Source organism: Bradyrhizobium jicamae (assembly GCF_018130695.1).
GTDB classification, from domain to species: Bacteria; Pseudomonadota; Alphaproteobacteria; order Rhizobiales; family Xanthobacteraceae; genus Bradyrhizobium; species Bradyrhizobium jicamae_B.
In genome coordinates, this window is sequence record NZ_JAFCJX010000007.1 from 56938 (window position 1) to 169624 (window position 112687).

Here is a 112687-nt window from a genome sequence, read left to right on the forward strand (position 1 = left end):
GCGTTGCGCTGAACGATCTCTGTCGTTTCGACGAGGCCGAGGCGGCCTATCGAACGGCGATCGCGCTCGATCCAAATCTGACGCGGGCGCGCTTCAACCTTGCCGTCAGCCTCGCCGCGCAGCACCGCCTCACGGAGGCCGAGGACGGCTATCGCGACGTGATCGCGCGCGATGGCGCCTATCGTGGCGTCTGGCTCAATCTCGGCAATGTGCTGGCGGACCAGAAGAAGCTCGATGACGCCGTTGCCGCTTTCCGCCATGCGCTGACTCTCGATCCCGACGATGCCGGTCTGCATTGCAATCTCGGCGCTGCGCTCTATCGGCAAGGATGTCTCGAAGACGCGATCGTCCATTACCGCCGCGCCCTTGAACTGAGTCCGGATCATCACGCGGCGCTGCGGCTGCTCGGCCTCGTCTTGCACGAGGCCGGCCATCTGGAGGAGGCGGCGCTGATCTATCGCCGATCCTCCGCCCGTGACGCGAGCGATTACGTCATCCTCAGCAATCTCGCCGCATGCCTCTGCGAGCTCGGCCGGCTCGAGGAAGCGATCGAGCCCTGCGAGCTCGCGCTTGTGCTCAATCCGGATCACGCGCCGGCGCACACCAATCTCGGCATCATCTTCGAGGCGCAGAATCTCGTCGAAGCCGCGGTCGCCGCGCACCGCCGTGCCATCGCCGCCGACCCGGACTATGCCAAGGGTCACGCCAATCTCGCCGTCGCGTTGCGCAATGCCGGACGGATCGACGAGGCGCTGGAGGTCTCGCACCGGGCGATCGCGCTCGATCCGGATCAGCCGCTGGCGCATTACAACCACGCGCACTTCCTGCTGATGAACGGCGACCTCGAAGCCGGCTTTGAGGAATATCGCTGGCGCCGGCAATGCAAGTCCTTGTCTGACGGCGATCCCGTATTCACCGAGCCAGAATGGCAGGGCGAGCCGCTCGATGGCCGCACGCTGCTGCTGTTCGCCGAATATGGCCTCGGCGACGCCCTGCAATTTGTGCGCTATCTGCCGATGGCCGCCGACATGGGCGGTCCGGTCGTGCTGCAGGTGCAGCCGGCCCTTGCCGCGCTGCTGCGGACCATACGGCCCGATGTCACCGTGGCGGCGCGCGGCGAACCGTTGCCGCCGTTCGATCTGCAGCTGCCGCTGATGAGCCTGCCGCGCATCTTCCGCACCACGCTCGATTCCATTCCGGCGGACATTCCCTATCTGCAGGCAGATCCGGCGCGCGTCACGCGCTGGCAGCGCGTGCTCGGCGGCGTCTCGGCGCTGAAGGTCGGCGTGGTCTGGTCTGGAAATCCCTGCCACAAGGGCGATCGGCAGCGCTCGCTGTCGGCGGAGGCCGTACTGCCGCGCCTGGTCGTGCCGTGCGTGCAGCTCTACAGCCTGCAGAAGGAGCCGCGACCGGAAGATCGCCCGGTGCTGGCGCGACTCGGCGGCGACGTCGTCGATCTCGCGCTGGCGCTCGGCGACTTCGCCGACACCGCGGCCGCGGTCGCAGCCCTCGATCTCGTCATCGCCGTCGATACGTCGGTGGCGCATCTCGCCGGCGCACTCGGACGTCCGGTCTGGGTGCTGCTGCCCTACGCGCTTGATTGGCGCTGGCTGCGCGACCGCGAGGATTCGCCGTGGTATCCGACCATGCGCCTGTTCCGCCAGCGCGCGCCGCAGGCATGGGAAGGCGTGCTCGCTCGTATGTCAGCCGAACTCGCGCGGGTCGCGGCAGGTGAGCGGGACCTGATCCTGCCGCCGACGGCGCAAGGCTAAGTCAGCGCGGCCTTACGCTGCCGGCAATCTCACCTGAAACTTGCTGCCGGTGGCCTTGGCATAACGCAACAATGTCTTGGTGCTCGGGAGTGTTTGACCGCTCTCCAGTCGTGCAATGGTCGATTGGCTGGTACCCATCCGCGCCGCCAATTCCGATTGCGACAGTCCGGCGCGCCGCCGCGCCCGCAGCAATTCGGCAGCAATCTCGAATTCGGGCGCGAGGGCATCGTATTCGGCTTTGATCTTGGGATTGGCCAGCAGGCGGGCTTTCAGTTTCTCGAACGGGATGGTCATGGACGTCATGGGTATCTCATTTTTGAGATGCCGACAACGCGGCCAACGCCGTCCTTACCCCGCACTCATCCCTTGTGCGCCGCCGAGCAGTTTTGCGTTGAGCCGGCCGCCGGCGAACAGCATGTCGGAGATGGCGTCGTCGATGTCAGGTGAACTCACCGTCAGGCCGCCGTCACGTGCGATGCTGGCTTGGGCGAGGCGGCGCATCAGCTCCTTGATGAAGGCGGCGCTGACGCCCGTGGTGCGGCGCACGGCTTCGTCAATCACATCTGGCGCGAGCGGCAGGCCCTTGCCGTAGAGCCGCACCAGCTTGCTGCGGCCGATCTCGTCGGGCAGCGGCACCTCGATCGCCTGGTCGATGCGGCCGGGACGTCCGGCCAGTGCGGCTTCGAGCTCTTCGGGGCGGTTGGTGGTGAGCACGAACAGGATGTCGGCGTCCTCCTTCAGGCCGTCCATCTCGTTCAGCAGCTTGTTGAGCAGTGATTCCTCGCACGGCCCCATGTCGTCGCGGTCGCGTGCGATCAGGTCGACGTCCTCGATGACAACCATCGCCGGCTGCAAGAGGCGGGCGAGGTTCATATAGGCGCCGAGCATGCCGACCTGCTCGGCGGTGATGATCAGCGTGGTATGGCCGGGCAGATTGGTGGCGAGATAGCGGATGGTGTGGGTCTTGCCGGTGCCGGGCGGCCCGTACAGCAGGATGCCCTTGCGGGTCGACTGGCCGAGCTTGCGCAACAGCTCGCGGCTGGCGACAAAGCCGAGCACGTTGCGATCGAGCAGTTGCACCGTCCGCTCCGGCAAGATCACCGCGTCGCGCGCGACCGGCGGCAAGCGGTGGACCGTGACGCCGCGCGACCGGCCGCGGTAGCTGGAGCCGCTTTCAAGCGAAAGGATTTTTCCGCGATAGGACCGCGCCGCATCGACTGCGGCCTCCAGTTCGGCGAAGGTGCGCTGCACGAAGGCGTCGCCATCGGTCCCTGCGGGCACCGCGAGCTCGATCCGCACCGCCGGCTCGCGATCATATTCGCGATGAAACACCAGCAGCACGGCGTAGCGCAGCTCGCCGCTGCGGCACAGCCAGAGCCCGTTGACGAGACATTTGATCGGCATGCCCTCGCCGATATCGACGTCGTGATATTCCGGCGGCGCTACCACCGGCGCATCGCGGCTGTCCTTCATCAGCGAGGCGAAGCCGATGGTCTCGTAGCGATAGGCCTCGTGAATGCCGAAGAAGTGCAGCGGCGCGGTAAACAGCTTGTCGATCGCGACCTGGACGTCGGCGCGCATGTGGCCCGGAAACTGCCGCGACCGCGTCACCAGCTGGCTGCGTGGAATGCCGGTGAAATGCCAGTCGAGCGCGACGAAAGCTTTGTTGAAGGCGTCGTCAGGCAGGTCCGCCGATGCCTGCCGCACGATGAGCATGCAGTCGGTGCACAGGCAGGCGGATTTCCGCGCCAGGAACACGGTCGTGCCCGTCTTCGGCGCGCCGCAGAGGTCGCAGGGATCGTGACCGTCGACGGCTTCGCCGGTGATCAGCAGCATCTCGTCGGCGGCCTCGATCACATCCTGCGCGGATTTGAGCAGCGCGCGCGCGACCGGCCCCGGATAAGGTCCACAAATGATGCCGCCGTGCCGCTCGACCTGTCCGGTCAGCACGATCGCTTCCTGCTCGGACTTGCCGAACACGCTGTGCAGCAGGTCCCGGACAAACTGCAGCGGTGTCGTGTCGTTGTCATGAATGAAGAGCCGCACCGCGCCGTCACTGGCGAAAACATCGTGCATGAAATGCTCCGGACGCAAACTGAGGACAGAAAGAACAAAATAAGAACATCATGGAATCGGGCGCACGTCAAGCGTGTGGTTCCATGTGCGTCGCCCTTGGCAAATGCCAAGAGATCGCCCCCACGCCGGCAAACTTCCGACACATCGCGGGGGCGAAAAGGCACATCCGACATGACGCACGCGCGAAGATGACCCCGGGTCGACGGGCTCGTCGTCGCGCGAAACATTTTAAGAAGGGGCTCTCGTGTCGCACAAGCTTCTGCCGGCCATTCTGTTCGCGCTCGCGCTGTTTGCCTCTCCTGCCATCGCTCAAGTCAGCGCCGCGCCAACCCCTCCGCAAGCCAATACCGATGCGTTGACGCCGGACCAGGCCAAGCGCGCGCTCGAAACGCTGCAGGACGACAAGAAGCGCGCGCAGATGATCGACACCTTGCGCGCGATCGCCAACGCGACGCCGCAAGCAGAGCAGCCCAAGGAGCAGTCGCCGATCCCGCTCACCGCGGATAGTCTCGGCGCGCAGCTTTTGCTCACCGTGTCCGAGCAGGTCGGTGAGATCAGTCACGAGATCGCGCACATGGCGCGGACGCTGACGCATTTTCCGGCCTTCTATTACTGGTTCGTCCGCACCGCCAATGATCCTGCGGCGTACAACCAGCTGTTCGATATCGCCTGGAAGCTCGCGCTGGTGTTCGGCTGTGCCTTTGCCGCCGAGTGGCTGGTCATCCGCCTGATCCGCCGGCCGGTCGCGTTGCTGGAAGCGCGCGTGCCGCAGGCTGCGCGCGCCCCGGCGCAGGCGATTGCCATCGCCGATCCGCCATCATCGGTCGCCGACGTCACGCCGGAGCCGGAGCTGCATCGACGGCGCCTGTCTCTCGTCCGCGCCTGGCAGTCGCTGATCCGGCTGCCTTTCGTGCTGGGGCATCTGCTTCTCGAGTTGCTGCCCGTGGTGGCCTTCGTCGGCATCGCGACCATGCTGCTCGGCACCGAGATCGGCGACCAGTACACGGTACGGCTCGTCATCCTCGCCGTGGTCAACGCCTACGCTTTGTCGCGCGTGCTGATCTGCGTCGCACGTGCGCTCGCCGGTCCGTTCGGCCTGTTCCGCGTCCGCGCCGAGACCGCGGCCTATATCGAGATCTGGGCGCGCCGTATCGTCGCCGTCGGTGTCTCCGGCATCGCCTTTGCCAATGTCGCGCTGATCCTCGGGCTGCATCGCGCCGGCTATGCCGCGGTGGTGCGCCTGGTGATGCTGGTGGTGCATCTCTTCCTCGTCGTGATCATCCTGCAGTGCCGCCGCCAGATCGCGTCCGCGATCCGTGCGCCGTCGGATCGCACCGGCGCCGCGGCGCGGATCCGCAATCGCCTCGCCGGCGTTTGGCACTATTTTGCGATCGTGCTCGATCTCGCACTGTGGACGGTGTGGGCGCTCAATATCCGCAATGGCTATGCGCTGCTGCTGCAATATTTCGTCGGCACTATCGCGGTGCTGCTGATCACGCGTCTCGCCACCATGGTGGTGCTGAGCCTGATCGACCGTGGCTTCAGGATCGCGCCCGATATCCTGCATCGCTTCCCCGGACTGGAGGCGCGCGCCAATCGCTATCTGCCGCTGCTGCGCAAGATTGTCGCCTCCGTCATCGCCTTCATCGGCTTCGTCGCGCTGCTGGAGGTCTGGGGCGTCGATGCCATCGTCTGGTTCTATGGCGGCCAGATCGGCAGCCGCCTGGTGTCGGCGGTGGTGACGATCGCGATTGCGGCGCTCGCGGCCGCCGCGATCTGGGAGATCAGCAACGCGCTGATGGACCGGCAGCTCAATATGCTGTCCCGCGAGGGGCATTACGCCCGCGCGGCACGCCTGCGTACCTTCCAGCCGATGCTGCGCACCGCGCTGCTCTGCGCCATCGTCACCGTGGTCGGCCTCACCGCACTCAGCGAGATCGGCGTCAATGTCGCGCCGCTCTTGGCCGGTGCCGGCATCGTCGGCATCGCGATCGGCTTCGGCTCGCAGAAGCTGGTGCAGGATCTCATCACCGGGCTGTTCCTGCTCCTGGAGAATACCGTGCAGGTCGGCGACAACGTCACGGTGTCCGGACTGTCGGGCACGGTCGAGAACGTCTCGATCCGCACCATGCGGCTGCGTGCCGGCGATGGTTCGGTGCATGTGGTGCCGTTCAGCGCGGTGACCACCATCACCAATGCCAGCCGCGGCGCCGGCAATGCCGCCGTCAGCGTCAACATCGCCTACAGGGAGGACAGCGACCGTGCCGGCGAGATCCTCAAGGAGATCGTGGCCGAGATGCGCAAGGAGACCGAATTCCGCTCCGCCATCCGCAGCGATCTCGAATTGTGGGGCGTCGACAAGGTCGACGGCGCCTCGGTCTCGATCGTCGGCCAGATCCGCTGCACGGATTCAGGCCGCTGGCCGGTGCAGCGCGAATTCAATCGCCGCATGAAGCGGCGCTTCCAGGAGCAGGGCATCGAGATCACCGCGCCGGGCCAAACCATCTTGATGGCCGTGCCCGCCAAGGCCGACGCTGAGCCGAACGCGATGCCGCGCCGCGCCGCGGGCTGATCGTATCGTCTCACCGTCGCGACATAGTCTCGCGACGGTGAGACGCACGCCTCCTTCCTTCCGCGATCTTCCTGCTGCAACGGGCCGCAAAGCAGCCGCTTTCGCCGCCCATTTTTTGTGTGCGCCCCTGGCATGGCGCTTGCTGATCTCGTCAGCGAATGCGCGGCAAGACGCATCGCAACATGCAACCGAGGAAGGAAACGCAAAGATGGAGCTTGGCTATTTCACGATGCCCTCGCATCCGCCGGAGTGCGGATTGAAGGAGGGCCACGACTGGGACCTGCAGACGCTGCGCTGGCTCGACGAGCTCGGCTACAAGGAAGCCTGGATCGGCGAGCATCACACCGCGCCCTGGGAGCCGCACCCGTCGCCGGATCTTTTGGTCGCGCAAGGGCTGCTGCAGACCAAGAATCTGCGCATCGGGCCCGGCGGCTTCCTGCTGCCCTATCACCACCCGGCCGAGCTCGCCAACCGCGTCGCGATGCTCGACCATCTCTCGGAGGGCCGGCTCAATTTCGGCGTCGCCGCGTCGGGCCTGCCGAGCGACTGGGCGATGTTCAACGTCGACGGCATGAGCGGCCAGAACCGCGACATGACCCGCGAGGCGCTGGAGATCATCCTGAAGCTCTGGACCGAGCCGGCGCCGTTCACCCACAAGGGCAAGTTCTGGACGGTGACCAAGCCGGACACGATGTTCGATTTCCTCAAGCCGCACATCAAGCCGCTGCAGGGGCCGCATCCGCCGATCGGCGTCGCGGGCCTGTCGAAGAACTCGGACACGCTGAAGCTCGCCGGCGAGCGCGGCTTCATCCCGATGAGCCTCAATCTCAACCCGGCCTATGTCGGCAGCCACTGGGAATCCGTCGAGATCGGTGCTGCCAAGACCGGCCGCAAGCCGAGCCGCGCCGACTGGCGGCTGGTGCGCGAGGTGTTCGTGGCCGACACCGACGAGGAGGCCTGGAAGCTGTCGACCGGCGACATGATGGGCCGGATGATGAGCGAGTACTTCCTGCCGCTGCTCGGGCATTTCGGCTTCAAGGATTATCTGAAGCACCAGCCCGACGTATCAGACAGCGACGTCACCGTCGAATATTGCGCACGGCGGAACTGGATCGTCGGCTCGCCCAAGACCGTCACCGAGAAGATCGAGCAGATCTATCGGGAGGTCGGCGGCTTCGGCGTGTTGCTGGTGTTCGGCTTCGACTACAAGCACAAGCCGCAGGCCTGGCGGCACTCGCTGGAGCTGCTCAAGAACGAGGTGATGCCGAAGCTGAAGCATCTGGGCGCCGAGCTCGGCAAGGCTGCCTAGTTCAAAGGCTGCCTAGTTCAAAGGCGGCCTCGTTAACGCTGCATAGCTGAGGTCGGGGTGCGGGGCTTGCCCCGCACCCGCAACCCCCTATCTTCGAAAGAGGATTGGGGTTCAAGAGGTTGCGGCATGTCGATCGACAAGACGGATTTCAAGCAGGCGATGCGCCAATGCGCCGGCGCGGTCGCGCTGGTCACGGTCGGTCGGGAGCCGGGCAAGCGCACCGGGCTCACGGTGACCTCGGCCTGCTCGCTGTCTGACGATCCGCCCTCCGTCCTGGTCTGCGTCAACCGTAATGCCAGCGCCCATGCCCGCATTCGCGAGGAGGGGCATTTCGTGGTCAATTTCCTCGGCGAGGAGCACGCGCTGCTCGCGCTCACCTTCAGCGGCCAGAAGGGTGTCAACGGCGACGATCGCTTCGGCTTCGGCAGCTGGACGACGGGTGCCACTGGTGCCCCGGTGCTGGAAGATGCGGTCGCCGCTTTCGACTGCACCGTGATGCAGGAGATCGAGACCAAGACGCATTCGATCTTCCTCGGCGAAGTCCGCCACGTCCGCCAGGCCACCGCGACCGGCCCGCTGATCTATCTGCGCAGCGGCTTCCACGGCCTGCGCGACGTCAAGGAAACGGTCTCGCTCGGCGACATCGACGCACGGCGCGTCAGCTGGAACGAGTTTTCCTGACTTCTCCTAACCTCGCCCCGCTCTTCAGCGGGGAGAGGTCGAAATTCGTATGGCGAATTTCGGGTGAGGGGCATGGCACAAGCTAGCCGCAGGGACGGCCTCTCCGACTCGTTCAATTCCGATTGAGAGTATCATTTCAAGGATAGAGCCCCTCACCCTGACCCTCTCCCCGTAAGAACGGGGAGAGGGGAAAGCAAAAACAGCCCCGCTTGCCGCCGCGGGCCGCGCTTGTATAGTCCGCTCATCATGGCTGTCAGCTCACCCGATCTGAAAGCGTTTCTGCTCGCCACGCCGTTCTTCGGTGGCCTGTCCGACGCCAGCCTCGAGACCCTCGTCTCCATGCTGGCCGAGCGCCGCTATGATGCCGGCGCCACCATCGTCGCCGAAGGCGATGAGGGGCGCTCGATGTTCGTCGTGCACACAGGCGAGCTGCTGGTGACCCGGCAGGGGCATGAGGGCCGCGTCATCCGCATGACCACGCTTGGGCCAGGCGATTTCTTCGGCGAGATGACGCTGATCGAGATGCAGAACCGCTCCGCCACCGTCGTCGCGGAGAGCCCGACCGTGCTTTACGAGCTCACCGCGCGAAACCTCTACACCTTCTACAAGGCCGACATCCACGCCTATGTGCTTGTCATGCAGAACATCAACCGCGAGCTCTGCCGCCGCCTTCGCCGCGCTGATGGCCGCATTGCCGAGCTGCTTCGCGGCAGCGAGCACGAGTGATGGTGCTTGATCCCATCTGAACTCGTCAGCGCAGCGCGACGTTGAGGTCGACCTGTCCGCCATGGGTCACGCGCGGCTGGGAGCGCACGGTGGAATTGGTCGGCGGGGTCGCGAAGAAGACCAAGCAGGAGATCAACACGGTGTGGATCTACCCGCCGAAGGCCGAGCGCGCTGCTGCACTCGCCTCGGCCGATCCCGAGCGCGTGACCGACCTGTAGGCGCCACGCATCGCAAGGGCCGAGCGCGAAAGCGACGCGGCCCGATCGCGACTGTCCCCATTACATGGGACAGACGCCTCCCGCAAACCTGTGCCAGACTGATCGGCAATGGCTGCCTTCGGCCGAAGACAAAGGTTTGCTGGGAGGATGTGCAATGAAGCTGGCTTGGGCCGGATTGTCGATCGTCGCTTGTGTGATGCTCACGGCGGCGGATGCGCGCGCGGATATCAAGGTCGGCGTCGTGGTGTCGGCATCGGGACCGGGCTCGGCGCTCGGCCAGCCGCAGATGCGCGCGATCGCCGCGCTGCCGAAGGAGATCGGCGGCGAGAAGATCGTCTACATCGCGCTCGACGATGAATCCGATCCGACCAAGGGCACGCAGAACGCCCGCCGCCTGGTGATCCAGGACGGCGTCGATATCCTGATCGGCTCCTCGCTGACGCCCGTGACCATGCCGATGCTCGACGTCGCCTTCGAATCCAGGACGCCGATCATCTCGCTCGCGGCCGCAACCGCGATTGTGCAGCCGATGGACGAGCGCCGGCGCTGGGCCTTCAAGGTGGTGCCGAACGACGATTTGATGGCCGGTGCGATCCTGAAATACATCGCCAAGTCCGGCGTCAAGACGCTCGGCTATATCGGCGTCTCCGACGGCTATGGCGAAGGCTACTACAAGGAAGTCTCCCGCCTGGCGCCGACGCTCGGCCTCACCGTCACCACGCATGAGGTCTATGCCCGCGCCGACACCAGCGTCACCGGCCAGGCGTTGAAGGTGCTCGGCACCAATCCGCAAGCCGTGTTCATCGCCTCGGCCGGCACGCCCGCGGTGCTGCCGCAGGAGGCACTGCGCTCGCGCGGCTATGCCGGCACAATCTTCCAGACCCACGGCGTGGCGTCGGAAGAGTTCATCAAGCTCGGCGGCGCCAATGTCGAAGGCGCGATCTTCACCGGCGAAGCCTTCACCATCGCGGAAGATCTTGCCGCCGACGATCCGTTCCGCAAGGTGCGCGAGGAACTGGTCTCGGCCTATGAGAAGGCCAATGGCGCCAAGCCGAACATCTTTGCCGCGCATCTGTGGGACTCGGTTGCGCTGTTCACGCGCGCTGTGCCGAACGCGCTGAAGGCGGCAAAGCCCGGGACCGCGGAATTCCGCGCCGCGCTGCGCGACGAGCTGGAGCGCGGCAAGGACGTCTATCTGAACAACGGCCTCTCCACCATGAGCCCGACCGACCACAACGGCTATGACGAGCGCTCCGCTTTCCTCATCAAGGTCGAGGGCGGCAGGTTCAGGCTGGTGAAGTAGGGAAGATCGGCGCCTTGAGTTGAGCCTATCGGCTCATCGCGTCGAGGTCGCGCAACAGGCCTGCAGGACCGTCTGACGTATCGCCAGGGCGGCGTGTCAGGCGGCACCACATGGTGACCCTGTGAAACAGGGTGTAGAGCCAGAGCGCTTGCTCAGGCTCCGGATGGTCGATCTCGCCATATCCGGCAAGCAGCGGCTCCCGGCTGGCGGGATCTTCATGCGTGCAACAGAACAGCGCCTTCGCCAGGTCGAACAGGGCGTCGGCAGCGCGGGCATTGCCGAAATCGATCAGGCCGGAGAGACGCAGGCTCCCGTTGCTGTCGTGTTCGGCCAGCACATTGCCCTGCTGCAAATCGTCATGGCACAGCACGGGTCCCATACTGTGCTGCAGCAGGTGAAGACGCGACTGCAGTTTCGCCTCGAGGCGGCGCGTCAACGCCTCCTCTGCACCTTGATCGCGAAACTGCCGAAACGCCTGATCGAACGCTGCGCGCATATAGTCATCATTGGTCGGTTTCGGCAGCCGGATGCCGTCGCCGACGATGTAGCCATAACCCGTCATGGGAATGGTGTGCAGACGCCGCAACAGGGCGCCCATCTGCCGATAGGCGGCATCGATGTCGGGTGAGCCGATCAGGCTGCGAACCGTCACGCCCGGCAGCCACGTCGTGATCGCAAAGCGGAACGGGATCGCGGTTCTGGTCTCGTCAACCCGCAGCCAATCTGGAATCGGGATGCCGGCGAGATCGCCGATCCAGCCGGCAACCAGCGCTTCCTTCGCCACGATCCACGTGGGCTCATCGCCGTAGATCTTGAGGATCAGCGGATCGTGGCCGCGCGCGAAATCGATCCGGTAGACCTCATGCACGCCGCCATGCAGGCGCGTGAGCCCGATTGGGTCGCGCGCATCGTCGCGGTCGCGGACGATGGTCCTGATTTGCTCGAGCTCAAGGCCGACGTCTGGGCGTGCCATGGCCTCGCCTCAGCCGCGCTGCCCGCCGATCGAGATGAAGGCCATCAGACAGGGCTCCGGCAACGGATTGCGCCAGCGATGGCGGGTGCCGTTTTGCACGATGCAGTCGCCCTGGCGCAAATGGACCTTCTGCCCATCGTCCAGCTCCAGCGTCATCTCGCCGCGCACCACGACCCCGTAGTCGATCGTGTCTGTCGTGTGCATGCCGGGCGCGCTGCGGTCGAAATGATCGCCCATGCGCGGCACCTTGTCCGACATCTCCTGCAGCGCGCTCTCGAAGGTCACGCCGGCCGGCGGCTTGTAGCCTTCGGGCCGCTTGGGCGGGTAGGAGATCAGACGAAACATCGTGCCGCCGGGGCCGGGGAAGGCTTTCGTTCCCTGCAGCATCGGGTCGGGCTCCTGGCCAGTCAGCCGCGGCACGCCCTCCGTCATGTACAGCTCATAGAATGTCAGCCCCGGATTGGAGTCGATCTCGACCACCTTGCTCGTGACATCGAATGATTTGAACACCGACTTGCCGGCCTCATCGCGGCCGGTGAGGGCCCGTTTGGGCGGCGGCAGCTCGCTCGCGTCCTTTGCCTCCGCAGGCGACGACGTCGCGGCGAGGGCGCCGCCACCGATCAGCGCGGACAGGGCCTGCAGCAGATGTCGTCGATCGCCGCCTTCAAATCGTTCGGCGTCAGGGGATTTCGCCGTACGCCGCGGCCACCAGTGCCAACCGAGCCTGCCCATCTCCGCCCCCGCGATTTCCATTCCGTCGTTGCAATGAGACTTGGCGCTCGCATGCCGCCGCAGCGCTAATCCTTCAGCTCAATCTTCAGCGCCTTGATCCGGCGGTACAGCGTCGCGCGGCTGAGCCTCAGTGCCTTCGCGGCCTCCGTCACCCGCCCGCCGCTGGCGCGCAGCGCGTTCATGATCACCGCACGCTCGGCGGCCGCCGGATCGGCCGTAGCCGGCCTTCCGCCGTACGGCGGCAGATCGAGATCGGTCTCGGCGATCACGCCACCTTCCGCGGTGCAGCCGGCGAGCCGCAGCACGTGCCGGGCTTGCCGCATATTGCCGGGAAAGGGATAGGACAGCATCATCGCCCAGGCCGCAGGCGAGATGCTGCAGCTCGGCGCTTCCTCCTCGGCGATCTGCGCCAGCACCTCGGCCTTGTCGGCGCGCTCGCGCAACGACGGCAGTCGAACCTCCATACCGCGCAGGCGATAGTAGAGATCGGCGCGGAAATTGCCGTCCTCGGCCATCTCGCCGAGATCGCGATGGGTGGCGCTGATCAGGCGGATGTCGACCGGCACGGGCTTCAGCGCCCCGAGTGGCCAGACCTCGCGATTCTCCAGCACGCGCAGCAGCCGTGTCTGCAGTGCCAGCGGCATGTCGCCGATCTCGTCGAGGAACAGCGTGCCGCCGCTCGCCTGCACGATCAGCCCCTTCGAGCCCTCGCGCCGTGCGCCGGTGAAGGCGCCGGCCTCGTAGCCGAACAGCTCGGCGTCGATCAGGCTCTCCGGCATCGCCGCGCAGTTCAGCGCGACATAATTGTTGCGCGCGCGGTTGCTGGCGGCGTGGATCGCGCGGGCGAACACGTCCTTGCCGGCACCGGTCTCACCACGCAGCAGGATCGGCAGGTCGAGATTGCCGACGGTCATCAGCCGTTTCACGCCCTTGATCAGCACGGGATCGTTGCCAGCGAGCCTGTGCAGTCCGGCGAAGGGATCTTCACGCAGCGCTGTCGGCGCTCTGCGCGGCGATCGCGCTCGCAGCGGCGGCGCGACATGGCTGTGCCCCATCGGCGATCCGTCGGCGCGCCGCAGCGCGACGTGGCCGTCGGGCGCGCTGGTGGCGCGGTCGTCGAGCTGGATCAGCTGCGTCAGGTTGATGCCGGCCTCGATCGCGGCATCGGTGAGGCCGAGCGTCGCGCGGGCGTGGCGGCAGGCGCCGATGATGCGGCGGTCGTCGTCATAGGCGATCAGCCCGCTACCGGCGCTGGCCGGCACGGTCGCGATCCAGGAGGCGCGGAAGTGCCGGCGGAAGATCGAGGTCTCGATCCGCCGTGTCGCCTCCGTGGTGACGGCGAGTGCCAGCTCATGCGCGCCGCGGCCGAGATCGCTGCGGCAGGAGGTGATGTTGACCGCACCCGCGATACGACCAACGTGATCGAACAGCGGCGCCACCGCGCAGGTGAACATGCTCCACTGCTCGCGAAAGTGCTCGTCGCGATGCACCAGGATCGGCCGCTGCTCGGCCAACGCAGTCCCGAGCCCGTTGGTGCCTTCAAACGTCTCGGCGAAGTTCGAGCCGGTGTAGATCTTCCATTCCAGGAACATCCGCGCATAGTCGCCTTCGGGCAGGCGGCTCACCAGCATGGTGGCGTTGGGATCGGCGAGATTGACGCAATAGCCGGAGTCGCGCAGCACGCGCGCGAGGTCTTCCAGCTCGGGAATCGCGACCCGGATCAGCTCTTCCATCGGCTCGGCGACGTGGCGGATCTCGGCTTCGGTCAGCGTCTGCGGCGGGCCGCGCCGGCCGGGGTCGAGCTTGTGGTTGACCAGGCAGCGCCGCCACGACGTTGCGATCCGCGACTCCGCCTCCACGCCGGCCACCGGATTGGCCGTCGAGAACACGCGGGCGACGTGATTTGAGGCCGCGAGATTGGCCATCCAGAGGCTCCACCCTGCCTTTTCGGCAAAGTCTCGCAGTAAAGGGCTGAATGTCAATCGGCCGGGAGGCCGCGGAACCGGGCCCCCGACAGGCCGGTGAAGCCGGGCCGGAGGGGGTGGTCGTAGGAGACCGAGCGCGCCGGCAGGTGACGCCGATATGACGGAGGCGGACATCCGCTGCGCACGACTCCGTGACTGTATTAGCTGAGTCAAACACCTGATTTTGACATTCAATTTGGGAATTTCTGCAATGCAAGCCGCGACGATTGCGCGATCGCCCGCGGCTCCCAGATGCGAAAGCGTGAAGCTCTGCGCGGCTGGCGTGCGGAGCGCTCCCTTTCGGGGCTTTAAGAGCAGGATCGAAACTGATGACATCCACTTCGAAGACACTCGTCGCCTCCGCGGCGACGCTGTTCACGCTTGCGCTTTTCTCGGTGACGGCACCGTCGGCGCAGGCTGCCGACTATTGCATCACCAACGGTGCACAGGCCGCGCATGGCTGCGGCTATCCGACCATGGAGACGTGTCAGGCCGCATCCTCCGGCATCGGCGGCATGTGCGCGGAGCGCGGCGGCTCCGGCTCCACCAGCGCCAATGACGCGTTCGCGCAGCAGAAGCCGGCACGCAGCGTGCGCGCGAAGAAGGAAGCCGTGCACTGACGTGCTGAGAAATATGCGGCCTCCAATCACAAGGTCGGAGGCCGCAACAAAATCACGACGTCGTCCTGGCGAAAGCCAGGACCCATTACCCCAAATGCGAATGATTGCGCGACGCTGGGGCCACGATCCTTTTCAAAGCAGGACTCGGTGGTAATGGGTCCTGGCTTTCGCCAGGACGATGATGAGAGAGCGAGAACGGAACGACGAGCGCTACTGTCCCCGTCCGCCGAACTGGCCGCTGGCGACGCGGGCGATGCGGTTGTCGGCGGCTTTGCGCCAGTCGCTATCCGATCTCTCATCCGCATCACGCGGCAGCGGCGGGGCATCGTCGGTGGCGTAGCCGCTCGGCCAGAACAGCAGGATCAGGCCCGTCCCGAAATTGACAAAGGCGCCGATCACGGTCCCCGTCGCCAGGCCGCCGAGCGACCAGGCCGGAACCTTGTGCGCGATCAGGCTGTCGATGATCTGGAAAGCGATCCAGCCCACCACGACGACCACCGGATCCCATCCGATGTCGCGAATCCGCATGCAGTTGAGCATGAACGTGCCCAGGATGAAGAGTCCGGCGATGACAAGCGCCGGCCCTGCCAACTGGTTGAACGACAGGGCCTTCTGATAGGCATGGCCTATAATGCCGAAGCCCAGCACCATCAGCAGAAACCCGAACGCAAGCGAGGCAAGGAAGTACTGCAGCCGGCCGAGCCGGGCGTTGAAGCCGAAGATGAAACCCAACATGCGACGCTCCTCTTTTTCAAAAAGAGCATGGCGTGCCTATACTTTCCGGACCATGAAGTCGACGTCGCAACCTGTGCGCGTGGTTTCCGATCCCTTGAGTGGATGGATAAAGCTTGCCGCTAAAGCATGATCCGGAAAAGTGTGAAGCGGTTTTCCCTCGCGACAAACGCGGAACGCGTTTGCGCGGAGATCATGCTCAAACAAAGAGCTAAAGCGCGATGACGATTCAACCTAATCTCATCGCGCTTTAGCGCGTCCGTCCGCCGAACTCGCCGCTGGCGACGCGCGCGATGCGGTTGGTGGCGGCGGCGGGGGCGCTGCTCTTGCGCCAGGTGCCCTCGGATGCGGGGCCAGCATAGGACTGTTCTTCGTCATCGCTGACGCGTGCCGTCGGCCAGAAGATCAGCGTCAGTGTCAGCACGCCGTTGGCGAGCGCGCCGACCATGGTGCCGGTCTGCAGATAGTTGAGCGCCCATTCCGGATGCTGCGTGGCGATGATGCGGTCGACCACCATCAGCGCCAGCCAGCCGATCATGACGCAGACCGGATCCCAGCCGATGTCGCGGACGCGCATCGACTGAAGCATGAAATTGGCGACCACCGAGAAGATGGCGACGCCGATCAGGAAGACGTTGTTGGAGCCCTGCGCCAGCAGGATGTCGGTGTTGGTTCGCGAGGGCGCGGTGCCGGTTGCGGCGGTCACCAGCAGCAGGAAGGCGGCGACGAGCACGATCGTGCAGATCACGAACGGCACCCGGCCGAGCCTGGTGTTGAAGCCGAACAGAAAACCGAGCATGCAGCGCCTCCCTCGCCGGCACTGTCGGCGGGAAGTGCTTTCCGGATTATGAATCGGAACCCGGTACCATCCGGCAGTGGTTTCCGATCGGTTTACCGATCCTGCGGCACTTGTTTTTAAGTCGGCGGACTCACGCCATCGCGGCCTGGATGCTGGCCGAGGTCCGCCGGTAGTGCTCGGCCAGAAGGGTGGTGGCGTCGCCGGAACGGCGTAGCGCGGCATCCATGATCTCCCGGTGCTCCGCCGATACGTCGCGCGGCGGTGCCCCGATGTTCCGGCCGGTGAGGCTCGGCAATCGGTAGCGCTGGGTCTCGATCGAGAGCTGGTCGGCCAGCTCGAGCAGGCGGGGCGAGCCGCAGGCGGAGATCAGCGCGCGGTGGAACTGGTGATGGCGTTCCTCCATCACCAGAACCTCGGCCACGTCGGCCTTACCTGCAGTCGCCGCCATGCGGTCAACCTGCCGCCCCAGGGCATGGAAGGTCGCGACAATCCCGGCCTCCCAATCGTCATCGCCGTCGCGCATCGAACGGCGCAGCGCTTCGCATTCGATCAGGATGCGCGTCTCGGTGGCGTCCTTGATCTCTTCGCGCGACAGCGGCGCCACGGCAAAACCGCGCAGCGCGGCCGACACCACCAGCCGCTCGGATTGCAGCCGCATCAGCGCCTCGCGCAGCGGCGAGAAGCTCAGGCCGTAGCGCTGCCGCAAGGCCTCGAGCCGCAGCGGCTTTCCGGCCTCGAGCCCGCCCGCGACGATGTCGGCGCGCAGCCGCTGATAGGCGGCTTCGCCAAGGGTCGCCGGCTCGGTCGTTGCTTCGCTGGTGAGGCCGGCTATCGTTGCTGGGTTGGTCATCCCACTGATCTTTTTGAGCTTTCTGCGGCTGCAACTGCATTTCCATGATTTTCGAAAATATTCTATTGCATCGATAGTACGATCTATTTTATAGAATTTCTAGCGTCAGGAGGACGGCATGGCAACGGCACCTCGCGAAAACCACAGGGAAGATGTCGCCGGACGGGCTAACGTCCAGGACACCCCGGAGCTGCTGGCCTATTACGACGAGCTCGACCATCTCGATGCTGGCGCGCTCTGGACCGTCGCCAACAAGATCGAGCCCTGGCAGCCCAAATCGTCATCCGTTCCGGTGCTGTGGCGCTACCGCGACCTGCGCGACCATGTGTTGCGTTCGGTCGAGCTGGTGTCGCCGGAAAAGGCCGGCCGCCGCGTCATCTATCTGAACAATCCGGGCCGTCGCGAGCAGGCCGCCGCGGTCGGCTGGCTCTATTCGGGATTGCAGGTGATGCATCCCGGCGAGGTCGCGTCCGCCCACGCGCACTCCGCCTCGGCGCTGCGCTTCATCATGGAAGGCAAGGGCGCCTACACCATCGTCGACGGCCACAAGCTCACGCTCGGCGCCAATGATTTCGTGCTGACGCCGAACGGCACCTGGCACGAGCACGGCGTCGCCAGCGATGGCTCGCCTTGCATCTGGCAGGACGGTCTCGACATTCCCCTGGTCAATGCGCTGGAAGCGAACTTCTACGCCGTGCATCCGAACCTGCAGCAGCATGTCGGCCATCCCGTCGACGACATGTCGCACAGCTGGGGCAATCCCGGCTTGCGGCCCGCGGGCGCCGAATGGACACGCGGATATTCGCCGCTGCTCAAATATGAGTGGGGCCCGACCTACGAGTCGCTGCAGCGCTATGCCAGGGCGACCGACGGCTCGCCGTTCGACGGCATTCTCATGAACTACGTCAATCCCGTCACCGGCGGGCCGGTGATGCAGACGATCGGCGCGTCGATGCAGCTATTGCGGCCGGGCGAGGCGACGAGTGCGCATCGTCACACCGGCAGCGTGATCTACCAGGTCGCCAAGGGCAGCGGGCACTCGATCATCGACGGCAAGCGCTTCGACTGGACCGAGCGCGACATCTTCTGCGTGCCGTCATGGGCCTGGCACGAGCACGCCAATGCCTCGTCGGGCGACGACGCCTGCCTGTTCGCCTTCAACGACCTGCCCGTCATGAACTCCCTCGGTTTGTACCGGGAGGAAGCGTTCGGCGACAATGGCGGGCGGCAGCCGCTCTCATCCTAGGAACATCACATGCGTCTCGTCACCTATCGCGGCCATGTCGAAGCCGCCGCCCGTCTCGGTGCCATCGTCGATGATCTCGTCGTCGATGTCGAAAAGATCGGCGCGCATGCCGGCGTGCAGCTGCCGTCTGCGATGCTCGACTTCATCGATCTCGGGCCGACGGCGCTGGCAGCGCTGAAGAAGATTTTGGGCGACTACGAAGACGATCGGGGCGGCAACTGGCCCGTCGGCGCCGCGCTGCCTTTGGCGAATGTGAAGCTGTTGGCGCCGATTCCGCGGCCGCGGAAAAACATCTTCGGCATCGGCTTGAATTATGTCGAGCATGTTGCGGAATCCTCCCGCGCCCTCGATACGGCAAAGGAGCTGCCGAAGCAGCCTGTGATCTTTTCAAAGCCGCCGACCTCCGTGATCGGCCCTGACGATGCGATCGCGCACAACAAGGCGATCACCCAGCAGCTCGATTGGGAAGTCGAACTCGCGGTCGTGATGGGCCGCACCGCGCGCCGCGTCACGGAAGCGCAGGCGCTCGACTTCGTGTTCGGCTACAGCGTGATGATCGACGTCAGCGCGCGCGACAATCGTCGCGCCGGCCAGTGGATCTACTCCAAGGGGCAGGACACCTACGCGCCATTCGGTCCCTGCATCGTGACCGCGGACGAGATGGCCGATCCGCATGTGCTCGATCTCTGGCTCACCGTGAACGGTGTCGAGAAACAGCGCTCCAATACGCGCCACATGCTGTTCAAGGTGCCGCATCTGATCGCCGACATCTCCGCGGCGATCACCCTGGAGGCGGGCGATATCATCGCGACCGGCACGCCCGATGGAGTCGGCGCGGGTAGGTCGCCGCAGGAATGGCTGTGGCCAGGCGATGTCGTGGAAGCGGAGGTCACCGGCATCGGCCGTCTCCGTCATCCTGTCGTGGCCGTCTAGCGAGCGGGGCCGGTGATGCTGTTCGACATGGAGACGCTGGAAGCCGCCAACCGCTACAAGATCCTGACCGCGACGGTGACGCCGCGGCCGATCGCCTGGGTGACGACGCTGTCCGAGGACGGCATCGTCAACGCCGCGCCCTACAGCTTCTTCAACGTGCTCGGCCACGAGCCGCCGACCCTGGCGCTCGGGCTGCTAGCCGGCGCGGGCCGCTTCAAGGACACCGCGACCAACATCCTGGCGACCGGTGAGTTCGTGGTGAATCTGGTGTCGGAAGCCAATGCGGAGGCGATGAACGTCACCTGCATCGATGCGCCGCCCGAGATCGACGAGCTCGCGCTGGCCGGTCTGACCGCCGCACCGTCGCATGCCGTGCGGCCGCCGCGCATCGCGGAATCGCCGGTGTCGTTCGAGTGCAAAATCCTCTCCTCGCTGGTGACCGGCCCGCGCCAGACCATCGTGATCGGCCGCATCGTCCGCGCCCATGTCGCTGACGCCGTGGTGCTGGATGGGGCGCGTTGCCACATCGACACGCCGGCGCTGAAGCTGATCGGCCGCATGCATGGCAGCGGCTGGTATGCCCGAAGCAGCGACCTCTTCCAGATGGACCGGCCGAACTGGGCGGAGCGGCAGGCCGCCGGATCGAAGCCGGGAGGGGCGGCATGAAACGTCCGCTTTTGTCCCGCCCGACTGCGACATTAGTTGCCCCCGCAAGCGGCATTATATTTCTTGCCCCTGGCAGCCTTCACGAATTATGGTGCAGCCTGCTCGGGTATGAGCCGAAGGTTCTAAGAGGGGCCGTCGGTTCGGACTTGCTGCAGACTTGCGATTTCGCGCACAAAACACGTCACCGAGAATGACGCGCGCAAAGCGCGGCGGCGGCCCCGTTGGGCCGGCGGGACGTTGGTTGAGGAGGGGAGTGAATATGACAAAGGCATATTGGCTGGCAGGCGCCATGTCGATGGTTTCGGCATTGGCGCTGGCACAGCCGGCGACCGCGGCTGACACCATCAAGATCGGCTTCGTTTCGACTTTCAGCGGTCCGACCGCCGTGATCGGCAACGACATGCGCAATTCCTTCGAGCTCGCGCTCGACCATCTCGGCCGCAAGATGGGCGGCAAGCCGGTCGAAGTGATCTACGAGGACGACGGCCAGAAGCCCGACGTGGGCAAGCAGAAGACCGAAAAGCTGGTGCAATCCGACAAGGTCGACTTCATCGTCGGCTACATCTGGTCCAACGTGCTGCTGGCCTCGCTGAAGACCGCGGTCGACAGCAAGACCTTCCTGATCTCGGCCAATGCCGGCCCGTCGCAGCTCGCAGGCGAACTCTGCTCGCCCTATGTGTTCTCGACCTCCTGGCAGAACGACCAGACCCCGCAGGCGGTCGGCACCTACATGAACCAGAAGGGCGTCAAGTCGGTGTTCCTGATCGGCCCGAACTACGCCGCCGGCAAGGACATGCTGGCCGGCGTCAAGAGCACCTTCAAGGGCCAGGTCGTGGGCGAGGAATATACGGTGTGGCCGAGCCAGCTCGACTTCTCCGCCGAGCTCACCAAGGCCAAGAACTCCAAGGCCGAGTCGATCTTCGTGTTCTATCCGGGCGCCGCTGGGGTCCAGTTCCTGAACCAGTATGCGCAGGCCGGCATCAAGGCGCAGATCCCGCTCTACACCGCCTTCACGATCGACGAATTGTCGCTGCCGCTGCAGAAGGACAATGCGCTCGGCGTGCCCGGCGCGCAGCAGTGGGTCAACGACCTGCCCAACGACGAGAACAAGAAGTTCGTCGCCGACTATCGCCAGAAGTATACCGGCCTGCGCCCGACCTTCTACGGCGCGCAGTCCTATGACGCCGCGAACCTGATCAACAGCGCCGTCGTCGCCGTGAAGGGCGACACCTCCAAGAAGGACGAGATGAAGGCCGAGATGGAGAAGGTGAACTTCAAATCGGTGCGCGGCCCGTTCAAATACGGCAACAACCACATCCCGATCCAGAATTTCTACCTGCAGGACGTGGTCAAGGACGGCGAAGGCCAGCTCGCGCTGAAGACGGTCGCGACCATCGTCAAGGACGACCAGGACCGCTTCCACGACAAGTGCCCGATGAAGTGATTTAAAGTCACCTCTCCCCGCCTGCGGGGAGAGGTCGATCGCAAAGCGATCGGGTGAGGGGGACTCTCCGCGCATTCGGTGCATGGAGAGCGTCCCTCACCCCAAATTCTCTTCCCGCGACAGCGAGGTAAGGGAAAACAATAAGCGATAAGCGGCAGTGCACACGTGCTGCCGCTGTTTTGTTAAGCGCGGGTCATAACCACACGATGTTTCTCGTCGTCGAACAACTTCTGAACGGCCTGCAATTCGGCCTGTTGCTGTTCCTCTTGGCAGCCGGGCTGACGCTGGTGTTCGGCATCATGGATTTCGTCAACCTGGCGCACGGCTCGCTCTACATGATGGGCGCCTATTTCGCCGCCACCTTCGCGGCCTGGACCGGCAGCTTCGTGCTCGGCGCGCTGTTGGCGCTGGTGGCGACGCTCTTGCTCGGCATCGCCCTGGAATTCGTCGCGCTGAAGCATCTTTACGGCCGCGACCATCTCGACCAGGTGCTGGCGACCTTCGGCCTGATCCTGTTCTTCAACGATGCCGTCCGCCTGATCTGGGGCCCGGCGGGCCTGGCGCTGCCGCTACCGGCCTGGCTCACCGTGCCCGTGCAGATCATCCCCGGCGTGTTCTATCCGGCCTATCGCCTGCTGATCATCGGCGTCGCGCTGGCGGTCGCCGCGGGGCTTTATGTCGTGGTGATGCGCACCCGCATCGGCATGCTGATCCGTGCCGGCGCCTCCAATCGCGAGATGATCGGCGCGCTCGGCATCAACATCAAGCTGCTGTTCACTTTGGTGTTCGGCCTCGGCGCCGCTCTCGCCGGCCTCGCCGGGCTGATGCAGGCGCCGATCCTCACCGTGCAGATCGGCATGGGCGAGAACATCCTGATCCTTGCCTTCGTCATCATCGTGATCGGCGGCATCGGCTCGATCCGCGGCGCCTTCATGGCGGCGATCTTCGTCGGCATGATCGATACGCTCGGCCGCGCCTTCCTGCCGGATCTCTTGCGCAAGGTGCTGAGCGGGGCGGCGGCCTCGACCGCAGCGCCGGCGCTGTCCTCGATGCTGATCTATCTGTTGATGGCCATCATCCTCGTAGTACGGCCTGAAGGGCTGTTTCCGGCGGCCAAACGATGATGCCAAATCTCAACGTCTCCAACGCCGTCGTGGCGGTGCTCTGCGCCGCGCTGATCATGCTGCCGGTGTATTCGGCGGCGTCCGGCAACATCTTCATTCTCACGCTGTTCACCCGCATCGTGATCTTCGCGCTCGCCGCCGCCAGCCTGAACCTGATCATGGGCTATGGCGGCATGATGAGCTTCGGCCACGCCGCCTATCTCGGCATCGGCGGCTACGCGGTCGGCATCCTCGCCGCCGAGGGCATCGGTTCCGGCTTCATCCAGTGGCCGGTGGCGCTGATCGTCTCCGCGCTGTTCGCGCTGGTGATCGGCGCGCTCAGCCTGCGCACCCGCGGCGTCTACTTCATCATGATCACGCTGGCCTTCGCGCAGATGGCCTATTACGTGGCGACCAGCCTGTCGCGCTACGGTGCCGACGACGGCCTGACGATCTACAAGCGGAGCGATTTCGCCGGCCTGATCAACCTCTCGAACCGCACGCAATTCTATTATCTCTGCCTCGCCTGCCTGTTCGGCGGCATCTATCTGATCTGGCGCATCGTCAATTCGCGCTTCGGCCTCGTCGTGCAGGGCGTCCGCTCCAACGAGCAGCGCATGCAGGCGATCGGCTTCCATGCCAACCGCTATCGGCTGGTCTGCTTCGTCATCTCAGGCACGATCTGCGGCCTGGCCGGCGCGCTGCTGGCCAACAACACCGATTTCGTCAGCCCGGCCGGCATGTACTGGACCCGCTCCGGCGAGCTGATGGTGATGGTGGTGTTGGGCGGGATGGGATCGCTGTTCGGCCCCGTCATCGGCGCCATCGCCTTCCTGCTGCTGGAGGAGCTACTGTCGCAGTTCACCGAATATTGGGCGCTGATCATGGGTCCGCTGCTGCTGCTGATCGTGCTGTTCGCGCGCGGCGGCATCATGGGGCTGCTCGGGAGGTTCAACCGTGCCTGATCCCTTGCTCCGCGTGCAAAGTCTCGTTCGCAGCTTCGGCGGCATCAAGGCCACCGACAATCTGTCGATGGAGGTCGTGCCCGGCGAGCTGCACGCCATCATCGGCCCCAACGGCGCCGGCAAGACCACGCTGATCAGCCAGCTCACCGGCCAGCTGATGCCGAACTCCGGCAGCATCCATTTTGCCGGCCGCGACGTCACCGGCCTGCCGTCCTACAAGCGCAGCGCGCTGGGGCTCGCCCGCTCGTTCCAGATCACCTCGCTGCTGAAGGACTTTTCGGCGATCGACAATGTCGCGCTGGCCGCCCAGGCCCATGACGGCCACTCCTTCCGCTTCTGGGGCGCCGCGCGCAAGGAGCCGCATCTGCGCGCCGCCGCGCGCGCCGCGCTGGAGCGCGTCGGTCTCGGCCAGCGCGCCGACGTCGTGGTCTCCGAGCTCAGCCATGGCGAGCAGCGCGAGCTCGAGCTTGCGGTCGCGCTCGCCACCAAACCTCAACTTCTCTTGCTGGACGAGCCGATGGCCGGCCTCGGCGTCACCGAATCCCAGCGGATGGTCGCGCTGTTGAAAGAGCTGCGCAAGGAAGTCACCATCGTGCTGGTCGAGCACGACATGGAGGCGGTGTTCGCGCTCGCCGACCGCATCACGGTGCTGGTCTATGGCCGCGTCATCGCCTGCGACGTGCCGGACGCGATCCGCAAGCACGAAGAGGTCAAGCGCGCCTATCTCGGCGAGCAGCATGCGGTGACCGCACATGGCTGATTCAGGGATGGCTGAGACACTGCTGGAAATCGACGGCATCGAGACCTGCTACGGGTTGAGCCAGGTGCTGTTCGGCATGACGCTGTCGATCAAATCAGGCGAGATGGTCGCGCTGATGGGCCGCAACGGCATGGGCAAGACCACCACCATCCGCTCGATCATGGGCCTGACGCCCGCGCGCGGCGGCACCATCCGTTTCGCCGGCGAGCAGGTGCGGGGGCTACCGTCCTACAAAATTGCAAAACTCGGAATCGGTCTCGTCCCTGAGGGACGCCAGATCTTCCCGAATCTGACGGTGCGCGAAAACCTTGTTGCCGCTGCCGGCAATCGCCTCGGCGCATCGAACCCCTGGACCCTCGACAAGATTCACGCGCTGTTCCCGCGCCTCGCCGAGCGCGGCACCAACATGGGCGTCACGCTGTCCGGCGGCGAGCAGCAGATGCTTGCGATCGGCCGCGCGCTGATGACCAATCCAAGACTGCTGATCCTCGATGAAGCGACCGAAGGCCTCGCGCCATTGATCCGCGACGAGATCTGGAGCTGCCTGTCGATGCTGAAGGGGCAGGGCCAATCGGTGCTGGTCATCGACAAGAACGTCGAGAACCTCGCGAAGATCGCCGACCGGCACTACATCATCGAGCGCGGCAAGGCGGTGTGGAGCGGCACCAGCGAGCAGCTGGTCGCGGAGCCCGATCTGCAGCACCGGTATCTGGGAATTTGACGGCTGCGTAGGGTGGGCAAAGGCGCTTGCGCCGTGCCCACCATCCACGGCGTGCTCGTGATGGTGGGCACGCTTTCGCTTTGCCCACCCTACAAATCCCTGGGAATCCAGCAGACGCCGGCCTCAGCGCGAGGAGCCCCGCAGCAATCGCTTCGCGGCGTCGGCCGCCGCCGTCGCATAGCTGCGATCGCCGTGCACCAGCATCAACGAGATCGCGCCTTCGGACAGCAGCCAGATCTCGCGTGCGCGGCGATGCGCCTCGCGGACGCCGGCCCGCTTCAAGAGATCGCCTAGATGGGTTTCGAGCAAGGCCTTGTGCCGCCGCGCGATGGCGCGGGCGGGATGGCCGGGCAGATCGGCCAGCTCGATCACCAGCCTGGTGAAGCCCGAGCCGGCCCAGCGCGGCCGGTCGGCCCAGGCCGCGAGGTCGCGGAACAGGCCGTCGATGATCGCCGCCGGCGCGCCGGACAGTCTGTCGCCGAATGTCTTGAATGCGGCCAGCGCCAGCTCGTTCTGCGCTTCGAGCACGAAGGCGAGCAGCTGATCCTTGCTCTGGAAATGGTTGTACAGCGTTCGCTTGGTGACCTTCGTCGCTGCTGCGATCTCGTCCATGCTGACGCGGCTATATCCGCGCTGGCGAAACAGCACATAGGCGGTGCTGAGGATGCGCGCGCGCGTCGGCTCTGCAGATCGTGCCATGCCGTCACCTTCATAACTATACCGGGTAGTGAATTTACATCGGTTGCAAAACCGATTGGAATGGTCTTCGCGATTTTTCAAATCCGTTTCCAGTCAGCTTCCCTTGAGCTGTGAGGCAATCGCCATGCCGGATTCATTGACGCTCAGAGAAATCAAGGCTCGTCCGGTGGTGCTCAAGATGAAGCGGCCCGTGGTCGCGCGCATTGCCACGATCCCGGAGTGGCCGATCATCCTCATCGATCTCGTGACGGAGGAGGGCATTGTCGGCCGAAGCTATCTCGAGCCGTACATCGTGAAGTCGATGCGCTACCTGGTGCCGGCGATTCATGACCTCAGTGAATTGCTCAGGGGACGCAGCGTGGCACCGGTCGAGGTGTTCGACGCCGCGCGCAAATCGCTGCATTTCGTCGGCTATGAGGGCCTGTCCATGATCGCCGCGTCGGGCCTCGACATGGCCGCGTGGGACGCGCTGGCAAAGGCCGCCAACAAGCCGCTCTGCGTCTTGTTGGGCGGCACGGTCGGCGCCGTCAGATCCTACAACAGCAACGGCCTCTGGTTGCAGGAACCGGCCGCCGTCGCAGCGCAAGCGCTGGAGTTGCGGGAGGAGGGCGGGTTCTCCGCCCTGAAACTGCGCCTCGGCCGCAGCGATCCGCGCCAGGATCTGGCGACCCTCGACGCTGTCAGGAAAACGGTCGGCGATCGCATGCATCTGATGATCGACTACAACCAGGGACTCAATCTCGCCGAAGCCATCGAGCGCTGCCATATGATCGATGATTATGGCCTCGACTGGATCGAGGAGCCCGTCCTCTACGACAATCTCGACGGACACGCCCAACTGGCGGCGGAGCTAAAGACGCCGATCCAGATCGGCGAGAATTTCTACGGTCCAAGGGAGATGCACAAGGCGATCGCGAAAAAGGCCTGCGATCTGGTGATGCCCGACTTCATGCGCATCGGCGGCGTTACGGGCTGGATGCGCGCGGCGGCGATCGCGGGCGCTGCGGGCATCCCGATGTCGACGCATCTCTATCCGGAGGTCGCCGCTCACGTCATGCGCGTCACGGAGACCGCGCATTGGCTGGAGTGGCAGGATTGGGCCGATCCGATTCTCCAGCGCCCCTACGACATCAAGGATGGCCTCTTGCACATTCCCGACACGCCCGGTGTCGGTCTGGAATGGAATGAAAAGGCTGTCGCAGCGAACCTCGCGAGTCTCTAGCCGTTCGAGGGAAGGCGGCGCGTCCCTCAAAACATCTCAAAATACTCGCGCTGCTCCCAGTCCGACACCTCGGCCTGGAAGCGCTCGATCTCCGCATTCTTGATGTGGACGTAATAGTCCACGAACTCCGCGCCCAGCGCCTGCCGGAAGAACGGATCGTCGTTCAGCGCGAACACCGCTTCGCGCAGCGACTTCGGCAATAGCGCGGCTTTGGCTTCATACGGCGTATCCGCCGATGGCGGCGGATCGAGCTTGCGGTCGACGCCGTCGAGGCCGGAGAGGATTTGGCTGGCCATGTAGAGATAGGGATTCGCCGCGGGCTCGCCGATCCGGTTCTCCAGCCGTGTTGCGGGATCATCGGCGCCGCCGAGCACGCGGATCATCACGCCTCGGTTGTCGCGGCCCCAGATCGCGCGGTCCGGCGCCAGCGAGTAGGAGCGGTAGCGCTTGTAGCCGTTGATGGTCGGCGTCGTGAACACCGTCGAGGCCCGGGCATGCTCGATCAGGCCGGCAAGATAGGCGCGGCCGAACGGGCTTAAGGGTTCGCCGCCTTCCTTGGCCATGAACGCGTTCTCGCCGTTCGTGCGCGACACCAGCGATTGATGCAGGTGCCAGCCGGACGCGAACACGTTCGGCAGTTTCGGGCGGCACATGAAGGTCGCGTGATAGCCGTGGCGGCGCGCGATCTGCTTCACCGCCGAACGAAACAGCACCATGGTGTCGGCCGGCGCGAGGCCAACTGTCGGCTGGAAGGTGAATTCGCACTGGCTCGGGCCGAACTCGACCTCGACAGAGCGGAGCGGCAGGCCGAGCGCGAGCACGTCGCGGCGGATGATCTCCAGCGCCGGCTCCATCTGATCGTAGCGCTGCTCGGTCAGGTACTGATAGCCGTGCGAGAGCAGGCTGACGTCCGGCGGCCGGCCGGGCTGGCCGGCATCATCAGGCGCCATGTGCGCGTTGTCGAGCTTGAACAGATGGAATTCGACCTCGAGACCGGCAACGAAATCGTAACCGCGGCTGCCGAGCTGATCGAGCACCTTGCGATAAAGATTGCGCGTCGCGAACGGCACGGGACGGCCGTCGTTGAAATGGAGATCGCACAGCAGCCACCCGGTGGTGGGCGCCCACGGCAGCACGCGGAACGTGGTGGGATCGGCGACCATCAGCACGTCGGCCGCGCCCTCCATCTCCTTCATGCCAAAGCCGCCGCCCGACGTGAACACCGGGAATACCGTCTTGTGCGAGGTGTCCTTGGCCAGCATCGTCGTGGTGATCGAGCAGCCGCTCTCCAGCGACCGCACCGCTTCCGAGGCGATCAGCGTCTTGCCGCGCAGGATGCCGTGCTGGTCCGGGAAGGAGAGGCGGATGACTTCGAGCTTCTGCTCCTCGACGATCTGCGCAAGGCGCTTCGCCGCTTCCCTCTGCTCATCCGACCACAGGCCGTGACGCTCAACGAAGCTCAAAGTGTGGCTCCTCTTACTTCCCCCTCGCCCCGCTCTTGCGGGGAGAGGGTCGGGGTGAGGGGCTCTCTCCGCCGCCTCGATCTATCGATAGACCTGTACCCCCTCACCCGGATTGCATCTGGCGATGCAATCCGACCTCTCCCCGCAAGCGGGGCGAGGTGAAGAAAGGCGCTACGCGGCAGGATCGCTAGCATTATCACTCCGCCGCCGACAGATGCTGCACCTTGCCGGCGATCTCGCGCGGCACGGGGGCGGCCCAGGGCGCGCCGCGGCGGCGCTTGACGTCGACTTCCATCCAGTAGAGCTCCCAGCCTTGCGTCGGTCCGATGCCGTCCATCGTCGCCGGGCCCTGGATGCTGCGCGCGCTGGCCTCATCGAGGAACAGCATCGGCTTTTCGCCGCCGGCGACCTTTTCGATCTCCTGCCGCAGCAGGCGGCGATACTGCACGATCGCCTTGTCGCTCTGGCCGAGATGCTCGTTGGTGCGGTCCTGGATCGGACCCATCGATTCCACCGCCCACTGGTCGTGCACGTTGATGTCCGTGCCCATGCCGGTATAGGTCTCGGTCGCCTGCTCGTGCGGATCGAAGCCGTAGTCGTTGTTTCTGTTCTTGCGCGAGGTGTAGTCGGGCAGCTCGTAGAGCTCGAGCCGCTGGTCGCGCATCTTCGCCTTGTCGACCGGATTGGTGTAGCTGGTGAAGATCGCATACCAGTAGCAGTTCTCGTCATCGACAGGCACATGCCACTGCGTGATCGTCATCTCCGTCGACATCGGAATCACGAAGCCGTGCGGGAATAGCTGGTTGGTCACCCGCACATGGGTGCTCGTCTCGTCGAGCTCGCGCAGCGCGATCAGGCGCAGGCCGTATTCGGTGTGCTCGACATTGATGATGGGACGATCATATTCGCGCAGAATCTTCGTCATCGGCATGTCAGAGCCGGCGGAGGCGCCGCGGAACTGCTTGCCATAGGCGGCCGACGTATCCTCGTCCTCGAAGAAGCGATGCAGATAGGAGGCGTGCGCGGGATCGATGCCGACCTCGAGCGCCTGCAGCCAGTTGCAGTTCATGTGGCCCTTGAACGCAAAAGTGTGGCTGTCAGGTGCGACGAAGCAGTCGAGCTCCGGAAACGCCGGTGGCTCGCCTTCGCCGAGATAGGCCCAGAGTATGCCGCTCTTCTCGACCACCGGATAGGAGCGCTGCTTGATGCCCTTGCAGAGCTGCGAGCCGGCCGGCTCGGCCGGCGTCTCGATGCATTGGCCGGTGGCATCGAACAGCCAGCCATGGAAGGCGCAGCGCAAGCCGCCATTCTCCAGCCGGCCGAAGGCGAGGTCGGCGCCGCGATGCGCGCAGTGCCGGGCGATCAGGCCGTAGCGGCCGGTCTCGTCGCGAAACAGCACCAGGTTTTCGCCGAGCAGCTTGACCGGCCTCACCGGTCGCGCGCCCTGCAATTCGTCTACCAGCGCCGCCGGCTGCCAGTAACTCCGCATCAGTCTGCCACAGGGGTCCTTGGCCCCGGTGCGGGTGATCAGGTCGTTCGCTTCCTGGCTCATCATGGCGGAGTCTCCTTCGGACGTGTTCGCCTATTGAACGAATGGGCGAATTATGCCATGTCTATCTGAACCGGCAAGCGCAATTTTGAACCGTTCGAATCTCCACAAAGCGTTTTCGAGCGAAGTGGGCACCGGTTCGCGTGAAGAAAACGCGTCAAGAAAAGGCCCAAAATGCCAAAGCTGAAGCGTGAGAATGGTGAAGAGCGCGCGACGGATTTCGTCGAAAGCCTCGACCGCGGCCTGCGTCTCCTCCAGGTGTTCGGCACCATCACGGGACCTGCGACGCTGAGCGATCTCGCCCGCGCCGCCGAGCTGCCGCGCGCCACCGCGAGGCGCATCCTGTTCACGCTGGCGCATGGCGGCTTCGTCTCCACCGACGGAAAACTATTCACGCTGACACCCCATGTGCTGACACTCGCCGGCGCCTATCTCAGCTCCAACCAGATCGTGACCGTGCTGCAGCCGGTGCTCGACCGCATCGCAACCGCAGCCCAGGAGATCTCTTCGCTGGCGCTGCTCGACGGCGACGATGTCGTGTTCGTCGCGCGCGGTAGCCCGACGCGGATGTTCTCCGGCGGTCTCGACATCGGCTATCGCCTGCCGTCGTTCTGCACCTCGGTCGGCCGCGCCATGCTCGGCCGGCTCAATGATGCGGAGCTTGCGACAAGACTGAAGGCGATGAAGCGCGAGCCGCTGACGCCACAAACCGTCACCGATCCCAGGAAATTGCTCGCTGCCATCGTCGCCGATCGCGCCAAGGGCTATTCCCTCGTCGACCGCGAGGCCGAGCCGCATTTCCGCTCGATCTCGGTCCCGGTGCGCCGCTACGATGGCAGCATCGTCGCCGCCATCAACATGGGCGCGCATGTCGATCGCGTGCCGACGAGCGAGCTGATCGAGCGCTTCCTGCCGCTGCTGCGGGAGGGCGCCGAGGATGTGAGGAGCCGGCTGCTGTAACGAGCTTGTCGCGCCCAAGAACAATTCGCGCTGCCATCTTCTTGTGCAGATGCCAAAACACGCTTCTCTGAATCAAAAGAGCTTTTCCTTGGCACGTTGATTGCTTACAAGGGAGTTCAGAGTTGGCGGCTAGGGTTCCGATTCCCTGATGTGGGGAATGACTGGTCCGAGAGCTGCCACCAGGGGGTCCAACCCCTTGGGGCACGGCGGGACAAAAGCCCGGGAGACCTCAGTGGCCGCGGTTGGCAGGCACGAGGTTTCATTTGCCAGTCCGCAGTCATCAAACCCTTTTTGAGGACTGGACATGGCAACTTTGAAAAATCTGCTCACTGCTGTCTGCACGGCCTGCCTTCTGGCCGCGGTTTCGCCGACGTCTCCCGCGCTCGCGGCGAAGAAGAAGGAATTCAACATCGCCTGGACGATCTATGTCGGCTGGATGCCGTGGCCCTATGCGGCCGAGGCCGGCATCGTGAAGAAATGGGCCGACAAATACGGCATCACCATCAACGTCACCCAGATCAACGACTACGTCGAATCGATTAACCAGTACACCGCCGGCAAGTTCGACGGCGTCACCGTCACCAACATGGATGCGCTGACCATTCCTGCCGCCGGCGGCGTCGACACCACCGCCGTGATCATGGGCGACTATTCCAACGGCAATGACGGCGTCGTGCTCAAGAAGGGCAAGACGCTGGCCGACATCAAGGGCCAGAAGATCAATCTCGTCGAGCTCAGCGTCTCCCACTATCTGCTGGCGCGCGGGCTTTCGACCGTGAAGCTCGACGAGAAGGACATCAAGACCGTCAACACCTCGGATGCCGACATCGTTGCCGCGGCGAAATCGCCGGATACCACGGCGATCGTGACCTGGAATCCGCAACTGCTGGAGGTGAAGGCCGAGCCGGGCGCCTCGCTGGTGTTCGATTCCAGCAAGATCCCCGGCGAAATCCAGGACCTGCTGGTGCTCAACAGCGAGACGCTGAAGGACAATCCAGAGATTGCCAAGGCCCTGACCGGCATCTGGTACGAAACCATCGCGCTGATGAAGGATTCTGGCGAGAAGGGCAAGGCCGCGCGCGAGGCGATGGCAAAACTCTCCGGGACCGATCTCGCCGGCTTCGAGACCCAGCTCAAGACCACGCACATGTATTACGCGCCAAAGGACGGCGCCGACTTCATGACCGGCGCGGAGCTGCCCAGGATCATGGACCTCGTGCGCAGCTTCTGTTTCGAGCACAATCTGCTCGGCGAGAACGTCAAGTCGAAAGACGCGGTCGGCATCCAGACGCCGACCTCGACGCTCGGCTCGGCCACGAACGTGAAGCTGCGGTTCGATCCGAGCTTCATGAAGCTTGCGGCGGACGGGAAGCTGTAACTGCCGCGCGGTCCGGCCACGGAGAGCGCGGCAATCGCATATGAATGACGCGAGTCGATCCGCTAGCTCGCTTCGCCTCTCCCGCTTGCGGGGGAGGCCGACGCGCATCGCAGATGCGTGGCGGGTGGGGGTGTCTCCACGGCGGGGTTCTCTATGCGGAGACACCCCCACCCCACCCTCCCCCGCAAGCGGGAGAGGGAGCCCAGCGCCACTGCCCACATCACTTCGGTTCCCAGACGCGATTGCCATGCCACCGAGAGGTCGTCCATGACGCGTGCCATGAATGTCGTCCCGCCGCGCGGCGGGCGCATCCTGCTGGCGATGCTGCCGTTCGTGCTGATCGCGATCATCTATGTGATCGGATCGGCGGAGCGGCGCGCCGCCAATCCGGATGACAAGCTGCTGCCGCCGATCTCGGAGATGGCCGCGACGACCAAACGGCTCGCGGCCGAACCGGACCGGCGCTCCGGCGAATATGTGCTCTGGGTCGACACGGCTGCGAGTCTCAGGCGGCTCGCGCTCGGGCTCGGCATCGCAGCAGCGGTCGGGCTTGCGATCGGCCTCACCATCGGCCTGCTGCCGGTCGCCGGCGCCGGCTTCGGCACGCTGTTCGCGGTGCTCTCGATGATTCCCCCGATGGCGGTCTTGCCCATCCTGTTCATCGTATTCGGGCTCGGCGAGCTCTCCAAGGTGATGCTGATCATCATCGGCGTGACGCCGACCCTGATCCGCGATCTCTCGCTGGAAGTCTCGGCGATGCCGCGCGAGCAATTGATCAAGGCGCAGACATTGGGCGCCTCGACCTGGCAGGTCGCGATCCGCGTGGTGTTGCCGCAGATCATGCCGCGGCTGCTCAAATGCCTGCGGCTGATGATCGGGCCGGCTTTCCTGTTCCTGATCTCGGCGGAGGCGATCGCCTCCGATGTCGGGCTCGGCTACCGCATCTTCCTGGTGCGGCGCTATCTGTCGATGGACGTGATCCTGCCCTACGTGGTCTGGATTACGCTGCTTGCCTTTCTCCTCGATCTCGCGCTGGTCTATATCGGCCGCCGCGCCTTCCCCTGGGCTTTCGTGCAGGAGCCGCGGTGATGAGCGCGCTGTCGTTCCGCAATGTCTGGGTCGAGTACGGCAACCAGGTTGTGCTCGAGCGCATCAATCTCGAGATCGCCTCCGGCACATTTCTTTCGGTGGTGGGACCGTCGGGCGCCGGCAAGAGCACGTTCCTGCGCCTGATCCTCGGGCAGGAGAGGCCGGCGCAGGGCGCGGTGCTGCTCGACGGCGAGCCGTTTCCGGCCGAGCCAGGGCCAGACCGCGGCATCGTGTTCCAGCGCTACTCGGTGTTTCCGCATCTCACCGTGCTCGGCAATGTCCTGATCGGCTACGAATTCGCCGAGCGCAAATTTTCCGCGCGACTGTTCGGTTCAGCGCGGCGCGAGGCGATCGAAAAGAGCCGGGCGCTGATCGACGCGGTCGGGCTCGGGCCGCACGCCGACAAATATCCGAGCGCGCTGTCGGGCGGCATGCAGCAGAGGCTGGCGATCGCGCAGGCCTTGGCAAAACAGCCGCGCGTCCTGCTGCTCGACGAGCCCTTCGGCGCGCTTGATCCCGGCACCCGTGCGCAGATGCATGCGCTGATCAAGCCGCTGTGGCGCGACCTGAAGATGACCATCGTGATGGTCACCCACGACATCAAGGAAGCCTTCGGTTTGGCGACGCGACTGATCGCCCTCGACAAGACGCGGCGCGACCCGCAGGCGCCGGAACGCTACGGCGCCAACATCACCTACGACCTCGACCTCACGCGCGACAGCGCAGTGCCTGTGCTCGGTTTCCTCCGCGCCCAGGTGGAAGCCCAGCAATAACCAGAAGACGACAAGGAGCGGACTATGTCTTTCCCATCACGCACGCGCCATTCGCAGCACGCCGGCCTTTGGCCGGATCGCTCGCGCACGCGCCATCACCATCCCGACTTCGACAAGATGGCCACGCAAGGCTGGCAGGCGCTCGAGGCCGAAGGCAAGCTGCCCGGCACGGGCTGGCGCAAGGAAAAGCAATGGGCGCTCGACATGGGCCTGCCCGGTTCCGACAGCCTGACCGATCGCGAGATTCCCACCTTTGCGCGCGGCGAGCTGCCGCATTTTGCCGGCATCAACACCTTCATGAAGGCGCCCTATGTCGAGAACGTCCGCGACGTCGCCAAATACGACGCCGCCGTGATCGGCATCCCCTTCGATTCCGGCACCACCTACCGGCCCGGCACGCGCTTCGGGCCACAGGGCATCCGCCGCATCTCGGCGCTCTACACGCCCTATAATTACGAGCTCGGCGTCGATCTGCGCGAGCAGATGACGCTGTGCGATGCCGGCGACGTCTTCACGATCCCCGCCAATCTGGAAAAGAGCTTCGACCAGATCTCGCGCGGCGTCGCCCACGTGTTCTCCTCGGGCGCGCTGCCGGTCATGCTCGGCGGCGACCACTCGATCGGCTTTCCCTGCGTGCGCGGCATCGCGCAATGCACCGACAAGCGGATCGGCATCATCCACTTCGACCGCCACATCGATATCCAGGAGAAGGATCTCGACGAGCGCATGCACACCACGCCCTGGTTCCACGCGACCAATTTGCCGAACGTCAAGCCGACCAATCTGGTGCAGCTTGGCATCGGCGGCTGGCAGGTGCCGCGCGAGGGCGTCGAGGTCGCGCGCAAGCGCAACACCAACGTGCTGACCATCGCCGACATCGAGCGGATCGGGCTGGAGAAGACCGCCGAGATCGCGCTGGAACTGGCGTGGAAGGATGCCGACGCCGTCTACATCTCCTTCGACGTCGACTCCATCGATTGCGGCTTCGTGCCCGGTACCGGCTGGCCGGAGCCGGGCGGCTTCCTGCCGCGCGAGGCGCTGAAGATTCTGGGGCTCGTCGCTGCCGAAGGCCTGTGCGGTCTCGAAGTCGTCGAGGTCTCGCCGCCCTACGATACGTCAGATATCACCGCGCTGATCGGTGTGCGCGTCGTGGTGGAAGCGCTGGGCTCGATGGTCGCGCATGGCAAGCTCGGCAAACACAAGTCCATCATCAACAAGCCTGTTGCTTACTGAGGGTGTCATGGGTCGCCACGATCACCACCACCACCATCATTCGCACGATCACCATCATCACGACCATGACCACCACCACCATCATGGCCATGACCACCCCCACGACCATGCGCATTCGCCGCATGGTCCCGGCCACAACCAGCCGCAGGCCGCGCGCGGCGCCGCGCAGTGGCAGACGCCGCACCAGCCGCATGGCACGACCGCAGCGCCTGTGGTCGAGCCCGATCTCGACAAGGTCGAAAAGGCCTTCGTCGACGGCTTCCTCGCCGCGACCGATGCCACCAGCTTCCTGCGGCTGGCGCGGGTGCCGTTCGAGGTGACGCTGGGCGAGACCACGCTGCGCCTGCTGCGGGTCGAGATCGACGCCCTGACCGACGTCGGCAGCCTGACCCCGCATCTCGGCGGCGCCACCTTCCGCTACGACCCGCTGCCGCAAAACTTCATCTCCCAGCGCCGGAGACTGCGCTTCGTCTATTTCGACGGCACGGAGCTGCGCGGGCTGAGCTATGCCGAGCTGCGCGAAATGGAGCGGTAGTTAGTCGAGGCGAGCCACTTCACCTCTCCCCGCCCTTTTGCGGGGAGAGGTCGAAATTCGCGCAGCGAATTTCGGGTGAGGGGCGAGGCAGGATATTGCCACAACGTTAGTCCCTCCGACTCGTTCGAATCCCGCATGCAAATTGAGGCGGTCGTTACGCGGAGAAAGCCCCCTCACCCCAACCCTCTCCCCGCGAAGAGCGGGGCGAGGGGGCGCGCTGCCGTCATGGTCGTTAAATACGGCTCGCTACAGCGCCACGCTGCGCAGCCCAAAACTCCGCGCCTCGTTCTGCAGCACCGGCCGCACCGAATCGATCAACCGCGCGGCGGCGGCATCGACCGACAGCCCGGCGGTGTCAACGACCGCCGTCGCCCGCGCATAGAGCGGTTCGCGGCTGAGCAGGATGTTGCGCAGCTCCGCCATCGCCGAGCGGTCGTCGGCCATCGGGCGCAAATCGCCCTGGCCGCGGACGCGGGTCATGTGCTCTTCGGGCTCGGCCTTCAGCCAGATCGTGTAGAACGACGACAGGATCAGGTCGAAGGTCAGCGGCTCGGAGACGATGCCGCCGCCGGTGGCGAGCACCATCAATTCCTTCCGTGCCAGCAGCTGATTCAGCGCGGCCTGCTCCATGCGGCGAAAACCTTCCTGGCCGTAGAGCGCGATGATCTCGGCAACCGACAATCCGTTCTGCGCCTCGATCTCCTTGTTGAGCTCGACGAAGCTCCAGCCGATTTTCTTGGCGAGCATCCGCCCGAGCGTCGACTTGCCGGCGCCGCGGAGACCGATCAGCGCGATGCCGGAGAAGGCGGCGCGGCGATGCGCGGCGGCGCCACCGCCGGCGAGCGCGTCCTTGGCCTGCGCGATCTGGTTTGGCGATGCTTTCCGCAGGAGATCGCGGAACACGGCCCAATCCGGCACCGGCTCGGAGGAGGGGATGATGTCTTCGAGATGCGCGCCCATCGCGCCTGCGACACGGCGCAGCAGCACGATCGAGACATTGCCTTTGCCGCTTTCGAGCTGGGCGATGTAGCGTTCGGAAATGCCGGAGACCTTCGCGAGCACTTTTCGCGACATGCCGCGCAGCGCCCGCATGGTGCGCACGCGTTGGCCGAGCTGCTCGAGGAAGCCGGTTTCCGGATCGTTATCCTGGGTCATTGCGCCCTGTATTCGCCGAAGCTTTAGGAAACATAATGCCGATGAGGATTGACAGCAAGCCGATGTGGTGGCTTTGTATGAATTATAATTCTTAAAAGTCCGGGAGAGAGCGTTTTGGCGCGTATGAGTTCGAGGAGCGGGGCATGACCTACAATGCAGTGACCTGGTTGCTCGACCGTAACGTCGACGAGGGCCGTGGCAACAAGGTTGTCTTCGACGACACCGTCTCGAAACTGACCTATGGCGAGCTGCAGGGACAGACCCGCCGGCTCGGCAATCTCTTGCGCCGGCTTGGCGTCCGCCGCGAAGAGCGCGTCGCCATGATCATGCTGGATACGGTCGATTTCCCGATCGTGTTCCTGGGGGCGATCCGCGCCGGCGTGGTGCCGGTGCCGCTCAACACGCTGCTCACCGCCGAGCAGTTCTCCTACATCCTCGGCGATTGCCGCGCCCGCGTGCTGTTCGTGTCCGAAGCGCTGCTGCCGGTGCTGAAGGATGTCATTGGGCGCCTGCCGGATCTCGAACATGTCGTGGTCTCCGGCAAGGAGGCGCATGGACATAAATTGTTGTCGGACGAGCTCGCGCGCGAGAGCGACACGTTCACGACCGCGCCGACCCATCCCGAAGAGCCGGCGTTCTGGCTCTATTCGTCAGGCTCGACCGGCATGCCCAAGGGCGTCCGGCATCTGCATGCCAGCCTGCAGGCGACCGCAGATACTTACGGCAAGCAGGTGCTCGCTGTCAGGGAGGACGACGTCTGCCTCTCGGCGGCAAAGCTGTTCTTCGCCTATGGCCTCGGCAATTCACTGACTTTCCCGATGTCGGTCGGCGCCAGCACGGTGCTGAATTCGGCGCGGCCGACGCCGGCGCTGATGTTCGAGCTGCTCAACACATACAATCCAACCATCTTCTACGGCGCGCCGACGCTGTTCGCGGCGATGCTGAACGACGAGGCGGCGAAGACCGCACGCGCCGGCACGCGCCTGCGCATCTGTGCCTCCGCCGGCGAGGCGCTGCCGGAATCGGTCGGCCATAACTGGAAATCGCGCTTCGGCGTCGACATCCTCGACGGCATCGGCTCGACTGAGCTGCTGCACATCTTCCTGTCGAACGCGCCCGGCGACATCAAATACGGCACGTCGGGCCGCGCTGTCCCCGGCTACAAAGTCCGCCTCGTCAGCGATGCCGGCGACGACGTGCCTGATGGCGAGGTCGGCGAACTCCTGGTCGAGGCGCCATCGGCCGGCGAGGGCTATTGGAACCAGCGCACCAAGAGCAGGAACACCTTCCAGGGCCACTGGACCCGCACCGGCGATAAATATGTCCGCGGCGCCGATGGCCGCTACACCTTCTGCGGCCGCGCCGACGACATGTTCAAGGTCTCTGGCATCTGGGTCTCGCCGTTCGAGGTCGAGAGCGCGCTGATCACGCATCCCGCGGTGCTGGAAGCCGCCGTCGTCGCCGAAGCCGATCCGGAAGGGCTGCTGAAGCCGAAGGCGTTCGTGGTGCTGCGCGGCGGCAGCGAGACGGACAATCTGTATGAAGCGCTGAAAGAGCACGTCAAACAGAAGATCGGCCCGTGGAAATATCCGCGCTGGATCGAGGTGGTGGACACGCTGCCGAAGACGGCGACGGGCAAGATCCAGCGGTTCAAGCTGCGGGACGGGGCGCAGTAGCATCCGTCGTCCTGGCGAAAGCCAGGACCCATTACCACGAATCTGAGTCGTTGCGCGAAAGCCGTCGAACACCACCTCTCAAAACAAACGCCACGGCGTCTGGGTCCTGGCTTTCGCCAGGACGACGTATTCGGAGAGCCAACCATGCAAAACCTAAGTCCCAACGGTTTTCTGCGCATCGGCGCATCCGACCTCGAATACCGCATGATCGGTCCGTCACCTGACGCCGCGCCGACCATCGTGATGCTGCATGAAGGCCTCGGCTCCGTCGGTCTGTGGGGCGACTTCCCGGACAGACTGCAGGCGGCGACCGGCGCCGGCGTGTTCGCCTATTCGCGTGCCGGCTACGGCGCGTCGTCGCCCGCAAAACTGCCGCGGCCGCTCGACTACATGCAGCGCGAGGCAATCGACGTGCTGCCGAAAGTGCTCGATGCGATCGGCTTCCGCCGCGGCATCCTCGTTGGCCATTCCGACGGCGCCTCGATCGCGGCGATCTATGCCGGCGCGCATCAGGATCACCGCCTGCACGGCATTGCGCTGCTGGCACCGCATTTCATCGTCGAGGACATCTCGGTGACATCGATCGCCGAGATCAAGACCGCGTATGAGACGACCAATCTGAAGGACAAGCTCGCGCGCTGGCACAAGGACGTCGACAACGCGTTTTATGGCTGGAACGGCGCCTGGCTCGATCCGACATTCCGCGACTGGGATATCTCGGAGTATCTCGCCTACATCCGCGTCCCCATCGCGATCCTGCAGGGCGCCGACGATCAGTACGGCACGATGCGCCAGGCCGAGATCGCGCAAGACGAGTGCTACTGCCCCGTCGACGTCACGCTGATCCGGGGCGCCGGCCATTCGCCGCATCGGGAAGCGCCGGAGGTCACGCTCGAAACCATCACCGATTTCGCCAAGGCGGCGCTGCGCGACGACCGCTCGCTCGCCGCCTGAAGTTTATCGCATCGCTAGGCCATTGGCCGAGCGGGCGATTTTACCGAACATGAAACAAAATGCATGTTTTTTCGTTTTGAACTAGACCAAACCAAAAACATGCATTATTGTGCATGATGTCGAGACCAATAACGTTCAAGGGGTAAACGCCCATGGCTGCTGAAGATCGCGTCCTCGCTGACGGGGCGAAGTACATCGATTTCCAGACTGATCCCTCGCGCTATCGGCACTGGAAGCTGGACGTCGCCGGCGACGTCGCGACGCTGACCATGGACGTCGACGAGAATGCCGGTCTGTTCGAAGGCTATCAGCTCAAGCTGAATTCCTACGACCTCGGCGTCGACATCGAGCTCGCGGATGCCGTGCAGCGGCTGCGCTTCGAGCATCCCGAAGTGAAGGTCGTGGTGATGCGCTCGGGCAAGAACCGCGTGTTCTGCGCCGGCGCCAACATCCGCATGCTCGCGGGCTCCACGCACGCCCACAAGGTCAACTTCTGCAAGTTCACCAACGAGACCCGCAACGGTCTGGAAGATTCCAGCGAGAATTCCGGCCAACGCTTCATCACCGTCGTCAACGGCACCGCGGCCGGCGGCGGCTATGAGCTGGCGCTCGCGACCGATCACATCATGCTGGCCGATGACGGCGCGGCCGCCGTGTCGCTGCCGGAAGTGCCGCTGCTCGCGGTGCTGCCGGGCACCGGCGGCCTCACCCGCGTCGTCGACAAGCGCAAGGTGCGCCGCGACCACGCCGACTTCTTCTGCACCATCGAGGAAGGCATCAAGGGCAAGCGCGCCGTCGCGTGGCGGCTGGTCGACGAGATCGTGCCGAACAGCAAGCTCGAAGGCAAAGTCGCCGAGCGCGCCAAGGAGTTCGCGGCGAAGTCGACCCGCAACGGCAATGGCAAAGGCCTTGCGCTGACGCCGCTGAAACGCACCATCGACGACAGCGCGATCCGCTACGGCTTTGTGAGTGTCGACATCGATCGCGCCGCCCGCATCGCGACCATCTCGATCAAGGCACCGGAGAGCGCACCGCCGGCCGATATCGACGGCCTCGTCGCGCAGGGCGCGGCGTTCTGGCCGCTGCAGGTCGCCCGCGAGCTCGATGACGCGATCCTGCACCTGCGCATCAACGAGCTCGAGATCGCGATGCTCGTGTTCAAGAGCCATGGCGAGCGCGCCCATGTGCTCGGCTATGACGCCTTCCTCGAGGCCAACAAGGGCCATTGGCTGGTCAACGAAATCAGGCATTACTGGAAGCGGGTGCTCAAGCGCATCGACGTCACCTCGCGCACGCTGGTGACCTTGGTCGAGCCCGGCTCCTGCTTCGTCGGCACCTTGGCCGAGCTCGTGTTCGCCGCCGACCGCTCCTACATGCTGATCGGCCAGAAGCAGGGCGACAACCGCGCCCCGCCGATGATCGAGCTCTCAGCGATGAATTTCGGCCCCTATCCGATGAGCCACGGCCTGACCCGGCTGCAGTCGCGCTTCCAGGCCGATCCGGCGGATCTGGAGCGCGCGCAAGGGACGATCGGCAAGGCGCTCGATGCGGAAGAAGCCGAAGAGCTCGGCCTCGTCACCTTCGCGCTCGACGACATCGACTGGGACGACGAGGTCCGCGTGTTCCTGGAGGAGCGCACCTCGTTCTCGCCCGACGGCCTCACCGGCATGGAAGCCAATCTGCGCTTCGTCGGCCCGGAGACCATGGAATCGAAAATCTTCTCGCGCCTCACGGCGTGGCAGAACTGGATCTTCCAGCGGCCCAATGCCGTCGGTGAAGAGGGCGCGCTGCGCCGCTACGGCACCGGCCAGAAGGCGCAATTCGATATGACCCGCGTTTGATTTCGCGTCCCGGGCGCTGCGCAGCACGCAAGTGATGCGCCGCAGAACCGGGACCCACCTGGACCACCGAATGGGTCCCGGCTCTGCGGCGCACCGCTACGCGCTGCACCGCGTCCGGGACAAGAGACACAAAGGAGCACGGCCATGAACATGAACATCATGAACGTCGACTACTCGACCAAGATTCCCAACAACGTCGATCTTGCGTCCGACCGCCAAGTGCTCAAGGCGCTGGAAGGCTGGCATCCCGGCTATATGGACTGGTGGACCGATATGGGGCCGGAAGGCTTTCAGCAGTCGCTGGTTTATCTGCGCACCGCCTATTCGGTCGATCCGCGCGGCTGGGCCAAGTTCGACTACGTCAAGATGCCGGAATATCGCTGGGGCATTCTCCTTGCTCCCCAGGAGGAAAATCGCGTCATCCCGTTCGGCGAGAATTACGGCAAGCCGGCCTGGCAGGAAGTCCCCGGCGAGCACCGCGCCACCTTGCGCCGCCTGATCGTGATCCAGGGCGACACCGAGCCTGCCTCGGTCGAGCAGCAGCGCCATCTCGGCAAGACCGCGCCCTCGCTCTACGACATGCGCAACCTGTTCCAGGTCAACGTCGAGGAAGGCCGCCATCTCTGGGCGATGGTCTACCTCTTGCAGAAATATTTCGGCCGCGACGGCCGCGAGGAGGCCGATGATTTGTTGCGCCGCCGCTCGGGTGATGCGGATTCTCCGCGCATGCTCGGCGCCTTCAACGAGGCGACGCCGGACTGGCTGTCCTTCTTCATGTTCACCTACTTCACCGACCGCGACGGCAAGATGCAGTTGCACTCGCTCGCGCAGTCCGGCTTCGATCCGCTGTCGCGCACCTGCCGCTTCATGCTGACCGAAGAAGCCCACCACATGTTCGTCGGCGAGACCGGCATCAGCCGCGTCGTGCAGCGTACCTGCGAGGCGATGAAGGAAGCCGGCATCACCGATCCCAACGAGATCGAGAAGATCCGCGCGCTCGGCGTGATCGACCTGCCGACCATCCAGAAGAAGCTGAACCTGCACTACTCGCTGTCGCTCGACCTGTTCGGCTCGGAGGTCTCGACCAACGCGGCGAACGCCTTCAACGCCGGCATCAAGGGCCGCTACAAGGAAACCACGATCGACGACGATCACCAGCTCAAGAGCTCGACCTATCCGGTGATGAAGATGATCGACGGCCAGATCAAGCTGGTCGACGAGCCGGCGCTGACCGCACTCAACATGCGCCTGCGCGACGACTACACGCAGGATTGCGTCAAGGGCATGCTGCGCTGGAACAAGGTGATCTCGACCACCGGCATCAACTTCACGCTCAAATGCCCGCATGTCGCCTTCCATCGCCAGATCGGCGAGTTCAAGGATATCCAGGCAACGCCGGAAGGTTTGCTGATCGACGACGCGACCTGGGCCAAGCGCAAGAACGAGTGGCTGCCGTCCTCCGCCGACGGCGACTTCATCGCCTCGCTGATGAAGCCCGTCACCGAGGCCGGCCAGTTCGCCTCCTGGATCTCGCCGCCCAAGGTCGGCATCGACAACAAGCCGGGCGACTTCGAGTATGTGAGGATCGAGACCTGATCTTCGCGCCTCTCTACTTCGCCTCTCCCCGCCCGCGGGGAGAGGCCGGATCGCATCGATAGATGCGATCCGGGTGAGGGGGACTCTCCGCGAGCACAATGGTCCCCGTGTTCGCGGTGACAGCCCCTCACCCCAACCCTCTCCCCGCAAGAGCGGGGCGAGGGAGCGCACTGTCGCCTTGCCTTACCCCGCAATCTCCAGCCCCGCGGTCCCGTAGACCACGCCGCCGTCCACCGCGATGGTGTTGCCGACCACATAGTCGCCGGCGCGCGAGGCGAGGTAGATCGCGACACCCGCCATGTCCTCATCGGTGCCGATGCGCTTTGCCGGAATGCGCTTCGCCACAGCTTCCGCCTCGTCGCGCGCGGCGCGGTTCATGTCGGACGCAAACGCGCCCGGCGCGATCGCGGTCACGTTGATGTTGTCCTTGATCAGGCGGGTCGCCATCCGCCGCGTCAGATGGATCACCGCGGCCTTGCTCGCGGCATAAGAATAGGTCTCCATCGGATTGACGAAGATGCCGTCGATCGAGGCGATGTTGATCACCTTGCCCGGCTTCTGGTGGCTCGCCGCCGCGCGCAGCGGCTTAGCCAGCGCTTTCGTCAGAAAGAAGATCGACTTCACATTCAAATTCATCACCTTGTCCCAGCCGCTCTCCGGGAATTCGTCGAAGTCGGCACCCCAGGCAGCGCCGGCATTGTTGACGAGGATGTCGAGCTTCGGCTCGAGCTTGATGATCTCGGAGGCCAACTTGTTGCAGCCGTCGACGGTCGAGATGTCGATCGGCAGCGCGATGCACTCGCCGCCATATTCCGCCGTCAATTCCTTGGCGGTCGCCTCGCACGGGCCGGCCTTGCGGGCGGTGATGTAGACCTTCGCCGCGCCCTGCGCGAGGAAGCCGGCCGCGATCATCTTGCCGATGCCGCGCGAGCCGCCGGTCACGAGCGCGACGCGGCCTTTGAGTGAGAACAGATCCTTGAACATGGTGCTTCCTCCGTTTGCCTTGCCGCCGGTTTTGGGCGGGGGAGGGCGGCGAGTCAAGGAAGGGTGCGCGCGCCTCACGCCGCGTCGATGCGGCGGAATCCGTTCCACATCGCCGTCGCGGCGCCCGAGGTCAGCACCGGCAGGATGCGCTGATCCTGGTAGTTGCCGTTGAGCGAGACGCGCTGCAGCGCCGTCAGATGGTCGGCGCTCTCGGGGAAGATCATGCCGGGCCGCGTCGTCACCGCGGTCTTGAAGCCGGCCGCCTTGGCGAGCGCGAATTCGCGCGGTCCGGCGGCGATCCGGTCGCCGTAAGGGTAGGCCAGATGCAGCGCCTGGCGTTGCAGCGCCGCCTCGATCCGCGCGCGGCTGGTCGACAGTTCGTGGGCTGCGACCTCCTCGCTCTGCTTGGCGAGATTGCAGTGGGTGATGGTATGCGCGCCGATCGTCACCAGCGGATCGTCCGCAAACGCCTTCAGCTCGTCCCAGGACATGCACAGCTCGCGCGCGATGCCGGTCTCGTCGACGCCGTGCCTGGTACACAGCGCCGAGATCTCGCGCTGCATGTCGTGCTCGCCCGGCAGCGAGCGCAGCCAGTCATGCATGCGGTCGAACGCCGCCTGCTTGGCCTGCGCCGTCGAGGCATCGAGGCGTGTCATGATGCCGCCGATCGGCACCTCGATCGCCGAGGCGTTGGCGATCGCCCGCTCCAGCGCGACCCACCACAGCCGCCCGGTGCCTTCGGCGAAGTCGCTCGCGACATAGACCGTGAACGGCGCGCCGAATTCGCGCATCACCGGCAGCGCGAAGTCGCGGTTGTCGCGGTAGCCGTCGTCGAAGGTGAAGCAGGCGAAGCGCCGCGCGAAATTCCGTTCGGTGAGACGCTGATGCGCCTCGTCCATGGCGACGATGTCGATGTCGAGGTCGCGCAGATGCGACAGCATCGCGCGCAGGAACTCGGGCTCGACCTCAAGATGGTGATTCGGCTGGAATGCATCCGCGCGCCGGGGGCGGACGTGATGCAGCATGAAGACGGCGCCGACGCCCGCGAACAGCGGCCGCAGCAGCCGGTGCGCGCCCGAAAAGTACAGCGCTTCGAGCCCGGCGCGGATCACTGTCTTTTTCAACTGTTTCATTCGGGCGCGGGCCGGCCGGTTTGCATTTCCATCAGAACTTAGCGAAACAGCGCTGAAGAAACGGTTAGTCCGGGCGCTCCCTGGGAGCTCTGCCGGGCGGTTCCATTTCGGGTTTGACAGCCAGCCAAGGGTTTGTTTTCTCTCTACTTCCGGAGCCGCAGGACCCCGAATGCACGGACTATATAAGTGGAGTAGCAAATGGTGGCCGGGTGTGATTCCGCTGGTCATCCTTTGGGGTATCGCGGCCTGGTCGAGCACGGCAACGGTCGAGGGCGATCTTGCCGCGCGTTCTAATGCCGCATTGAAGGACACTGTACTCGACAAACGTCGCATAAGCGTCGACGGCCGCGACGTCACCTTCGCCGCCAGCGCCTTCTCCGAGGACGGCCGCCTCAGCGCCGTCGCCTCCGTCGAGACGGTGCCCGGGGTGCGCCTGGTTAACGACGAGACCCGCCTGATCGCCGAAGCCAAGCCGTTCGTCTGGTCGGCGGAGCGCGACGTCTTGCGCGTGACGCTCGGCGGCAGCTCGCCATTGCCGGCAAGCAAGAGCAAGTTGACGGAAGCTGCGAAGGCCGCGCTCGGCGGCGTCGAGGTGGTCGATCAGATGGGGCTCGCGCGTGGCGCCCCGCAGCGCTTCGACAGCGTCGCGGTGCTTTTGATCGACCAGATCGGCAAGCTGAAGGAAGGCAAGATCACGCTGACCGACAACAAGGTCAATCTGTCGGGCATGGCGCGCGAGCTTGGCGGCCGCGAGGCGATCGCCGCCGCGCTGAAGAATTTGCCCGACGGCTATTCGGTCGCCGCCAACGACATCAAGGCGCCGCCTTACGTGTTCCAGGCCTACAAGGACCCGGTCGCGGTGACGCTGACGCTGACCGGCTACGTGCCCGACAACACCGTGCATGCCGCGCTGGTCGCGTCTGCGGGCCGCAAATTCTTCAGCGAGAAGGTCGTCGACAATCTCAAGGCCAGCATCGGCGCGCCCTCGGGCTTCGCCAACGCCGTGGTGCCCGCGCTCGGTGCGCTGTCGCGGCTGTCGACCGGCACGCTCGTGGTGTCGGATCGCGAGGTCAAGCTGTCGGGCGATGCCTTCTATGAAGCCGCCGCCAACCAGATCCGCGCCGGGCTCGGCAAGGACTTTCCGCAGGGCTGGCAGTACAAGGCCGAGATCTCGGTGAAGCCGGCGGCGGCGCCGGTCGATCCCACGGTGTGCCAGCAGCTCTTCGCCGACATCCTGGCGAAAGCCCGCATCCGTTTCGAATCCGGCAAGGCCGACATCGTCGCCGATTCCGCCGGCCTGCTCGATCGCCTGATCGAGACCGCGATGCGCTGCCCAAGCACCACGATCGAGATCGCCGGCCATACCGACAGCGACGGTGACGAGGCGGCCAACCAGACGCTCTCGGAAAAGCGCGCCCAGGCGGTGGTGGACTACATGGTTCGCGCCGGCCTGCCGGCCAACCGCTTCATGCCGGTCGGCTATGGCAGCACGCAGCCGCTCGGCGCCAATGACACCGAAGATGGCAAGGCGCAGAACCGCCGCATCGATTTCGTGGTGAAGTGACGATGACCGCGCTCGCAACATTCTTCTGGGGTTGGCTGCTCGGGGCGTTCCTGCTCGGCTTCTGCATGGGCTGGATCGCGGTGGTGCACCGTGCGCGGGGCGTCTCGAAGCTGCAGATGCGGCTGCTGTCGCTGCTCGCGATCGCGCTGGTGGCGGCCTCGGCGGCGCATGTGGTGCCCGGCCGCTTCGGCTACTGGCTCGACCTCTTCCTGGTGATGTTCGCGCTCTACCTGGTCGGCTGCGCCATCGGCTCCTGGCTGCGGGACTGGGTGGTCACGCGCAGCCAGCCGGTGAGGTGAGACGCCGGTGAGCGGCGGCGTGTCAGCGGACCGAAATCCTAGCCCGCAGCAGGCCGTCCGAACGCGTTTTGACCCGGTTGCGACAAATCCTCCACGGATGCGGCGGCAAAATGCTCAAATTTGTGCACCCGCTGTCATGAATCGTCCCTAATATGTTGAACACGCGCGTTTTATTGTCTTTTGATGGATTTTCCTCCGACGGAAAACGCGCTAATGGGGCAGGGAACAGCGAAGCGATGGCGGGGTTTCGCCCGGTGGCCGTCGTCGCAGGATCGCAAGTCGAGGTCTAGATGCTGGAAGCAATCCGCAGGGCGATCGCGTTTCTGCGCCAGAAGCAAGTCCTGCACAAGCTGGGCGTTGTCATCAGCATCACCGTGATCGCGATCGCCTGCTATGTGCTCTACCACATGCTGCGCGGCATCGATTCCAACGAGGTGATCGAGGCCATCAAGGGCACCGAGCCGCGCCAGATCGCGCTCGCTGCGCTGTTCGTGGCGGCCGGCTATTTCACCCTGACCTTCTATGATCTGTTCGCGGTGCGTGCGATCGGCCACGCCCATGTGCCCTACCGCGTCAACGCGCTGGCGGCCTTCACCTCCTATTCGATCGGCCACAATGTCGGTGCCAGCGTCTTCACCGGCGGCGCGGTGCGCTACCGCATCTATTCGGCCTGGGGCCTGAACGCGATCGACGTCGCCAAGATCTGCTTCCTGGCCGGCCTGACTTTCTGGCTCGGCAATGCCGCCGTGCTCGGCCTCGGCATCGCCTATCATCCGGAGGCCGCCGCCAATATCGACCAGCTGCCGCCCTGGCTGAACCGCACCGCGGCACTCACGATCATCGTCGCCCTGGTCGCCTATGTGGTCTGGGTTTGGACCCAGCCGCGCGTGGTCGGCCGCGGCCCCTGGACGGTGACCCTGCCCGGCGGGCCGCTGACGCTGCTGCAGATCGTGATCGGCATCGTCGACCTCGGCTTCTGTGCGCTGGCGATGTACGTGCTGGTGCCCGACGAGCCCAATCTCGGCTTCATCGTGGTGGCCGTGATCTTCGTCTCCGCGACCTTGCTCGGCTTCGCCAGCCATTCCCCCGGCGGCCTCGGCGTGTTCGACGCCGCGATGCTGGTCGGCCTCTGGCAGATGGACCGCGAGGACCTGCTCGGCGGCATGCTGCTGTTCCGGGTCCTCTATTATATTGCGCCCTTTGTCATATCTGTAATCTTGCTGACGCTTCGGGAAGTTATCCTCGGTGCCCGACTCAAACGGCTGCCGCAGGCTGATTCGGGTCCCCACGCCGAGCCGCACCATGAGGCGGTTTATGTGCGCAAGCGTGGCGACACCGGCGTCTGATGATGCAGCCCACTGCGTCGGCGAGCGAGGTGGACGTCGCCTCGCGCAATTTGGACGCTTTGGATCTGGGTGCCTCGAACGGCGCCTTGCATATTGACGGGACGGAAGCCGGCACGATGGCGATTTACGATTCCCCTTCCTCGATTTTCGCGCCGTGGCAGGACCGGCTGCGCCACGCGGCGATCATCCTGCTGGTCGCAGCGCTTGCGCTCAGCGTTACGGTGGCGCTCGGCGAACTGACCCTGGTGCGGGCCTGCGCCGTCTTCATCTCCATCGCGGCGGCGGCGATGGTGCCGTGGCGGCTGCATGACGCGGCGACCTCGCGCGAGGATGTCCGCGGCGTCAATCCGGTCGAGACCGCGGCCGTCTCGGCCGTCGTCGCCGGCATGCCGGATCCGGCCGTGCTGCTCGATCGCGCCGGCCGCGTCATCCATCTCAATGCGGCCGCAGCGCAGCTCGCGCCGGCGCTGCGCAAGAACGAGCTCGCGCAATTCGCGCTGCGCTCGCCCGAGATCATCACCGCGCTGCGCGAGGCGATCGCCTCGAGCGAGCCGCGCCGCGCCACCTATCTCGACCACGTGCCGGTCGATCGCTGGATGGAGCTGATCATCACGCCGGTGCCGGTGCCGACGCTGTTCGGCGGCACCGACAAGTGCATGCTGATGACCTTCCACGACCAGACGCCGCTGCGCCGGGTCGAGGAGATGCGCGCCGACTTCGTCGCCAATGCCAGCCACGAGCTGCGCACGCCGCTGGCGGCGCTGTCCGGCTTCATCGACACGCTGCAGGGGCCGGCCAAGGAGGATGCGCGGGCGCGCGAGCGCTTCCTCGGCATCATGCACACCCAGGCCACCCGGATGGCGCGGCTGATCGACGATCTCTTGTCGCTGTCGCGGGTCGAGCTGTCGGCGCATGTGCGGCCGGACACCCAGATCGACATCGTCCCGATCGTCCACCAGGTCGTGGATGGCCTCGAGGCGCTGGCCAGCGAGCGACAGGTCGAGATCGACATGGACCTGCCGGAGACCCCGGTTACCATCGCCGGCGACCGCGAGGAGCTGTTGCGGCTGTTCGAGAACCTGATCGAGAACGCGCTCAAATACGGCGCCTCGGGTGGACGCGTCATCGTGTCGCTCACGCCGGGCGCGGCCGGAGGCGAGGGAGCCCAGGAAATCCGTATCATGGTACGGGATTTCGGCCCCGGCATCGCGCCCGAGCACCTGCCGCGGCTGACTGAACGCTTCTACCGGGTCGACGTCGGCGACAGCCGCAACCAGGGTGGAACCGGCCTCGGATTATCCTTGGTGAAACATATTCTTAACCGTCATCGCGGGCGTCTTCTGATCGAAAGCGTGCCCAATAATGGCGCCACGTTTACGGCCTGTTTTCCCCAGCCGAAGACCTTATTACCAGCGCAAAGCTGAGTGATTTCAGATCTTTAAGTCTGTCATCCAAGTGTCATCCAACCTTTATAAAAGGGGCATCGACCGATCCTAGATGGACGGCGTGAGCGCGATCGGGCGCATTTGGCGCTTCGCTCACACGATGGAGACCACCCCATGAATTTCATCAAAGCAATCGTCGCTGCCGGCATCGTGGCCGCTTCGACGTCGGCCTTCGCTGCCGATATCACCGGCGCCGGCGCCACCTTCCCCTTCCCGATCTATTCGAAGTGGGCTGACGCCTACAAGAAGGAGACCGGCAACGGCCTGAACTACCAGTCGATCGGCTCGGGCGCCGGCATCAAGCAGATCCAGGCCAAGACCGTGACCTTCGGCGCCACCGACGCGCCGCTCAAGCATGAGCAGCTCGAGAAGGACGGCCTCGTCCAGTGGCCAATGGTGATGGGCGCGATCGTGCCGGTCGTGAACCTCGAAGGCATCAAGCCGGGTGAGCTGGTGCTCTCGGGCGAAGTGCTCGGCGACATTTATCTCGGCAAGATCACCAAGTGGAATGACGCCGCGATCGCCAAGCTCAATCCCAGCCTGAAGCTGCCGACCGACGCGATCACCGTCGTGCGCCGCTCCGACGGTTCGGGCACCACCTTCAACTTCACCGACTACCTCTCCAAGTCGAACGCCGACTGGAAGTCCAAGGTCGGTTCGGGCACCGCGGTCGAGTGGCCGGTCGGCGTCGGCGCCAAGGGCAACGAAGGCGTTGCCGGCAACATCGGCCAGACCAAGAACGCCATTGGTTATGTCGAGTATGCCTACGCCAAGCAGAACAAGCTGACCTTCACCGCGCTGGTCAACAAGGCCGGCAAGACCGTGCAGCCGACCATGGCCGCCTTCCAGGCTGCCGCTGCGAATGCCGACTGGGCCAAGGCTCCCGGCTACTACGTGATCCTGACCGACCAGCCGGGCGACGCCTCCTGGCCGATCACCGCCGCGACCTTCATCCTGATGCACAAGGACTCGACCGACAAGGCGGCCTCGCAGGAAGCCATCAAGTTCTTCAAGTACGCCTTCGAGAAGGGCGACAAGGCGGCCGAAGAGCTCGACTACATCCCGATGCCCGACTCGGTCGTCAAGATGATCGAGAAGACCTGGTCGGCCGACATCAAGAGCTAAGTCCGACGTGACGCGACTTGCCTGCGCCGCAAGCGGCGCAGGCTTTTCCTTCCGGATCATCCCGCATCACAACAAGAACGGGATTTCCGGATCTGGCACCGATCAGGCGCATCCGGCCTGACGCCGGAAAAACGTCAGTGACAATCGCTTCGGGGGCGTAGCGGTTTGAGTGGCCTTCAAGATAGAAAACAGGGGATTGGCGTGGCAGACATGGCTGTTCAGAGCGATGTGATGGAAGCCGCCGGACCTTACGATCGCGCCAAGGCGCTCAGCGCCTTCAAGCTCGGGGACGCCACCTTCTACTGGATCACCCGCATCTCGGCGATCTCGGTTCTCCTCATCCTGGGCGGCATCATCCTGTCGCTGATCGTCGGCGCCTGGCCGGCGATGAAGGAATACGGCCTTGCCTTCCTGTGGACGCAGCGCTGGGCGCCGTCCGCCGATCCGCCGGTGCTGGGCGCGCTCGGCCCGATCTACGGCACGCTGATCACCTCCGTCATTGCGATGCTGATCGCGATCCCCGTCGGCATCGGCATCGCGATATTCCTGACCGAGCTGTGCCCGCAATGGGCGCGCCGCCCGATCGGCATCGCGGTCGAGCTGTTGGCCGGCATTCCCTCGATCATCTACGGCATGTGGGGCTTCTTCGTCCTCGGCCCGTTCCTCGCCAACACCTTCCAGCCGTTCATGATCAGGATCTTCGACGGCGTGCCGGTGCTCGGCGCGGTGTTCGCCGGTCCCCCGTCCTATCTCAGCCTGTTCAACGCAGCCCTGATCCTCGCCATCATGGTGCTGCCCTTCATCACCGCGATCTCGGTCGACGTGTTCAAGACCGTGCCGCCGGTGCTGAAGGAAGCGGCCTACGGCATGGGCTGCACCACCTGGGAAGTCGTCAAGAATGTCGTGATCCCCTACACCCGCGTCGGCGTGATCGGCGGCATCATGCTGGCGCTCGGACGCGCGCTCGGCGAGACCATGGCGGTGACCTTCATCATCGGAAATTCATTTCGAATTTCCTCCTCGATCTTCGCCCCGGGCACCACGATCTCGGCGGCGATCGCGAGCGAATTCGCCGAGAGCGACGGGCTGCACCAGTCCGGCCTGATCCTGCTCGGCCTGCTTCTCTTCGTGCTGACCTTCTTCGTACTCGCCGCAGCGCGGCTGATGCTGATGCGGCTCGAAACCAAGGCGGGGAAGTGACGCCATGAACCCGATCTACAAATCCCGCCGCCGCAACGACATCATCATCCGCGCGCTGTGCTTCGGCGCCGCCGCGTTCGGCGTCACCTGGCTGGCGCTGATCCTGGCCACGCTGCTGATCAACGGCGTCTCCGGCCTGTCCGTGCAGCTGTTCACCCAGAACACGCCGCCGCCCGGCTCGACCGAAGGCGGGCTTCTGAACGCCATCGTCGGCTCCGTGATCATGACCGTGATCGGTGTCGGGATCGGCGCGCCGCTCGGCCTGTTCGCCGGCACGTATCTGGCCGAATACGGCAAGCACGACAGGCTGACCTCGGTGATCCGCTTCATCAACGACATCCTGCTGTCGGCGCCCTCGATCATCATCGGCCTGTTCATCTATGGCGCTGTCGTGGTGCCGATGCGCGGCTTCTCGGCGATCGCCGGCAGCCTGGCGCTCGCCGTCATCGTGATCCCGGTCGTGCTGCGCACCACCGAGGACATGCTGCTCTTGGTGCCCAATCCGCTGCGTGAGGCGGCGTCCGCGCTCGGCCTGCCGCGCTCGCTGGTGATCAAGCGGATCGCCTACCGTGCTGCGCGAAGTGGCCTGATCACCGGCGTGCTGCTGGCGACCGCCCGTGTCGCCGGCGAGACCGCGCCGCTGCTGTTCACTGCGCTGTCGAACCAGTTCTTCAGCCTTGGCCTGACCAAGACCATGGCCAACCTGCCTGTCACCATCAACAACTTCGTGCAGAGCCCCTACGCCTACTGGAAAGAGTTGGCCTGGAGCGGCGCGCTGCTGATCACCTTCACCGTGCTCGCCCTCAACATCGGCGCGCGCATCCTTGGTGCCGAAAGGGCCGCAAAATGACCGAGCTTTCTGTTTCGACCGTCGCGAGCCACGTTCCCCAGGTGCCGCTGCCGGAAGCGCCGCCGAAGGTCACCGCGCGCAACCTCAACTTCTATTACGGCGAGCACCACGCGCTGAAGAACATCAATCTGACGCTCGGCACCAACCGCGTCACTGCGTTCATCGGCCCGTCCGGTTGCGGCAAGTCGACCCTGCTGCGCATCTTCAACCGGATGTACGACCTCTATCCGGGCCAGCGCGCGGTCGGCCAATTGATGCTGGACCAGACCAACATCCTCGATCCCCGGCTCGACCTGAATCTGCTGCGCGCGCGCGTCGGCATGGTGTTCCAGAAGCCGACGCCGTTCCCGATGACGATCTACGAAAACATCGCCTTCGGCATCCGTCTCTATGAGAAGATCTCGAAGTCGGAGATGGACGACCGGGTCGAGAAGGCGCTGCGCGGCGGCGCGTTGTGGAACGAGGTCAAGGACAAGCTGAATGCGAGCGGCCTCTCGCTGTCCGGCGGCCAGCAGCAGCGTCTCTGCATCGCCCGCACCGTGGCGGTGCGGCCCGAGGTGATCCTGTTCGACGAGCCCTGCTCGGCGCTCGATCCGATCTCGACCGCCAAGGTCGAGGAGCTGATCCAGGAGCTGTCCGAGGACTACACGATCGCGATCGTCACGCATAACATGCAGCAGGCGGCCCGCGTCTCCGATAAGACCGCCTTCATGTATCTGGGCGAGCTGATCGAGTTCGACGACACCAACAAGATCTTCACGTCGCCGAGCGATCGGCGCACCCAGGATTACATCACCGGCCGGTTCGGTTGAGAGCATGATCCGGAAAAGTGGGTACCGGTTTTCCGACCAGATCATGCTCAAACTGAAATGAGATCATGATCCAATATGGATCATGATGCTAGGAGACATAAGATGGCTTCTGAACATACCGCCAAGGCATTCGACAGCGACCTGCAGGAACTGACCCGCCTGGTCGCCGAGATGGGCGGCCTCGTCGAGCGCATGATCACCGAATCCGTCGACGCGCTGATCCGCCGCGACGTCGCGCTCGGCAAGCGCGTCGTCGCCGCCGACATCGAGATCGACAGCCTGCAGCGTGTCATCGAGGAGCGCGCGGTGCTGACCATCGCCCGCCGCCAGCCGATGGCGATCGATCTCCGCGAGATCGTCGGCGCCATGCGGGTTGCCACCGATCTGGAGCGGATCGGCGACCTCGCCAAGAACATGGGCAAGCGCGTCGCAGCGCTGGAGAGCGATTTCCAGCCGCTGAAGCTGATCCGCGGCCTCGAGCACATGACCGACCTCGTGCTGTCGCAGGTCAAGTCGGTGCTGGACGCCTATGCCGCGCACGATCTGCCGGCCGCGATGAACGTCTGGAAGGGCGACGAGGAGGTCGACGCGATCTGCACCTCGCTGTTCCGCGAGCTGCTCACCTATATGATGGAAGATCCGCGCAACATCTCGTTCTGCATCCATCTGATGTTCTGCGCCAAGAACATCGAGCGGATCGGCGACCACGCCACAAATATCGCCGAAACCGTGTTCTACATGATCGAGGGCCAGCAGATCACCGACAAGCGGCCGAAGGGCGACATGACGAACTTCGCGACGACGGTGCCTAACACCTGAGCATGATCCGGAAAAGTGTGAAGCGGTTTTCCGACAAGATCATGCTCAAATAGGACAAGGGCGTTTCGGTTTGCGTCAGGACAACAGGTCAAGACAGAGAGAGAAATTGGACCGATGAGCGCACGCATTCTGGTGGTCGAAGACGAAGAAGCGCTGACGACGTTGTTGCGCTACAACCTCGATGCCGAAGGCTATGACGTCGAAACCGTAGGCCGCGGCGACGATGCCGATACGCGGCTGAAGGAGCGGGTGCCCGATCTCGTGGTGCTCGACTGGATGCTGCCGGGGCTGTCGGGCATCGAGCTGTGCCGCAGGCTCCGGGCCCGTCCCGAGACCAAGCAGCTGCCGATCATCATGCTGACCGCGCGCGGCGAGGAGAGCGAGCGGGTGCGGGGCCTTGCCACCGGCGCCGACGACTACATCGTGAAACCCTTCTCGGTGCCGGAGCTGCTGGCCCGCGTGAAGGGCCTCTTGCGGCGCGCCAGCCCCGAGCGGCTCGCCACCGTGCTGACCTATGGCGACATCGAGCTCGACCGCGAGAAGCGCCGCGTGGCGCGCTCGGGCCGGCCGATCGATCTCGGCCCGACCGAATATCGCCTGCTCGAATTCTTCCTCGAGCATCCCGGCCGCGTGTTCTCGCGCGAGCAGTTGCTCGACAGCGTCTGGGGCCGCGACATCTACATCGACGAGCGCACCGTCGACGTCCATATCGGCCGCCTCCGCAAGCTGCTCAACCCCGGCCGCGAGCAGGACCCGATCCGCACCGTCCGCGGCGCCGGCTACGCGCTGGACGACCGCTTCGCCAAGGCCGAGCCGCAGGCGTAGGGCACGTCAGCGTAACAAACGCAGTCGCGTAGCCCGGATGAAGCGTAGCGCAATCCGGGGGCCGCTTTCTCCGCATTGAGCACCGTCCCGGATTTCGCTTCGCTGCATCCGGGCTACACATCCTCGCAAAAACACATCGGCCCCGCACGCAATCACGTACGGGGCCGAACGATTTAGGAGAGCGGGTGCCTTACTTCAGCGTCGGCTTCGCCGCCGGACGCCGCCGGTCATTCGCCGGCTGGTAGGCGACGCGGGAGTGGTGGGCGCAATAGGGCAGGCCCGACAGCGCCTTGCCGCCGCAGAAGAAGAATTCCGGGCTCGAGGGATCGCCGACCGGCCAGTGGCAGGTGGCCTCGTTGAGCTCCAGCAGCGACAGCCGCTGGCTCATCGGCACCACGTTGTCGAAGGCGACCGGATCCGGCTCCATCTCGACCTCGAAGGCGTGGGCCAGCGCGGTGTTGCCGCGCGACACCGGGCGCGAGACCCGCATCATCGGCTGCGCCGGGCGGGCCTTGCGCTGCCGCGGGGCAGCGGTCGCGGGGGCCTTGGCACGGCCGGAGAGGCCCAGCCGGTGCACTTTGCCGATCACGGCGTTCCGCGTCACATTGCCGAGTTCTGCGGCAATCTGGCTGGCTGAAAGCCCCTGTTCCCAGAGTTTCTTGAGCTGCTCGACGCGATCGTCGGACCAGGTCAATACCGTCATCGCTTTTATCCCTTCGCTTGGCACCGGCCAGTCACGGACGCGGCGCTGCGAGCCAAATCCTAGAAATCCTCAGCGCTCAGAATCCCTTAGCCCTCGCCGGTCGCGGAAATGCGCCCGAACGTTTACGCAATACTGAAGGCTACTTAGAGGGTTAAAACTGCCGCACGAGATGTCGTACCCGACAGCCCAAACGCTACAATATGGCGTGACTCAGGCGCAAGAGTCCGCAGCTGTGCGTCCACATGTTCCCACACTTAAGCCTTGCAATTCGGCTTTTCCACCGCACCCGGAATGCTACGGATTGCGCTTTTCTCGCATCGCAGGAAGGCCGCTTCGTGGCGATTGACAGATACCCCCTGCCGCCTAGAATGACCCTCACGTGCCGCCTCGCAAAGGCGGCACGTTTTGTTTTCCGATGCTGGCTGTTGCCGCGGCCGCGCCAATGCGCGCAGCAATTTCCAGCTTCCAACCGCTCGTGCAACCTCAGCAGTGATCGCCATGACCAACAGCGCCACCTCGCATCTGCTTCCCGTCTTCGCCCGGGTCGATCTCGGCTTCGAGCGCGGCGAGGGCGCCTGGCTGATCGCGACCAATGGCGAGCGCTATCTCGACTTCACCTCGGGTGTTGCCGTGAACGCGCTGGGGCATGCGCATCCGCACATGGTCAAGGCGTTGCAGGAGCAGGCGACCAGGCTCTGGCACATGTCGAACCTGTTCAAGAGCCCGGATGGCGAGAAGCTCGCCGCGCGGCTCTGCGAACAGAGCTTTGCCGACTATGTGTTCTTCTGCAATTCCGGCGCCGAGGCGATGGAGGGCGTGATCAAGCTGGTCCGCCATCATCACTTCTCGAAAGGCCATGGCGAGCGCTACCGCATCATCACCTTCGAGGGCGCCTTCCACGGCCGCACCTTGGGCACGCTCGCCGCCACCGGCTCCGCCAAATATCTCGAGGGCTTCGGCCCGCCGATGGACGGCTTCGACCAGGTCCCGCATGGCGACATCGAGGCCGTCAAGAAGGCGATCGGCCCGCACACCGCCGGCATCCTGATCGAGCCGGTGCAGGGCGAGGGCGGCGTGCGCTCGGCACCACAATCCTTCTTCAAGGCGCTGCGTGAGCTCTGCGACAAGCATGGCCTCCTGCTCGCCTTCGACGAGGTGCAGACCGGCATGGGCCGCACCGGCGATCTCTTTGCCTACAAGCGCACCGGCGTTGTTCCCGACGTGATGTCGCTGGCAAAGGCGCTCGGCGGCGGCTTCCCGATCGGCGCGGTGCTCGCCACCGCAGACGCCGCGGCCGGCATGGCGCCGGGCTCGCACGGCTCGACCTTCGGCGGCAATCCGCTCGCGGTCGCCGCTGCCAACGCCGTGCTCGACGTGATGCTGAAGCCCGGCTTCTTCGAGCACGTGCAGAAGATGTCGCTGCTCCTGAAGCAGAAGCTTGCTTCCGTCGTCGACCGTTATCCGTCGGTTCTGTCTGAGGTACGCGGCGAGGGCCTCTTGATCGGCGTCAAGGCCGTGGTGCCCTCGGGCGATCTCGTCGCCGCGCTACGCGAGCAGAAACTGCTCACCGTCGGCGCCGGCGACAATGTCGTGCGTTTCCTGGCGCCTTTGATCGTCACCGAGGCCGAGATCGAGCAGTCGATCGGCAGCCTCGAGCGCGCCTGCGCCGCGCTGTCGTCCGCGCAGCCGAAGAAGGCGGCGGGATGATGAGCAAGCCCGTCCGTCATTTCCTCGACATCAACGAGCTGCCGCTCGGCGAGCTCAGAAACATGCTCCAGGCCAGCGCCGCCATGAAGGCGCAGCTGAAGGTCCAGAAAGAATTCGGCGACAAGGGCAAGAAGCCGCTCGCCGGCAAGACGCTGGCGATGATCTTCGAGCGCCCGTCGACCCGCACCCGCGTGTCGTTCGACGTCGGCATGCGCCAGCTCGGCGGTGAATCGATCATGCTGACCGGCGCCGAGATGCAGCTCGGCCGCGGCGAGACCATCGCCGACACGGCGCGCGTGCTGTCGCGCTATGTCGATGCGATCATGATCCGCATCCTCAATCACGACGCGCTGCTGGAGCTCGCCGCCCACGCCACCGTGCCCGTGATCAACGGGCTGACGCGGCGCTCGCATCCCTGCCAGGTGATGGCCGATCTCATGACCTTCGAGGAGCGCCGCGGCTCGATCCAGGGCAAGACGATCGCCTGGACTGGCGACGACAACAACGTGCTGGCGTCCTGGGCGCATGCCGCCGAGCGTTTCAAGTTCCAGCTCAATGTCGCGACGCCGCCTGAGCTGTCGCCGAAGAAGCCGATGCGCGACTGGATCAAGGCCACCGGCGCATCGATCGCGCTCGGCACCGATCCGGAAGCCGCCGTGCGCGGCGCCGACTGCGTCATCACCGACACCTGGGTGTCGATGGGCGACAAGGAAGGCGAGCACCGCCACAACGTGCTGCGGCCCTACCAGGTCAATGCCAAGCTGATGTCGCTGGCCAAGCCCGACGCGCTGTTCATGCACTGCCTGCCCGCGCATCGCGGCGAGGAGGTCACCGATGAGGTGATCGACGGCCCGCAATCCGTCGTGTTCGACGAAGCCGAGAACCGCCTGCACGCGCAAAAGGGCATCCTGGCCTGGTGTTTCAACGAGGTGGCGTAGTCGTATTTGCGTTCCTCGGATGCTGCGCAGCGCGCCGTCCTTGCGGCGCGGTGCGCTGCTGATCCGGGGGCCATGTCGCAACACATGAATGGGTCCCGGCTCTGCGGAGCAGCGTTGCACGCTGCACCGCGTCCGGGACGCGTAAGCCCCCCTTTCGATTCCTGACTTCCGACCTAGATAGACGCCATGACTGCAAACTCCCCCGACATCAAAATCACGCCCGAAACACCCACCCGCGCGCCCTCGGCCATCCCGGTCGACGACGCCGTGCTGGCGTTCGACGTCGACGCGCTGGACTTGCGCGGCCGGCTGACCCGGCTTGGCCCCGCGCTCGACGAGATCCTGCACAAGCACGATTATCCGCCGCCGGTCGGCAAGCTGCTCGGCGAGGCCATCGTGCTGACGACGCTGCTCGGCTCGTCCGTGAAGTTCGAGGGTCGCTTCATCCTGCAGACCCGCACCGACGGGCCGGTGTCGCTGCTGATCGTCGATTTCCAGGCGCCCGACCGCCTGCGCGCCTATGCGCGCTACGATGCCGCGCAGCTCAAGCCCGGCCAGACTTCCGGCGCGCTGCTCGGCAAGGGGCATCTGGCGATGACCATCGACCAGGGCGCCAACACCAGCCGCTACCAGGGCCTGGTGGCGCTCGACGGCGGCAGCCTCGAAGAGGCCGCCCATGAATATTTCCTGCGCTCCGAGCAGATCCCGACCCGCGTGCGGCTTGCCGTCGGCGAGGAGATGCGCGGCGGCGAGGGCGGCAAGCTGCACTGGCGTGCCGGCGGCATGCTGCTGCAATTCCTGCCCAAGGCCCCCGAGCGCGCCAAGCAGGCCGACCTGCATCCGGGCGACGCGCCCGAGGGCACGGAGGCGCATGTCGTGCCCGACGATGACGCCTGGGTCGAAGGCCAGTCGCTGATCTCGACCGTCGAGGACGTCGAACTGATCGATCCCGATCTCTCCGGCGAGCGGCTGCTGTATCGTCTGTTCCACGAGCGTGGGGTGCGCGTCTTCAATCCGCAAACCCTGCGCGCGCAATGCTCCTGCTCGCGCGACGCCGTATCCGCCATGCTGAAGAGCTTTGCGCCCAACGACCGCGCCGACATGGTCAAGGACGGCAAGGTCGTTGTCACCTGCGAGTTCTGCTCGTCGGTGTACGAGTTCACGCCGACCGAAGCGGGCGTGGAAGCATAAGCGCCGTAGTTATGGGTATACCTTGCGCCATCATCGTGAGGTGAGCACGCTGCTCAGGCTCCCTCCCCCCTTGCGGGGGAGGGTTGGGGAGAGGGGTAACCCGGGCGAGATGATGGATGGATTCATCGCTCTCGCAATCTTTCGATCGCTTGTCATTGTAAGGCACATGGAGAGACCACCCGTGTGGTACCCCTCTCCCTAACCCTCCCCCGCAAGGGGGGAGGGAACCCTTCCGCCGGTGCGTCCCTCACTTGCCAGTGCCTACGATCTCACTCTCTGGCACCTGAACGTCTCTCCAGATATCGGCGTGCACCTCTCGACGGCGCGCAATCTCGACGTGTATGGTTCCCCTTTATTTCAACATTGGGCTTGGGGACCAAAATGCGCGTTGTCTTGATTGCCGTGGGATTTCTGCTGTCGATCACTACCGCCTATGCCGACAAGGCCGTTGCCTCCGGCAAGCGGCTCCAGCTCTATCAGGCTTATTCCACCAATCCGGACTGCACCTCGACCGGCGAGGTGGTGATGCGGGTGGTGCAGGGTCCGGAGCACGGCCGGGTCAGCATCCAGCGCACCGGCGTGTTTCCGAATTTCCCGGTCTCCAACGTCCGCAACGCCTGCAACCGCCGCCGTGTTCCGGGCGTGCAGGCGACCTATGTCTCGCAGCGCGGCTATCTCGGCTCCGACTTTGTCGTGCTGCAGGTGCTCTATCCGAGCGGCCGCGGCATCAATGTCAGCCTCCCGATCCGGGTGATGTAGCAGCGCAGTTATGTCGCTGCGTAGGGCGGATTAGCGAAGCGTAATCCGCCATCTTTTGCCACGACACCGGTCGGCGGATTACGCCTTACGGCTAATCCGCCCTACGGCGCTCCCGCTGACATTAGACCGCTGATTTGCCCGACGACGCAAGGCCCCACAGCAAAAATATTCCTCTTTACGCGAACTTCTGTTTATGCTAATAATAGCGCCGTCTCACCCGACACGAGGGGCGCTCGCGAACGCCACGGACGTGGGTGACGATGCGGTGGCCGCCGAGCGTGCGACAGGCGTGTGCGCGCAAGGCGGACGGCGAAGTCGTGTGGGCCTGCCGCCCCGATGCAGGTGGCAAGTCCGTGAGAGGCCCAAAGCCGATCGCGGATGATGGTGGCACAAAAGCAGAGTCTCACCAGGGCGAGCACGTATAAGCCGTAAAGCCATCGCGCAGGGGAAGCCGGGCTGTCTCGGCTGCACCTGTATGCTCGTGTGCGCACTTTTTTGTGCACATTGCGCACGAGACCTCGGGTGCAAGTGAGCGCCCGGCTTTCCCTGCGCCCTCGCTATCGAGAGAGGGCGGAACGAAATGGATAACTCGGACAAATCATGTCGCGAGAATGCGAAGCTGCGAGTTGTTGAGATTGGCGAACGCAACATACTCGTCGTCCTGGCGAAGGCCAGGACCCATTACCACGAATGTTCGTTGGCGCGCGACGCTGGGGCCGCGATCCCTCTCACAACCAAACTCGGTGGTTATGGGCCCTGGCTTTCGCCAGGGCGACGATGTTGGAGGGGCCCGCGCAACAACTACGGCATGGCCGTTGCGGCAACGGGCGTCAGTTCAACACCCGCTTCCCGTCCGGGCTCGGGCTGTCCAGCGAGAATGTCGGCACGTCGACGTCGAAGCGTTCGCCGGTCTCGCTGATCATCTGGTAGCTGCCGGTCATGAAGCCGGAGGTGGTCGGCAGGGGGACGCCGGAGGTGTATTTGTAGCGCTCGCCGGGGCCGAGCACCGGCTGCTCGCCGACCACGCCTTCGCCGCGCACCTCCTGCTGGCGGCCGGTGGCGTCGGTGATGATCCAGTGCCGGGTGCGCAGCTGCACCGTCTCGGTGCCGGAATTGGTGATCACGATGGTATACGACCAGAAATACTCGCCCTTCTCCGCCGACGAGCGCCCCGGCATGAAATTCGGCTCGACGGTGACTTCGATCTGGCGGGTAACGGCGCGGTACATCAAGGCGATTCCGGTGAGGCGAGCATGATCCGGAAAAGTGTGCAGCAGTTTTTCCGGACAGATCATGCTCAAACAAGCGTCTGCCGCGCATCATATCGAATTTGCCGGCTGGAACAAATCGCGTGCCCTAATCGTCAAAGTTGATCCGTTGCACGGAGATACCATCGCGGTTTCACCACAGTTCCATTCTAGAGGCCGCGGCGCGTGGCCGCCGCCGTCGGTCTTGTGCGCAAGTCGCCGGCCGATATGATCTTTCCAGGACGGCGCGCGCGACTCTCTCTGCCTGCGGAATGACCGATGAGTTCGATTGCCGATCAGATTGCCGGAGCGCCGGTCGCGGATGCCGCGGCGGCCAAGGCTTTGGTCGAGCCTGCTTTGGTCGAGCCTGCTGCGGTCAAGGCGCCTGCGATCACGCTGCCGGCCACCGGCGAGCGCGAGCTGCGGCTCGACCTGTTCCGCGGGCTGGCGCTCTGGCTGATCTTCATCGACCATCTGCCGCAGAACATCCTGACCTGGCTGACCATCCGCAATTACGGCTTCTCCGACGCCACCGAGATCTTCATCTTCATCTCCGGCTACACCGCAGCCTTCGTCTACGGCCGCGCCATGCTGGAGGCCGGCTTCCTGGTCGCGACCGCCCGCATCCTGCGCCGGGTCTGGCAGATCTATGTCGCCCATGTCTTCCTGTTCACGATCTTCCTCGCCGAAATCTCCTACGTCGCCACGTCGTTCGAGAACCCGCTCTACAGCGAAGAGATGGGGATCATGGACTTCCTCAAGCAGCCCGACGTCACCATCGTCCAGGCGCTGCTCTTGCGCTTCCGTCCCGTCAACATGGACGTGCTGCCGCTCTACATCGTGCTGATGCTGTTCCTGCCGCTGATCCTGTGGCTGATGAAATGGAAGCCGGATCTGACGCTGGCGCTGTCGGCGGTGCTCTACGCCGTGACCTGGCAGTTCGACCTCTATCTCTCCGCCTATCCGAACGGTTTCTGGGCCTTCAACCCGTTCGCCTGGCAATTGCTGTTCGTGTTCGGCGCCTGGTGCGCGCTCGGCGGCGCGTGGCGGATGTCGCGCATCCTGTCGTCCAACATCACGATGTGGATCTGCATCGTCTACCTGGTCGCGGCGTTCTGCGTGACCTTGACCTGGTATGTGCCGCAGCTCGGCCACATCATGCCCAAGCGCATCGAGCAGTGGATGTATCCGATCAACAAGACCGACCTCGATGTGCTGCGCTTTGCCCATTTCCTGGCGCTCGCCGCGCTGACCGTGCGTTTCCTCCCCCGGGATTGGCCGGGGTTGAAATCGCCCTGGCTGCGACCTTTGATCCTGTGTGGCCAGCATTCGCTTGAGATATTCTGCCTCGGGGTCTTCCTCGCCTTCGCCGGACATTTCGTGCTTGCGGAGATTTCGGGCGGTGCCGCACTGCACGCGCTGGTCAGTGTCTGCGGCATCCTGATCATGTGGGGCATGGCGTGGATCATTTCGTGGTACAAACACTCCGCCGACAAAGGTGCGTCGCGTAACAAAGGCACCGGCGGCAACGCCGATCTGGCGGGAGGGGGAGCATGAAGTCCGCCTGGACGATGCTAGGCCTGATGCTGCTCGGCGGTTTTTTGACCGCGGCGCCCGCGCGCGCCGAGGACGCCGCCAAGCAGCCCTGCGACGTTCCGGCCTATCTCCTGCAGAGCGACGGCGTGCTGAAGCGGGTCGAGGAGACCGTCAAGAAAGGCCAGCCGCTCAACGTCCTCGTGGTCGGCAGCCGCTCCTCGACGATCCCGGCGCAGGAGGCCAGCGCCTACCCGGCCAAGTTGCAGGCGGCGCTCAAGGAGCGGCTCCCGGCGGCCGTTACCGTTAATCTATCCGTAGAACTACAGCCCTCAAAAACGGCCGAAGACGCTGCCGGAACCCTGGTAAAGCTGGTAGAAACAAAGAGGCCTACTTTGGTCATCTGGCAGACCGGAACCGTCGATGCTATGCGATCGATCGATCCCGACGACTTCCGTAGTGCTGTCGATGAAGGAGTTGTTGCGTTGCAGAACGCCGGGGCCGACGTGGTTTTGGTCAACCTGCAATACAGCCCGCGGACAGAGACGATGATCTCCGCGCCGCCCTATTTGGACAATCTGCGCGTGGTGGCGCAACAGCACGAGGTTCCGCTGTTCGACCGGTTCGCCATCATGCGTTACTGGAACGAAGCCGGTGATTTCGACCTGTTCAGCACCTCGCACGGCGTGGAGCTGGCCAAGCAAGTTCACGCCTGCCTCGGCCGCGCGCTGTCGAAATTCGTGATCGACGCGGCGCATCTGGAGCCGGCGCAGCAGAATTAGGGAAGTAGCGTTAATGGTTGGTTTGCCCCCGTTTCGCCCGAGCGCATCGCTTGCGCTGTCCGCGGTCGCAGCATTCGCGCTGCTGATGTCTGCCCCGGTGCGTGCGCAGTCACAGCAAGCCGATCAGCACGCCGCGCTGTCGCCGAACGCAAAGGCTGAGACGACTAGGCCTGTCGCAGCGCCGGTAGCGAACGCCGCCGCGGATCAAGCCACGGCCGCGCAGACGAAGGGCATCACCGGCCGTGCGTTTGACAAGGTGAAAGAGGTCGCCAAATCCGCCAGCGATATTCTTAACCGCGTGCCGTGCTCGGCCCCGAAGGGCGTCGCCAAGACCATGGGCTCGCTGCCGCATGTCGCGAGCAAGCTGATCGCGGGGCGGCCGGTCACCATCATCGCATTCGGTTCGTCGTCGACGCAGGGCTATGGCTCCTCGGCGCCGGAGTTCACCTATCCGAACCGGCTGGCCGCGCAGCTGCGCCGGCAATATCCGACCGCCGACATCACCGTGGTCAATCGCGGCAAGGGCGGCGAGGATGCGCCGGAGATGATGAAGCGGTTGCAGACCGAGGTGATCGACGCGCATCCGGACCTGGTGATCTGGCAGGTCGGCACCAACGCCGTGCTGCGCAATCTCGATCAGGGTGAAACCGAAAAGCAGGTCGAGGACGGCGTGGCGCGCATCCAGGCCGCCGGCGCCGACATCGTGCTGGTCGATCCCCAATATTCGCCGCGGGTCAATGAACGCCCCGAGAGCGCGCGGGGCATGGTCAAGCTGCTCGGCCGCATCGCCGCGCTCCGCCAAGTCGGCATCTTCCCGCGCTTCGAGGTGATGCGCGACTGGCATGAGAAGCAGGCGATCCCGATCGACAATTTCGTCATCGCCGACGGCCTGCATATGAACGACTGGGGCTACGCCTGCTTTGCGCAATTGCTCGGCGACGACATCATCAGGTCGGTCGGCCAGATCAAGCTCGGCCAGACCGTGCCGGCCGACGTGCGGACGTATCGGCCGATGTAGGATTTGTAGGGTGGGCAAAGCGAAGCGTGCCCACCTTCACGAGCAGAGTGCTGATGGTGGGCACGGCGCAAGAGCGCCTTTGCCCACCCTACACATCAAGCCTTCACATCAAGCCTTCTCCAGCGCCTGCGCAAAGTCCTCGATCAGATCGTCGGCATGCTCGAGGCCCGTGGAGAAACGAATGAAGCCTTCGCTGATGCCGAGCTCGGCCCGCGCCTCCGGCTTCAGACGCTGATGCGTCGTGGTGGCGGGATGCGTGACGAGACTCTTGGCGTCGCCGAGATTGTTGGAGATCTTGGCGAGCTTAAGCGCATTGAGCAGGCGGAACGCCGCCGCCTTGCCGCCCTTGACCTCGAAGCCAACCAGCGTCGAGCCGCCGCGCATCTGCTTTTTGACCAGCTCCGCCTGCGGATGATCCTTCCGTCCGGGATAGATCAGCCGCGAGATCTTCGGATGCGAGGCCAGCGCATCTGCGATCTTCGCCGCGCTCTCGCTCTGCGCCCGCACGCGCACGCCGAGCGTCTCCAGGCCCTTCAGCAGCGCCCAGGCGTTGAACGGCGACAGCGACGGCCCGGTCTGGCGCATGAAATTGTGGAGGTGCTCGGCGATGAACGCTTCCGACGACAGGATCACGCCGCCGAGGCAGCGGCCCTGGCCGTCGATATGCTTGGTCGCGGAGTAGACCACGACGTCGGCGCCGAGCGCGAGCGGGCTCTGCCAGATCGGGGTCGCGAACACGTTGTCGACGATCAGCCGCGCGCCGCCGCTATGGGCGATCTCGGCGATCGCGGGAATGTCGAGCACGTCGAGCGTCGGGTTGGTCGGGCTCTCCAGGAAGAACGATTTGGTGTTGGCCTTCAGCGCGCGCTTCCACTGGTCGAGATCCGCCCCGTCAACCAGCGTGGTCTCGATGCCGTAGCGCGGCAAGAGATCCTGCACCACGTAGAGGCAGGAGCCGAACAGCGCCTTGGAGGCAACGAGATGATCGCCGGCCTTGAGCGGCGCGAGGATCGCAGTCGTCACCGCCGCCATGCCGGTCGCGGTCGAGCGGGCGGCTTCGGCGCCCTCGAGCTCGATCATGCGGCGCTCGAACATCGCGATCGTCGGGTTGGAGTAGCGCGAATAGATGAAGCCGGGGTCCTCGCCCTTGAACCGCGCCTCGCATTGCTCGGCGCTGTCGTAGACGTAGCCCTGGGTCAGGAACAGCGCCTCCGAGGTCTCGCCAAATTGCGAGCGCAGCGTGCCGCCATGGACGAGGCGGGTTTCGGGGCGATATTGGGCGGCAGATCTCGATTCAGACATGTGACCTCCGACGTGACCGCTTCGCTCTTGAAACGGGCACAAAAAAACCGGCCTGGAGAAACCTCCACAAGCCGGGATCACACTGTCCCCGGCCTGTTTAGCGACTTATTTAACGTGGCTGCAAGCCGGCCGGCTCAAATCACCACGGGATAAGTGCAGCTGATATTCGCTCGCGCCCTTTCCGTCAAGCCGGTCATCGGATAACCCGTAAAAGCCTGTATTTTGGGGCTTGGATGAGGCAAAACAGGCCATTCCGAGGGAAGTGCCGTGTCGTTCACGCTGGAAGACGAAGCCAATGGAATCCTGCCCGACCGCATGATCGCGGAGATGGCGGACGCCGGCCTCATTCTGCCGGCCTATGACTTCGTCGAGAGCCAGATCCAGCCGGCCAGCCTCGACCTCCGCCTTGGCGATATCGCCTATCGGGTGCGGGCGAGCTTCCTGCCGGGGCCGGATGCGACGGTCGCCGAGCGCATCGACGAGTTGAAGCTGCACGAAATCGATCTCTCCGACGGCGCGGTGCTGGAGACGAATTGCGTCTACATCGTGCCGCTGTTGGAAAGTCTTGCCCTGCCGCCCGAGATCGTCGCCGCCGCCAATCCAAAAAGCTCGACCGGCCGGCTCGATGTGTTCACCCGCGTGATCGCTGACGGCACCCGCCGCTTCGACATGATCGGCGCCGGCTATCACGGTCCGCTTTATGCCGAGATCAGCCCGAAGACCTTCCCGGTGCTGCTGCGCGAGGGCTCGCGGCTCTCCCAGGTGCGTTTCCGCATTGGGGACGCCGTGCTCAATGCCGACGAGCTCGAGGCGCTGCATGCGGCCGAGCGTCTGGTCGATATCGACGCCGCCGATCTCACTCAGGGCGTCGCGCTGTCGGTCGATCTGTCGGGCGCGAATTCAGGCGGCTTCGTCGGTTACCGCGCCAAGCGCCACACCGGCGTGGTCGATGTCGATCGCCGCGGCGGCTATGCCGTCGATGATTTCTGGGAGCCGATCAAGGCGCGGTCCGACGGCAGTCTCATTCTCGATCCCGGCGAGTTCTACATCCTGGCCTCGAAAGAGGCCGTGCAGGTGCCGCCGGACTACGCCGCCGAGATGGTGCCGTTCGATCCGCTGGTCGGTGAATTCCGCGTGCATTACGCCGGCTTTTTCGATCCCGGCTTCGGCTATGCCGGCGCCGGCGGCAAGGGCGCACGCGCCGTGCTGGAGGTGCGTTCGCGCGAGGTGCCGTTCATCCTCGAGCACGGCCAGATCGTCGGTCGCCTCGTCTATGAGCGCATGCTGGAGCGGCCTGATGCGATGTACGGCCAGCGCATCGGCTCCAACTACCAGGCCCAGGGCCTGAAGCTGAGCAAGCATTTCCGCGTGTAGCCACTTCCTCCGCTGTTGTGAATGAGGGCATAGTTTGTCCGTAGGGAGCCCATGTCGGCCCGCAAATGAGGGCAAAGCCGTCCGCAAGTTGAAGCAAAGTCGGCCCGCTGCGTGATGCCTGAATGCGAGAATGGCCCTAAAAATGGGCCTCTCTCGCATTCAGTAAGGCTGAGCGAAGCTGATTGCGGAAATCTAATAAGGTGACCCAGCGGATGCGTTAGGCTTCGGCTTGGAAATCAGAGCGCCGAGTTGGCGAAGGGCGGCAGACATTTTTTTTCGAAGCTCCGAAGTCATCGCCGGAGTTATCTGCGGATCTCGTGAAAGTCGTAGATTTCCGTTAGCAGCGAGAAGATCGGACAAGTAGGCGGAAATCACGACTGTAGATGCATACAGCGTCAGCACGTTCGCCAGAATGTTGTCTGAGATGGCATCGGTTCGATGTTCGACAGTCAGTCCATGAAGTATCTCGTGCCTGTTGCCGACATACTTGAAGGATCGTTGAAACCGCAGATAGGCCCGGCGGCCATCGCCGGCCGGCGCGTTTTTCAGTTTCGCCATCATGTCCACGCTTGAGTAGGCAAGATCCAGAAACGCAAGCTGTGTTAGGATGTATGGATCGGTCGCCTCAAAAATCGACAAGAAGTCGTTCGGGCCGGCATGATTGAGCCGGCCAAGAATTATGTATCGAGCCTCGCGGAATGCCGATATGCCGTCCGCGTGCGGTTCGTAGACCTTCCTCCTAAACATCTCCTCGATTTCCGGAAAGACGATCCGAAGGACGAATTTCGGAGGCGAATTCTCGATGGTCGGAATCAGTTGCGTGAGGAACTCTGCCTCTAAGGTAAAGCCGCAACCTTGAAGATGATTCCGAAGAGCTATCGCGTGGGCTGCAGGCGACGGCACACCATCAGGGCCTCGCAGTAGCACCTGGTGGGGAATGAGGCGCTTCCTGATCAGGTCATCATGGAGAAGCGAGAAAAGTTTCGTGACAGATGCGCCAGCGCGAACCATCGAACGCATCTGAAGAAGAGGCCGAGCCAGAATCGCCAACAGCGGCGGTAAATCCGCATAAGCTTGTGGATCCAATGCTGCCCGCGTTTCGGAAATTAGAATTTCCTGAAGCTTGGCAATTTTGGTCTCACGGCCGCTCGAACCGCTCATCTGCATTCCCCGAATAATCAGCCGCCTACAGAATGACGCGGATCTAAAAGCGTCAACCCTTGGGAGGAAGACAAAAACCGCCCATGTTGACGGCTAAGTCCAGGCCATTGCCCTTCCCATATGGGTTTTGCAGTCGTGACGGCGGACGTTTCCGTTTGAAATAAACTTAGGACAGGCGCTTTGGAGCGGGAATTAGTTACGCATCGGCATCACCTAGGTTGACGGCTCGCAGCGCGCCTCGCCAGCCACTCCTTCACAGCGGTCTCGACGGCCTTCGACATCTTCGTGCCGTCCTCGATCGCGGCGATCTTCACCTGTTTAATCACCGTTTCGTCCATGAGCACCAGCATCTGTTTGGTGCCGGCGGGGAGGCGCGGACCGCTTCGTGAAGTCTTCTTTTTAGGTTCGGTCGGCATCGAAAATCCTTGATTCGGCAGTTGCCATCATTGCCGATCAGGGGACACAGGGCAAAATATCGCGCACGATGTTATAGTGCGCAGTTGACTCTTAAGAAAGTTTCTACTAGATTTCATTGCGCACTATAACGTAGTGGACAATAATGGTCGATCTTAGGCACATGAATTCGGCTGAAAGGGATCTCTTGGAGACCCTGGCTGACGTGTGGCCCGAGTATGGCCAATCCCTGCGGGACAAGCACGACCTCGACGGCGGCATGCAGTGGAAGGTCGCGAAGGGCCGCGAGTATCTGACTCGCTACCGGCAGGATCCCGAGACCGGCAAGAAGGTCTGGTCGTCGCTGGGGCGCCGAACCCCCGAGACGGAGGCAATCTACGCCGAATTCATGGGGCGGCGGGCGACCGCCCGCGAGACCATCCAGACCCATAAAGACGACATCACGCTTGGCGGGCGACTGGCGCGGGCGCGCGGATTGACGCGCCTTCCGACCCGGAATGCAGAGGTCTTGCGGGCCTTTTGGCTGAATTCGGTCGATGCCCAGATCACCCTGTTCTGCGGCGCGTCACTCTTGGCCTACGAACGCGAAAGTCGCGTCATCGCCCCGGTCGATCTCGTCCGCGACGACCGCCTGATGTTCGTTTTCGATCCCACCGTCGAAGCCGTGGAGATCGACGGCATAGTGGACGTCTATCAGGAGGTCGTGGGCGACAAGGCCCGGGTCCGTCAGCGTGACGACATCATGACCGTTCAGGCCCCCGATGGCGTCGGACTGGACATCGTTTCCGAGCGCTACCTGCTCGATCGTACGGCCGACGGCGACCAGGCGGACCTGCTGTCCCGGGCGCTTCGGGAGCCTCCCTTCAGAGGCGTCACGTTCGCGAGCGACGGGCAGCCCGTCGCGCTGAAGACTTTCGCCCCCCAATCATTCGCCATGATGGCTCACGTCATGGCCCAGGACGACGACCGCTGGCTTGCGAAGGCGGAATTCGCCGGCGCGATGGTCCAGGCGCGCTGGGGATTTGAGCCAGACCAGGAGGCGGTGTTTCCGGGTCTCGGTCTCGATCCGGCCGATATGCCGCCGAGAATCTGACGGCTGCGCGGTGGGGGGCCCAGGGAATGTCGAAAATGGTTAACGAAATTCTTCAAGGATTCGTCTGCCGCACTCCCGAAATCCGCCGACCCCTGTAATCAGCTGGTTTCCTGAAAATCGTTGGCAGACGAGTCCTTGGAAAAGAGTCCAGAAGTCACTGTGCCACAAGGGTTTCTACCAATTTTGGTCGGCGCGCAAAAACAGGAATCTTCTTGCCGATCGCCACGACCGCAGCTTACCTGAGCATCGGGAACGAGAGGAAAACAGACCCAGACACGTAGCCCGCAACGAAAAGGGGCGGCCCGTTGCACCGGACCGCCCCGAAACCGACTGGCCGAAGCGTCGACCAGACCGCACCCGCTAAGGCGATCTGATCTTCGCTCAATCGTCCGCTTCTCGCAAGCGGCATTGCGCCGGATTTCCGGCTGTCGGCTCCCCACCACGAGCATGCTTAACGCCGGCCCAAAACCGGCGAACGGCATCGCTTTGCCGAAAGCCGAGGATCATGACGACGACGTGGAAGACGCTCGAAGACTATCTGAAGCCGAACCCGAACCTGCGGCCGCCGGTGGCGACGTCGAAGGTCTGGACCCCGCCCCGCCGCAGCCGCGGCAAGCGCAAGATCTCGCTGCGCTCGAAGGGGTCGTCCCGGGGTGGGTTCCAGGCGAACGGCAACGCCACCGCCTACGAATCGAACCTCGAGCTGGACGCAGCGCTGTCGCTCCTGGCGCGGCCCGACGTCGTCGACGTCATCGACCAGTATCCTCAGGTCTCGTTCGTCGACGCCGACGGGAAGCGCCACCGCTTCACGTTCGACTTCATGTCGATCCACGCCGACGGCACGAAGACCGCGCACTCCGTGAAGCCGGAGAGCAAGGTCGAGGCCTCCCGGATCCAGGAGATCCACGGCTACCTCCAGTGGCAGATGTCGCCGAAGGTCGCGACCCGCATCAACCTGATCACCGAGGAGAAGTTGACCGATGAGGACCGCTTCAATGCGCGCCTGATCCACACCGTCCGCCGCAAGCCCTATCCCGACGACGATGCGATCATCGAGCGGCTGATCTCCGGACTGCACGGCTCGACGACGCTGGGCGCGCTGGCCAAGGCCAGCGGTCGCCGCGGCTACGGCTATCGCGCCGCCGCCCGTGCCGTCGCGGCCGGCAAGCTGCGCCTCGTCCGCCACGGCCGCATGGTCTCGAAGGCGGTCGTCTGCCGCCCGAACGATAAGACCTAAGGGGGCGCGCATGGCCAAGCTCCGGATTGAGCCCCCGGCACCCGCTCCGCGCCCGCGGGGCGGCGTGCGCCTGCGTTTCGGCCGTCACGACCGCATGATTATCGACGGCGTCCACTACATCGTAGTGGATCACGACCGCCATTCGGTCACGATCGCCCGGGCCGACAACCCGGACGTGACGCAAACCCTCAGCCGCGAACAGATGGACATCGTGCGCTTCAGCCCGGGCTTCCGGCTGGACCGCAACTTCTACCGGCCCGAGCTCGCCAAGGCGCGCACGCACGCGGGTGTCGATCACCTCAGCGACCTGCCGCAGGAGGAGCAGGCCGACATCCTCTGGAAGCTCGCGTACTGCATGGCCTACATCCGCATGTCGGAGGAAGGCAAGAAGAACAAGAAGCGGATCGGGAGCGACGACAAGCTGACCAAGGCGATCGAAGCCATGGCGGCGGAGATCGAGGCGACCGAGACGGCGAGGGTCTCCCAAAAGAAGCGTAAGCGTGCAGGCCGCAAGGTCCTTATCCGCAAGCCGCCGGGGCCGAAATGCCTTCGCGATTGGGTGAAGGAGCTCGTCGCCGCCAACATGAACCCGCTGGCGCTGCGCACGAAGCACCGCAAGTGCGGCAACAAGAGCGGCCGCTTCACGGCCGAGGAATACGCGATCCTCCATGAGTTCTCGCTCATCGTGGCGACGCCGGAAAAGCCGGACGTCAAGGACGTGTGGCGGCGCATGTCGGCGCACATCGAGCAGAAAAACAAGGAGCGTCGCGCAGCGGGGCGTCCGGACCTGAAGGTGCCGTCCTACGTCTGCCTGCTCGACGAAGTGGCGAAGATCCCGGCATTCGACCTTATGGCCGGCCAGGAGGGCGAGGAACGCGCCAAGAACTATTTCCGCGCCGTCAGCGCCGGGCTCGCCGACGTGGTGCGTCCGCTGGAGCGCGTCGAGATCGACGAATGGACGGTCGACCTCCACATCCTGCTGATCCTGACGGGCGTGTGGGATACCTACACCGAGGAGCAGAGGGCCAAGGTGCCGAGGGTCAGGCTCGTCCTGTGTCTGGCCATCTGTGTGGCGACGAAGTGCGTCGTCGGAATGAGTCTCGCCCGCAAGGCCTCGTCGGCCAATGCGATCCGCACGCTCGACATGATCGTCTCGGACAAGCAGGACTACGTCGATGCCGCCGGCGCCGTGACGCCTTGGGACGTGTACGGGACGCCAGAGATGATCGTCGCCGACGCCGGCACCAGCTTCGCCAACCATGACGTGCGCACGCGGGTCGTCGACCTGGATGTCATCTTCCAGACGACCGTGAGCGCGGTGCCCTTTCTGCGCGGCGCCGTCGAACGCGTCTTTCGAACCACGAAGGATAAGTTCATCGCCTTGTTCGCGGGCCGGACGTTCTCCGACGTGGTCGAGAAGGGCGACTACGACAGCCAGGGTAGAGCCAATCTGACCGTCGACGAGTTCGCCGAGGCGCTGGTCAGGTACAAGATCGACCACTATCACAATTGCCCGCACGACGGACTCGGGGGCGAAACGCCTCGGGCCGCCTGGTTGCGCCTCACCGAGGAGTTCGGCGTCGATCCCCCGCCGGACGACCATCTCCGGCGCATCGTCTTCGGCGTCGAACTCCATCCGATCCTCGACGCCAGCGGACTTCGCGTCTTCGGCGTGGACTATCAGTCGGCCGAACTGAACGAGTATTTCGGCGTCAAGAAGCACGTCGCCATCCCGGTCCGGGTCGACCTCCGGAAGATGGGAGCGATCTCGGCCAAGATCGGCGGCGACTGGGTTCTCGTCGAAGGACCGGAGGAGCTTAGCAACGTCACCGTCAAGGACTGGATCGCGGTCTGGGATGAATTCCAGATGCGGAACGCGGCGGTCAACAAGCTGACGCGCCCTCTCCTCGACGACACGATCTCCCACCTCGTCAAGGTCGGCAAGATCGGCCGCGAGCGCATGAACATCGCGCTCGAGCCCATGTCGCCGAAGGAGATCGCCCATCACCAGAGCCGCATGAAGATCGGCGTCAAGTTCGTGCCGGAGCGGAAGAAGGCCAAGCAGGCCGGCCCGAAGGACCTGTACGACGGCGCCTTGACGGTGGGCGGACAGGGCGACAGCGCAGCTCGCGCCGCAGCGCCCACGCGCACCGCCAAGGCCCGTGGATCCAAGCGGACGCGGGCGACGACACGGGTCTCCGCGAAGCCGGCAGCGGCTCCCAAGCCGAGGTCGCGCGGAGTGCACTGGAAGATCGGCGGCGAGGGCGGCAAATGAGCCGCCGCAAGCCCCAGGCGAAGCCGGTGGTGGACGACGACATCTCCGACCGGCTGGCGTCGCTGACGTCGTTCCTGACGGCCGAGGACGGCCGCGTGGCGGCCGTGATGGCCAAGCTCGAGACGACCTACGTGAGATCGAACCGCGACGAACGCATCGCGGTCCAGATCAAGCGCCTGATCGCGAACGCCGTGAAGAAACGTTTTCCGCGGAAGCCGCTTTCCGGGCGCAATCGCCGCGCCGGCGTCGGCTTCGCCGTCGTCGGCGAAAGCGGCTCGGGCAAGACCGAGGCCCTCGAAGTCGCCTTTGCCGAGCATCCGGCGTTTCCTGGGTACGGCGAGCCGGGGTCCGGATGCATTCTCGTCAGCGTGCTGGCGCCCGGCTCGTGCACGCTCGGCCAGCTCGGCTACACCATCCTCGAGGAGCTCGGCTACGAACCCGAATCCGACTCGGTTTTGCGCGAGAACGAGGTCTGGAAGCGCGTCAGGGCGCAGTTGAGGGCGCAGAAGATCCTGTTTCTGCATATCGACGATTTCGGGAACGTGCTCCACCAGGCGAGTAAGAAGGAGCTCAAGAAGATCAGGGACACGCTGCGTAACCTGATGATCTCCCGGATCTGGCCGGTTCACCTGATTCTCAGCGGCACAGACGAGATCGTGGCCGTGACGAAGGGCGACCGTCAGCTTTCCCGCCGCCTCAAGTACGTCGTCTTCGAAGACCTCGTCCCCGAGGACGACACGGCCTGGATTGCCGACGTGGTCGCGAGCTTCGCGAAGGCGGTGGGGCTGAAGCTGGTGGCCAAGCCGGAAGAGGAACTCGTGCCCCGGCTTCGCCGGGCGGCTGCCCTCCAGATGGGCCTGGTGATCGAGATCCTGCTCGAGGCCATCACGCTCTGCGTCGAGGGGCATCGCCGGACCATCGGCCGGAAGGACTTCGCGGAAGCCTACGCCGAGCGCACGATGCAGCCGGAGGCCCTGAACATGTTCTTGTCACCGAACTGGATGGACCTCGACCCCAGCGTCATCCTGGAAGATGAGGAGGAAGAGGAGCCGTCGGTCGGTCCGAGCAAGAACGTCCGCAAGACCACTAGGAAATTTTGATGAAGCTTCCGGCAACGCTCGATCAGTGCGCGTCCGAGCCGCCGACCAGCCTGCTCTCGCGGCTCGCCTTCCTAAACGGCCTGACGGCGCTAGAGCTCTGTGGCGACTTCGGACTCGATTTCCAGGGCATCGTGGACGGCGCGGTGGGGGCCGTCGTTGACCTGGCAGACCTAGCCGGGCTCCCGGCGGCCGACCTCATGGAGTTTGCCTTCGTTCGCGGCAAGGGTTTCGATTATCAACATCGGGGCGAGATGTTCGTCCGCGATATGCTGAGACGCCGGCGCGTCATGGTTTGCCCGGAATGCCTTCGTGCGGACGTGGCCGCGAACTCCGATCCAGATCGGGATCCGGAGGCTGTGGTCTTCAACCGCGCCGATTGGTGCATCGAGGCGATAACGACCTGCGCGGTCCACCGCCTCGGCCTGGTCGAGGTCGCGAGCGCCGATGAATACGCACTCCGCCATGATTTCGCGCGGCTGGTCGCGCCGTCGCTGCCGCGCCTGGATGCGCTGGCGAGCAGCGCCGTCCGGCGGCAGCCGACCGGCCTGGAAGAGTACGTTTCGGCGAGGCTGGCGAAACGGTCGGCGCCGATCGGTCTGCTCGACACGCTCGAGATTCACGTCGCGATCACGCTTTGCCAGCTAGTCGGAGCTATGAAGCTCTACGGGCGCACGGTGGATTTCGATCGTCTCGACGAAGGACGGCGTCGTCTGGGTGGGCACGCCGGATTTTTGGTCCTGCGCGGCGGCGCGGAGGCGTTCACCGGGTTTCTGGAGGACATCCAGCATGACTTCTCCATGCTACGCAAAGGGGGGCTCTACGGGCCCGCCGCGGCGATCGGCTCGTTGTTCAAGCTCCTGAAGACCCGCCGGCAGCGCGTCTATCCGCGGCATGCGGCGTTCGCGCCCGTGCGGTCGTTCGTAACCGACTTCGTGCTCAATAGCTTCGCCCTGCGGCCGGGAGAGGAGTTCCTGGGCAAGGTGGTCGACGAGCGCCGGCTGCACTCGGTCTGGTCCTTGGCTGACGAAACCGGCCTCAATCCGCATCGGCTGAAGAAGGTCTTGCACGGGTTCGGCGTGATCGGTGATCGCCAGATGGCTTATTCGTTCCACAAGATCGCGTTCGACGCCCGCGCCGGCTTGGAGGCGGTGGAATTGGAGAGGCAGTCCTTGGCCATCCCGGAGGTCGCAAAGCACATCGGTGCGACGGCCGCGGACGCAGCCCGCCTCGCGCGGGACGGGTTCATCCGACCGGTCGCGATGCCGCCGAAATCGAAGGTCAGGCCGCGCTACGCGATCTCGGAGCTCGATGCCTTCGTCGGGAGCATCCTGCGGAACGCCAAGCCCGTGGCGGCACGATCGAAGGGGCAGATTTCGATGAAGGACGTGCCGCGGCGGACGAGCAGGCCGACGGCGGTTGTTTTGCGTCACCTGCTCGACGGGCATCTGAAGAGCACCTTTAGGCTTAAAGGAAAGCACGGCTATGCCGCCCTTCTCCTTGATCTAGCCGAGGTGATGCGCATCGTACGGGACCGGGACCACGGTGGGCTGAAGCTCCGGCAGGCGACCGTCGCGATCTGCACCTCCGAGCCGGTAGCGCGTGCCCTGATCAAAGAGGGCTACATCAAGACGGTCGTCGTCAGGAATCCCGTGACCAGGCAAGAGCAGGTCGTGGTGATGCCGGCCGAGGTCGAGGCCTTCCGCAAGACGTTCATCTCGGCGTGGCTTCTGGCCCGCGAGCGGGGAATGCACCCTACCACCGTCAGGAGGGCGATGGAGCGCGCCGGGATTGAGCCGGCCTTCGCGCCGCTCAAGATTGGCGGTTGGATCTACCGGCGTGAGGACGTGCCGGCGTCACTAGAGGTTTGAAGCGTCGACTGCGAGCGCGCCTTGCCGGCGTAAATTCTCGGATTTTACCCAATCGGTCGCGGCGCCGGCGCGGCCGATTTTTTTGTCCGGAGGCCAGCTTGCGGATCGACTATGCCCACATTTGCGGCGAGCTTTGCCCTTATTCACGGATCGATTCGACGTTCGTAGATGCAGAAAGGGCGGCGTTTTGCGGATAAACTATGCCCTCATTTACAGCTGTCATTCCCGCGAAAGCGGGAACCCAGTACGCCGCGGCCTTTCGATCGATAATTTCGTTCTCTGGAATACTGGGGCGCCCGAACCATGTGCGCAATTGCGCACAGGTCGGGCGATGACACCTCATGTGTGTTTGATTGCGCAGCTCCATCGGCGATGACACACTCACGCTAAACAACAAGCGGGAGCGAGCATGACCGACGACGCACGCGAAGCCCAATGGCGCAAATGGCGCAGCGTCGCCGATCTCTATCACGCGTTTTTCACCGGCCTCATCCTCACCGTGGTAACGCGACGTGGCACCGCTGATGCCGCCGAGTTCGTCTTCCGCGTATTCCGCCGCCAGCAGCAGGAGCGCTTCTTGCCGGGCTTGAAGAAGCTCGGCCTCGATCATCTGCCGCCGGCGGTGGCGGCTGCGCAGTATCACTATCTCTCCAACTGGATCGGCGGCGTGCATGTCGAATACATGTACGAGACCGATCGCAAGGCCTGGATCCGCTATCCGCCGCCGCGCTGGATCTGGAAGGGGACCGCGATCTGCGGCGTGCCCGGCGAAGTCTCGCGCGCGATGCTGCGCGGCTGGCATGCGAACAACGGCGCAGCTCTCGGCGATCTCCGGCTCGGCTTCGTCTGCACCAAGCAGAGCGTCGACGGCCAGGACGGGCTCGAGGGCTATTACTGCGCGTACGATCATCCGCTCGAGCTCGGCCAGCGTCTCGTCTTCGCGCGTCATCTCGAAGCGCCGCGCTTCGATCCAAAAACTGCGCCCGCGTTGCCGGTCGATAGCTGGCCGAAGCCACGGCTGGAAAAAGCCTATCGCAACTACGCGATGGAATATGTGAAGACCGCGGCGCCCGTCATCGTGCAGGTGTTCGGTCCGGAGGACGCCAGCTATCTATTGCATCTCACCGGCAAGCTGATTGGCATGCAGTATTTCGATGAGGTCGCAGCCGCGCTCGGTGGCAGCCGCGGCGGCGCGAAGGAATTCGTCGATTTCCTGCGCATCCTGTTCGCATCGCAAGACGATGTCGCCGAGATCATCCAATCGGAAGGCCAGTTCGAAATCCGCCAGCAGGGCTGGAAGCTGATGGCCGATGTCGGCGATTATCACCCGGCCTGTGCGAGCGTGCTCACGGGCCTGTTCGAGGGGCTCGCGGCCGGCTACGGGCGGCATATTCCGGTGCATCTGCAGCCGAACCGGACGGCCAGCGCGTCGTTTGTCTGGTCGATCGGCTAACGGTTCACCCGCAATCGCGCAGGCCCCCCTTGCGTCCCGCGCACGTGGAATCGGCCATCGCCGTGTTAGGGAACCTCTACGGCGCGGCCGATCAAAACCATGCGCCGGGGAGCTGAAATGTCCGACATCGGCCTCGCCGAAATACCTGTCGACGAAGACGAACGCCCGCTGCCGCCGCCAGTCACAAAACCGGCGCGCAACGCGCTGCTCGACGGGCCGATCTTGCGCACGCTGCTGTGGCTGGCCTGGCCGAACGTGCTCGCGCTGTCAGCCGGCACCTGCGTCGTCATCGCGGAGACTTCCTATATCGGCCGCCTTGGCGTGGAATCGCTGGCGGCGATGGCGCTGGTGTTTCCTACCGTGATCCTGACCATGACGATGTCGGGCGGCGCGATGGGTGGCGGCGTGGCGTCTTCGATCGCGCGTGCGCTCGGTGCTGGCGATATCGAACGCGCCTCGACACTCGCGGCGCATGCGCTGCTGATCGGCGTGAAATTTGGCGTCGTGTTCATGCTGGGCATGGAGATATTCGGCCCGCGCCTGCTTGAGCTGCTCGGCGGCCGCGGCAATGTGCTGGCGCAGGCGATCGCCTATTCGCAGATATTTTTCGGCGGCGCCGTGCTGCCCTGGCTGATGAACACCATGGCCGGCGTGCTGCGCGGCACCGGCAACATGAAGCTGCCCTCGACCATGATCCTGTCGTCGGCGGTCTGGCAGATCATCCTGGGCGGCACGCTCGGTCTCGGCCTCGGCCCGGTCCCGCAGTTCGGCATGCGCGGCGTCGCGGCCGGTTCGCTGATCGCCTATTCGATCAGCATCACCGTGATGGGCTGGTATCTGTTCTCCGGCCGCGCCCGCGTGAAGCCGAAGCTCAGGGGCTTGCGCATCCAGTGGGCGATGTTCATCGACATCCTCAAGGTCGGCGCGGTGTCCTGCCTGTCGCCGCTGCAGTCGGTTCTGACGATCTCGATCTTCACCCACATGCTGGCGCAGTTCGGCACGGCAATCCTCGCCGGCTACGGCATCGGTGCGCGGCTCGAATTCATGCTGACGTCGGTGTCGTTCGCGGTCGGCATCGCCTCGGTGCCGATGGTCGGCATGGCGGTTGGCGCCGAACGGATTGCGCGTGCCCGCCGCATCGCCTGGACCGCCGGCGTGGTGTGCTTCGTCACGCTGGGTGTGATCGGCACCCTCATCGCGATCTTCCCGGACCTGTGGGTCAATCTCTTCACGACGGACGCGGACGTGCGGCTCGCGAGCCATCAATATCTCTCGACCGCGGCGCCGATGTACGCGTTCATTGGCCTTGCGATGTCGATGTATTTCTCCTCGCAGGGCGCGGCCAAGGTGCTCGGCCCGGTGCTGGCGCAGACCGCGCGGCTGATCTTCATCGCTTGTGGCAGCTGGTGGCTGTCGACCCATGAGGCGACCGCGCAGAACTTCTTCGCGCTCGCGGCCGCCTCGATGGGGGTGCTCGGCCTGCTCTCCTGCACCAGCGTGGTCTTGACCCGCTGGGGCAAGCCAGCGTCGATCGGAAAGGTGCAGCCGGCGCTGTCGTGATCAGCGCCGACAGAAGTTCACGCTGCGGTCTTCGCCTTCGCCGATGTCGCAAGCGTTGTCTGCATTGCCGCAGCGCCGAGATCCATCTGCGCATCCATATAGGGCGCGATCTCGTTCGGCAGCACGTCGGCGATCCATGCGACGCGGCAGCGGTTGTCGCCTTCCGCAAACACCTGCACTGAGGCTGAATGCTGCTTCAGCCGCTCGCTGGTGATGGCATAGACCAGCCGCTGCCGTGCATCGTCGCAATCGACCAGCGTCTCCCGCGCCACGGTACCGTTGCCGAAGGTGACGATGCGGACATCGCCGTCGAGCCTGGTGTCGGTGACGAAGCTCGGTACCAGCCGCGTATGCAGCGCGCCGAAATCGCGCAGCGCGTCCCAGACGTGATCGGCGGGGGCATCGATCGGAATGGATTTGTGAATGGAAGCCATGGATTGATTCCTTATGGGAGAGTGAGATTGTGTAGGGTGGGCAAAGCGCAGCGTGCCCACCCTCACGAGCACGACACTTGATGGTGGGCACGGCGCGAAGGCGCGCCTTTGCCCACCCTACGGTTCGCGTCGTGCGGCCGTTAGGTGCTCACCGCCTCGACGTTGTTGCCGTCGGGGTCGATCAGGAACGCGGCGTAGTAGGTCGGGCTGTAATCCCTGCGGTGGCCGGCCTCGCCGTTGTCCTTGCCGCCGGCCTTCAGGCCCTCACTGTGGAATTTTTCGATCGCGTCATGGCTCGGCGCGCGGAAGGCGACGTGCGCGCCGGTCGCGGCCTTGCCCTTGTGCAGATGCAGCCAGAGCGCGGGCTCGCCCTTCGGGCCGAAGCCCGCGCCATTGTCGTCACGCGAGCAGAGGACAAAGCCGAGCGGTGCGAGTGCTGCGGTGTAGAAGCGCACGCTGGCGTCGAGATCGGCGACGCGCAATCCGATGTGGTCGTACATTGATGTCTCCAGGTCAGAAGCGCGTCGATGACGCGCGGCCTGGAGCGAATCTAGCTATTGCAGGGCGAAGCGTTCTTGGAAAATCTTGCGCTTCCCCCGCGACGCCTGGCGGAACTTGAGCGGTGAAGCGCCGGCGGCGCGATGAAAGCTGCGCACGAAATTCGAGAGGTCGTTGAAGCCGACATCATAGGCGATGTCGGTGATCGGGCTGTCATCATCCGCAAGCCGCCGCGCCGCGTGCCGCAGCCGCGAGCGCACGAGATATTGATGCGGCGTCACATCAAGCACCGCCGAGAACAGCCGCAGGAAATGGAACGTGCTGAGGCCGGCCTGGGCCGCGGCATCATCGAGATCGATATCGCGATGGGAATTGGCGTCGATCCACAGTGCGGCCTCCACCGCCCGGCGACGATCGCGCAAGCCGGCGTTGAGCGGCTTTGCCTTGCGGTCGGACACCGCCTCGACAAAGCGGCTGGCGAAGAGATGCCCGACCTCGTCGAGCCCGACGTCGCTGTTGCCGGCTGCCGCCGTCTGTGCGAGCTCGCCGACCACCATCAGCTCCGGCAGCGGCGGCACCGAGCCGACCTGCCAGACCGCGCGGTGATCGCCGATCGTCTCCACCAGCTCGGGTGTCAGGAAAAACGACAGGCATTCATCGCCGGCGACATGGTCGTGGGTGCAGACATATTCGTCGCCGGGATGGCCGACCAGGATCGAGCCGGCCACCAGCTCATGGAAGCGGCCGCGGCAGTGGCAGCCAAAGCTGCCCTTGCGCACATAGGACACCGAATGACAGGCATATTGCTCGGCAAATGGCTTGTCGCCGGGCTCCGCGGTGCAGCGAAACTCGGAGACGGACATGCTATCGCGCTGCAGCAGCGTCGTGCGGATCATCGCGCTGATTTAGGGATGCGGCCGCACCGGCGCAACCGGCAGCAGCACGTCGAACAGCGTCCTGCTCGCGGTCGCATGGGCGCCCTCGATCGACAGCAGCCGCCGCCTGGAGATCACGCCGCCATGCGGCGAGATCCTGTCGGCATAGTTGCCGGCTTCGAGCACGCGATGGCAGGGCACGATGATCATGAAGGGATTGCGCCCGATCGCCTGCGCCACCGAGTAGACCGCCCCGGAAGCCCGCAAGCTGCCGGCGACCTCCTCATAGGTCCGGGTCTCGCCGCGCGGAATGGTTCGGGCAAACTGGTAGACGTGCTGGTTGAAGGCCGGGATGCCGGTCATATCCAGTGTCACGCCGGAGAGGTCGAAATCCCCGCCACGCAGGATCGCGGCGATGCCTTCAATCGCCACCTCGATCTCCTCGTGCGGGCGCATCTCCCGCGCATCGGGATAGAGCTGGAACAGGTGCTTCCGGGTTTCGAGCTCGCGCGCCTCGGGCAGTTGCACGCCGACGACACCAAGCGCGCCCCATGCGATCCCGCATCGGCCGATTGCCGTGTCGAAAATGGTGTACCCACGCCCCGCCATGACGCCACCAGTCCCCGCCAGGGATCATAGCACCGCCACATTCCGGCGCATCCGGAATCCTTGCCAATCGGTTAAAGGCGGAACGGGCCGGAGGTGGCTTGGCGGATGCCGCGCGCTCAGGTATGCATGCTCTCGCATGATCCGGAAAAGTGGATGCCGGATTTCCGATCAGATCATGCGCAAAGGTGCGCGGGCGTAGTTCAATGGTAGAACGGCAGCTTCCCAAGCTGCATACGAGGGTTCGATTCCCTTCGCCCGCTCCAAGACTTAGCTGAATTTGACGATAAAGTTTTGTCGGCGGTTTTGCTGGATTTGTTCATTCTCTGACCCTCAGAGCATCTTGGAAGAGAGTCCGGTCACACCTGGCGGCCGGTCATAGAATTCGCGGATAGAGTCAGCCATAAACAACAGGCGCTCCAGTGCCGCCGCCGAGGCCGCGGCGGTCGTTCCGTCAAGAAAATCGTCGCAAGCTGTTACAAGCGCGTCGATCTCGCTCCCGTATCCGAGCGGCGATCCGCGATACTCCGAACTCACCTGCCGCAAGTTCAGCACGGCCTTGCGCCGTTTCAGGTCAGATCGTGCGCTTCTAATCTCCGCGACGAAATCGAAGCACACATCGCTAAGTGCCATTCCGAATTCCTCCGCTCGCCACGTTCATTCTCTGACCTCGAGCTTTTTGATTCGAGCTTTGATCGCGGCCGAGCGGCCGACGTAGCGGCGGATGATCTTCTCGACCGACTCTTCCTCCCAGGCGAGTGTCTCGGCGATCTCGCGCATGCTGAAGCCTGCGATGTAGAACTTCGTCGCGGCCGTTCCCCGCAAATCATTGAAGTGAAGATCGAGCTCCGACATGCCGGCGTCGATCTTCGCTTTGTTGAACGAGCTCCCGAAGCCGTCGGCCGTCCAGGGGCGCCGCTTGCTGCTGGTCAGGATTGTGGTCGCTCGCTTTGGAATGCGCGCCAGGACGTCGCGCAGCGCGCCGTAGAGGGGAATGATCGCCTCGCGGCGATGCCGGCTCTTGCCGGTCGTGAGCACGATTGCGTCATCGCCGACGTGCGACCAGGACAAGCGGAGCAAATCGCTGAGCCGGAGGCCTGTGTGGCCGGCGAGATCGATCGCATGAGCGATCTCGATCGAGCAAGTTTTCTTGACCTGCGCCACGTCCGAGTCCGTCCAGATGATCTCCGAGCGATCATTGTTATAAAGGTGTTTGATGCCTTCACAGGGATTGCCGGCGATCTTTCCAAGCTCAACTGCGTGAGCGCAGACGCGCGACAGCACCTGCAGCGCATAGTCGGCGGTGCGCGGCGTTTCCGCCCATTGGCCGCGCCAGCGGCGTATCACTGGCCGGATCTTCTCAGGCCGATCGAATTGAGCAGTGCGAAGCTCGCCGAAATACTCCGCAACGCGGTCTAGCCATTTGCCCCACTGATCGCGCGTGGACTGGGCCAGCTTTTTGTAATCCCGGCTCGACTTGTAATCGGCGACGACAAAGCGGAAACGGTTACGATCGGGCGCGCGGTGCTGCTCGAGGGCCTCATTGTATGAGGCCACGAATTCCGGGGAGCCAGGTGCTCCGCGAAGAGGCGGCCCGCCGCGCCAGGCGTAGTAGTACGCCTTGCCCTTCGCCGTAACCTTCGCGATGCCCTTAAGCTCAACCTTGACCACGACGTGCCTCGAACTCGGCCAGCTCTCGATCCAAATCGTCAGGTGGGGAAGAAGGCCCTTCGCCGGCGAAGGTGACGACGATTTTGCCTGACTTGTCGATCTCAGCTCGCTGCACAGTGAAGCCAGCTGCGCGTGCACCACGCAGTGCGCGGGTCAGATCTTGCTGTTTGAATGTGCAAGCGCAGCGAGCCATGGGATGCTACCACCGAAAAATCTGTTCGATCATTTGGGCGACCCATGCTTGCGCCCGCCCGAAAGGGGTTTCCTCCGTGAGGCAATGTCGCCCGCGTCTTCGACTTCATCAAGGGCGCGCAGCTGCGCAAGCGCACCGTTCACAATCTCACCCATCGGAAACACGATGACTGGCTCGGCGTGGATGCCTTTTCTGGCGAGGGTCTCGCGGCGACCTTCATCGATCGAATGTCGAGGGCCTCTGCGGTCGGATGGGATGTTGATCTCGGTGAGCTTGTCGATGCTGATCTGAGTCGCGGGACGTGTGCGGGGGCCAAGTAGGCCAATAGGCACCTCCTTGCCGGCTTCGACCGCATCGAGCAGCTCATTCATCACGCTCAAGCGAAGGAAGATGTGCATATCCCAATCCACATTCCTTCCGCCGGCGAGAACTTTCGCGACCGATTCAGCGATGGACCGCGATATGTTCAGTGGAATGCCGAGGTCTGCCATGCGACTCATAATCGCCAGCTCCACGACGCCAACCGCTGAATACAACCGCTTGCCCTGGCGACCAGGATTCGGATCGACGACCGAGAGCAGTTTGCGATCGTTCCAGTTCTGCAAAGCTTTCGCCTTCAGACCCGGCACTATTTTCAGGACCTGCGCCTGAGAGAATTTGGGCTTGACCAAGGTTGTCATCGAACGAACCTCGCATAAGGTTCGCTCGAAGTCAATAATCGAACCTCATCTAAGGTTCGTTCGGCGGCCTGCCCTGCCTTCCGCCTCCGCGCAAACGAGCCGCCGAACAAAACCCTCGCGCGTCGAGCCCCTCAAGGATGGGCTTAAATGGACGTGGAAGCGGCCCGCGCCGCCGCCGCAGCCAAATGCCGCCGAGCGCGCGCAACAGCATCATTTCCGCTCCTTAGGGCCTCCAGCTCCCGCTCGAGTCGGTCGAGGATCGGGGCATACACCGGGCCATGCAGGACTATGACCTCCGATACCAATGCGATCGCGTCGAGCAGGCGTTCTTCAGTGATCTCGCCGTTAAAAGTCGCAGGCAAATTTCATCTCTCGTCGATTTTTGCGCTTCACGAAACATCCCCGGGGGCGACGCCTCGGCTTTCACGGCCGCGCGTCCCACGGCTTAGATTTCCCATCCTCGGCCCCAAGGAGCGAGTTTCCAGGACTCCGCTGGGAATGAGCCTGTGGTAACGCCGGCTTCCGTTGGGGCCGAGACCATGGCCACCAAAAAATGCGCCCCCGCCGCGCCGCCGGCGGCGAGGGCGCCGTTTTTGCCCCAAGCTCCCAGAAGGCTACACAAGCTCCCGGGCTGAGCCTGCCACTGCCGCGGGGCTGGCGCCTCCCGGAGGGCGATAGTGCTCGCCGTCCCATGACCCAGAGTGATCGCGGCTTCCGATCAAGTCCCCGACCAGGCTATAGATAAACTTCGAATCCATTGCGTCGCCCAGCTGGTCCAGGGCATCGCCTTGCCAGCACACCGTAAACAGCACCATTGCCTTGGCGCGAAGGCCTACCAACGTCGTCGCGGGCACCTCGAGCATTTCTTCCTGCAGAGCCGAAAACTGATCGTAGAGCTCCTGCTCCCTGTCTATGAGGCCCGGCAGGCCCAAGTCTCGCTGCAGCTCGTCTTTTGCGTGCTCCCAGCGATGGAGAGCAGCGATCAGCTGGTCGGCGCGCGGCTGCATCTTGGTATCTGGAACGTGCTTCCAAAGATGTGCGCACTCTGGGGCCCGCTCACCGCTCTCGGCATTCGTCCTATGGTTTTCAGCGCGTTGCCACTCATCGTCGGTGCCGACGAATTCCCATCGCATCAGCGGATTGTCGCGCAATGCCTCGATTGCCGCAGCGGAACACCAAACGCGACCGCGTCGCTCAGGGGCATCATCATCGGTGTGCTCGATCTCGTAACCAACGGGATCCCCGACGCGCCAGGCAAGCTCGGCAGGACGTTGTGGCTCCCGCTGCTCGTACACACTCCACACGGAGCGTTGTTCCTCGAGCGCCGACTCATAGAGTGGATAGATCTCGGCGACGCGCGCCGCGAGTTCGACGAGTCGCCGATCCGCGTCCGGCAGATGATCTGGCGAATGCGCGATCGAAGGTGAGGCGATCGCGGCGGGCAACGCAACTGTACGCAACATCATAACTCTCCTGGTTACGCCCGACACGGACTGCGCGGGCGCGCGATCATCGCCCCGCGATACGACGTTCTCTTGATGTGTCATGGATGGGCTCTCGATTAAGGCTTTCTACGGCCGTTGCCGGTGGCGGACCGGCAGCCGGGAGGTAGAAACCAGCCGAGAAGACTGGCGGCGGCGCTTTTAAGGTTGCCCTCTGGACATGGCGCAGCCCTCCCGGCCATAATGGCCAGGTCAGGCGCACGCCAATGCGCCGCACAGTTCAGCCGCGTTCCTCCCGACGCCAATCGGGCGGCATGCTGACCAGGCATGAAGCGGCTATATTCTCGGTCCGGGTTTCTACGCCCACGGACAGATTCTCTGATTTGCAGCCGATTGCCAAGCCCTCCGGGGCGGCTTTCGTGCGTCTGGTTGCGCCCTTAACACCATCCCGCAAGACACGCGAATCGGGCCCTAAAGAGCCGCCGACCGGCGGCCTGACGGGCGCGCACAGCGCGCGCGGAAGTGTGCTATCCACACCACGTCATGACAGAGAGCGCCAAAACTAGGTTCAACGCGATCGGCTTCATCGCCGGGGCCATGTTTGGCTTTTGGTTTGAAGGGATCGGCGGCGCATTGGTATGTTCCGTCGTTGGCGTCTTTGTGACGGTTGCGATTGCGGGGTGGATCGCGCCAAACGCTTAGATCGTCTCGGAGTTTCCACCATGCCATTAGGTGCACGTCAGATCGAAGCTCTAAGACGACTTACGCTGATGCGTGACGGCTCGATGTCGGCATTCGATTTTCTCGGTCTGATGGACCGCGCAGACGACAGCGCGCGGTCGCTGCTTGACCAAGGCTACATCGTCGGGAGCCTGGCTACGCGCGGCCGGGTCGCCATCACAGAAGCCGGTCGCGACGTACTCGACCCAAAGAGAAGGCGGCCGGGTGACTTGTTGTAATATTCTTGATGCAGGCGGGATCAGGAAGATGAGAGACAGGTCTTTCGCTAAATCAGCGATCGTGTATTTGATGATCATCGCTGCCGGCGGCCTTGTGGTCCTGCTCTGGAAAGCCCTTTGGATGGGCCTTCGAACTATCGCGCTCGGCTGAAATCTGAGTGAGTTGTTCGATCACGCGCGACGGAGAGGCTGCGGATCGCCGCCGCGTGCCGCACGCTCGATTCGATCCATCAATTGCTGAGCGTGCTCGTCGGCATGCAGTAGCACCATTTCGAGCTTCTCCCTGCCAACCGCGCTCGCGCGGCCAGGATTGACAGCAAATGCCTCGCGCAACGTGCTGATCAGCATGTCGCGATCGTCCGCATCGAAGAGGCGCAGAGCGCTCGCCACCACGGACGCGAATATCGTCTCCGCAGCAATAAGCTGGGCCGAAAGCACCGTCACGCGCCTTTCGAGATCATCGTCGGTCGTCGTCATCGGGGGAGCCTTTCCTCAGTACAGATCCGCCGTCGGCGGCGTAAATCGTGGCGACGCGATAAGAGGAGAGACAGCATCAGGTGAGGAGTGACCGAGCCCTCCTGGACCATTGCCATTTGTCATCTGGATGTGTCCCGTCAGCTTCACAACGGATCGTTCTAGATTCCCGATGCGCGCTTTGATCCAGTCGGACACGTCAAGCTCGATCTTATGCGTGACCGTGGCCTCACCCTCGACGGTACCCTCGCCAGTAACACGGATCGCATCCGGGAGGCCTGCCAGGGCGTCGGTGACATCCGTGTGCTTGCGAACACCGGTGCCGAATGTCGTCGAATCGTTCAACTCCGGCGCCGGAAAAGTCGGCGGCCCGGGCCGCTTGGCTGTGCCGAGGCGAACGCTTCCCAGATTGAAGTAATCCGACCAAGGCGTTTTGGCCGGGACGTAGGACGTAGCCGCGGCGCCCGCGGGCGCCCACTGCAGCGGCTCCGCACCCGAGGCCGGCCATTGATCGAGGCGTTTGGTCGCATCAATCTTTCTGGCGCCGCCCAGTCGTGCAGCTCCCGTGGAATCGAAGATGCTCTTGATGGCATTTTTGACCGGGTCCGAAATTTTCCGATCGAAATCCGCTACCGAGCTGATCACGCCGGCGATCGCTTTCGCGTCGCGCACCTCGTTCTTCGGCAGCAAATCGGTGACGGAGGGCAGGATCTTCGACCAATCTTTGTTGCTGATCGCGTCATTGATGTTGACGATCGCAGACGTCAGCTTGTTGAGGCCCGCCGCAGCGGCATCCATGACAGGCGCTTGCGCAGCAAGATTGCGCATCTGCGCCTGGACGCCCTCGAGAGCAACGAACGGATCTCGCTTGGCTAGTTCCGAGGCTGCCCCGGGGCCAGGAGATTTCTCATATTGAACGGCTTTTCCTTCGTACTGCTGCCGCTGCGTCATCAGCTTGGACAAGACATCGCGCGCGCTGCTATTGGAATAAGCGCTCTGAAGGAACGTGTTCACGTCCTCGGCCTTATCCGGATCAAGTCCGGCCCGCTTCATCGAGGCCGTGACATTCTTCCAGGCCCAATAGTCGGGATCGTGCATCATCTCGCTGCGATCAACGAACTTGCCGCTGCTGTCCCGAAGGCCATATTTTTCGCCGTACTCTTTGGCCTGCTTTGTCGCCTGGACTTCCTGCTGCTGCATCATCGAGAGTGCATTGCCGGCCTTCTCGTCGCCGAGGTCCCGCGCCAGGCCGGCGCCTGTCGTCATCAGGAAGCGGTTGGAAATCGTTGCGCCGGCGGCCTTGAGGCGCCGCGCCATCGCCAGGACGCCGCCCATGTCCATGTCGGCGCCTTCAACGGCCATCGCCTTGACAAAGCCGCCATACAGATCCTTCACCTCTTTCGCGTCGACGTTCTTGCCCAGCACGTCGAGTGCGGCAAAGAACTTGCGGCTTTCCTCGATTGCCTTGTCCTTGCCCTTCAAGCTTTGCAGAACGACGAAGCCCTTGGCCACGGTGTCGGCCATCTCGACGGCCAGATCCATGCTACGCGATGACATCGCCAGATCGCGCAAGCTCTGATGCATCGTCGACGCATCGACTGACGGATACCTTCCGGAACTTTGCCGCGCACTCTCACCGAGCCGCTTGCTGTCGGTCTCGGGCAGGCCCGCAAGATAATCTCGCGCTCCCTCGCGCTGCGATACTGCATTGGCCTCGACCGCGGCTCTGCCGCCCTGGTAGGCCAGATATCCCGGCACAAACGCGCCGACAGCTTTCGCCAGCCGGCCGGCGCCGCCGCCCGCAAAGAATTTCTTGTGGGCCTTGTCGGCCTCTTCCGCGCCGCTCTTGATCTCGCGCCAACGCTGGACGATCTCGCCCTGCTTCTCGCCGATCGCCCGGGTATAGTGATCCATCTTGATCGGCGCCGACCTGAGCGCGTCGTGGAAGCGAGAGAACTCCTTACGGACGCCCTGCAACTCCTTTTCGCTCAGCTTGAGGCGTCGAAGCTCCTCGAACATGTTGCCCGTGAAGCTCGGCGCCTTGATGCCCTCGAAAGACTTGGCAACCTTTTCGACGCCCTTGATCTTCGCAGCGATCTGCTCGAAGACATTTTTTGTCGCGTCACGCGCGCTGATGATGGCTTGGGCTTCAATGCGTTTCATGGTCTATCGCCTCCCTGGTCCCGTCGTCGGCTTTCGCTTGGCGCGAGCTGCGCGCTGCTTCAGACGATCGAACCAATAGTCGATCGCGGAGATGCTTAGCTCCTCCGCTTCGACCATGCCGATCAAGCGCTGGTCGAGCACCAGCATCTCGACAATCAGCTCGAACTCTCCGCCCGAGCGATCACGAAAAAACTCGTTACGGCATCCTTCAACTTCAGGGCGTCGCCGAGCGACACCTGCTCGAGAAGCAGGGGATCTTTCGGCTCAATCATCAGCCGCTCGATGTACCCTTTGAACAAGTCGTCTTTGTCGGCATGGTAGACCATGCCGCCCGCACCGTGCGCAAAGGCGACCGGTTCACCCAGGTGCATGATGTCGCCGAACTTCGGCTCGCGCAGGGTGATCGCATTGATCGTGCCGGCGGGGCCTTCGATCGGTTTGGTCAGGTTGATGGTGACATTGGGCATCGCTTCGCTTCCTTTTCTGTCATGGACCGTTCGATCCGGGCTTAATGTCAGCGCTATCTGGATCAGAACGCGCAGTTGAGGTCTTAAAGGCCTGATGCGAGCTGCTTGTGGAGGAGCTGAGACACCTTGCTCTTGGGGCCAGGCAAGCCGCTCGCCAGGCCGAGCACAGCCCGCGGATCGGCATCGGCCCGACGTACGACATGGAAGCCCGCAGCCTGGACAAACGTTTCTTCTTCGCGTTCCGCTTCGAGAAGATCGGCAAATAGGGTACGGAATTGCTCGCGGCGCTGCGCCTCCGTCAGCGCCTGGCCGTCATCGGCCACCTCATCGATGCGCCGCTCTGCAAACTCTATCAACCGGTCCTTCATGAGCCACGCGATCAGACCAAGCGCGTCGGGTACTTGCACGTCCGGATCGCGAGGGAGGCGGATGGTATGTGCCGGCCAGTCGATCTCCTGGTCGATGTGCTCGATCATCGCGTCGAATCCCGGAAGCCCTCGCTGCGCGAGATCTTCGATTTGTCGCCGTACCTTTTCCTTCACGGCAGCGGCGTGATAGGGCGCTGCGTCAACGCGCCTGATCTCGGCGAGCAGCTCTCGGATGCGCCGCCGGCGATTTTCGATCAGATCGGAAGTTACGTCGCGGGGCTTGTCTGGCTTCCTCCGGGTGTGCTCCTCGATCGCGAGGGCGACGGGCAGCTCTGCAAGCCATGAGGCGACGGAGCGTTGGAAGGTGCTAATCGCTTGGAGCCGCGCACCATAGAGTTGCTGCCGCTCGTCAAGCTGGCGCCGCTCGTCCTTCAGCGCCGCGATCTTCTTCTCAATTCCCTTGATCCTGCTTTCGGGCGGCGGCGACGTCTCCGCGACTTTCCCTCCGCGAAGCTGCGGAGCGTGCCCGGCGGCCTGCTTTTCCGCGCTGTCGATATAGTTGAATTCCATTGCCCTGAGCGCGCCGATGGTATCCGAACGTCCAGGGCCTCCCGCATCCACAAGCTGGCTTTCCTGCCCACGAATTTGCATGCTGATCTCAGGGAAACGGATTGCGATATCCCGCACCAACGTCGCGACTTCGTCACGCTCGCGTTCTAGCTCCCGCAGCTTGGCCCTTGCAGGCTCCGGCAAGCGGTTCAATAGCTCCGGTGAAATTGTCATTGGTCGGAATCTCCTTCATGGTCGGCAGCAGCTGGTGAGGCTGGCACGTTTCGAAACACCTGATTGTTCGCGCGGGCCTTCGAAGCCTCGACCATTTCTTTCATCGACTGGGAAATGGCTTCGCGTTGGCCTCTGACGATCTGCTTGAGTGCTTGATGCAAGCCGTGCCAGCCGTCCCGAGCGGCAATGCCGGTGAGATCTTCCGCATGGCCCGGAAGCGACTCAAGAACATCGAGTATCCGGCGCCCCGTCTCCTCTGCGACTTCATCGATGTCATGGGTCGGGACCAAATTGCCCCGAGCTTGCTCTAGCTCGATCCATTTGAGGTCAGCGGCATAAGCCTTCTCGCGAGCTTGCTCGTCGCGAAACCGCGTGTCGCCCCCGCGGGCGCCCCGTGATGAAGCGCCCGCATTCGCTGTCGACGCTCCCGCCTCGCGTGCCGCGTTGCCAACTTGGCCGATCAGAGTGTCGTACTGAGCCAAGTTGATGAGCTTTGCGTTGCCCTTGCCTGGTCGCACCATGAGGCGACCGCCCGCGATCAGGGGCGCAGCGCGCGCCGAAATAGCCTGCTTCGAAACGCCCTTCCGGGCAGCTATTTCCGAGACGCTCAGCCAAAGGCCGTCATCGGGAAGTGTGTCAAGGGGCGCGGGCGTCAAGGTCAATCGCGTCAACCCATAAAAAAACGGTCTTCAACTGGCGGACCCCCGGGCCCGCCTCGGGTCGCGGTGGAGGGGGTGCTGGGAAGGACCCGCGCTCCGGAATCGGCGATGAGTCGCAGTGAAGGTTTGGTGAGAGGGGCGCGGTCCACGCGAAAGTAGTAGGGCTCATCGTAACAGGTCGTTGCCAGTTCAAGTGCTTGAGCGAGAAGCTCTTGCACGCGAGCAAGATCAAACCATGGGTTAACGACGCAGCTCTCTGACTCGTCGAGCGAAAGGACAATGTTCCCTCGCTTGTTCTCTATGCCTAGCACTAGCGGTATAGAAATTCGGTAGCCCCGTCCCACAAGCCGATCGACGGCTGCACTCAAACCATCAATTCGATCATGCATTTCCAACAACCCTTTATTCGTAGCGCGCAGCCGCTAGGGCGCCCGCTGAAGCATTCGATCAATCGCTGCATCGAGACCGGCGGCAGGCTTCGCGGCCTGAGAGGATGGGTAGTCGGAACGATCGTCGGGAACAGCTTCCTGATGACGCACGATCAGACGATCTACGGCAGCGTCCAAGCCACTTGCAGCAGCTGGCGAAACGATCTCTACTTGCGGAGGCTGTCGCTGGGCGAGCAGGCGATCGATCGCGGCATCGAGGCCTTCGACGGTGCCGTAAAATGCGGGTGCAGCGGAATTACCAACTCCATTCGTCACGATTGACCTCCTACAGGTTTGATGCCTCGTTGCGCCAGCGTACGGTCGACGGCCGCATTGAGCCCATGCGATGGCTGGTTTGCATCGAAGCCGCCACGCGGATCTTCACCGACGAATTCAATCTTCGGGTCCGGCACGTTGCCATCGAGCCTGGAGCGGCGTGGTGTGACCGTCTTCGCTGACATGCGAAGCGTGGCGATTGCGGTATCGGCTGGTAGATCGGTATCGAAAGCGAGATGGTGCGCCAGCTCGTCGCGACCCGCTGCCTCCGCGTGAGTGAGAATTGCCTTGAGACGGGTGCGAGCGCTCTTGATCGCTTCCGACCGGATCGTTTGAACGGCTGCAGCTGCGTCGGCCTCGCCGAGTGCGAAAGCAATCGAGCGAGCTTTCTCGAGTTCAGCGGTCGTGACAGCGGATACATCGGCAGTGATGCCCGCCATTTCCATCACCCGCGCAACTGCTGACATTGCCGACATCAAAGCCGCCTCTCGTTCGAACCGCACGTTGGGACGAGGCGGCGTCCGATCTGCGGAGGGAGACTGTCTGGATATCCCCCGCTCAACGAGCGCCGCCCCGTCGGACGCATCTCTCAACCAGGGAAAAAGATGCGGGGCCCTTGTTCGCTGTTCCAAGGCCCATCCGGAGCAGGAGGGGATTCGTTGAGCACTCAAAACCCCCACTCAGTGCTCAACGCTGGAATTTTTTTGATGGCGGGAGGAACGGGAGGAGGCGGGAGCTGAAATTTGATCGGGCCTTAAGCTCCCGAACGCAATCTGCTCAATGGCTTGCAAAGCAAAATGGGAGGAATGGGAGGATAAAATCTCGTACGTGTGTATGAGAGAAATCGCCAACCGTTTGATCAGCCGTCGCGCGCGCACGCGCATACGCGTACACGAGGATTCTTCCTCCCATTTTTGATTTAAGCTCCCAAAGCGTTTTCGTTCAGTGAGTTAGCGGAACGGCATAGCTCCCAGCCAGCTCCCACTTTCCTCCCAACGTAGCTCCCAAAACGCTGAAATGGTCCATCGAGAACCATTTCTGAGAAAAAGCGGTGCAGGTTTGTGACCGCTTTTTTGAGCTTCGATGCATCGAGTGCGAACTGAAGCTGATTTGCCAAGCAGTCGACAGACCCGCTCAGTGCTCAAAATCCTTAGCGCGATAGTTTACGAGGGTTTTGCGATAGTTTTGGAGAGGGTTTGGATTTCAGGAAATCCATCTGCATCAATCCTTTAAGCAAAGAACGCGAGGGTAGAGAGGGTTTTCCCTATACGCGCATACAAAAAATTGCGCAGAAAAACTGTACGAAATCCGAACAGTTGCTTGGGCGAGCACAATGGCCGCCTCCCTCTCTCTTCACATGCGTATAGGCGCGCGAAACCCTCGTACCCTCGCAGCACCTCGCCTAAGTGCATGTTGCAATTGAAGGAGTTCGCTCGCGATAGTTTTAGAAAACTATCGCCAGACTCTCGCGACCCTCGGTTGCCGAAAAGCAACAACGCGCCGCGCGCCGCGATCAGATGGTCAGTTGCAATGATGACGACGTGATTCGCTTGGCACCCGAAAGCGCCGCTCGTTGCTCGAATCGCAAAATAACTTCGAGGGTTTGCGCATGATCGCGATCGATAGCCTGACGGGGGGTACGGGGGACGAATGCCTAACGGCGCGCGCCGTTGTTGGTGAGGATGGCCTGAATGCGCCGTTGCTTGATCGCCAATGGATGGGCCCGCAGAATGGACCACAGCGCCGCGTAGAGGCTGCCGGCCTCGTGAGGGCACTCCTCGTCAGAGGCATGGCGCGGCCATATGGCGCTCTCGTATCGCGCCAGGCTGGCCGCAAGTGCCCTTGCGGAGCTGCCGCCTTCCCGAGAGAAAAACCGCTGGACCGTCTCGCAGACGAGCGTGTTGCGACGATCGATCTGGTCGATCGTCTCAGAGGTTCTGCTATGGGCTGATCGCAAACCTAAATGCTTCGCGAAATCACCACCGTCCACAGCTGCGCACTCGACCGCATGCGCCAGGCGTTCGCACGGGGGGTGAAGCGAGCGTAGCGCGGCGAGGCCTCGCCGGATCTCGTGCTGCAACGACTCGTCAGAGCCAGGCGCTGTCTTGTCAGCGAGTGCCATGGGCGAGGTTCTGACCTGAAACGGTCAACTCAATTCCAACCCACCACACGACGTTCGAAACGTGCTTTTTAAAGCCGCGTCTTTCCATCTCCATGGTCAAGCGCTTGTTTGTCAACGTGGAGACGCGATGATTCTCGTTGCACCACCGGTCGAACGCGAGGTGAAGAACGGAAGATTGCACGCGGCCGCTGTGGGATTCGGCAATGCAGGCTTCAAGGAATTGCGTCAGCGAATCGTTTGTGGATGATGGGAGCTTGCTACCGCCGCCTTCGCGGCGAGGGGGCGCGGGGGAGCAAACTGCTGGACTGAAGATCTCATCGAGGAACGCTTTGCGCGCGCCCACGCCGGCCGACTGCCAGGCCATGCGCAACAGTCCGACTTGAGCTTGCGCCTTTGCGGTAAGCTTGGCGCGATCGCGGGGTGTCTTCGTCGTGCCACCCCCTTGAAGGTTTTGCTTTCCGCCTATAACCCTTTGACGTGATTGAGGTCGCGAGGCGCTTGTTTTGCAGCTATCGTCTTGTGGTGATTGAAGAACATCGAGCTTCCCAAGCTGCATACGAGGGTTCGATTCCCTTCGCCCGCTCCATCCCTCATATCGATGGGTCCCTGAGCGGCTTGCGATCACGCAAGCGCCGCCCTAGCTTGCGGCCCCGATCTTCCAGCCGTCCCGACAGGTCCTGATGCCGCAGCCGCTTCTGTTCCAGCCGATCACGCTTCGCGGCGTGACATCCCGCAATCGCATCCTGATATCGCCGATGTGCCAGTATTCGGCCGACGACGGCGTCGCCAATGACTGGCATCTGGTGCATCTCGGCAAGTTCGCGCAGGGCGGGGCCGGCATGGTGATGGTCGAGGCGGCCGCGGTGGTCCCGGAGGGGCGGATCACCCATGGCGATGTCGGGATCTGGAATGAGGTCCAGGCGGCGGCGCTGAAGCGGATCGCGGCGTTCCTGAAGGCGAACGGCGCGGTGCCCTCGATCCAGCTGGCGCATGCCGGGCGCAAGGCCAGCATGCAGCGGCCCTGGTATGGCAACGCTGTTCTCGATGACGCGGATCGTGCGCGGGGCGACCTGCCGTGGCAGGTGGTGGGACCTTCCGCGATTCCGATGGACGAGGGCTGGCTGATGCCGCATGCGCTCGACGTCGCCGAGCTTGCGGCGCTGAAGGAGCACTGGCGGTTGGCGACCTTGCGCGCGGTGGAGGCCGGGTTCGAATTCGCCGAGGTGCATTGCGCGCACGGCTATCTGCTGCACGCGTTCCTGTCGCCGCTGTCCAACCAGCGCAGCGACGCCTATGGCGGCGATCGCGCCGGACGCATGCGCTATCCGCTGGAGATCATCGAGACCGTGCGCGCCGCCTGGCCGGCCGACAAGCCGCTGTCGGTCCGCATCTCCTCGGTCGACGGCGTCGATGGCGGCCTGCAGCTCGACGATCAAATCGCGTTTGCCCGCGAGGCCAAGGCGCGCGGCGCCGATCTGATCGACTGCTCCTCCGGCGGGCTGCTCGGCTCGGCGACTGCGGCGCGGATTCCGCGCGGCTATGGTTTCCAGGTCCCCTACGCAGCCGAAATCCGCAAAGCCGCCGATGTCGCGACCATCGCGGTCGGCCTGATCCTGCACCCGCAACAGGCCGAGGAGGTGCTGGCAAATGATCAGGCCGATCTCATCGCGATCGGCCGAGAAGCGCTGTTCGATCCGAACTGGCCGCTGCACGCCGAGCTTGCGCTGCGCGGCGAGGGCGGCGAGCTTTTCGGATCGTGGCCGAAGCAGTATGGCTGGTGGCTGGAGCGGCGCGAGCCGGGCCTACGCAGGCTCGACGGCCCGCCGCTGCCGTTCCGGAAAAACTGACAAGAGACGTCGAGAGGAAATCCCATGGCTATAGTTGCAAAGCGTCCCTATCGCGGCGTGTTCCCGGTCGCGCCGACCATTTTTGACGCCAACGGCAATCTCGACCTCGACGGGCAGCGGCGCTGCATCGACTTCATGATCGATGCCGGCTCGCACGGCATCTGCATCCTCGCCAATTTCTCCGAGCAGTTCGTGCTGACGGACGCTGAGCGCGAAGCCGTGATGCATGCGGTGCTGGAGCACGTCGCCGGCCGCGTACCCGTGATCGTGACCACGACGCATTTCTCGTCGGCGATCTGTGCCGAGCGCAGCCGGCAGGCCGAGGCCGCGGGTGCTGCGATGGTCATGATCATGCCGCCCTATCACGGCGCGACCTTCCGCGTGCCGGAGCCCGCGATCTACGAGTTCTACCGGACCGTGTCTGACACCATCACCATCCCGATCATGATCCAGGACGCGCCGGTCGCCGGCACGCCGCTCTCGGTGGATTTCCTGGCGCGGATGGCCAAGGAGCTGGCGAACATCCGCTACTTCAAGATCGAGGTGCCGATGGCCGCCAACAAGCTGCGCGGCCTGATCGAGAAGGGCGGCGCCGAAATCGAAGGCCCGTGGGACGGCGAGGAGGCGATCACCCTGATGGCCGATCTCGACGCCGGCGCCACCGGCGCCATGACCGGCGGCGGCTATCCCGACGGCATCCGCCAGATCATCGATCCCTACTTCGCGGGCAAGCGTGATGAAGCGATGGCCGCCTATGCGCGCTGGCTACCGCTGATCAATTACGAAAACCGCCAATGCGGCCTGCACGCCTGCAAGGTGCTGATGCGCGAGGGCGGCGTGATCAAGTCGGATGCCGTGCGCCACCCGCTGCAGCCGCTGCATCCGGCGACGAAAGCGGGCCTGATCGAGATCGCGAAGATGCTCGATGCGGCCGTGCTGCGCTGGGGGAAGTAAGAGGCAATGCGCCTTAACGACTGCCACAATTTCCACGACTTCCGCCGGCTGGCCAAACAGCGGCTGCCGGGGCCGATCTTCAACTATATCGACGGCGCCGCCGACGACGAGGTGACGCTGCGCCGGAACACGGAAGCATTCGAGACGTGCGATCTGCTGCCGAGCGTGCTGCGCGGGGTGAGCGAGGTCGACATGTCCGTGACGGTGATGGGCCAGCGGCTCGCCATGCCCGTCTACTGCTCGCCGACGGCCCTGCAACGGCTGTTCCATCACCAGGGCGAGCGGGCGGTGGCGGCGGCGGCCGGCAAGTTCGGCACCATGTTCGGTGTGTCATCGCTCGGCACGGTCAGCCTCGAGGAAGCCCGCAGCCTGAGCAACGGCCCGCAGGTCTACCAGTTCTATTTTCACCGGGATCGCGGCCTCAATCGCGAGATGATGACGCGCGCCAAGCAGGCGGGCATCGAGGTCATGATGCTGACGGTGGATAGCATCACGGGCGGCAACCGGGAGCGCGACAAGCGCACGGGGTTTGCGATTCCGTTCAAGCTCAATCTTTCGGGCATTGCGCAGTTTGCCGTCAAGCCGGGCTGGGCGATCAACTACTTCACGCACGAGAAGTTCAGGCTGCCGCAGCTCGACAGTCACGTCGACATGGGGAGCGGCACGATGTCGATCAGCCGCTATTTCACCGAGATGCTCGACCCGGCGATGACATGGGACGACGTGGCCGAGATGGTGAAGCACTGGGGCGGCCAGTTCTGCCTCAAGGGCATCATGACGGTGGAAGACGCCCAGCGCGCCGTGGATATCGGCTGCACCGGCATCGTGCTGTCCAACCACGGCGGCCGTCAGCTCGACGGATCGCGCAGCGGGTTCGATCAGCTGGCCGAGATCGTGGACGCGGTCGGCGACAGGATCGACGTCATGATGGATGGCGGCGTGCAGCGCGGCACCCATGTGCTGAAGGCGCTGTCGCTGGGGGCGAAGGCCGTGGGCCTCGGCCGCTACTATTTGTTCCCGCTCGCCGCCGCAGGACAGGCCGGTGTGGAGCGTGCGCTCGGACAGATGCGCGCCGAGATCGAACGCGGGATGAAGTTGATGGGGTGCACGTCCGTCGACCAGCTCTCGCGGCAGAACCTGCGGTTCCGGTGAGGCGCAGGGCGCTACGCGTCCCACCGCACGGGCAAGTTCAACAGCCCGCGAAACGCCCAGCCGCCGATCTTCGCCGGCTGGTCCTCGAGCAGCCGTAGATTTTTCAGCCGCTTGAAGATCGCGGGCAGTGCGACGTCGGCGACCATGGCGCGGGAGGCCCAGGCGCCGGCGCAGAAATGCGGGCCGGCGCCGAAGGCGATGCTCTTGCTGGCGTCGCGGCGGATATCGAAGGCCTCCGCATTGGCAAAATGCTTCTCGTCGCGATTAGCCGAGCCGAACATCAGAAACACCCGTTCCTCGAGTTCGAACACGACGTCGCGGATGGTCCAGGGCTTGGCGATCCGCCGCGGCGACATGCCGATCGGCGAGATCCAGCGGGCATATTCCTCGAAGGTCTGCATCCACGGGATGTCGCCGCGTTTGGCGAGCGCGAGCTGATCGGGATGGGTCAAGAGCGCCCACACCGTGCCGGCAATGGCGTCGCGCGGTTCGTTCTGGCCGCCGGAGATCGCAAGCTTGATATTGGCGCGCACGCTCTCCATCGGCATGCCCGATTGCAGCATCACGCCGAGCAGGCTGAGGTCCGGCGCCTTGCTGAGCACGGGCACCATGTCGTCGATCGCGGCATCGATGCCTGAGGTCGCGGCGTTGCAGCGCGCCTCGATCGCGGGATCGCCGGTGTAGTTGGCAATGCCGTCGATCATGCCCTGCGACCAAGCGTTCATGTCCTGGAAGCGCATGTTGGTCAGGCCGGTGATCGATTTCAGGCACTCGGCCGAGAACGGCAGCGCGAAAGCCTGGACGAAATCGACCACGCCATCGCATGTGAGATCGTCGAGGATGCGGCTCGCATGGGCCTCGAACTGCGCGGTCCAGTGCGTCTTCACCGTCTTCGGCGAGATCGCCGGGAAGATCGCCTTGCGCTCGTTCATGTGCGCATCGCCATCCTTGCGCATCATGTTGTGGCCCATCAGCTTGTTCATCAGGCCCTGCGGCTGATGCGACGAGAACACGTCGATCTGCTTCTCCGAGACGAAGATGTCGTCGCGGCTGCACAGCAGCGTGCTGCCGAGCTGCGGCACGAAGACGATCGGCGCCTCCTTCCGCATCCGCGCGAAGGTCGGGTAGGGGTCTGCCCAGAAGGCCGGGACGTCGATGTCGAAATGCGGCGCGGTGCTCACGGCGGTGTCCTCGATTTGCCGCAGCCTAGACCGGTGGACGTCAGCCGTCTGTCCCCATCGTTTGGGACAGCTTCAATTCAGCCGCTGACCTAAGGCCATCAGCCGCAGCGCGATGCCGAACAGTTCGTTTTGCGCGGAGATGCCGAGCTTGTCATAGGCGCGCTTGCGGTAGGTGAGGGCGGAATGCAGGCTGATGCCGAGGTCGGCTGCGATCGCTTCCGAGCTCAGGCCGGTCAGGATGCGCAGGCAAACCTCCTTCTCGCGCCCGGTCAGCATCGCGAAAGGCTCGGCCGTCGCGAACAGGGACTTGAGCCGGCCCAGGGGATCATCGACGCTGAGATCGTCGCGCTGGAAATGCCGCGCCACGGCCGCGCTCACGGCCGGCGCGACGGAGGTCAGGCGCTGAATCTGCTCGCGGGAAAAGCGGCCCTGCGAGGTGATGCGATAAAAATTCACATAGAAGCAGGTGTCGTCGACCCAGATCGCGGTCGCGAATTTGTCGACGATGTCGGAATCCTCGAAGAAGATTTTTCGGTAGCTGTCAGTGTAGGCGCGCCGCGCGAAGGCCGGCAGCACGATCGGTGCGGCCTGCGCCTGGCCCTCGAAGATCGCGTCGCGGTTCGGGTCGGCGCGATAAAAATGCTCGGAATAGGCGATGCCGAGATCGCGGCCGGTCGGGATGTTGCCGGCGTCGAGCAGGCAGGCGGACTGCATGCCCTTAAACGAGAACACCATGCAGTGCCCGACATCGGCGACGTTGCGCAATGCGCCGATCAGAGCGCGCGGAAAGCTGTCGCGTCCGATCGCCAGCACCGCCGGCGTGATGTCGCTGATCGCCTGTCGGCTGAAGGCGGAATTGGCCTTCATGGGTGTCCTCCCGATGTGTTGCGGGAGAGACTATCAGCGACATCCGTGCCGTGGAAGCGCCTGGGCTTACGCCGCCGGCACCTGATCCAGGAAGCCGGTGATGCTGCGGATCCGGCCGTCCTTCAGCACCGCGAAGTCGGTGCCCTTGATCGGGCTGTCGACGCCGTCGGGGCCGAGGCCCCAGCAGAAGCGGACGTGGTCGCCGAAGCCGTTGGGCTGGCCGATCAGCGTGAATTTGAAGTCCGGGAACTTCTGCTGCACGCCCGCGATCAGCGCGTCGACGCCGTCATGGCCGTCGCCGCTCATCAGCGGGTCGACATAGCGCGCATCGGCGGTCCAGTTCTCGCTCAGCAGCTCGCGGCGCCGGCTCGGCGTGCGCTCGTTCCAGAGATCGATGTAGCGGCGGGCGATGGTGGTGTGGTCGGTCATGCTGCTCTCCCTCGAGTGTGCCGTGATCGGCTGTTGCGGACTATCGAAGGTTCGCACGCAGCTATCGATTACCTCGGAGGTCATGGCTCGCGCTACGGTGCGGACGCGCCGCTTAATCTATTTCTGCGGGCAGTTCGCGCGGAAGATCGCAGCAGAACGGAACCCGGCAGCCTTTATGGCTGCCGTTCCGCCGGATTTGGCGTAGAGTGACGGACCTGATTTCGTCGGTCCTCGATCGGGATCGGCGCCGACCCCATCGGCATCCATCCATCGGTGAACAGGTTGACGGACAAGGCACGGCCTCCGGAACGGCATGCCGGCGCCGATTTGGCGCAGCAGTTATGGCTGTGGCCGTTTGAAGCCACGCGGTTGATGCTGGACGCCTATTGGCCAGGCTTTGCCGATCGGGCCGCGATGCCCGCAGACGAGCCGCCGCTGTCCTGGACAACGCCGAACACAATCGCACTGCAGCTGCCGTCGATGCGCTTGCTGGATTTTTCGCAAGGCGCCGAAGGTCAGCCGTTGCTGGTCTGCGCACCCTATGCCCTGCACCGCGCGCTGATTGCGGATTTCGCGCCCGGCCACAGCCTGGTCGAGTTGCTGCGCGACGCCGGCGTCGCGCGGCTTCATCTCACCGACTGGCGCGCGGCCACGTCGGAGATGCGCTACTTCTCGATCGACACCTATCTTGCCGATCTCAACGTCGCCGTCGACGAGATCGGGTCTCCGGTCGATCTTGTTGGACTCTGCCAGGGCGGCTGGTTGTCACTGCTGTATGCGGCGCGCTTTCCCGGCAAGGTGCGGCGGCTTGTGCTCGCGGGCAGCCCGATCGACGTCTCGGTGCCGTCGCAGATATCGATGATGGTGGCCTCGCTTCCGCAGCCAGGCATCGAGGCGATGGTGGGTCAGGCCGACGGCATCATCAGTGGCAGGCAGATGCGGCAGTTCTGGAGCATACCCTTCAGCCCGGGTGACGTGGAGACGGTGTTGCAGCGGGATCTGTTGAAATCAGCGGCCGGCGCGGCGTTGCTCGATCGCTTCGAGCGTTGGAATCGCGAGACGCTGGATTTGCCGGGGACCTATTACCTCGAGGTCACGGACTGGATATTTCGCCAGAACAGGATCGCTCACGGACATTTCGTCGCGCTCGGCCGCGCGGTCGATCTCACCGATGTGAAGGTGCCGGTCTTCCTGCTCGCCGCCGAGAACGACATCGTCGTCCCGCGCGACCAGGCGCTTGCGACCGCGGGACTGCTGGGCACACAGCCGGCGTGGCTGGAGCGCGCCATCGAGCCGTGCGGTCACCACAGCCTCTTCATGGGCTGCAAGGTCCTGAACAATTCATGGCGCCGGATCGCCCGCTGGCTGCAGGCCGATCTCGGCGATATCAAGGGCGAGAAGCCGCGAAGAAGCGCGTGAGGCGCTGATGCAAGATGCCCCGAATTGCAGTTTGCAATCCGGGGCATCAAGAGCTTGTCGCGATGTCCGAGGTCCGCGCTTTACTTCGCGGCGACCACCATGATCTCGACATTGTACTGGGGCGCGGCGAGCTTCGCCTCGACGGTGGCGCGCGCCGGGGTATTGCCGGCCGACACCCAGCCATCCCACACCGCGTTCATCTCGGGGAAGGTCTTCATGTCGGTGATGTAGATCGTCGCGCTGAGGAGCTTTGACTTGTCGGTGCCGGCCTTGGCGAGATGGCCGTCGATGATCGACAGGACGTCCTTGGTCTGGTCGGTGACGCTGCCGCCGGCGGCCTTGCCGGCGACGACGCCGGCCAGATAGACGGTGTTGCCGTGCACGACGACCTGGCTCATGCGCGGGCCGGCTTCGAAACGCTGAATGCTCATTGGGATCTCCACTTGAATGGCGGGCACTCCTTACCCTGCCGAAGCCGCGACCGCCACTGTGCATTTTGCAATGCGCATCTCACGGAAATCGCTTGAAAAACGACCAGATCGTCTCGGCGCCGTCGATGTCGTGGTTCTGCGGGCCGAGCAGGTTGGTGGCGAGCCGTGCGAAGCGCGCATCGGTCGATGTGCCGGGCATGCGATGGCCGCCGCCGTTGACGCGATAGAGCAGGACATCGCGGCCCGCCGGGCAGCGCGACTCGATCCGGGTCACGGTCGACTGATCGCCGGTGTCGCGGTCTTCGAGATTGACAGACGCGGCATCCCTGGCCTCGCAACCGTTGATCCGGCGCCAGAACGCCACCGTCTTCTCGGTCGACCAGAACCCGTCGGCCGCGAAGCGCGAGGTCCCGCGGCCGCCCCGATAGGGGATCAGCGGATCGTCGGTGCCATTCATCATCAAGAGCGGAACGGGCCGCGACGGCTGGCAGGCGCGGCTCGACGCTTCGGTGAGGTTCATGATCACGCTCGCCGCCGCTGCGAACAGATCGGCGCGCTTGCACAGCAGCGTCATCGTCATCGCGCCGCCATTGGAGACGCCGGTGACGTAGATGCGCTTCGGATCGGCGGTGCCGTCGTCGACGAATGTCTTGATCAGCTGCGTGATGAAAGCGACGTCGTCGGTGCCATCGGGCGGGGCGCTGCCGGCGCGCTCTTCATACACCCGCAGGTCGGCCCAGGCCCGATTGAGCCCATCGGGAAACACCACGGTAAAATGCTCCCGCCTGGCGACAGCAGGCCACGACGTCCGCGTCGCCATATCGGCGCCGCTCTGGGTCTTGCCGTGCAGCACGATCACCAGCGGCGCCGGCCTGGTCTCCGGCATTTGCGCCGCGTAGGTCCGCGTCGTGCCGTCGACCTTGATCGTCTCCGCGCGCACCGGTGACGCAATGGTCAGCGCGATCATCAATCCTGCAAGCAGCGCAAAGGGATTCATCGCTCTGAATTTTTCCCTGACTGGTGCGGCGAAGCGAAGCATCGCGCAGAGTCGATTCAACGCGCGAGTCCAAAGCAACAGCCTGACAGCGTGATCGACGCAAGCGCATGGCAGGGTCGCAAATCGCGTCGGATGAAACATGGTATTGCTTTTGTTTGCAATTGAGAGTTGAAGTTAACTTTCTGAGGGGAACTGATTTGCTTCAGCTGGAGGCATATCTCGGCCTGCCCGAGGTGCTTCGCTTGATCGAAGAAAAGCTGGGGGCAGGTGTCTGGCGCTGCGATGCTGGCGGCCAAATGCAATGGTCGCGGGGCTTTTTTTGGCTGCTCGGACTGGATCCGCACGCGGTGACTCCGTCATACGCAGAGATCCAGCGAAGAGTTCATCCCGACGATCGCCGTCCGAATAGCGATCCCGGCGAGCTGATGACGGACCGCTCGCTGCTCGATGGCGAATTTCGCATCGTGCGGCCCAATGGCGCACTCCGCTGGATTCACTGCCACACGGAAGTGCTGCTGGATAGCGCCGGTGAGCCGGAATGCATTCTCGGAATCGCAGTGGACATCACCGCGCAACGTCGGTTGCATCAGACGCTGCGAATAGACGCCGAGCGCTACAGCGCCCTGACCCAGGTGGCCGGCGGTCTGCTGTGGATCGGCAGTTCAGACGGTCGAATCACGGCGCTGCCGAATGGCGAGAAGAGACCGGAGTCGCATCGGTTCTTCGGCAAGGGCTGGGTTGAACTTCTTCACGCAGAGGAACGTGAGGCTGCCTTGCGAAGCTGGACGACGTCTGCCGAAACGGGACGTCCCTACAGTGTCGAACATCGGTTGCGCCAGCCCGACAATACCTATCGGTGGCACCGATGTTCGGCCGTGCCTGTCACCAATGGCGATGGCAGCATTCGGGAATGGATGGGGGTCTCGATTGACGTGCACCAGGAAAAACTCTCCGTTCCGCACGCGGCAACGTCGCGGCTGACCGGCGCGCAATTGCGCGCGGCCCGGGGCATCCTGAATTGGTCGGTGAAGCAATTGGCCGCGCGAACCGGAATCTCTTCCGCGATCATCCGGCGGCTCGAGGAGTACAATGATGCTCCACAGATGCCAGATGGCGCGATGGAGATCCTTCACCGCGTCTTTTCGGATGCGGGCGTTGAGTTCTTGTTCCCTGCCGGCGGAAAGCCTGGAGTCCGGCCTCGCTAATCACGGTGAGACAGCTTGTCGCAATGATTGTCCGCTCTCTGACGATCGGTTTGAACGGCTGCCTGAACTCAGTTTTTGGGTTGCTCGTGCATCGCGCGACCCGAGCAAATGAAAAAATTTGCGGAGCGCGGATGACCTGAGTTTCCGGGTACCGCCGACGTAGAAATTTTTGCGCCCACCAGGAAAATCAGGGTCAATTTTTTCTTAACGCGCCCATAAGCAATCGCCGTCACCCTCGTCCACACGCTGAAGTAGGGGGACGTGGAGCGTGCGGTACAAGGGTAGTCGGGCGAGCCGGCGACCGATCCGGTCGGCATCCGACGAAAAAGCCGTCGTCGGCTGCGGCGCCCAGGCACATCACATTCAAATCCATTCTTGCCCAGTTTTTTGCAACGGGTCCAACGACCCTCGGAGCGTTGCCATGCCTTTCAAACTTCGTATTCGCGGCCGGCTGATTTCCGGATTCCTAGCCGTTTGCGCGATCATCGCGCTGTCAGTCGGATACACGGTGTATGCGGTTGACGGGATTTCCACGACCGTCGATCGCATGGTGAAGCTGCGCACACCCGTCGCGCTCGCGAGCACGGAACTGGTCGGCAATCTCTATTCCACGCTGGCGACATTGCGTGGCTATCTCCTGACCGGAAATCCGCAAGGCAAGCTCGATCGAGCTGCGATGTGGAAGGAGATGGACGCGACCACTGCTGCCTTCGATGAGATGGCAACACGTTTCAGCAATCCCGAGAACAAGCAAAAATGGATTGAGGCCAAGACGCTGCTCGCGGAATTCCGGGCCGCCCAGGACAAGGCCGAAGCCATTGCCTTCACCTCCGATGCGTATCCTGCGACCAAGCTTCTGGTGAGCGAAGCCGGCCCTCGCGCTGAAACGATCTTCTCGGCGATCACCGGGATGATCAACGAGGAGGAAGGCCTGGAGGCGACTGCCGAGCGAAAGAGACTGCTGAAGGCCATGGCAGATACACGGGGCAATTTTGCCGCTGCCACCGCGCAGCTTCGCATGTACCTGTTGTCGGGCGAGAAGAACGACAAGGAAAAATTCTTCAAGCCGTGGGAGCTCTTTGAGAAGGGCTATGCGGCCGTGGCCATAAGAAAGGAGCTGCTGACCGCGACCCAGCTGCTGGCCTTCGAGAAGATCGCGAAGGCACGGAGCGAATTTGCTCCGCTGTTCGAGAAGATGTTCTCGCTCCGGGAGTCCCAGGACTGGAATGCGGCCGTGCAAATTCTCGTCACCGAAGCGGCGCCGCGCGCGGTGAAGATCCTCGATCTGCTCGACGGGCCTAAGGGTGCTGACGGCACGCGCTCCGGCGGCATCAAGACGAACCAGAAGAGGATGTTGGCCGAAGGAAGCCAGGAGGTGCAAACCGGCATATCGTCCCTGAAGCTGGTCCTGTGGGGCCTGCTGGCGGCGGGACTTGGGCTTGGCGCCGCGATCGCGCTGCTCACCGCCCGTGCGATCGCAGGTCCGATCCACGGAATGACGGCAGCCATGGCCCGGCTCGCGAATGGCGACATGTCGACTGCGATCCCCGGCACGGGCCGCGCCGACGAGGTCGGCGAGATGGCGGAGGCGGTTCAGGTCTTCAAGGACAATATGATTGAAACGGACCGGCTGCGTGCCGAACAGGCGCAATCCGAGGCGCGTGCCGTCGCCACGCGAAAGGCCGACATGAACCAGCTCGCGGGCCGGTTCGAGGATGCGGTCGGAGAGATCATCGAAACGCTGTCGTCATCCTCGACCGAGCTCGAGGCGGCGGCCCGAACCCTGAGCCGGACGGCCGAGAGCACCCAGGAGCGCTCCGGCATGGTCGCTGCCGCGTCCGAGGAAGCTTCGACCAACGTTCAATCGGTTGCTTCCGCCACCGAAGAGATGAGCTCGTCCGTCACTGAAATCAGCCGCCAGGTGCAGGACGCCGCCAGGATCGCCGGCGCGGCGGTGGACCAGGCCCAGAAAACCAACGATCGCGTCAACAAGCTGTCGCAGGCGGCAACCCGGATCGGTGACGTGGTCGAGCTGATCAACACGATCGCGGGACAGACCAATCTTTTGGCCTTGAACGCAACGATCGAAGCGGCGCGCGCCGGCGAGGCGGGACGCGGCTTTGCCGTCGTTGCATCCGAGGTCAAGGCGCTGGCCGAGCAAACCGCGAAGGCGACCGGCGAGATCAGCCACCAGATCGCCGACATCCAGGTCGCCACTCAGGATTCGGTCGTCGCGATCAGGGAGATCAGCGGCACGATCGGCCGCATCTCGGAAATCTCCTCAGCCATCGCGGCCGCGGTGGAAGAGCAGGGCATGGCCACGCAGGAGATCTCGCGCAACATCCAGCAGGCCGCGCAAGGCACCCACCAGGTGGCTTCCAATATCACCGATGTGCAGCAGGGGGCCACGGAAACCGGCTCTGCCTCGAGCCAGGTCCTGACCTCGGCGCAGACGCTGTCGAACGACAGCGTGCGGCTGAAGACGGAGGTTGAGAAATTCCTGTCCACCGTCCGCGCGGCTTGAGGGACCTCATGACCAGCACCCCAACATCGGCAGGTCATGCTGCGGCGTCTGTCGCAACCATCCGTGACGGGCTGTCCGAGCCGGCGGCCGCGAACATCATCCCGCTGCCATTCAGTCGCGAGCGCTACCTGATCGTCCAGACCAGGACGGACTGCGAAGCGTTGCGACAGAACGTCAACGTCGTTGTCGAATGCATCGCAGCCCTCAAGGATTTCCTCGAGCGCGTCGATGACGTGTCGGTGCGTGAGGAGTTTCGGCCCCAGCTCGATCGGCTCAACGAGTTGCTCCTGGTCCGGCTCGATCAGCTGTCCGCCGCGGATCGCCTGCTGCGGGAGATGCTTCCCTACACCTGAGACGGGACGGATCGCGCTAACCCACCGCCTTCGCCGCCGCACGCCCCGCATTGCGGCCGGAGAACAGGCAGCCGCCGAGGAAGGTGCCCTCAAGCGAGCGATAGCCGTGCACGCCGCCGCCGCCAAAGCCGGCGGCTTCGCCGGCTGCGTAGAGGCCGCGGATGATCTGCTGGTCGTGACCGAACACCCGCGAGTCGAGATCGGTCTCGAAACCGCCGAGCGTCTTGCGCGTCAGGATGTTGAGCTTGACCGCGATCAGCGGGCCGTGCTCGGCATCGAGGATGCGATGCGGTTTTGCCGTGCGGATCAGCCTGTCGCCGATGTAGCGGCGGGCATTGTGCAGGTTCATGACCTGCGCATCCTTCACATAGGGGTTGGTGATCTCCCGGTCGCGCGCCTCGATCTGCGCCTTGATGGCATCGAGCTTGAGCAACTCATTGCCGGCGAGCTTGTTCATCGCACTGACGAGATCGCCGAGATCATGGCGCACGATGAAGTCGACGCCGTGCTGCTTGAAGGCCTCGACCGGCGCCGGCGCGCCCTTGTTGGTGGCGCGCTTGATCGTCATGCGCCAGCTCTTGCCGGTGAGATCCGGATTCTGCTCGGAGCCGGAGAGCGCGAATTCCTTCTTGATGATGCTCTGGGTCAGGATGAACCACGAATAGTCGTAGCCGGTGCCCATGATGTATTGCAGCTGCCCGAGTGTGTCGGAGCCCGGGAATAGCGGCGCCGGCAGCCGCTTGCCGGTCGCATCGAACCACATCGACGACGGCCCCGGCAGGATGCGGATGCCGTGGCGCGGCCAGATCGGCGACCAGTTCTGGATGCCCTCTACGTAGTGCCACATCCGGTCGCGGTTGATCAGCCGCGCGCCGGCGGCCTCGGTGATGGCGATCATGCGGCCGTCGACATGCTCGGGCACGCCTGAAATCATGAAGCGCGGCGGCGCGCCGAGCCGCGACGGCCAGTTCTGCCGCACCAGGTCATGATTGCCGCCGATGCCGCCGGAGGCGACGATCACCGCTGGCGCGCGCAAGCTGAAATCGCCGACCACTTTTCGCGACGAGCTCTGGCCGCGTTCGACATGCGTCGGCTCCAGCACCGCGCCGCTGATGCCGTCGACCGCGCCATTGGTGACCGAGAGTGCATCGACGCGATGGCGGAACTTGAAGATCAGTCGTCCGCTCTTTGCGGACTCGCGCGCGCGGCGCTCGAATGGCTCGACGATGCCGGGGCCGGTACCCCAGGTGACGTGAAAGCGCGGCACCGAATTGCCATGCCCCATCGCGTCATAGCCGCCGCGCTCCGCCCAGCCGACCACCGGGAAGATGCGATGGCCCATCGCGCGCAGCCAGTCGCGCTTCTCGCCGGCCGCGAAGGCGACATAAGCCTCGGCCCATTTGCGCGGCCAGTGATCCTCGTCGCGATCGAAGCCGGCGGTGCCCATCCAGTCCTGCAACGCGAGGTCGTATGAGTCCTTGATGCCGAGCCGGCGCTGCTCCGGCGAATCGACCAGGAACAATCCGCCGAACGACCAGAAGGCCTGGCCGCCGAGATTCTGTTCCCCCTCCTGATCGACCACGATGACGCGCTTGCCCGCATCGGCGATCTCGGTTGCTGCAACCAGGCCGGCCAATCCACCGCCAACCACGATCACGTCTGCATCATCCGCCATCTCGTCTTCCCCTTGCCCTTCAATTGACTCAACCGTCGCGTCATTGCGTGTGGCTTCGCGCAAACGCTCTTGCGTGTGGCGGGCGCGCATCAACCCGGTGGCTCAAATTGTTCCAGTTTGGGACCATTGGCTAGATGACTGAAGCGCGCGCGCAACACCCAATTTGAATTTCTTTTGAGGTGGTTTGGCCGTCTGGACAAAATTGCGGTCTCGCAACACGCTCGCGACGTCTTGCATCACATGACAAGCAGATTCGGTTTCGACTTTTAGTTCCGACTGGGGCTGGCCAAAATGAAGTTGATGACGGGGTTGCTGGCGGCGATTCTTCTGCTGGCGGGGATGGGGGCGTCACACGCAGTGGTCCGAATCGCCGATGACCGCGGCGGCCGCATCGGAACCTACGTCGACAAATATCAGAGCCTGCGCACATCGGGCGAGACCGTGATCATCGACGGGCTTTGTGCCTCGGCCTGCACCATCGTGCTCGGTGCAGTTCCGCACGACCGCATCTGCGTCACCTCGCACGCCAATCTCGGTTTCCATGCCGCCTGGGACTACGGTGACGACGGTCGCGCGGTCACCAATCCCGAAGCCACCCAGATGCTGTACTCGATGTATCCGACCGCAGTGCGCAAATGGATTTCCGCGCGCGGCGGCCTGACGCCGCGGATGATTTTCCTGAGAGGCAAGCAGCTCCAGGCGCTCTACAAGCCGTGCTACCTCGACGCCCAGGCCTCGGCGAATCGGCCGGGCTCGCACTAATCGAGACCGCATAACTTGCCGTCATGGCCGGGCGTAGCCGTCCGAAGGACGGCGTCGCTTCCGCTCCGCCTATGTCCCGGCCATCCACGTTTTTGCCCCTCCACAGAATTCGTGGAGGCCCGGGACGAGCCCGGGCATGACTGGGACAGGTTTCCTCGCCATGATGTGACGCGTTACGGCAGCCATTATGCTTGCCGGCCGCCAGAACCGGCCTTATCTCAAGGGCATGGTCCAGCCGCTCTCCGCCCAGCCTCATCTCGTCGCCGCCCCGGCGCAGAACCGGACGGCGTCCGCGCTGCTGTGGGGCGCTGCGACCCTGGGCGGGATGGCGTTGCTCGCCGCCGGCGCGCTCTGGTTCTACTACGGGACCGCGGTGTTCTTCGAGACCATCGCCGCCGGCATCGCCTCCTGTTTCTGACCGTACAAGGAATTTTGAGCCCATGGACCGGACGACCCGCCCGCTGGTGATCTTTGCCGCCTTCGCCGGCAGCCTCGCGGTCGGGCTCGTCATCATGCTGTGGGCGCTCGGCGGCTTGCGCACGGTTACTGCACCGTCAGCGATCGGTGGGCCGTTCCAGCTCGCCGACCAGGCCGGTCGGACCATCACCGACCAGAATTTGAAGGGCAAGCCGTCGCTGATCTTCTTCGGCTTCACCCATTGCCCCGACGTCTGCCCGACCTCGCTGTTCGAGATCTCCGAGGTGCTGAGGGCGATGGGCAAGGACGCCGATCGCGTGAACGCCTATTTCGTCTCGGTCGACCCCGAACGCGACACGCAGTCCGCGATGAAGGACTATTTGTCGAGCTTCGATCCGCATCTGAAGGGCCTGACCGGTAGCCCGGAGGAGATCGCCAAGGTGCTGTCGGCCTATCGGGTCTACGCCAAGAAGGTGCCGCTCAAGGATGGCGACTACACCATGGACCACACCGCGCTGATCTATCTGATGGATCGCGACGGCCGGTTCGTCTCGCCGTTCAACCTGAAACGGACGCCCGAAGAAGCCGCGACCGACCTGAAACGCTACCTCTGATCCCATTGTTTGCGCATGATCTTTTCGAAAAACCGGTCCCCACTTTTTCGGATCATGCGAGCATTTTCGGGCCCGATTTAACCCAATCGCCGCTCCCATCAGGCGCCGGATGGTCTATAAGGCCACCCAATTTCCTCGAAATCGTTAGTTGATGACTGTCCTGACCGCCCAGCCTTTTGCCGTTTTGTCGCGCCCAGCCGTCCGGCTGGCCGGAGCGCTGCTGGCGGCTGTGGTGCTGGCGCTTGCCGCGCCTGTCGCGGCCCAGACCCCGCCGACCAAGCAGCCGCAGACCCCGCCGGCCAAGCTGGCCCCGGCCGCCCCGGCTCCCGCACAGCCCGCGACACCGGCCCCCGCGCC

General features: G+C 64.0%; 106 protein-coding genes, 1 tRNA gene, 1 pseudogene and 2 riboswitches (2 of these 110 running past the window's edge). Of the genes and pseudogenes, 65 read left to right on the forward strand and 43 right to left on the reverse strand.

Annotation, left to right across the window (positions count from 1 at the left end; all coding sequences use genetic code 11):
* A protein-coding gene (locus JQ604_RS11695; protein WP_212357148.1) for a tetratricopeptide repeat protein crosses the window boundary here: on the forward strand, positions 1–1772 show its 3' portion. The gene continues 355 nt to the left of window position 1, outside the view; the window shows 1772 of its 2127 coding nt (coding positions 356–2127); the start codon falls outside the window, past its left edge; it ends in the stop codon at positions 1770–1772.
* Positions 1773–1784: 12 nt separating this feature from the next.
* Here JQ604_RS11695 and JQ604_RS11700 read toward each other — a convergent pair whose 3' ends face one another.
* Together JQ604_RS11700 and JQ604_RS11705 are read right to left on the reverse strand one after the other, a co-directional pair.
* On the reverse strand, positions 1785–2066 hold the full coding sequence (locus tag JQ604_RS11700) for a helix-turn-helix domain-containing protein (protein WP_212357151.1): 282 nt from the start codon (positions 2064–2066) through the stop codon (positions 1785–1787).
* A gap of 54 nt (positions 2067–2120) precedes the next feature.
* Positions 2121–3848, reverse strand: coding sequence for an ATP-dependent Clp protease adaptor ClpS (locus JQ604_RS11705; protein WP_212357154.1), 1728 nt, complete (start codon positions 3846–3848; stop codon positions 2121–2123).
* A 244-nt stretch (positions 3849–4092) separates the two neighbouring features.
* Here JQ604_RS11705 and JQ604_RS11710 point away from each other — a divergent pair, with 244 nt between their 5' ends.
* The 6 genes and pseudogenes from JQ604_RS11710 to JQ604_RS11735 all read left to right on the forward strand — a co-directional run bounded on the left by JQ604_RS11710 (position 4093) and on the right by JQ604_RS11735 (position 10657).
* Entirely contained in the window at positions 4093–6420 is a 2328-nt protein-coding gene (locus tag JQ604_RS11710) for a mechanosensitive ion channel domain-containing protein (RefSeq protein WP_212357157.1), read from the forward strand.
* 208 nt (positions 6421–6628) lie between these two features.
* The gene (locus JQ604_RS11715; RefSeq protein WP_212357160.1) at positions 6629–7729 is read left to right on the forward strand and encodes an LLM class flavin-dependent oxidoreductase; all 1101 of its coding nucleotides are present in this window, start codon (positions 6629–6631) and stop codon (positions 7727–7729) included.
* A 126-nt stretch (positions 7730–7855) separates the two neighbouring features.
* The gene (locus JQ604_RS11720) at positions 7856–8410 is read left to right on the forward strand and encodes a flavin reductase family protein (RefSeq protein ID WP_212357163.1); all 555 of its coding nucleotides are present in this window, start codon (positions 7856–7858) and stop codon (positions 8408–8410) included.
* Between the two features lie 246 nt (positions 8411–8656).
* Positions 8657–9136, forward strand: a complete 480-nt coding sequence (locus tag JQ604_RS11725; protein ID WP_212357166.1) for a Crp/Fnr family transcriptional regulator — start codon at positions 8657–8659, stop codon at positions 9134–9136.
* Positions 9137–9204: 68 nt separating this feature from the next.
* Positions 9205–9354 (forward strand): annotated as a pseudogene (locus tag JQ604_RS11730) (NAD(P)/FAD-dependent oxidoreductase); the annotation flags it as partial.
* Positions 9355–9508: 154 nt separating this feature from the next.
* The gene (locus tag JQ604_RS11735) at positions 9509–10657 is read left to right on the forward strand and encodes an ABC transporter substrate-binding protein (RefSeq protein WP_212357169.1); all 1149 of its coding nucleotides are present in this window, start codon (positions 9509–9511) and stop codon (positions 10655–10657) included.
* Between the two features lie 25 nt (positions 10658–10682).
* On the opposite strand, the gene JQ604_RS11740 is transcribed toward JQ604_RS11735, so the two are convergent.
* From JQ604_RS11740 to JQ604_RS11750, 3 genes are all read right to left on the reverse strand, one after another.
* Entirely contained in the window at positions 10683–11630 is a 948-nt protein-coding gene (locus JQ604_RS11740; protein ID WP_212357171.1) for a phosphotransferase family protein, read from the reverse strand.
* Positions 11631–11639: 9 nt separating this feature from the next.
* A complete protein-coding gene (locus tag JQ604_RS11745; RefSeq protein ID WP_249158204.1) occupies positions 11640–12362 on the reverse strand; it encodes a cupin domain-containing protein in 723 nt (240 codons plus the stop codon).
* Between the two features lie 65 nt (positions 12363–12427).
* Entirely contained in the window at positions 12428–14287 is a 1860-nt protein-coding gene (locus JQ604_RS11750; RefSeq protein ID WP_212357174.1) for a sigma-54-dependent Fis family transcriptional regulator, read from the reverse strand.
* 368 nt (positions 14288–14655) lie between these two features.
* On the opposite strand from JQ604_RS11750, the gene JQ604_RS11755 reads away from it, so the two are divergent.
* The gene (locus JQ604_RS11755; RefSeq protein WP_212357177.1) at positions 14656–14946 is read left to right on the forward strand and encodes a DUF3551 domain-containing protein; all 291 of its coding nucleotides are present in this window, start codon (positions 14656–14658) and stop codon (positions 14944–14946) included.
* A 210-nt stretch (positions 14947–15156) separates the two neighbouring features.
* Here JQ604_RS11755 and JQ604_RS11760 read toward each other — a convergent pair whose 3' ends face one another.
* The 3 genes from JQ604_RS11760 to JQ604_RS11770 form a co-directional block, all read right to left on the reverse strand.
* Positions 15157–15681, reverse strand: coding sequence for a DUF805 domain-containing protein (locus JQ604_RS11760; RefSeq protein WP_212357180.1), 525 nt, complete (start codon positions 15679–15681; stop codon positions 15157–15159).
* A gap of 247 nt (positions 15682–15928) precedes the next feature.
* Complete coding sequence (locus JQ604_RS11765) at positions 15929–16477, reverse strand: hypothetical protein (protein ID WP_212357183.1); 549 nt, start codon at positions 16475–16477, stop codon at positions 15929–15931.
* Between the two features lie 130 nt (positions 16478–16607).
* A complete protein-coding gene (locus tag JQ604_RS11770; RefSeq protein WP_212357185.1) occupies positions 16608–17327 on the reverse strand; it encodes a GntR family transcriptional regulator in 720 nt (239 codons plus the stop codon).
* 118 nt (positions 17328–17445) lie between these two features.
* On the opposite strand from JQ604_RS11770, the gene JQ604_RS11775 reads away from it, so the two are divergent.
* The 8 genes from JQ604_RS11775 (at position 17446) to JQ604_RS11810 (ending at position 25165) form a co-directional block, all read left to right on the forward strand.
* Positions 17446–18573 (forward strand): cupin domain-containing protein, encoded by a 1128-nt coding sequence (locus JQ604_RS11775; RefSeq protein ID WP_212357188.1) that lies wholly within the window; start codon positions 17446–17448, stop codon positions 18571–18573.
* 9 nt (positions 18574–18582) lie between these two features.
* Complete coding sequence (locus JQ604_RS11780; protein WP_212357190.1) at positions 18583–19506, forward strand: fumarylacetoacetate hydrolase family protein; 924 nt, start codon at positions 18583–18585, stop codon at positions 19504–19506.
* Between the two features lie 15 nt (positions 19507–19521).
* Entirely contained in the window at positions 19522–20172 is a 651-nt protein-coding gene (locus JQ604_RS11785; RefSeq protein ID WP_212357770.1) for a flavin reductase family protein, read from the forward strand.
* A gap of 259 nt (positions 20173–20431) precedes the next feature.
* Positions 20432–21616, forward strand: coding sequence for an ABC transporter substrate-binding protein (locus JQ604_RS11790; RefSeq protein ID WP_212357193.1), 1185 nt, complete (start codon positions 20432–20434; stop codon positions 21614–21616).
* Positions 21617–21822: 206 nt separating this feature from the next.
* A complete protein-coding gene (locus JQ604_RS11795; protein WP_212357196.1) occupies positions 21823–22740 on the forward strand; it encodes a branched-chain amino acid ABC transporter permease in 918 nt (305 codons plus the stop codon).
* Complete coding sequence (locus tag JQ604_RS11800; protein WP_212357199.1) at positions 22737–23684, forward strand: branched-chain amino acid ABC transporter permease; 948 nt, start codon at positions 22737–22739, stop codon at positions 23682–23684. Before JQ604_RS11795 ends, JQ604_RS11800 begins: the two co-directional genes overlap by 4 nt.
* Complete coding sequence (locus JQ604_RS11805; RefSeq protein WP_212357201.1) at positions 23677–24444, forward strand: ABC transporter ATP-binding protein; 768 nt, start codon at positions 23677–23679, stop codon at positions 24442–24444. The genes JQ604_RS11800 and JQ604_RS11805 overlap by 8 nt, the downstream gene beginning before the upstream one ends.
* A gap of 7 nt (positions 24445–24451) precedes the next feature.
* The gene (locus JQ604_RS11810) at positions 24452–25165 is read left to right on the forward strand and encodes an ABC transporter ATP-binding protein (protein ID WP_212357204.1); all 714 of its coding nucleotides are present in this window, start codon (positions 24452–24454) and stop codon (positions 25163–25165) included.
* Between the two features lie 123 nt (positions 25166–25288).
* Here the strand turns inward: JQ604_RS11810 and JQ604_RS11815 are convergent, their stop codons facing one another.
* The gene (locus JQ604_RS11815; RefSeq protein ID WP_212357207.1) at positions 25289–25864 is read right to left on the reverse strand and encodes a TetR/AcrR family transcriptional regulator; all 576 of its coding nucleotides are present in this window, start codon (positions 25862–25864) and stop codon (positions 25289–25291) included.
* Positions 25865–25988: 124 nt separating this feature from the next.
* Between JQ604_RS11815 and JQ604_RS11820 the strand changes: the two genes are divergently transcribed.
* Positions 25989–27086, forward strand: coding sequence for an enolase C-terminal domain-like protein (locus tag JQ604_RS11820; RefSeq protein ID WP_212357210.1), 1098 nt, complete (start codon positions 25989–25991; stop codon positions 27084–27086).
* Positions 27087–27112: 26 nt separating this feature from the next.
* Here JQ604_RS11820 and JQ604_RS11825 read toward each other — a convergent pair whose 3' ends face one another.
* Together JQ604_RS11825 and JQ604_RS11830 are read right to left on the reverse strand one after the other, a co-directional pair.
* Positions 27113–28549 (reverse strand): glutamine synthetase family protein, encoded by a 1437-nt coding sequence (locus tag JQ604_RS11825; protein ID WP_212357214.1) that lies wholly within the window; start codon positions 28547–28549, stop codon positions 27113–27115.
* 196 nt (positions 28550–28745) lie between these two features.
* Entirely contained in the window at positions 28746–30104 is a 1359-nt protein-coding gene (locus JQ604_RS11830; protein WP_212357216.1) for an aromatic ring-hydroxylating dioxygenase subunit alpha, read from the reverse strand.
* A gap of 168 nt (positions 30105–30272) precedes the next feature.
* Here JQ604_RS11830 and JQ604_RS11835 point away from each other — a divergent pair, with 168 nt between their 5' ends.
* The 6 genes from JQ604_RS11835 to JQ604_RS42005 all read left to right on the forward strand — a co-directional run bounded on the left by JQ604_RS11835 (position 30273) and on the right by JQ604_RS42005 (position 36066).
* A complete protein-coding gene (locus JQ604_RS11835; protein ID WP_212357219.1) occupies positions 30273–31058 on the forward strand; it encodes an IclR family transcriptional regulator domain-containing protein in 786 nt (261 codons plus the stop codon).
* Between the two features lie 118 nt (positions 31059–31176).
* Positions 31177–31286, forward strand: a riboswitch (guanidine-I (ykkC/yxkD leader).
* 76 nt (positions 31287–31362) lie between these two features.
* Complete coding sequence (locus tag JQ604_RS11840) at positions 31363–32436, forward strand: putative urea ABC transporter substrate-binding protein (RefSeq protein WP_212357222.1); 1074 nt, start codon at positions 31363–31365, stop codon at positions 32434–32436.
* Between the two features lie 267 nt (positions 32437–32703).
* Complete coding sequence (locus JQ604_RS11845) at positions 32704–33525, forward strand: ABC transporter permease (RefSeq protein WP_212357224.1); 822 nt, start codon at positions 32704–32706, stop codon at positions 33523–33525.
* On the forward strand, positions 33525–34298 hold the full coding sequence (locus tag JQ604_RS11850) for an ABC transporter ATP-binding protein (protein ID WP_212357226.1): 774 nt from the start codon (positions 33525–33527) through the stop codon (positions 34296–34298). Before JQ604_RS11845 ends, JQ604_RS11850 begins: the two co-directional genes overlap by 1 nt.
* A gap of 24 nt (positions 34299–34322) precedes the next feature.
* The gene (locus JQ604_RS11855; protein ID WP_212357241.1) at positions 34323–35531 is read left to right on the forward strand and encodes an agmatinase family protein; all 1209 of its coding nucleotides are present in this window, start codon (positions 34323–34325) and stop codon (positions 35529–35531) included.
* A 211-nt stretch (positions 35532–35742) separates the two neighbouring features.
* Positions 35743–36066, forward strand: a complete 324-nt coding sequence (locus JQ604_RS42005; protein WP_212357771.1) for a hypothetical protein — start codon at positions 35743–35745, stop codon at positions 36064–36066.
* Between the two features lie 246 nt (positions 36067–36312).
* Here JQ604_RS42005 and JQ604_RS11865 read toward each other — a convergent pair whose 3' ends face one another.
* Positions 36313–37221: a helix-turn-helix transcriptional regulator gene (locus JQ604_RS11865; RefSeq protein WP_212357244.1), complete on the reverse strand. Its 909-nt coding sequence runs from the start codon at positions 37219–37221 to the stop codon at positions 36313–36315.
* Positions 37222–37364: 143 nt separating this feature from the next.
* Between JQ604_RS11865 and JQ604_RS11870 the strand changes: the two genes are divergently transcribed.
* The 4 genes from JQ604_RS11870 (at position 37365) to boxB (ending at position 43288) form a co-directional block, all read left to right on the forward strand.
* Positions 37365–38897, forward strand: coding sequence for a benzoate-CoA ligase family protein (locus JQ604_RS11870; protein ID WP_212357247.1), 1533 nt, complete (start codon positions 37365–37367; stop codon positions 38895–38897).
* A gap of 144 nt (positions 38898–39041) precedes the next feature.
* On the forward strand, positions 39042–39851 hold the full coding sequence (locus tag JQ604_RS11875) for an alpha/beta fold hydrolase (RefSeq protein ID WP_212357250.1): 810 nt from the start codon (positions 39042–39044) through the stop codon (positions 39849–39851).
* A gap of 152 nt (positions 39852–40003) precedes the next feature.
* The gene (boxC, locus tag JQ604_RS11880; protein WP_212357252.1) at positions 40004–41692 is read left to right on the forward strand and encodes a 2,3-epoxybenzoyl-CoA dihydrolase; all 1689 of its coding nucleotides are present in this window, start codon (positions 40004–40006) and stop codon (positions 41690–41692) included.
* A gap of 144 nt (positions 41693–41836) precedes the next feature.
* Complete coding sequence (gene boxB, locus JQ604_RS11885; RefSeq protein WP_212357267.1) at positions 41837–43288, forward strand: benzoyl-CoA 2,3-epoxidase subunit BoxB; 1452 nt, start codon at positions 41837–41839, stop codon at positions 43286–43288.
* Between the two features lie 183 nt (positions 43289–43471).
* Here the strand turns inward: boxB and JQ604_RS11890 are convergent, their stop codons facing one another.
* The gene (locus JQ604_RS11890) at positions 43472–44272 is read right to left on the reverse strand and encodes an SDR family NAD(P)-dependent oxidoreductase (protein ID WP_212357270.1); all 801 of its coding nucleotides are present in this window, start codon (positions 44270–44272) and stop codon (positions 43472–43474) included.
* Positions 44273–44346: 74 nt separating this feature from the next.
* Complete coding sequence (locus JQ604_RS11895; protein ID WP_212357287.1) at positions 44347–45405, reverse strand: polysaccharide deacetylase family protein; 1059 nt, start codon at positions 45403–45405, stop codon at positions 44347–44349.
* Between the two features lie 169 nt (positions 45406–45574).
* On the opposite strand from JQ604_RS11895, the gene JQ604_RS11900 reads away from it, so the two are divergent.
* The 10 genes from JQ604_RS11900 (at position 45575) to phoB (ending at position 55690) form a co-directional block, all read left to right on the forward strand.
* Positions 45575–46969, forward strand: a complete 1395-nt coding sequence (locus JQ604_RS11900; protein ID WP_212357290.1) for an OmpA family protein — start codon at positions 45575–45577, stop codon at positions 46967–46969.
* Positions 46970–46971: 2 nt separating this feature from the next.
* Positions 46972–47268 (forward strand): hypothetical protein, encoded by a 297-nt coding sequence (locus JQ604_RS11905; protein WP_212357293.1) that lies wholly within the window; start codon positions 46972–46974, stop codon positions 47266–47268.
* Between the two features lie 290 nt (positions 47269–47558).
* On the forward strand, positions 47559–48614 hold the full coding sequence (locus tag JQ604_RS11910) for a lysylphosphatidylglycerol synthase domain-containing protein (RefSeq protein WP_212357296.1): 1056 nt from the start codon (positions 47559–47561) through the stop codon (positions 48612–48614).
* 116 nt (positions 48615–48730) lie between these two features.
* Positions 48731–50038: an ATP-binding protein gene (locus JQ604_RS11915; RefSeq protein WP_212357299.1), complete on the forward strand. Its 1308-nt coding sequence runs from the start codon at positions 48731–48733 to the stop codon at positions 50036–50038.
* A 135-nt stretch (positions 50039–50173) separates the two neighbouring features.
* Positions 50174–51184: a phosphate ABC transporter substrate-binding protein PstS gene (gene pstS / locus JQ604_RS11920; protein ID WP_212357302.1), complete on the forward strand. Its 1011-nt coding sequence runs from the start codon at positions 50174–50176 to the stop codon at positions 51182–51184.
* Between the two features lie 210 nt (positions 51185–51394).
* Positions 51395–52384: a phosphate ABC transporter permease subunit PstC gene (gene pstC, locus JQ604_RS11925; protein WP_212357305.1), complete on the forward strand. Its 990-nt coding sequence runs from the start codon at positions 51395–51397 to the stop codon at positions 52382–52384.
* Between the two features lie 4 nt (positions 52385–52388).
* A complete protein-coding gene (gene pstA, locus JQ604_RS11930; RefSeq protein WP_212357308.1) occupies positions 52389–53234 on the forward strand; it encodes a phosphate ABC transporter permease PstA in 846 nt (281 codons plus the stop codon).
* On the forward strand, positions 53231–54046 hold the full coding sequence (gene pstB / locus JQ604_RS11935) for a phosphate ABC transporter ATP-binding protein PstB (RefSeq protein WP_212357311.1): 816 nt from the start codon (positions 53231–53233) through the stop codon (positions 54044–54046). Before pstA ends, pstB begins: the two co-directional genes overlap by 4 nt.
* Positions 54047–54148: 102 nt before the next feature.
* A complete protein-coding gene (gene phoU, locus JQ604_RS11940) occupies positions 54149–54865 on the forward strand; it encodes a phosphate signaling complex protein PhoU (RefSeq protein ID WP_212357314.1) in 717 nt (238 codons plus the stop codon).
* Between the two features lie 114 nt (positions 54866–54979).
* Positions 54980–55690 (forward strand): phosphate regulon transcriptional regulator PhoB, encoded by a 711-nt coding sequence (phoB, locus tag JQ604_RS11945; RefSeq protein WP_212357317.1) that lies wholly within the window; start codon positions 54980–54982, stop codon positions 55688–55690.
* Between the two features lie 190 nt (positions 55691–55880).
* Here phoB and JQ604_RS11950 read toward each other — a convergent pair whose 3' ends face one another.
* Positions 55881–56393 carry a GcrA family cell cycle regulator gene (locus JQ604_RS11950; protein ID WP_212357321.1) on the reverse strand — a complete coding sequence of 171 codons (513 nt, stop codon included), beginning with the start codon at positions 56391–56393 and terminating at the stop codon, positions 55881–55883.
* Positions 56394–56891: 498 nt separating this feature from the next.
* Between JQ604_RS11950 and JQ604_RS11955 the strand changes: the two genes are divergently transcribed.
* From JQ604_RS11955 to JQ604_RS11970, 4 genes are all read left to right on the forward strand, one after another.
* Complete coding sequence (locus tag JQ604_RS11955; RefSeq protein ID WP_212357324.1) at positions 56892–58100, forward strand: aspartate aminotransferase family protein; 1209 nt, start codon at positions 56892–56894, stop codon at positions 58098–58100.
* A complete protein-coding gene (gene argF, locus JQ604_RS11960) occupies positions 58100–59038 on the forward strand; it encodes an ornithine carbamoyltransferase (RefSeq protein WP_212357327.1) in 939 nt (312 codons plus the stop codon). Before JQ604_RS11955 ends, argF begins: the two co-directional genes overlap by 1 nt.
* A 186-nt stretch (positions 59039–59224) precedes the next feature.
* Positions 59225–60229 carry an Hsp33 family molecular chaperone gene (locus tag JQ604_RS11965; RefSeq protein ID WP_212357330.1) on the forward strand — a complete coding sequence of 335 codons (1005 nt, stop codon included), beginning with the start codon at positions 59225–59227 and terminating at the stop codon, positions 60227–60229.
* Positions 60230–60610: 381 nt separating this feature from the next.
* Complete coding sequence (locus JQ604_RS11970; protein WP_212357333.1) at positions 60611–60988, forward strand: hypothetical protein; 378 nt, start codon at positions 60611–60613, stop codon at positions 60986–60988.
* An 830-nt stretch (positions 60989–61818) separates the two neighbouring features.
* Here the strand turns inward: JQ604_RS11970 and apaG are convergent.
* The gene (apaG, locus tag JQ604_RS11975) at positions 61819–62217 is read right to left on the reverse strand and encodes a Co2+/Mg2+ efflux protein ApaG (RefSeq protein ID WP_212357336.1); all 399 of its coding nucleotides are present in this window, start codon (positions 62215–62217) and stop codon (positions 61819–61821) included.
* A 297-nt stretch (positions 62218–62514) separates the two neighbouring features.
* On the opposite strand from apaG, the gene JQ604_RS11980 reads away from it, so the two are divergent.
* The 3 genes from JQ604_RS11980 to JQ604_RS11990 are packed head-to-tail and all read left to right on the forward strand — an operon-like array spanning position 62515 to position 65568.
* Positions 62515–63792, forward strand: a complete 1278-nt coding sequence (locus tag JQ604_RS11980; RefSeq protein ID WP_212357339.1) for an OpgC domain-containing protein — start codon at positions 62515–62517, stop codon at positions 63790–63792.
* Complete coding sequence (locus JQ604_RS11985; RefSeq protein ID WP_212357342.1) at positions 63789–64550, forward strand: SGNH/GDSL hydrolase family protein; 762 nt, start codon at positions 63789–63791, stop codon at positions 64548–64550. Before JQ604_RS11980 ends, JQ604_RS11985 begins: the two co-directional genes overlap by 4 nt.
* A gap of 13 nt (positions 64551–64563) precedes the next feature.
* Entirely contained in the window at positions 64564–65568 is a 1005-nt protein-coding gene (locus tag JQ604_RS11990) for an SGNH/GDSL hydrolase family protein (protein ID WP_249158206.1), read from the forward strand.
* Positions 65569–65676: 108 nt separating this feature from the next.
* Here JQ604_RS11990 and JQ604_RS11995 read toward each other — a convergent pair whose 3' ends face one another.
* The gene (locus JQ604_RS11995) at positions 65677–66870 is read right to left on the reverse strand and encodes an O-succinylhomoserine sulfhydrylase (RefSeq protein ID WP_212357345.1); all 1194 of its coding nucleotides are present in this window, start codon (positions 66868–66870) and stop codon (positions 65677–65679) included.
* 76 nt (positions 66871–66946) lie between these two features.
* A riboswitch (SAM riboswitch) is annotated at positions 66947–67026 on the reverse strand.
* Between the two features lie 111 nt (positions 67027–67137).
* Here JQ604_RS11995 and JQ604_RS12000 point away from each other — a divergent pair.
* Positions 67138–68244 carry a 2'-deoxycytidine 5'-triphosphate deaminase gene (locus JQ604_RS12000; RefSeq protein WP_212357348.1) on the forward strand — a complete coding sequence of 369 codons (1107 nt, stop codon included), beginning with the start codon at positions 67138–67140 and terminating at the stop codon, positions 68242–68244.
* Positions 68245–68436: 192 nt separating this feature from the next.
* On the opposite strand, the gene JQ604_RS12005 is transcribed toward JQ604_RS12000, so the two are convergent.
* Positions 68437–69405 (reverse strand): hypothetical protein, encoded by a 969-nt coding sequence (locus JQ604_RS12005; RefSeq protein WP_212357351.1) that lies wholly within the window; start codon positions 69403–69405, stop codon positions 68437–68439.
* Between the two features lie 209 nt (positions 69406–69614).
* Entirely contained in the window at positions 69615–69821 is a 207-nt protein-coding gene (locus JQ604_RS12010; protein ID WP_212357354.1) for a hypothetical protein, read from the reverse strand.
* Between the two features lie 161 nt (positions 69822–69982).
* Here JQ604_RS12010 and JQ604_RS12015 point away from each other — a divergent pair, with 161 nt between their 5' ends.
* The 7 genes from JQ604_RS12015 (at position 69983) to JQ604_RS12045 (ending at position 80405) form a co-directional block, all read left to right on the forward strand.
* Positions 69983–70912, forward strand: a complete 930-nt coding sequence (locus JQ604_RS12015; RefSeq protein ID WP_212357358.1) for a hypothetical protein — start codon at positions 69983–69985, stop codon at positions 70910–70912.
* A 505-nt stretch (positions 70913–71417) separates the two neighbouring features.
* Positions 71418–72149, forward strand: coding sequence for a TnsA endonuclease N-terminal domain-containing protein (locus JQ604_RS12020; protein WP_212357361.1), 732 nt, complete (start codon positions 71418–71420; stop codon positions 72147–72149).
* A complete protein-coding gene (locus tag JQ604_RS12025) occupies positions 72061–74424 on the forward strand; it encodes a DDE-type integrase/transposase/recombinase (RefSeq protein ID WP_212357364.1) in 2364 nt (787 codons plus the stop codon). The genes JQ604_RS12020 and JQ604_RS12025 overlap by 89 nt, the downstream gene beginning before the upstream one ends.
* The gene (locus tag JQ604_RS12030) at positions 74421–75524 is read left to right on the forward strand and encodes a TniB family NTP-binding protein (RefSeq protein ID WP_212357367.1); all 1104 of its coding nucleotides are present in this window, start codon (positions 74421–74423) and stop codon (positions 75522–75524) included. Before JQ604_RS12025 ends, JQ604_RS12030 begins: the two co-directional genes overlap by 4 nt.
* Positions 75524–77392, forward strand: a complete 1869-nt coding sequence (locus JQ604_RS12035) for a TniQ family protein (RefSeq protein WP_212357370.1) — start codon at positions 75524–75526, stop codon at positions 77390–77392. The genes JQ604_RS12030 and JQ604_RS12035 overlap by 1 nt, the downstream gene beginning before the upstream one ends.
* Positions 77393–77801: 409 nt before the next feature.
* Positions 77802–78845 carry a hypothetical protein gene (locus tag JQ604_RS12040; protein WP_212357373.1) on the forward strand — a complete coding sequence of 348 codons (1044 nt, stop codon included), beginning with the start codon at positions 77802–77804 and terminating at the stop codon, positions 78843–78845.
* A 117-nt stretch (positions 78846–78962) separates the two neighbouring features.
* Positions 78963–80405, forward strand: a complete 1443-nt coding sequence (locus tag JQ604_RS12045) for an MATE family efflux transporter (RefSeq protein WP_212357376.1) — start codon at positions 78963–78965, stop codon at positions 80403–80405.
* A gap of 17 nt (positions 80406–80422) precedes the next feature.
* Here the strand turns inward: JQ604_RS12045 and JQ604_RS12050 are convergent, their stop codons facing one another.
* The 4 genes from JQ604_RS12050 to JQ604_RS12065 form a co-directional block, all read right to left on the reverse strand.
* Positions 80423–80839, reverse strand: a complete 417-nt coding sequence (locus JQ604_RS12050; RefSeq protein WP_212357379.1) for an SRPBCC family protein — start codon at positions 80837–80839, stop codon at positions 80423–80425.
* 140 nt (positions 80840–80979) lie between these two features.
* Positions 80980–81339, reverse strand: a complete 360-nt coding sequence (locus JQ604_RS12055) for a VOC family protein (protein WP_212357382.1) — start codon at positions 81337–81339, stop codon at positions 80980–80982.
* 54 nt (positions 81340–81393) lie between these two features.
* A complete protein-coding gene (locus JQ604_RS12060) occupies positions 81394–82233 on the reverse strand; it encodes a helix-turn-helix domain-containing protein (protein WP_212357385.1) in 840 nt (279 codons plus the stop codon).
* Positions 82234–82242: 9 nt separating this feature from the next.
* Positions 82243–82821, reverse strand: a complete 579-nt coding sequence (locus JQ604_RS12065) for a methylated-DNA--[protein]-cysteine S-methyltransferase (RefSeq protein WP_212357388.1) — start codon at positions 82819–82821, stop codon at positions 82243–82245.
* A 189-nt stretch (positions 82822–83010) separates the two neighbouring features.
* On the opposite strand from JQ604_RS12065, the gene JQ604_RS12070 reads away from it, so the two are divergent.
* Positions 83011–83084, forward strand: a tRNA-Gly gene (locus JQ604_RS12070).
* Positions 83085–83151: 67 nt separating this feature from the next.
* Here the strand turns inward: JQ604_RS12070 and JQ604_RS12075 are convergent.
* The 11 genes from JQ604_RS12075 to JQ604_RS12125 form a co-directional block, all read right to left on the reverse strand.
* Complete coding sequence (locus JQ604_RS12075) at positions 83152–83451, reverse strand: hypothetical protein (protein ID WP_212357391.1); 300 nt, start codon at positions 83449–83451, stop codon at positions 83152–83154.
* A gap of 24 nt (positions 83452–83475) precedes the next feature.
* The gene (locus JQ604_RS12080; protein ID WP_212357394.1) at positions 83476–84489 is read right to left on the reverse strand and encodes a site-specific integrase; all 1014 of its coding nucleotides are present in this window, start codon (positions 84487–84489) and stop codon (positions 83476–83478) included.
* A 222-nt stretch (positions 84490–84711) separates the two neighbouring features.
* Positions 84712–85362, reverse strand: a complete 651-nt coding sequence (locus JQ604_RS12085; protein WP_212357397.1) for a hypothetical protein — start codon at positions 85360–85362, stop codon at positions 84712–84714.
* Between the two features lie 614 nt (positions 85363–85976).
* A complete protein-coding gene (locus tag JQ604_RS12090; protein ID WP_212357400.1) occupies positions 85977–86825 on the reverse strand; it encodes a hypothetical protein in 849 nt (282 codons plus the stop codon).
* A gap of 731 nt (positions 86826–87556) precedes the next feature.
* Complete coding sequence (locus tag JQ604_RS12095; RefSeq protein WP_212357403.1) at positions 87557–87841, reverse strand: hypothetical protein; 285 nt, start codon at positions 87839–87841, stop codon at positions 87557–87559.
* A 93-nt stretch (positions 87842–87934) separates the two neighbouring features.
* Positions 87935–88240, reverse strand: coding sequence for a hypothetical protein (locus JQ604_RS12100; RefSeq protein ID WP_212357406.1), 306 nt, complete (start codon positions 88238–88240; stop codon positions 87935–87937).
* A gap of 15 nt (positions 88241–88255) precedes the next feature.
* On the reverse strand, positions 88256–90400 hold the full coding sequence (locus tag JQ604_RS12105) for a hypothetical protein (RefSeq protein WP_212357409.1): 2145 nt from the start codon (positions 90398–90400) through the stop codon (positions 88256–88258).
* 3 nt (positions 90401–90403) lie between these two features.
* Positions 90404–90547 carry a hypothetical protein gene (locus tag JQ604_RS12110; RefSeq protein ID WP_212357412.1) on the reverse strand — a complete coding sequence of 48 codons (144 nt, stop codon included), beginning with the start codon at positions 90545–90547 and terminating at the stop codon, positions 90404–90406.
* Between the two features lie 8 nt (positions 90548–90555).
* Entirely contained in the window at positions 90556–90867 is a 312-nt protein-coding gene (locus JQ604_RS12115; protein ID WP_212357416.1) for a hypothetical protein, read from the reverse strand.
* 83 nt (positions 90868–90950) lie between these two features.
* Complete coding sequence (locus tag JQ604_RS12120; protein ID WP_212357419.1) at positions 90951–92018, reverse strand: hypothetical protein; 1068 nt, start codon at positions 92016–92018, stop codon at positions 90951–90953.
* Positions 92015–92680, reverse strand: coding sequence for a hypothetical protein (locus JQ604_RS12125; RefSeq protein ID WP_212357421.1), 666 nt, complete (start codon positions 92678–92680; stop codon positions 92015–92017). The genes JQ604_RS12120 and JQ604_RS12125 overlap by 4 nt, the downstream gene beginning before the upstream one ends.
* Positions 92681–93060: 380 nt before the next feature.
* On the opposite strand from JQ604_RS12125, the gene JQ604_RS12130 reads away from it, so the two are divergent.
* A complete protein-coding gene (locus JQ604_RS12130) occupies positions 93061–93387 on the forward strand; it encodes a hypothetical protein (protein WP_212357425.1) in 327 nt (108 codons plus the stop codon).
* Here the strand turns inward: JQ604_RS12130 and JQ604_RS12135 are convergent.
* From JQ604_RS12135 to JQ604_RS12145, 3 genes are all read right to left on the reverse strand, one after another.
* The gene (locus JQ604_RS12135; protein ID WP_212357428.1) at positions 93378–93857 is read right to left on the reverse strand and encodes a hypothetical protein; all 480 of its coding nucleotides are present in this window, start codon (positions 93855–93857) and stop codon (positions 93378–93380) included. The two genes, JQ604_RS12130 and JQ604_RS12135, sit on opposite strands and share 10 nt — an antisense overlap.
* 1178 nt (positions 93858–95035) lie before the next feature.
* Positions 95036–95503, reverse strand: a complete 468-nt coding sequence (locus JQ604_RS12140; RefSeq protein WP_212357431.1) for a hypothetical protein — start codon at positions 95501–95503, stop codon at positions 95036–95038.
* On the reverse strand, positions 95490–95867 hold the full coding sequence (locus tag JQ604_RS12145; RefSeq protein ID WP_212357434.1) for a primase-like DNA-binding domain-containing protein: 378 nt from the start codon (positions 95865–95867) through the stop codon (positions 95490–95492). The genes JQ604_RS12140 and JQ604_RS12145 overlap by 14 nt, the downstream gene beginning before the upstream one ends.
* 316 nt (positions 95868–96183) lie before the next feature.
* Between JQ604_RS12145 and JQ604_RS12150 the strand changes: the two genes are divergently transcribed.
* Genes JQ604_RS12150 through JQ604_RS12160 form a run of 3 tightly spaced genes read left to right on the forward strand, consistent with a single transcriptional unit; the run spans position 96184 to position 99456 of the window.
* On the forward strand, positions 96184–97350 hold the full coding sequence (locus JQ604_RS12150; protein ID WP_212357437.1) for an NADH:flavin oxidoreductase/NADH oxidase: 1167 nt from the start codon (positions 96184–96186) through the stop codon (positions 97348–97350).
* A 24-nt stretch (positions 97351–97374) separates the two neighbouring features.
* Positions 97375–98304, forward strand: coding sequence for a dihydrodipicolinate synthase family protein (locus JQ604_RS12155; protein WP_212357440.1), 930 nt, complete (start codon positions 97375–97377; stop codon positions 98302–98304).
* Positions 98305–98310: 6 nt separating this feature from the next.
* Positions 98311–99456, forward strand: a complete 1146-nt coding sequence (locus tag JQ604_RS12160) for an alpha-hydroxy acid oxidase (RefSeq protein WP_212357442.1) — start codon at positions 98311–98313, stop codon at positions 99454–99456.
* A gap of 11 nt (positions 99457–99467) precedes the next feature.
* Here the strand turns inward: JQ604_RS12160 and JQ604_RS12165 are convergent, their stop codons facing one another.
* The 3 genes from JQ604_RS12165 to JQ604_RS12175 form a co-directional block, all read right to left on the reverse strand.
* Entirely contained in the window at positions 99468–100637 is a 1170-nt protein-coding gene (locus JQ604_RS12165; RefSeq protein ID WP_212357445.1) for a cytochrome P450, read from the reverse strand.
* 72 nt (positions 100638–100709) lie between these two features.
* Complete coding sequence (locus JQ604_RS12170) at positions 100710–101504, reverse strand: helix-turn-helix transcriptional regulator (protein ID WP_212357448.1); 795 nt, start codon at positions 101502–101504, stop codon at positions 100710–100712.
* Between the two features lie 66 nt (positions 101505–101570).
* A complete protein-coding gene (locus JQ604_RS12175; RefSeq protein ID WP_212357451.1) occupies positions 101571–101933 on the reverse strand; it encodes a nuclear transport factor 2 family protein in 363 nt (120 codons plus the stop codon).
* 282 nt (positions 101934–102215) lie between these two features.
* Between JQ604_RS12175 and JQ604_RS12180 the strand changes: the two genes are divergently transcribed.
* The gene (locus JQ604_RS12180) at positions 102216–103352 is read left to right on the forward strand and encodes an alpha/beta fold hydrolase (protein ID WP_249158207.1); all 1137 of its coding nucleotides are present in this window, start codon (positions 102216–102218) and stop codon (positions 103350–103352) included.
* Between the two features lie 80 nt (positions 103353–103432).
* Here the strand turns inward: JQ604_RS12180 and JQ604_RS12185 are convergent, their stop codons facing one another.
* Together JQ604_RS12185 and JQ604_RS12190 are read right to left on the reverse strand one after the other, a co-directional pair.
* Positions 103433–103783, reverse strand: a complete 351-nt coding sequence (locus tag JQ604_RS12185) for a RidA family protein (RefSeq protein WP_212357454.1) — start codon at positions 103781–103783, stop codon at positions 103433–103435.
* A 79-nt stretch (positions 103784–103862) separates the two neighbouring features.
* Entirely contained in the window at positions 103863–104780 is a 918-nt protein-coding gene (locus JQ604_RS12190) for an alpha/beta hydrolase family esterase (RefSeq protein WP_212357457.1), read from the reverse strand.
* Between the two features lie 107 nt (positions 104781–104887).
* Here JQ604_RS12190 and JQ604_RS12195 point away from each other — a divergent pair, with 107 nt between their 5' ends.
* The 3 genes from JQ604_RS12195 to JQ604_RS12205 all read left to right on the forward strand — a co-directional run bounded on the left by JQ604_RS12195 (position 104888) and on the right by JQ604_RS12205 (position 108862).
* Entirely contained in the window at positions 104888–105985 is a 1098-nt protein-coding gene (locus JQ604_RS12195; RefSeq protein WP_249158208.1) for a PAS domain-containing protein, read from the forward strand.
* Positions 105986–106406: 421 nt separating this feature from the next.
* Positions 106407–108509, forward strand: coding sequence for a HAMP domain-containing methyl-accepting chemotaxis protein (locus JQ604_RS12200; RefSeq protein WP_212357460.1), 2103 nt, complete (start codon positions 106407–106409; stop codon positions 108507–108509).
* Between the two features lie 8 nt (positions 108510–108517).
* Positions 108518–108862, forward strand: coding sequence for a hypothetical protein (locus JQ604_RS12205; RefSeq protein WP_212357463.1), 345 nt, complete (start codon positions 108518–108520; stop codon positions 108860–108862).
* 16 nt (positions 108863–108878) lie between these two features.
* Here the strand turns inward: JQ604_RS12205 and JQ604_RS12210 are convergent, their stop codons facing one another.
* On the reverse strand, positions 108879–110537 hold the full coding sequence (locus JQ604_RS12210; protein ID WP_212357466.1) for an FAD-binding dehydrogenase: 1659 nt from the start codon (positions 110535–110537) through the stop codon (positions 108879–108881).
* A 291-nt stretch (positions 110538–110828) separates the two neighbouring features.
* Here JQ604_RS12210 and JQ604_RS12215 point away from each other — a divergent pair, with 291 nt between their 5' ends.
* The 4 genes from JQ604_RS12215 to JQ604_RS12230 form a co-directional block, all read left to right on the forward strand.
* The gene (locus tag JQ604_RS12215; protein ID WP_212357468.1) at positions 110829–111299 is read left to right on the forward strand and encodes a hypothetical protein; all 471 of its coding nucleotides are present in this window, start codon (positions 110829–110831) and stop codon (positions 111297–111299) included.
* 187 nt (positions 111300–111486) lie between these two features.
* Complete coding sequence (locus JQ604_RS12220) at positions 111487–111717, forward strand: hypothetical protein (protein WP_349631091.1); 231 nt, start codon at positions 111487–111489, stop codon at positions 111715–111717.
* A 22-nt stretch (positions 111718–111739) separates the two neighbouring features.
* Positions 111740–112330 carry an SCO family protein gene (locus JQ604_RS12225; protein WP_212357472.1) on the forward strand — a complete coding sequence of 197 codons (591 nt, stop codon included), beginning with the start codon at positions 111740–111742 and terminating at the stop codon, positions 112328–112330.
* Positions 112331–112481: 151 nt separating this feature from the next.
* Positions 112482–112687, forward strand: partial view of a transporter substrate-binding domain-containing protein gene (locus JQ604_RS12230; protein WP_249158209.1) — the start only. 823 nt of this gene lie beyond the right edge of the window; 206 of the gene's 1029 nt are visible here — the first part of the coding sequence; it begins with the start codon at positions 112482–112484; the stop codon falls past the right edge of the window.

What these genes read in the sequence shown, in the direction of transcription:
- JQ604_RS11700 (WP_212357151.1), bottom strand. Translation starts at nt 2,066, where the DNA reads ATGACCATCCCGTTCGAGAAACTGAAAGCCCGCCTGCTGGCCAATCCC.
- JQ604_RS11705 (WP_212357154.1), bottom strand. Translation starts at nt 3,848, where the DNA reads ATGCACGATGTTTTCGCCAGTGACGGCGCGGTGCGGCTCTTCATTCAT.
- JQ604_RS11715 (WP_212357160.1), top strand. Translation starts at nt 6,629, where the DNA reads ATGGAGCTTGGCTATTTCACGATGCCCTCGCATCCGCCGGAGTGCGGA.
- JQ604_RS11720 (WP_212357163.1), top strand. Translation starts at nt 7,856, where the DNA reads ATGTCGATCGACAAGACGGATTTCAAGCAGGCGATGCGCCAATGCGCC.
- JQ604_RS11725 (WP_212357166.1), top strand. Translation starts at nt 8,657, where the DNA reads ATGGCTGTCAGCTCACCCGATCTGAAAGCGTTTCTGCTCGCCACGCCG.
- JQ604_RS11735 (WP_212357169.1), top strand. Translation starts at nt 9,509, where the DNA reads ATGAAGCTGGCTTGGGCCGGATTGTCGATCGTCGCTTGTGTGATGCTC.
- JQ604_RS11740 (WP_212357171.1), bottom strand. Translation starts at nt 11,630, where the DNA reads ATGGCACGCCCAGACGTCGGCCTTGAGCTCGAGCAAATCAGGACCATC.
- JQ604_RS11745 (WP_249158204.1), bottom strand. Translation starts at nt 12,362, where the DNA reads ATGGGCAGGCTCGGTTGGCACTGGTGGCCGCGGCGTACGGCGAAATCC.
- JQ604_RS11750 (WP_212357174.1), bottom strand. Translation starts at nt 14,287, where the DNA reads ATGGCCAATCTCGCGGCCTCAAATCACGTCGCCCGCGTGTTCTCGACG.
- JQ604_RS11755 (WP_212357177.1), top strand. Translation starts at nt 14,656, where the DNA reads ATGACATCCACTTCGAAGACACTCGTCGCCTCCGCGGCGACGCTGTTC.
- JQ604_RS11760 (WP_212357180.1), bottom strand. Translation starts at nt 15,681, where the DNA reads ATGTTGGGTTTCATCTTCGGCTTCAACGCCCGGCTCGGCCGGCTGCAG.
- JQ604_RS11765 (WP_212357183.1), bottom strand. Translation starts at nt 16,477, where the DNA reads ATGCTCGGTTTTCTGTTCGGCTTCAACACCAGGCTCGGCCGGGTGCCG.
- JQ604_RS11770 (WP_212357185.1), bottom strand. Translation starts at nt 17,327, where the DNA reads ATGACCAACCCAGCAACGATAGCCGGCCTCACCAGCGAAGCAACGACC.
- JQ604_RS11775 (WP_212357188.1), top strand. Translation starts at nt 17,446, where the DNA reads ATGGCAACGGCACCTCGCGAAAACCACAGGGAAGATGTCGCCGGACGG.
- JQ604_RS11780 (WP_212357190.1), top strand. Translation starts at nt 18,583, where the DNA reads ATGCGTCTCGTCACCTATCGCGGCCATGTCGAAGCCGCCGCCCGTCTC.
- JQ604_RS11785 (WP_212357770.1), top strand. Translation starts at nt 19,522, where the DNA reads ATGCTGTTCGACATGGAGACGCTGGAAGCCGCCAACCGCTACAAGATC.
- JQ604_RS11790 (WP_212357193.1), top strand. Translation starts at nt 20,432, where the DNA reads ATGACAAAGGCATATTGGCTGGCAGGCGCCATGTCGATGGTTTCGGCA.
- JQ604_RS11795 (WP_212357196.1), top strand. Translation starts at nt 21,823, where the DNA reads ATGTTTCTCGTCGTCGAACAACTTCTGAACGGCCTGCAATTCGGCCTG.
- JQ604_RS11800 (WP_212357199.1), top strand. Translation starts at nt 22,737, where the DNA reads ATGATGCCAAATCTCAACGTCTCCAACGCCGTCGTGGCGGTGCTCTGC.
- JQ604_RS11810 (WP_212357204.1), top strand. Translation starts at nt 24,452, where the DNA reads ATGGCTGAGACACTGCTGGAAATCGACGGCATCGAGACCTGCTACGGG.
- JQ604_RS11815 (WP_212357207.1), bottom strand. Translation starts at nt 25,864, where the DNA reads ATGGCACGATCTGCAGAGCCGACGCGCGCGCGCATCCTCAGCACCGCC.
- JQ604_RS11820 (WP_212357210.1), top strand. Translation starts at nt 25,989, where the DNA reads ATGCCGGATTCATTGACGCTCAGAGAAATCAAGGCTCGTCCGGTGGTG.
- JQ604_RS11830 (WP_212357216.1), bottom strand. Translation starts at nt 30,104, where the DNA reads ATGATGAGCCAGGAAGCGAACGACCTGATCACCCGCACCGGGGCCAAG.
- JQ604_RS11835 (WP_212357219.1), top strand. Translation starts at nt 30,273, where the DNA reads ATGCCAAAGCTGAAGCGTGAGAATGGTGAAGAGCGCGCGACGGATTTC.
- JQ604_RS11840 (WP_212357222.1), top strand. Translation starts at nt 31,363, where the DNA reads ATGGCAACTTTGAAAAATCTGCTCACTGCTGTCTGCACGGCCTGCCTT.
- JQ604_RS11845 (WP_212357224.1), top strand. Translation starts at nt 32,704, where the DNA reads ATGACGCGTGCCATGAATGTCGTCCCGCCGCGCGGCGGGCGCATCCTG.
- JQ604_RS11850 (WP_212357226.1), top strand. Translation starts at nt 33,525, where the DNA reads ATGAGCGCGCTGTCGTTCCGCAATGTCTGGGTCGAGTACGGCAACCAG.
- JQ604_RS11855 (WP_212357241.1), top strand. Translation starts at nt 34,323, where the DNA reads ATGTCTTTCCCATCACGCACGCGCCATTCGCAGCACGCCGGCCTTTGG.
- JQ604_RS11865 (WP_212357244.1), bottom strand. Translation starts at nt 37,221, where the DNA reads ATGACCCAGGATAACGATCCGGAAACCGGCTTCCTCGAGCAGCTCGGC.
- JQ604_RS11870 (WP_212357247.1), top strand. Translation starts at nt 37,365, where the DNA reads ATGACCTACAATGCAGTGACCTGGTTGCTCGACCGTAACGTCGACGAG.
- JQ604_RS11875 (WP_212357250.1), top strand. Translation starts at nt 39,042, where the DNA reads ATGCAAAACCTAAGTCCCAACGGTTTTCTGCGCATCGGCGCATCCGAC.
- boxC (WP_212357252.1), top strand. Translation starts at nt 40,004, where the DNA reads ATGGCTGCTGAAGATCGCGTCCTCGCTGACGGGGCGAAGTACATCGAT.
- boxB (WP_212357267.1), top strand. Translation starts at nt 41,837, where the DNA reads ATGAACATGAACATCATGAACGTCGACTACTCGACCAAGATTCCCAAC.
- JQ604_RS11890 (WP_212357270.1), bottom strand. Translation starts at nt 44,272, where the DNA reads ATGTTCAAGGATCTGTTCTCACTCAAAGGCCGCGTCGCGCTCGTGACC.
- JQ604_RS11895 (WP_212357287.1), bottom strand. Translation starts at nt 45,405, where the DNA reads ATGAAACAGTTGAAAAAGACAGTGATCCGCGCCGGGCTCGAAGCGCTG.
- JQ604_RS11900 (WP_212357290.1), top strand. Translation starts at nt 45,575, where the DNA reads ATGCACGGACTATATAAGTGGAGTAGCAAATGGTGGCCGGGTGTGATT.
- JQ604_RS11905 (WP_212357293.1), top strand. Translation starts at nt 46,972, where the DNA reads ATGACCGCGCTCGCAACATTCTTCTGGGGTTGGCTGCTCGGGGCGTTC.
- JQ604_RS11910 (WP_212357296.1), top strand. Translation starts at nt 47,559, where the DNA reads ATGCTGGAAGCAATCCGCAGGGCGATCGCGTTTCTGCGCCAGAAGCAA.
- JQ604_RS11915 (WP_212357299.1), top strand. Translation starts at nt 48,731, where the DNA reads ATGGCGATTTACGATTCCCCTTCCTCGATTTTCGCGCCGTGGCAGGAC.
- pstS (WP_212357302.1), top strand. Translation starts at nt 50,174, where the DNA reads ATGAATTTCATCAAAGCAATCGTCGCTGCCGGCATCGTGGCCGCTTCG.
- pstC (WP_212357305.1), top strand. Translation starts at nt 51,395, where the DNA reads ATGGCTGTTCAGAGCGATGTGATGGAAGCCGCCGGACCTTACGATCGC.
- pstA (WP_212357308.1), top strand. Translation starts at nt 52,389, where the DNA reads ATGAACCCGATCTACAAATCCCGCCGCCGCAACGACATCATCATCCGC.
- pstB (WP_212357311.1), top strand. Translation starts at nt 53,231, where the DNA reads ATGACCGAGCTTTCTGTTTCGACCGTCGCGAGCCACGTTCCCCAGGTG.
- phoU (WP_212357314.1), top strand. Translation starts at nt 54,149, where the DNA reads ATGGCTTCTGAACATACCGCCAAGGCATTCGACAGCGACCTGCAGGAA.
- phoB (WP_212357317.1), top strand. Translation starts at nt 54,980, where the DNA reads ATGAGCGCACGCATTCTGGTGGTCGAAGACGAAGAAGCGCTGACGACG.
- JQ604_RS11950 (WP_212357321.1), bottom strand. Translation starts at nt 56,393, where the DNA reads ATGACGGTATTGACCTGGTCCGACGATCGCGTCGAGCAGCTCAAGAAA.
- JQ604_RS11955 (WP_212357324.1), top strand. Translation starts at nt 56,892, where the DNA reads ATGACCAACAGCGCCACCTCGCATCTGCTTCCCGTCTTCGCCCGGGTC.
- argF (WP_212357327.1), top strand. Translation starts at nt 58,100, where the DNA reads ATGAGCAAGCCCGTCCGTCATTTCCTCGACATCAACGAGCTGCCGCTC.
- JQ604_RS11965 (WP_212357330.1), top strand. Translation starts at nt 59,225, where the DNA reads ATGACTGCAAACTCCCCCGACATCAAAATCACGCCCGAAACACCCACC.
- JQ604_RS11970 (WP_212357333.1), top strand. Translation starts at nt 60,611, where the DNA reads ATGCGCGTTGTCTTGATTGCCGTGGGATTTCTGCTGTCGATCACTACC.
- apaG (WP_212357336.1), bottom strand. Translation starts at nt 62,217, where the DNA reads ATGTACCGCGCCGTTACCCGCCAGATCGAAGTCACCGTCGAGCCGAAT.
- JQ604_RS11980 (WP_212357339.1), top strand. Translation starts at nt 62,515, where the DNA reads ATGAGTTCGATTGCCGATCAGATTGCCGGAGCGCCGGTCGCGGATGCC.
- JQ604_RS11985 (WP_212357342.1), top strand. Translation starts at nt 63,789, where the DNA reads ATGAAGTCCGCCTGGACGATGCTAGGCCTGATGCTGCTCGGCGGTTTT.
- JQ604_RS11990 (WP_249158206.1), top strand. Translation starts at nt 64,564, where the DNA reads ATGGTTGGTTTGCCCCCGTTTCGCCCGAGCGCATCGCTTGCGCTGTCC.
- JQ604_RS11995 (WP_212357345.1), bottom strand. Translation starts at nt 66,870, where the DNA reads ATGTCTGAATCGAGATCTGCCGCCCAATATCGCCCCGAAACCCGCCTC.
- JQ604_RS12005 (WP_212357351.1), bottom strand. Translation starts at nt 69,405, where the DNA reads ATGAGCGGTTCGAGCGGCCGTGAGACCAAAATTGCCAAGCTTCAGGAA.
- JQ604_RS12010 (WP_212357354.1), bottom strand. Translation starts at nt 69,821, where the DNA reads ATGCCGACCGAACCTAAAAAGAAGACTTCACGAAGCGGTCCGCGCCTC.
- JQ604_RS12015 (WP_212357358.1), top strand. Translation starts at nt 69,983, where the DNA reads ATGAATTCGGCTGAAAGGGATCTCTTGGAGACCCTGGCTGACGTGTGG.
- JQ604_RS12020 (WP_212357361.1), top strand. Translation starts at nt 71,418, where the DNA reads ATGACGACGACGTGGAAGACGCTCGAAGACTATCTGAAGCCGAACCCG.
- JQ604_RS12030 (WP_212357367.1), top strand. Translation starts at nt 74,421, where the DNA reads ATGAGCCGCCGCAAGCCCCAGGCGAAGCCGGTGGTGGACGACGACATC.
- JQ604_RS12035 (WP_212357370.1), top strand. Translation starts at nt 75,524, where the DNA reads ATGAAGCTTCCGGCAACGCTCGATCAGTGCGCGTCCGAGCCGCCGACC.
- JQ604_RS12040 (WP_212357373.1), top strand. Translation starts at nt 77,802, where the DNA reads ATGACCGACGACGCACGCGAAGCCCAATGGCGCAAATGGCGCAGCGTC.
- JQ604_RS12045 (WP_212357376.1), top strand. Translation starts at nt 78,963, where the DNA reads ATGTCCGACATCGGCCTCGCCGAAATACCTGTCGACGAAGACGAACGC.
- JQ604_RS12050 (WP_212357379.1), bottom strand. Translation starts at nt 80,839, where the DNA reads ATGGCTTCCATTCACAAATCCATTCCGATCGATGCCCCCGCCGATCAC.
- JQ604_RS12055 (WP_212357382.1), bottom strand. Translation starts at nt 81,339, where the DNA reads ATGTACGACCACATCGGATTGCGCGTCGCCGATCTCGACGCCAGCGTG.
- JQ604_RS12060 (WP_212357385.1), bottom strand. Translation starts at nt 82,233, where the DNA reads ATGATCCGCACGACGCTGCTGCAGCGCGATAGCATGTCCGTCTCCGAG.
- JQ604_RS12065 (WP_212357388.1), bottom strand. Translation starts at nt 82,821, where the DNA reads ATGGCGGGGCGTGGGTACACCATTTTCGACACGGCAATCGGCCGATGC.
- JQ604_RS12075 (WP_212357391.1), bottom strand. Translation starts at nt 83,451, where the DNA reads ATGGCACTTAGCGATGTGTGCTTCGATTTCGTCGCGGAGATTAGAAGC.
- JQ604_RS12085 (WP_212357397.1), bottom strand. Translation starts at nt 85,362, where the DNA reads ATGACAACCTTGGTCAAGCCCAAATTCTCTCAGGCGCAGGTCCTGAAA.
- JQ604_RS12090 (WP_212357400.1), bottom strand. Translation starts at nt 86,825, where the DNA reads ATGTTGCGTACAGTTGCGTTGCCCGCCGCGATCGCCTCACCTTCGATC.
- JQ604_RS12095 (WP_212357403.1), bottom strand. Translation starts at nt 87,841, where the DNA reads ATGATCATCAAATACACGATCGCTGATTTAGCGAAAGACCTGTCTCTC.
- JQ604_RS12100 (WP_212357406.1), bottom strand. Translation starts at nt 88,240, where the DNA reads ATGACGACGACCGACGATGATCTCGAAAGGCGCGTGACGGTGCTTTCG.
- JQ604_RS12105 (WP_212357409.1), bottom strand. Translation starts at nt 90,400, where the DNA reads ATGAAACGCATTGAAGCCCAAGCCATCATCAGCGCGCGTGACGCGACA.
- JQ604_RS12110 (WP_212357412.1), bottom strand. Translation starts at nt 90,547, where the DNA reads ATGCTGGTGCTCGACCAGCGCTTGATCGGCATGGTCGAAGCGGAGGAG.
- JQ604_RS12115 (WP_212357416.1), bottom strand. Translation starts at nt 90,867, where the DNA reads ATGCCCAATGTCACCATCAACCTGACCAAACCGATCGAAGGCCCCGCC.
- JQ604_RS12120 (WP_212357419.1), bottom strand. Translation starts at nt 92,018, where the DNA reads ATGACAATTTCACCGGAGCTATTGAACCGCTTGCCGGAGCCTGCAAGG.
- JQ604_RS12130 (WP_212357425.1), top strand. Translation starts at nt 93,061, where the DNA reads ATGCATTTCCAACAACCCTTTATTCGTAGCGCGCAGCCGCTAGGGCGC.
- JQ604_RS12135 (WP_212357428.1), bottom strand. Translation starts at nt 93,857, where the DNA reads ATGTCGGCAATGTCAGCAGTTGCGCGGGTGATGGAAATGGCGGGCATC.
- JQ604_RS12140 (WP_212357431.1), bottom strand. Translation starts at nt 95,503, where the DNA reads ATGGCACTCGCTGACAAGACAGCGCCTGGCTCTGACGAGTCGTTGCAG.
- JQ604_RS12145 (WP_212357434.1), bottom strand. Translation starts at nt 95,867, where the DNA reads ATGGCCTGGCAGTCGGCCGGCGTGGGCGCGCGCAAAGCGTTCCTCGAT.
- JQ604_RS12150 (WP_212357437.1), top strand. Translation starts at nt 96,184, where the DNA reads ATGCCGCAGCCGCTTCTGTTCCAGCCGATCACGCTTCGCGGCGTGACA.
- JQ604_RS12155 (WP_212357440.1), top strand. Translation starts at nt 97,375, where the DNA reads ATGGCTATAGTTGCAAAGCGTCCCTATCGCGGCGTGTTCCCGGTCGCG.
- JQ604_RS12160 (WP_212357442.1), top strand. Translation starts at nt 98,311, where the DNA reads ATGCGCCTTAACGACTGCCACAATTTCCACGACTTCCGCCGGCTGGCC.
- JQ604_RS12170 (WP_212357448.1), bottom strand. Translation starts at nt 101,504, where the DNA reads ATGAAGGCCAATTCCGCCTTCAGCCGACAGGCGATCAGCGACATCACG.
- JQ604_RS12175 (WP_212357451.1), bottom strand. Translation starts at nt 101,933, where the DNA reads ATGACCGACCACACCACCATCGCCCGCCGCTACATCGATCTCTGGAAC.
- JQ604_RS12185 (WP_212357454.1), bottom strand. Translation starts at nt 103,783, where the DNA reads ATGAGCATTCAGCGTTTCGAAGCCGGCCCGCGCATGAGCCAGGTCGTC.
- JQ604_RS12190 (WP_212357457.1), bottom strand. Translation starts at nt 104,780, where the DNA reads ATGAATCCCTTTGCGCTGCTTGCAGGATTGATGATCGCGCTGACCATT.
- JQ604_RS12195 (WP_249158208.1), top strand. Translation starts at nt 104,888, where the DNA reads ATGGCAGGGTCGCAAATCGCGTCGGATGAAACATGGTATTGCTTTTGT.
- JQ604_RS12200 (WP_212357460.1), top strand. Translation starts at nt 106,407, where the DNA reads ATGCCTTTCAAACTTCGTATTCGCGGCCGGCTGATTTCCGGATTCCTA.
- JQ604_RS12205 (WP_212357463.1), top strand. Translation starts at nt 108,518, where the DNA reads ATGACCAGCACCCCAACATCGGCAGGTCATGCTGCGGCGTCTGTCGCA.
- JQ604_RS12210 (WP_212357466.1), bottom strand. Translation starts at nt 110,537, where the DNA reads ATGGCGGATGATGCAGACGTGATCGTGGTTGGCGGTGGATTGGCCGGC.
- JQ604_RS12215 (WP_212357468.1), top strand. Translation starts at nt 110,829, where the DNA reads ATGAAGTTGATGACGGGGTTGCTGGCGGCGATTCTTCTGCTGGCGGGG.
- JQ604_RS12220 (WP_349631091.1), top strand. Translation starts at nt 111,487, where the DNA reads ATGCTTGCCGGCCGCCAGAACCGGCCTTATCTCAAGGGCATGGTCCAG.
- JQ604_RS12225 (WP_212357472.1), top strand. Translation starts at nt 111,740, where the DNA reads ATGGACCGGACGACCCGCCCGCTGGTGATCTTTGCCGCCTTCGCCGGC.